Below are 115343 nucleotides of genomic sequence, written 5' to 3'. Positions count from 1 at the left end.
AGGTGGAAATATTCACCTCCCCCGTTTTTGCATTCGATTGCAGTTTAACTTCAGAAAAATAGACGGCGGGGGTGTATACCAGGTTGAGATAACGGTAGATGCCGCCATATACGTTGAAATCCGAGAGGCTGGAAGGGATCATTTCCAGGTCGCGGCTATTGTCTGTGCGGATAGACAAGGGAACCGTGCCTTTGAACTGCGGGCTTTGACGGAAAGCGGCCACGGCATCGGTGATGTCGGCCGTCCATTCGTCGTACCCGCCAGTGTGCGAAGCTACTTTGGTGGTGTAGATGTATACCTCCGTTTTCTGGCCCGCGCCTTCAAAATGCAGCAGCGTTCTTCCGTTCGCATAGGGATTGTCTATTTTGAGTTGGGTGCGGTACCAGGCGGGCCCCTGGTAATAGTTCACATCGGGATCTACCGCATCTGAAGCGTTCACGCAATGCGGGAGCGTTACTTTTTCCCAGATGGGCGATGCTTCGGGATTCCCCTTTCCTACCGGGCGAACGGCTTCCCAGATGCCGCCGAGGTCTGACCGCAGAAACTCCCACCCCGTGTTAAGCCTGGCCTGCTGCTGCGCCTGCGCGCAGAAAGCTCCCATCATGGCCGCCGCCAGCATGCCGATTTTCTTTAATTGCATATTCCTTTTTGTATCAGTTGAGCGGATAAGTTACGGCAATTGCCGGAATTATGCAAACGTTTCCATAAGCGAAGATCCGCGCCTATCCCTTTTCTTCAAGATAACGTTTCAGCCATTTTCCGGCCTGCAGCCGGTCCTCGTCCGAAGCGCTACCCGAAAACAGCGTAAGCCCCCAGGGCCGCCCCGCGTAATGGAACAAAGGGCTTTTTTCATCCACCCGCCAGGCCGCCACCTGCCCCGATTTGAACAGGATGCGGCAGTCCCAGGTGAAATAATACGGCTGGTCCCTGACCGGCTTCACGGCAACATCATATTTGCGGTAGTACGAAAAAGAATAATCTTTCACCAGTTTCCTTCCCGCTTCCCATTCGGGCATCGCGTGCCGCTGTTTTAATTGCCGCGGCTGGAACAGGTGCTCCCGGAACAGGCCGAACCAAAGCCGCTGCACTTCGTGGATGTACCGCACGGCCCCCGCATTGGGTATGCCGTCGAACTGCACCAGCCAGCGCCCCTGCGCGGCGGGCCGCAGATACAGGCGCACGCCTTGCCAGTCCTTATAACTCACGCCTGTATTCACATACCGGCTGAAACCCAGCTTCCAGAGCCGCTGCGGGTCTATCGGGATCGGCTCCAGCCGGGGAAGCAGCGGCAACAGGTCGCCGAAATGCTCCTCCCGTATCTGCATCACTTTTGTATCGCGGTAAAACAGCCCGCCCAGCGATATTTCTTCCAGGGGTACCATCTCAATATCTTTTACGCATTTCACGCCTGTCTATCACCACTTGCGCCACTACGCCCCATACATGAAAACTGTCGCCCTCGCGGATGGGTATCGGGTCGTACATCGCGTTCTCGGGGTACAGCATCCAGCCCGCGCTGGCCTTCACCAGGGTTTTGACGGTGAACTCGCCGTTGAGCACGGCCACTACAATATCGTTGGGCATGGGTTTGAGGGAACGGTCCACCACGAGGTAACTTTTATCCGGCACATGCGCGTCGGTCATGGAATGGCCGTCTACCCGCACTACGAATACAGAGGGTTTATCCATCCCCAGCAGGTACACCAGGTCGATATCCTCTTCCGTATAATCCTGCGCGGGCGAAGGAAAACCGGCTTTTACGGGGGTTGGGACGAATGGCAGGGATCTTTGCCCGGTTTCGCGGAAGGCAAAAAAAGTGAGGCCCTTCCGGTGGTTAACAGCTTCCATTTTACTAAGTTTTTTAGCAAATCTAGCCAGTACCATTAGTATAAACGTTGGGCATTAACCCAGCGCTCTCCGAAAGTTTAAATTAATGTTAAGACACGGCCGTTTCTCACACAAAAGTGTTACCTTTTGTTTCTCTTCACATTAAAAAACCGAAGATCATGGCATCCAGACTAGTGTATTTCACGCCGAAAGGACCTTTATGTTTCATCGACTATCTGACCGTCAGCGACGGGCGGGCCGTGCTGGAACAGATCAAAAAAGCGTTCACGGGCCCACGCCTGCCGAAGCTTTACGAGTTCCGCCTGTTCGAGAAATTGAAGAATGGGCTGGTGCGGGTGGACGACTTCGTGCTGCCGAAATTCGACCTGAAAACCATCACTATTTTCCTGGACAGTCTCGACTGCCGCACGCATCAATTCGCTTAACCTACGTTGCCGCTTGCAGAACCCGTTCTGTTTGAATATTTTTATGCCGGCATGAAAAATTCGATTAAGCCCATCCTTGTTATAAAATTCGGAACGGCATCCATTACGCTTGAGAACGGCGAGCTGAACGAAAACGTGATAGCGGAGATCGCGCAGCAGGTATCCACCGTGCACGGGCAATACAACATCGTACTGGTTTCTTCAGGCGCGGTAGCGGCCGGCAAACGTTACCTGGAAAATTACGGCGGCACCATCAGCGAACGCAAGGCCGCGGCCGCCATCGGCAACCCGATACTCCTGAACCGTTATTCCCATTACTTTTCGGCATACAACATCCCGATCGCGCAAAGCCTTTGCGAGCGGCGGCATTTTTCCAGCCGCAACCAGTTCCTGCAATTGAAAAAAACGTACGAAGAGCTTTGGAGCAACGGCATTATCCCGATCGCCAACGAAAACGACGTGGTGAGCGACCTGGAGCTGAAGTTTTCCGACAACGACGAACTGGCTACCCTCATTGCCGTGGGTTTCGGCGCATCGCAGCTGCTGTTCAGCACTTCGGTGGGCGGCGTGTTGGATAAGGAAGGAAAGATCGTTCCTGAAATACCGGTGATCGACGAAGCGGCGCTGGGCCTGGCAGACACGAAAAAATCGTCGCTCGGCCTGGGCGGCATGGTGTCTAAACTGACGTTCACGCGGCTGGCCACGCGTATGGGCATCGAAGTGGTGATTTTCGGCATCAGCACGCCAAACGGCATTGCGCTGGCCACTTCCGGCAAAACCGGTACGCGTTGCCTGCCGCAGCCCTGCAGCATGCCGGCGCGCAAAAAATGGCTGGCCAGCGGCAGTTTGGTGACAGGCAGGCTGCTGGTAGACGAAGGCGCGCATAAAGCCCTGGAAAAGCGGCACAGCCTGCTGGCCGTAGGCGTAAAACAGGTGCTGGAGAAATTCGAGCGCGGCGAAGTGATCGAAATTGTGAACGAAAAGGAGCAGGCGATTGCCGTGGCAAGGGCCAAGGTATCGTCTGACGAGCTTTCCGGCCGCACGCAGAACCTGGAAGTAGCGCATGCGGACGATATCGTTTTACTCTAAAAAAGACCGATTATATGCAATCCATCATACCCCTGCTCGAAAAAGCACAACTCGCCAGCCGCTCCGTAAAAGCGCTGGAAAACACACGCAAACAGGCGCTGCTGCGCACGCTCGCGCAACGGCTGCTGGATAATTCCGGAGCGATCATCGCGGAAAATAAAAAAGACCTCGACCGCATGGCGGACGGCGATCCGAAAAAAGACCGCCTGCTGCTGAACGGCGAACGCATCCAGGCACTGGCCGACAGCCTGGAAGATATCGCACAGCTGCCCGACCCCGCCAACCAGGTATTGTCGGAAAAAAAGCTGGACAACGGCCTGCTGGTGCGCAAACAGTCCGTACCGCTGGGCGTGGTGGGCGTGATCTACGAATCGCGGCCCAACGTAACGGTAGACGTGGCGGCGCTTTGCATCCGCTCGGGCAACGCCTGCGCCCTGCGCGGCGGCACGGATGCGTTTCACACCAATACCATTCTCGTATCGCTCATCCGTGAAACCTTGCGGGAATACGGCGTTGCGGAAGATGCGGTGGTGCTGCTCCCGGCAGACCGCGCGCTGATCACCGAAATGCTCACCGCCGTAAAATATATCGACATCATCATCCCCCGTGGCTCGCAGCAACTCATCGACCATGTACGCGAACATTCGCGCGTGCCCGTGATCGAAACAGGCGCGGGCGTATGCCATACCTACGTGGAAAGCACCGCAGACTTGGACAAGGCCGTGCGCATCGTGACCAACGCGAAAGTTTCCCGCCCCAGCGTTTGCAATGCGCTCGATACGGTGATCGTAGACAAAGCGGTGGCGGATAAATTCCTCACGCAGCTCTCCCCCTCCCTGTCCGCATACAACGTGGAGGTGTTTGCGGACCAACAGGCGTACCCCATCCTGCAAGCGGCAGGTTACCCGCAGCTGCGGCATGCGCAGCCGGAAGATTTCGGGCGCGAGTTCCTTGACTTTAAATGTTCGGTGAAAGTGGTGAACGATGCGGAAGAAGCGCTGGAACATATACGGCAGTTCTCTTCCAAACATTCAGAAGCCATCATAAGCCGGAACGAGGCTATCAGCGGGCGTTTCCTGCAGGAAGTAGACGCTGCGGCGGTGTACGTGAACGCTTCCACCCGGTTTACGGACGGCGGCGTGTTCGGTCTTGGCGCGGAAATAGGCATTTCCACCCAAAAACTGCATGCCCGCGGACCGTTTGCGCTGGAAAAACTGGTAACGGAGAAATGGGTGGTGTACGGGGACGGACAGGTAAGATAAAAGCGGCCCATGTATCAGCCTTGTATCCGCATCTTACTGGCCTTGCACAGGAATCGCCCGTAAAGCGCCACGAAAAAGGGCGTACCCTGTGAGGATACACCCTTTGACGCTTCTGGCGTCTATAACAGTTTTCTTGTATGGAGCAGCCCGGTTAGGCGATACCAACCGAAGGCTTCCATGAATATCCTGTAGATTGCATGAATACCTCCTTTTTATTTGATGAGGTATAAATTTACTCCCAAACACCCGAAAGGAAATGTTAAAATTCCCTTCTCATTACAATTAAATACATTTGCCGGATGGATATTTATTTCGACGAAGAACAGCTGGCCGTTAAATACGACGAAGACATCGACAATACCCTTCAATGGGAAGATGTGACGCAGATCTCCGCCTATAAGGTATATACTTATCCCGGCGAAGTGACCTTTCTCGTATTCAGCGCCCGGAACGGCGAAACCATCGAAGCTTCCGACGAAATGAGCGGCTGGCTGGAACTGCTGGGCGGTCTTGGCAATATCTTCAAACTGCCCGCCGAATGGCAGGAGCTGGTGGCCGACGCCGAAGCGGGTGGCGAGGACGTGGTGCTGTATACGCGCTAAACCTCCGCGGGAATTGGGCGTTCCGTTTATTTCCGTTATCTTGAAGAAGAGAAAATTTACCCGGACGAAACCTATGATCATGCGGAAATTATTGCCCTTCGTCGTATTGACGGCGGTCTTCGCGCTTCCGGCAACCGCCCAGAAGCCCCCTTCCAGGATCGAAATCGCCCCGTTCCTCCGGTTCGACCGGTACCCTGCATTTACTTACGCCATCAATTCCATCAACACCAATACGGTACGTTTACGCGGCGCCAGCTGGGGCATTAGCGCGGCCTATAAATTCCCGGTGGCGGAAAACACCTGGCTGAAAGCGGGCGCAGGTTATTACAAATATGCTTTCAACAAAATAAAACGCACTAATAATTTCGGTGAAGGTTATGTGAGAACGATCAACTATCCCAGCATGCTCGACCTCATCTTCAGCACCGACAAATACGCCTACCACACCTGGCTGCTGACCGCCGGGGCCGAAAGAGAATTTCCGCTGGACAGGCGGACGCAGCTGCTGGCGGGCATTTCGCTGAATAACTATTTTACTTTTTCCCGGCAATATCATATCACCTATTACAACGCCAATAACCCGATCGAAAACAATTATAAAAGACCCGATAACCGTTATTTCGGTTTTTCCGCGGCGCTGCAGGGCGGCATTCAGCGATCGTTCGGCAGGTTCAGCCTGAGCCCGCAGGTGATCGTGCCGGTGTTCGACAGCTGGAAGCAGGATGAAACATTTCCCGGCGAAAGTAACGCGGACGGCAGAACGAAATGGTTCGGCGGGATCGGCGCGTCTTTTGTTTTTGGTTACGCGCTGTAAAAATCATTCATTCCGGCACCGTGCCGAAAAAGCGATGCATTACCTCTACCCCGAACTGCTTCCGCCGGCGTACGCCGGCCCTTCATCCCCCGTTTGAGTAGCATTTACGGCTGTGCCCGCCCCATAAGTACTAGTTTAAGTATCCCCCGGCCGACGAGTTCCTGCTAATTTGCAGGGTAACTTATGCGACTTTTCAAAACCATATGCTTTATTGGCCTTTCCACGCCCGTATTTGCCCAGCAAAGCCCTGAGCCTTTCGCCGGGCCGTCGCGCTTCGCCGATTCTTTACAGGTGCAGGCGGGCGTTACAGGCACCATCGCCTCCAGGGAATATCTGCCGCTCTGGCTTACGGCCAAACGTTTCGGCACCATCAGCGACCGCAAGTCCGACCTTTCCTCGCACATCCTGCTGCGCAACAGCCATCCGCTGAATGCTGCAGGCGATTTTACGATCGGTTACGGACTTGATCTCTATAACAACGATCATTTTTCCAAAACCTTTTTCAAGGAAGGATACGTAAAAACCACTTACCGCAACTGGGAATTGCGGGCGGGGCGTTACGAAGAGATCAGCGGGGAAGCGGACCATGAGCTGTCTTCAGGCTCGTGGGGCATTAGCGGCAACGCCTTGCCCATACCGAAAGTGAGCATTGCGCTGAAAGATTATGTGAACGTGCCGTTCACGAACGGATGGGTGCAGGTGAAGGGGCAGTTCAGCCATGGCTGGATGGGCGATCAGCAATACATCAAAGGCGCCTTCCTGCATGAAAAAATGCTGTACCTGCGCATCGGCAAGGAGCGCCTGCGCGTGTACGGCGGCATCCAGCATTACGCGGTGTGGGGCGGCAACCGCTACGATCTGCCGGCGATCAAAAATACATTTTCCAACTACTGGGACGTGTTGATCGGAAAAGTGTCTGACGACGGCACGGTGATCAACACCGAAATACAGCCCAACCGCCCCGGCGACCATCGCGGGGTGCTCGAAGGCGGCATCCAGTGGGAAACCGACAACATCAAGCTGCTGCTATACAACCAGAGCATGTTCGAAACGGGGCAGAACATCGATTTTAAGAATACCGACCGTTTGCTGGGCCTCAGTTTTGTGAATAAAAAGGAAGAACCGGTGCTGGAGAAGGCTACCATCGAATTCATCAACACCAAAAAGATGAACGACTGGCTGCCGCTGCGCGTGCGTGAAAGTTATTACAACAACGGCGTGTACCTCACCGGCTGGGAATATCGCGGCAACATCATCGGCACGCCGCTGTTCATCAACCGCAACCGCGGCAGCAAATATTTCAACAACGTGGAGCCGTTCGACTGGAATGCACCGAAAGATTCCATCATCAAAAAAGGCTGGAATATTATCAACAACCGCGTAACAGGCCTTCACCTGGGCGCGAAATACAATATCGCGCAGGTACTGAAAGCAAGAACACTGCTCACGTTCACGCGTAATTTCGGGAACTACCATGAAGAGCCGATCACTTCGGCGATGACGCAATGGTACACGCTGCAGGAGATCATCTGGCCTACGCCGGTGAAAGGAATAACGGTAAACGCCGGGCTGGCCTTCGATTGGGGCGACTTTGGCGGCAATACCGGGGGTATGCTGGGAATACAATGGGACCTCGGGCGATGATCCCGGCCGCCTCGACCTGCAGTTGACAATGAACGGCAGGGTCGTGAAGCCGGCCGCGTCTTTCAATGCATGAAAAGCGGTGCGGGGCTTGCGCATCAGCAGAATGCGCGGGGGGCTACAGGATCAGTTTCAGGATCGTAGCGTGCAGGTTCCGGAAAAGGAACGGTTTGGTAACATACCCCGCCGCGCCTTTTTTCATCGCGAGATTGATCTCTTCGATACCGGTTTTGGCCGTGAGCATCAACACGGGAATGTTCCGCAGCTCGTTGTCTGTTTTAAAGATCTCGAGCAGCTCGTACCCATTGATCACCGGCATAAAAATGTCGCTGATCACCAGGTGCGGATGATGCCGGCGGGCGTTCGCCACGCCTTCTTCCCCGTTGCTGGCGGTGAGTACGTTGAATTCATGTAGTTCCAGCAGGCATTTCAACGTGTCTGTCAAAGCCGGTTTGTCTTCAATCAATAAAATCGTCCTGTTCATGCATACCTGAATGTAAGTGAGAATTTGGTGCCTTTGCCCTTTTCGCTGGTGACTTTGATCTCTCCTCCGTTCATCTCCGTAAAAGTTTTCACGATAGCCAGTCCAAGACCCGTGCCATCTATTCCGTCTACGTTGCTGCCACGGTAAAAAGAATTGAACAGGTGCGGAATGTCTTTTTCGGGGATGCCGATGCCATGGTCAACAACGGCGATCACCAGTTTGCGGGCGTGATAATGCAGTTTCAACTGCGGGTTTTCATGAGTGGAATACTTAAAGGCATTACTGATCAGGTTAGTCAGTATTTTCGAAAGCTGGTCCTTGTCTACCGATATTTTGCGCGGTTCGCCCACCACCTTTACTTCCAGTTTGCGTTCGTCTTTCCTTTCGGAAAAGTACTGGAACTTCAGGTAATCGACCACCTGCGACACGTTCACCGGTGTTTTTTTTACTTCATAATTGTTGGAAACGATCTTGCTGAGTGTGAGTATCTCGTCGAGCATAGTATTGAGGTTAAATATCTCGTCGGAGATCTTCGCGATGTTCTGTTTGTAAAAGGGGTTCATCATCCGGTCCATGCGGATGCGGGTCTCGAGCAGGTCTACCGCTGCTGCGATGGCGGTGAGCGGCGTGCGGAACTCGTGGGAGGTCATGGAGATGAAGCTGGTCTTCATTTCCTGGAGCGCCCGTTCCTGTTCGAGATTGCGCAATTGCATGCGGAGATGTTGTTCGCTGGCGGTAGTTTTGCCGATGGCGAGCACGTATTCTTTTTGGGCGATACTAATGCTGCTGGGTATAAAATCGATGCAGGTCTCTTCGGCACCGTTGTTTGTCGGAAGCATAAATTCCTCCCTGAACGGAACGTCCAATGTTTTGCCTGTTACGGAAAGGCCAAGTTTGTCTATCGCCGCTTTATTTGCTTTTTCAACAATCCCTTCTGTCGGTTCAATGATCAATACCGGGTCTTTTATCCCGTTGAGCAAATGGGTTACTTTGATATAATGCTGTGGCTTCATTTTGTTTTCAAATAGGTTTTCAACGGCGTCCGGTAGCTGCCTCCGGAGGCACAGATATGGTTTGGCACACAGGTGTATGGATAAGCAAGATACGGCACTTTAACACGATTATGTTGCTTTTATTGCAAAGTGTGGAAAAATCCCGTTACATAAATCTACAACTAATATGATTTTTATTTATTACTTACTTAAGTAAGTAATGCATATTACGGTTGTTATTAGATACTTGTTAATAATTTAATGTTGTTTTTAAATCCTTTGCAAAAAAATTGGAATTATATTTGATATAGAGACCCTTAATAGAGCATATCGCATAATGTGACCCGTAATATGATATCGATCGGAATTATTGAAGACAATCATTTTCAGCTTAACAACTACAAGGAGTTCCTGGAGGACTTCCAGGAATGCAAAGTCGTTTTTGCATGCCGTTCCATGGAGGAGTTCAAAGCTTTACCGTATAAAGACCCGGATGTAAAAGCCATATTACTCGACATCTCATTGCCCGGCGAATCAGGAATTTCAGGCATGGAAGAACTGAAGCGCATTTACCCGGAAGCCAAGATCATCGTGCTTTCCGGGCACGACGGCAAACAATATGTTATCGAATCCATCATGAAAGGCGCGGCGGGTTATATCATCAAGACCAGCCGGCTGATGGAGATCTACCATTCCATTCTCGACGCGATCAACCAGGGCGGCACGCTTTCTCCCAAAGCCGCGCATTTGCTAATCGATCATGTAAGCAAAGATCCTTTGGAGTACGTGAAAGACAAACTCACCAAACGCGAGTACGAATTATTGCACTTGCTCAAAGAAGGTTATACTTACAAAGAGATGGCCGAAAAGCTTTATGTAACTGTGTTTACCGTCAATCAGCATTTAAAGAAAATCTACCAGAAACTCAACGTGGCATCCAAAAGCGAGTTGATCTCCAAGATATGGAGCAACAGCCTGTATTGAATGACTACTTTAATGAGTAACGCGATCCCGGCGAGTTGGCTGATTAATACTATAGTGAGTAGTTCTGAAAAAGTCCGTCTGAATTAGTTTTGTAATGTGAACCTATCACATCTTTAAACGAAACCTGATCAGATGACAGAGAGACCGAAACCATACTTTAGAACGACCTTGACACTGGCCCTGGTGGGCTGTTTGTTTGCCTCCTGCGTAAATACGAAAAAAGCCGCTTACTTCAATAATCTGAACGACACTACGCTGACCGCCATCAAGGCGGACCTTGAGCCGGTGATCCAGAAAAACGACATCCTGCAGATCAACGTCAGCGCCATGAACCCACAGGAAGCGATGATGTATAACCTGCCCAACACCTATTCCCCGGGCGCCGCCGCGTCGCAGCTTCCGGGCAATATAGCCGTTCAGCCGGGCACAGGCAATCCCGTGGCGGGTTACCTCGTGAACCAGCAGGGCTCGATCGACTTCCCCGTGCTGGGCACCATCAACGTGGAAGGCCTAACCAAAGCCGCGCTGACAGACACCATCCGCCGGCAGCTGGTGGACCGCAAGCTGCTGGTAGACCCGGTAGTAAGCATCCGTTTTCTCAACTATCGCGTTACCGTACTTGGCGAAGTAGCCAGGCCCACGGTCGTAAATGTATCCAGCGAAAAAATATCCATCCTCGAAGCGCTGGGCATGGCGGGCGACATCACCATTTACGGCAAAAAAGAAAATGTATTGCTGATCCGCGAACAGGACGGCACAAGAACCACGCGCAGGCTCAATCTCAACGACGCGGCCACGCTGAGCTCTCCCTATTTTTACCTGAAGCCTAATGACATCGTATATGTGGAACCATCCAAATCCAAAGTAGCCACCACCGGCAAGGCAAATACCATCATACCGATCGTGCTCAGCGCGCTGGGCCTCGTTGTGATACTGGTGGACAGGCTTGTTGTGAACAATTAACGCGAGAGACATGAACAACAACAATGTGCACATCACCAGGCCCAACGGCCATTCATCGGGCATGCAGAAACGAATGCAGCCGCAGGAACAGGTAGACCTGCTGGCCCTCATCAGGTACCGTTACCTGTCTCACTGGCCGCTGTTCGTGATCGCGATCATTGTTGCCGTGGCCGCCGCTTTCGCGTACCTGCGTTATGCTACGCCCGTTTATAAAATATCCTCCACCCTGCTCGTTAAGGAAGAATCCAAACAGCTGGGCGGCGAGCAGGACCTGATGAGCACGCTCGACCTTTTCGGTTCCGATAAGAACATTGAGAACGAAATGCAGATCCTCAGCTCCCGCACGCTGGCCAGCCAGGTGGCCCGCAACCTGCAGCTGTACGGGGAAATGTACGAAGAAGGGCAGCTGCGCGATGTGCTCAGTTATCAATACGCCCCGCTCGAGTTCGTATTCCTGGAGCCGCAGAAGATACCCGAAGGGCCGGCCGAAAAAGTAGCCGTGCATTACGATTCGGCCCGCCGCACCGTGCTGCTCGACCATACCGCCTACCCTGTATTCGACACCGTAACTACCCGCTGGGGCCGTATGGTGATCAAACCCAGGCCCGGCACGCATATGCCGAAACACCGCACCTACCTGCAGATCTCCGGCGAAAAAAAGACCGCGCAGAACCTGCTGGCCAATTTACAGGTAACACCTGTTTCCAAAATGGCTACCGTGATCAAACTCGACTACAGCGACGTAAGCCCTGTGCGCGGCGAAGCGATCGTTAACGAACTGATCCGCGTGTACAACCACGCCGCTATCGAAGATAAAAACCGCGTGGCCGCCAGCACCATGAGTTTCGTGGAAGAGCGCCTGCGCATCGTGACCCGCGAGCTGAACCAGGTGGAAAAAGAAGTGGAGCAGTTCAAAACCACCGCGGGAATTGTAGACATCGGCGAACAAAGCAAACTTTTCCTTGCCAGCGTGCAGGAAAACGACGCTAAAATGAACGAAGCGAACCTGCAGCTTTCCGTGCTGGAAAGCATCGAAAAATATGTGAGCGGCCAGGGCGAAGGAGAAACCGTGGTGCCGGCCACCCTCGGGCTTACGGACCCTGTGCTGCTGGAGCTGATCGCCCGGTTGAACGAAGCCCAGATGGAACGGGAGAAACTGAAAAAAACCACCGCGGAGAACAGCCCGGTGCTCACCGCGCTCGACCGCCAGATCGCCAAGCTGAAACCCGCCGTGCTGGAAAATATTCACAGCCTGCGCTCCAATCTTGAAGCCGGGAAAGAAAAACTCGAAACTGCCAACGGCCGCTTCATGGGCATGCTGCACAGCGTGCCGGGCAAAGAAAGGGCGCTGCTGGAAGTAAGCCGCCAGCAGATCATCAAAAACAATATCTACACCTTCCTGCTGCAGAAGCGGGAAGAAACAGCGCTGGCGTACGCCGCCGCAATATCAGACAGCCGGATCGTAGACGCCGCACAATCCGCCGCCCTGCCCTTCAGCCCGAAACGCATGACCGTGCTGGCCCTTGCCATCGGCCTGGGCGTAGCTTTCGTGGCGGCAGTGATCACCATCAGGGACCTGATGAACCGCGAGATCGAACAGCGCGCCGATATCGAAAAAGCGACCGATGCGCCGATCGTGGCGGAGATCATGCACGACGACAACAAGGAATCTGTAGTAATAGCAGACGGCAAACGCAGCCTGGTGGCCGAGCAGTTCCGTTCACTCAGAACTTCCCTCTCCTACCTCGGCCTGAACGGCGACAACAAAACACTGCTGATCACTTCGTCCATTTCCGGGGAAGGTAAAAGTTTCATTTCGATCAACCTGGCGATCAGTTTGTCGCTCATCCGCAAAAAAGTAGTGCTGCTGGAATTTGACCTGCGCAAGCCGATGATCAGCAAAATGCTGGGCATCCCGCGCGAGCCGGGCATCACGAACTTTTTGGTGGGCAAAACGGCGCTGCCCGAAATGCTGCGGCCCGTGCCCGGCAACGATCACCTGTTCATTCTCCCCGCCGGCGTAATACCGCCGAACCCGACGGAGCTGATCCTGAGCGGCCGTTTGCAGGAAATGCTGACCACTTTGAAAACCATGTTCGATTATGTGATCATCGATACCGCCCCGGTAGGCATCGTAACAGACGCGCGCCTGCTGGCACCGTTCACCGACGCCACGTTGTACGTGGTAAGGCAGCAGGTAACGCCGAGGCTGCACCTGAAAATGATCGACGAGCTGTACCGCAGCCGCGAGGCCGGCAAGCTGAACATCGTGTTCAACGGCGTGAAACCGCGTGGCGTGACCACTCAAAGCTACGGCTATGGTTACGTGGAAGACCTGAACAAACAGCAGAAGAAAAAACGTTTCATCAAGAACATATTTAAGGTGTAACATATGAATCTGCCGCCGGGAGATGTTCGTCATTTCCCGGCCTTTAAAAACAGGCTTAGGAATAAAAAAGCAAAGGCGAGCCATCCATTAACCTGGCAAACCCGCGCCCGAACATATTAAACGTGTGAAAAAATTATTGAAAAACCGAATACATACTGGCAGTCTTTTATGTGACTGAGATGGCGAAGCCATGCCGAACTAACCCGCCGCCTTTAACGTTCCACGTGATGAAAAAAAACGATTGATCCGTTAACCAGTAAAAAATGAACCGTATGCAACACGAAACAACTTCCTGGTACGCCGTTTATACCAAACCGCGATGGGAAAAGAAAGTAGCCGCCAACCTTGAAAAAAAGCAGATCGAAAATTACTGTCCGCTTAACCAGGTAGCCCGCCAGTGGAGCGACCGGCGGAAAGTGGTGGAAGAGCCCCTTTTTTCCTCTTATGTTTTTGTGCGCGTGCCTGACAGCAAAAAGCCGCTGGTGCGTGAAACGGAAGGGATCATCAACTTCGTGTACTGGCTGGGCAAACCGGCGCTTATCCCCGACCATGAGATCGAGCTGATCCAACGTTTTCTTCGTGATTACAAAGACGTATCGCTCGAAAAATTCCCGCTGCGCCACAACGACCTGGTGGAAGTGACCGCGGGACCGCTGATGCACCGGCGCGGGCGCATCATCGAGCTGGGCAAGAACCGCGTGAAAGCCGTGCTGAGCAGCCTAGGCTACAACATGGTAGCCAACGTTGCGGCCGACGAAGTAATGATGGTACCCGCAATCTGACATTAACCCGAACCAATTCAGAAAAGAATGCATCATATCCTGTTATGCGGTGGCGCAGGCACACGCCTGTGGCCTCTTTCGAACCGCCGTACGCCCAAACAGCTGCTGCCGCTCTTCGACGGGCTGAGCCTGTTGCAGATCACCCGGCTCCGCAACGCATTTGCCTGCGCGGAAGTTACGGCCATCGTGAATGAAGAACAGGCCGCCGACATCATAACACAACTAGCCGCAACGGGCGCCACCGCGCCCGCCATACTCGCGGAACCTGTCGGCCGTAACACCGCCGCGGCCATCGCCCTCGCGGCGTTTGTGGCCGACCCGGAAGAAATACTGCTCATCACACCGGCCGATCATCTCATTGGAACGCCCGAACGTTACGAAGAAACCATCCGGGCGGCGTATACGCTCGCCATGCAAAACAACCTCGTAACTATTGGCCTGCAGCCCGCCTACCCCGAGACCGGCTACGGCTACATCCAGTACAAAGGCAACGACGTGGTGCGTTTCGTGGAAAAACCCGATGCCGCCAATGCCGAAAAAATGCTGCAAAGCGGCGATTACCTCTGGAACAGCGGCATCTTCTGCGCCCGCGCGGCCGTGATGCTCGAGGAACTGGAACGGTACGCGCCCGACATTTACGCCACCGCCGCCGTTGCCGCCAAGGAATGGCTGGATACCGGGAAACTTTCCTTCGGTCTCATGCAGGCCATTCCCTCCAACAGCATCGACTATGCCGTGATGGAAAAAAGCGACCGCGTAAAAGTAGTGCCCAGCAATATGGACTGGAGCGACGTAGGCAGCTACGAAGCCCTCACCCAGGCGCTGGCGCAGCATTACAGCTACCGCAACGAACAGGCCGTGTACATCAACAGCAACCCCGACACCAGCATGGTGATCGGCAAAGAAAAGCTGGTGGCGCTGGTGGGCGTGGAAAATATGGTAGTGGTAGACACGCCGGGCGCCATACTCGTAATGCAGAAAGGCAAAGGCCAGGACGTAAAACAGCTGCACCAGTGGGTGAAAGAAAACCGCCCCGAATTATTGTAAAAACAACAACACAAAAAGATAAATAATAACGGATGAAACCGAGCAGCTTCTGCGAGATTCCATCCGGCCTTTAAAAAGATAAATAATAACGGATGAAACCGAGCAGCTTCTGCGAGATTCCATCCGGCCTTTAAAAAGATAAATAGAAACGGATGAAACCGAGCAGCTTCTGCGAGATTCCATCCGGCCTTTAAAAAGATAAATAGAAACGGATGAAACTTACCGATAAGATCTATATCGCCGGCCACCGCGGAATGGTGGGCGGCGCCATCAAAAGGAAACTCATCTCCCTCGGTTACCAGAACTTGCTGCTGCGCACTTCCGGCGAGCTGGACCTCCGCAACCAGCAGGCGGTGAATGAATTTTTCCGGGCGGAAAAACCCGATTACGTATTTCTCGCCGCCGCCAAGGTAGGCGGCATTCACGCCAACAATACGTACCGCGCGGAATTCCTGTACGATAACCTGATGATCGCCGCCAACATCATTCACGCGGCGCATGAGAACAAGGTGAACAAACTGCTCTTCCTCGGAAGCTCCTGCATTTACCCCCGCATGGCGCCACAGCCGATCACGGAAGACAGCCTGCTGACCGGCCCCCTCGAAGCCACCAACGAACCGTACGCCATCGCGAAGATCACCGGCATCAAACTGTGCGAAGCTTACCGCGATCAGTACGGCAGCAATTTTATCAGCGCCATGCCCACCAACCTGTACGGCGTCGGCGACAATTACCATCCTGAAAATTCGCACGTATTGCCCGCGCTCATCCGCCGCTTCCACGAAGCGCGCACCACCGGCAAACCTTCCGTAACCGTCTGGGGCACCGGTACGCCGCGCCGCGAATTTTTGTATGCAGACGACCTGGCGGACGCCTGTGTGTACCTCATGCATCACTACGACGGCAAGGAAACCGTCAATATCGGTACCGGCGAAGACCTGACCATCCGCGAGCTGGCTGAAACGGTAAAAGCCGTGACCCATTACGAAGGCGAAATTCTGTTCGACAGCTCGAAGCCGGACGGCACGCCCCGCAAACTGCTGGACGTAAGCCGCCTGCACGACCTTGGCTGGAAACACAACATAGACCTGCAAACCGGCATCCACCTCGCTTACAGCGATTTCGTCAAAAAACAATTCTCACTCATCAACGCGATATAAATAACTAAAACAGCAAAAAATGAAAACAGCTTTAATAACAGGTGTAAACGGGCAGGACGGCGCTTACCTCGCCGAGCTGCTGCTTGAAAAAGGATATATGGTGCACGGCATCAAACGCCGCGCATCCCTCATCAACACAGAAAGGATCGACCACCTGTACCAGGACCCGCACAGTGAGGACGTACGTTTCCGCCTTCATTACGGCGACATGACCGACAGTACCAACCTCATCCGCATCATCCAGGAAACGCAGCCGGACGAGATCTACAATCTCGCCGCCATGAGCCATGTGCGCGTGAGCTTCGATACGCCGGAATACACCGCCAATGCGGACGGCATCGGCACCCTGCGCATCCTGGAAGCATTGCGCATCCTGAAAATGGAACAGAAATGCCGCGTGTACCAGGCCAGCACTTCAGAGCTGTATGGTCTTGTACAGGAAGTGCCCCAGCGCGAAACCACCCCGTTCTACCCCCGCAGCCCGTACGCCGTAGCCAAACTCTACGCCTACTGGATCACGGTGAACTACCGCGAGGCTTACGGCATGTACGCCTGCAACGGCATTTTGTTCAACCACGAAAGCCCGCTGCGCGGAGAAACTTTCGTAACCCGTAAAATCACCCGCGCGGCCGCCGCCATCGTGCTCGGCCTGCAGGACAAATTATACCTCGGTAACCTCGACGCGCAGCGCGACTGGGGCCACGCCAAAGATTACGTGGAAGCCATGTGGCGCATCCTGCAGCAAGACCAGCCGGACGATTACGTGATCGCCACCGGCGTAACCACTCGCGTGCGCGACTTCGTGCGCATGACCTTCGACGAGCTGGGCATCGAACTGGAATTTATCGGCGAAGGCGCCAGCGAAACCGCCGTGGTAACCGCCTGTCGCAACAAAGACTACATCCTGCCCATTGGCAAAGAAGTAGTGGCGGTAGACCCGAAATATTTCCGCCCCACCGAAGTGGACCTGCTCATTGGCGACCCGACCAAATCCAAAACTAAACTGGGCTGGGAACCGAAATACGACCTGCAGGAACTGGTGCGTGAAATGGTAGCATGCGATGTGGAGCTGTTCCGTAAAAAAGATGTCGCACAATTTGAACACCTGATGGGTTAACGTATGCAGGCAGCAAACAGAGTAGTTTTAAATACGGGGTTCCTGTATGGAAAGATGCTGATCACGATGCTGATCGCATTGTATGCAACGCGCCTTGTATTAAACGGCCTGGGAGCCGTGGATTACGGGATATTCAACCTGGTGGCGGGCATTGTGGCCATGCTCAGTTTCCTGAACAGTTCCATGACGCTCAGCACACAACGGTATATGTCGTTTTTCCTCGGCTCGGGCGACCTGCTGCAACTCAAAAAAGCATTTAACTCCGGCATCTGGCTGCACCTCTTCATAAGCGTAACGGTAGTCGGATTGCTGGAGTTATCAGGTATCTATCTGTTCGGCCATGTGCTGAACATCCCGGCAGACCGTGTAACAGCGGCGCACACCATCTTTCATTTTATGACGGCCAGCGCGTTTTTCACGATCGTGTCCGTTCCTTACGACGCGATGATCAACACCCACGAGAACATGCTGCTGCTGGCGGTACTGGGCATCGTGGAATCGCTCGTGAAACTGGGGCTGGCGGTAAGCCTGGCGTACCTGGGCGGGGACAAGCTGATATTTTATTCCGCCGGTCTTGCCCTGCTGCTGGTGTTGCTTTTGCTATTCAAATGGAGCTACTGCACCGCGCGGTACAAAGAAAGCCGCATCAGCGTGAAATATTTCGACCGAAAGCTGCTCAGGGAAATGTTCTCCTACTCCGGATGGGCCATGGTAGGCGCTTCCGGCGTGATCGCCAAAACGCAGGGCATCGCCATGGTGCTCAACGTCTTTTTCGGCACCGTCATCAACGCCGCTTTCGCGATCGCCAACCAGGTGAACGCGCAGCTGAGTTATTTCGCCGTAACCATGCTGCAGGCGCTGAACCCGCAGCTGGTAAAAAGCGAAGGCAGCGGCAACCGCGAGCGTATGATGATGCTGAGCCTCATGGCCTGTAAATTCGCGTTTTACCTGCTGAGCTTTTTTGCGATACCGGCCATTATCGAAATGCCTTACATCCTTCATATCTGGTTAAAAAATTACCCGGACCATACGGTCGCATTTTGCCGGCTGATCATCGCGGGCTCGCTCGTGTACCAGCTTTCCGGCGGGCTGCAGATGGCCGTGCAGGCCGTGGGGCGGATCAAAACCTTCCAGCTGGTGCTGTTCGGCCTGCTGCTGCTCAACATTCCCGGCGCGTACCTGCTGCTGCAGGCGGGCTTCCCTCCCGCCGCGGTACTTACGCTGAGCCTCTTCATCGAATGCGCTATTGCGGCGTACCGCATGCTGGCGGCCAAACGGCTCACCGGCATACCGGTGCGCAGTTTTCTCGTGAACGTGGTATGGCATTCGCTGCTGCCCGTGGGCGTCGCCGCCTGTATAGCGCTGGCGCCTTCTTACCTGATGGACGAGGGGTTCGCCCGCCTGGCCGTTACCGGGTTTCTCGCCGTGTTCTCTCTCGGCCTGATGATCCGTTTCTTCGGCCTTTCTCCATATGAATTACAAAAACTGACGGACATGACGGGCAAGGCACTGGCGAAAATTACCCGGAAAAGCCCGGTATTAAACGCAAACTGACCATGAACATTTTATTCTTCACCACCATATCACCCTTTCCGCAAAACGGCGGGGAAAAGATCAGGAGCTGTTACCTGCTGAAAGCACTGGCCGCCCTCGGGCACAACGTCCATGCCATTATCGGCAACAAGGAGAACGTAAACCTGGAGGAATACGCCATCTCCGGGGTAACTATATATACGGACAACCCCGCGCCGCTGACGGTGGCGGACCGGCTTACGGGCAAATTTTACTTCCGGCAGCAGCCTTCCGTGATCCGGCGGTTCGTGGAGATCTGCAGCAGCGTTCATATCGACGTGGCGATACTCGATTACGGCTTCGTGGGCCAGTACATTCCCTGGTTCAGCGCCGGCCGCATTCCGGTGATACTCGGCACGCACAACGCACAGGCCGAGCATACGCAGCAGAAACCGGCGAACGGCCTCGTGCAGAAACTGCGGCGCAGCCAGCTGGTGAACCTCGAAAGAACGCACGAGCAAAGGTTTTTCCCGCAGGCGGCGGCCGTCATGACCGTGAGCGAACCTGACAAACAATATCACGCCCGTTTTATCGACCCGAAAAAAATATTCGTCGTGCCCAACTTCCTCGACGAAAACGATTACGACGTACAGGAAGAAAGGAACCCGCGCGTGCTGGCCATGACCGCGAACTTTTCCATGTACATGAATTACGAGGGCCTGAAGTGGCTGGTGGAACAGGTGTGGGACGAAGAGCTGGCCTCGAAGTTCGAGCTGCAGCTGGTAGGCAGGCATTCTAAAGAAGCATTGCAGCAGCTGAAAGGCGCCACCGAATGGAAAAACATCAAAGCCATCGGCAAAGTGCCCGACATCAAACCTTACATCGCGCAGGCGGCGGGCGTGCTGATCCCTTTGCTGCACGGCAGCGGTACGCGGCTGAAATGCCTGGAGGCCATGGCGCTCGGCACGCCGGTGATCGGCACGGCTAAAGGCGTGGAAGGCGTGGTAAGCGACAATTTTATCGTGGCCAATACGCCCGCATCGTTCCGGAAAGCCATTTCCTCCTTTTCGGGGAAAGGCCAGCTGGGCGGGCTGCTGCGGGAAGATTTCCTGAAAGAGTACAGCGCCGGCGTAAACAGCCGCCGCCTTCAGCATATCCTTCATTTCGCCGCGCAGAAAGCGCCGGTGGTCACCCATCAACTGGCAGCAGAATGAATATCAAAAAAGCAGGCGTGTTCCTGTACACCATGCTCAGCACAATCAAGGTGAACCTCGTGGGGCAGCTGTGGCTCAGCGAACTGCTGGTAGTGCTGGCCGCGCCGTTCACCTTCCGGCCGGACGACCTGAAAACCTACCCGTATCTCAAAAAAATACTCGTGGCCCTGCTGGTATTGCTTTTTTTCCAGGTGGTGACGGACCTGCTGGTGGTGCACAACACGCCGCAGAATTACCTGCGCGGGTGGGCCGCCACGGTGATCGCCCTGCTGACTTTCGTGGTGCTGTTCAAAACCCTCAACGACACTTCCACCATCCTGTTCTTCCTGTTCATGACCATGATCAAGAACATCATTTACACGGACGATATCGTGGATTCGGATATGAGTTATTTCAAATTCAAGATAGCGCCCATTCTCACCATGGCCATGTACCTGGTGGTATACCAGCTCTACAAACGCGGCGAGCTGAAAATGGCGCTCGCCGTGCTGATCGGCTGCAGTTTGCTCTGTTTTGCGTTCGACAGCCGCTCAACCGGCGTGATATTTTTTATCGGCGCGCTGATCACATATTTCATGAACAACAACGTGCGCATCTCGCGTTCGAAGATCGTGCTGTTCGGCATCCTGTTCGCCGTGCTGTTCCAGGGCGCGTACATGTTTTACGTGCGTTCCGTGCTGGACGGGGAGATCGGCGGGGAACACTCGCGCACGCAGATCGGGCGGCTGGCCAACCCGTACAACCCGCTGGAGTTGCTGGCTACCGGCCGCGCGGAAACATTTGCGGCGGGCGCGGCCATTGCAGACAAACCCTTCTTCGGGCACGGCAGCTGGGCGGAAGACAAATCGCTCAAATATTACATGATATTGCTGATGTACCACAACGAAGACCTGGACACCGACCGTGCCCGGCAGGACACGCACCTGGTGCCCAGCCACTCCGTGCTGATGGGCGCCTGGGTGAACTGGGGCATCGGCGGTTTTCTCGCCGTGCTGTACCTGTTCTGGATGATCGTGAAGATGGGCCTTTACATCATCCGAAACGGTCAGGACCTGGCGCTGTACCCCGTGCTGGTATTGATCTTCATTGGGCTGATCTGGACCTTCCTGTTCTCGCCCTTCCAGCATTTGCGGCTGTACATCCCGGGCCTGGCGGCCATTATCATGAACAATTATTACGGACTGGTTCTGGAAGCCGAAGAGGAAGACCCACCTTATGGCATTCCCGCTCATGCATAAATTGTAGCAAAACATGACAACAGAACAATTATTCCAGGAAAAGGTAGACGCCAAAACGGGAAAAGTAAAAATGTACCGCGATAACCCGCTGTATTTTCTCCGGCGTTCCAAAACTCCCCTGTACAAAAGTTTTTTGCTGTACCTCTATTACAGCATCGCCAGCTGGCTGCCGGACCCGCCGCGGCCGCTGGGCGTGCTGGCCCTGCCCTTCCGCACCTGGCTGGCGTCGAAAATATTCCTCAGCGCGGGTAAAAACATCAAAGTAAGCCGCAACGTGCGTTTCGGCAGCGGTGCCAACGTCGTGATCGGCAACTACACCGGCCTGAACGTAGACTGCTGGATTGGCAACGACACCATCATCGGCGACGATGTGATGTTCGGCCCGGAAGTAACGATCCTTTCCGGCGGGCACAACTTTGAACGTACGGACATTCCCATGCGCGAGCAGGGCAACACCCCCCGCAGGCCCGTGGTGATCGGCAACGACGTATGGATCGGCACCCGCGTGACCATCCTCCCCGGCATCCGCATCGGCTCGCATTCCATTATCGCCGCGGGCGCGGTAGTAACGAAAGACGTGCCGGAATACGCCATCGTGGCGGGCAACCCGGCCGTGATCAAAAAATTCAGGACAATTACCCATTAACCCGGAAATAAAATATATGTCAGCACTGGTTTCAATAGTCATACCGGTATACAACGGACAGGAATACATCAAAGAAACGCTGGACAGCATCTTTAACCAGCATTACCGCAACTTCGAGATCATCGTGGTAGACGGCGCAAGCACAGACAGCACCATGGAGATCGTGAACCGGCATAAAGGGCTGATAGACGTAGTGATCTCGGAAAAAGACGAAGGCATGTACGACGCCCTGCGCAAGGGTTTCGACAAAGCGACCGGCGAATATCTCTGCTACATCAATGCAGACGACCGCCTGTTGCCATATACACTGGAAGAAGTTGTAAAAACCTTCGAGAAAAAACAGTGCGACCTGGTGTTCGGCGACGTGAACTACATCAACGAACAGGGCGCGGTGATCTTTTCCTACAAAGCCGTGCCGCTGGGCTGGCAGGCCATCCGGCAATTGCGGCGCGTGCCGTTCGCGCAGCAAAGCTCCTTCTGGACGCGGCGCATTTACGACAAACACTGCGGCTTCGATAAAAGCCTGAAATATTCGGCGGATTCCAAATTCCTGCTGTCCGTTTGCCTGGACCCCACCGTGCGGAAAGGCTACGTACCGCGCCCCCTGGGCGAATACCGGCTGCACGGCGGATCGTTTTCCGTATCCGTAACGGGCAATATGCAGGCGGAACATCACCGCATGCTGCAGGACCTGGACCTGCCCGCCGCGAATTTCAGGAAATACATTTACGAACTGTACGCCAAAGCCCGCAACGTAAAAGGCATCTATCAAAAGTTAACCTATAAAGGAAATAAATTCTGACATGAAAATTCTGTTTATCGTCCCTTCTTACAAACCCGCCTATATCTACGGCGGCCCTATCATCAGCGTATCGAGGCTGGCGGAAGGGCTGGCGAACCTGGGCCATCGCGTGATGGTATACACCACCACCGCCAATGGCGAACAGGAGCTGAACGTGCCAATTAAAGAAACACAGGTGGTGAACGGCGTGGAAGTAAAATATTTCCCGCGCATCACCAAAGACCATACGCATGTATCGCCCAGCTTGTGGGGCAGCACCTGGGCCACCGCCAAAGATTACGACGTAGTGCACATCCACAGCTGGTGGAACTTTTTGGTAATGGGCGCTTCGCTCATCTGCTCCATGAAAGGCATCCGCCCCGTGCTGAGCCCGCGCGGCGTATTGTGCGATTTCGTGTTCAACCACAAAAACAAACTGTCAAAAAAAATACTGCACAACATACTCGGCAAACACCTGTTGCGCCGCACGTACCTGCACACCACTTCAGATATGGAGCGGGACGATTGCCTGCGCATCCACAACGGGTGGGACAACGAGATCATCTACAATCTCGTGAGCCTCCCCGAAGGCAGTTACGCCCGGAAACCAAACGAGGTGTTCACCATCAGCTTTTTTTCCCGCATCCATCCCAAAAAAGGGCTGGACATCCTGCTGCTGGCACTTTCCAAAGTGGATTTCCCTTTCCGCCTGCAGATCGCCGGAGACGGCGACGCGGCTTATCTCGAAGAACTGCGCCGTTTGATCGCGCAACTGGGGCTGGAAGAAAAAGTGGAATGGGCGGGGTGGAAAGACAAGGAAGAAAAATTCTCATTCCTCGCGGGATCGGACCTTTTCGCGCTGACCTCTCACAATGAAAATTTCGCGATGGTAGTGCTGGAAAGCCTTGCCGTGGGCACGCCGGTGCTGGTAAGCGAACATGTGGGCCTGGCACCATACGTACGGCGGAACAACCTGGGCTGGGTAACCGGCATCGATCATGTGGACGAAGTGGTGAACAAACTAACCGCCGCCTACAACGACCATGCGGCGCGCGCCCGCATCAACGAAGCAGCCATCGTGCAGGTGCAGGAAGATTTCAACGAAAAACGGCTGGCCAGCGACTACGTTTCCATGTACCGCCAATCCGTCAAAAAACAAGCATCATGAAGATCACGGTGATCATTTTAACATACAACGAACAAAAACATATCGGCCGCTGCCTGGAAAGCATGCGGCAGGTAAGCGACGACATCTGCATCATCGACGCCGGGTCTACCGACGACACCGTGGCCATCGCGGAATCGTACGGCGCGCGCATCTTCCGCAACAAATGGGTGAACTACGCCGTGCAGTTCCAGTGGGCGCTGGACAATTGCAGCATTCAAAATCCCTGGGTAATGCGCATGGACGCGGACGAATACCTGGAACCCGCACTGGTAAAGGAGATCAACGAAGCGAAGATCGCCGATAACATCACCGGTATTTACATCCGCCGGAAAGTATTGTTCAAAGGCAAATGGATCCGCTATGGCGGCTTTTACCCGCACACCCTGCTGCGCATCTGGCGCAACGGCGCGGGCAGCATCGAGCAACGCTGGATGGACGAGCATATCGTACTGTCCGGCGACGGCACCACGATGCTGCGCGAGCATATCGTAGACCATAACCTGAACTCGATCCACTGGTGGGTGAACAAACATAACAATTACGCCATCCGCGAAATGGTGGACCTGCTGAACATCAAATACGGCTTCCTGGACAGCGACGGCAGGCTGCTGCAAAACGAAAGCTCGCAGGCCAAACGCAAACGTTACCTGAAAGAAAAGGTCTACGCTTCGCTGTCGCCCGGCGCGCGCGCCAGCCTATATTTTTTCTTCCGTTATTTCCTGCGTTTCGGTTTCCTGGACGGTTACAAAGGGTTCATCTTCCATTTTATGCAGGGGTACTGGTACCGGCTGCTGGTAGACGTGAACATGAGAGAATTCGAGGAAAAACTGAAGGGAGACACCCGGAGGGAAAAACTGATCGAACTGTTACGAACCGATTATAATATCGCCATCTGATGGAAACGACGACCGATCTGTCCGCATTCAGCACCGGCGGTTACAAAGCCGGCCCGAAATGGAAAGTGCTTAGCTGGTACTTTGTGAATTATTATGTGCTGAACAGCGCCATTCCCTGGCCGATGGGCCTGAAAGCCGGCCTGCTGCGCCTTTTCGGCGCAAAAGTGGGCAAAGGGCTGGTGATCAAAACGAAAGTGCGCATTAAAAATCCCTGGCGGCTCCGCATCGGCGACCATTGCTGGATCGGGGAATCCGTATGGATAGACAACCTGGAAGACGTGCACATCGGCAGCCACGTATGCATCTCGCAGGGCGCGCTGCTGCTCACCGGCAACCACGATTACACGCAGGCGGACTTTCCGTACCGCCTGGGCAGGATCAGGCTGGAAGACGGCGTGTGGATCGGCGCGGAATCCATTGTGTGCCCGGGCGTTTCCTGCGGCTCGCATTCCATCTTAACCGTAAAATCCGTCGCAACGAAAGACCTGGCGCCCTGGCAGATATACGCCGGCAATCCCGCCGCTTTTGTGCGAAAAAGAACGATGAAAACAAATGTCTAAAAGAGTATTGCTGATCGGCGGGAACTTCTCCCCTGAGCCCACCGGCATCGGAAAATATAACGGGGAAATGATCAACTGGCTGGTGGAGAACGGATATCAATGCACCGTGATCACCTCCTACCCTTACTACCCGCAATGGGAAGTGCAAAAACCTTACGACCGCAGCAAACGCTGGTATAAAAAAGAAGTGAGCCACAACGGGAAACTGAAGGTCCACCGCTGCCCGCAATACGTGCCGGCGCAGCCCACCGGCAAAAAAAGAATATTGCTGGACCTGTCGTTCTCCGTATCCGCCTTCTTCAAATTATTGCAGCTGCTGCCATCGAAAAAACACGATATCGTGATCACCGTGGCGCCTTCGTTCCAACTGGGGCTGCTGGCCGTGCTGTACAAAAAACTGCGCGGCGCGCAATTCCTTTACCATATACAGGACCTGCAGATAGAAGCCGCGCGCGACCTGGAGATGATCCGTTCTCCGCGGCTGATCAACATGCTGTTCGGACTGGAAAAATTTATCCTGAAACGGGCGGACGTGGTAAGCAGCATCTCCGACGGCATGATGCAGCGCATCGGTCAGAAGATACCGAAGCCCGTGCAGTTTTTCCCGAACTGGGTGGACACTTCGCTGTTTTTCCCGGTAGATGAAAAAGAAAACTTAAAACAGGAATACGGCTTTTCGGCGGCGGACAAAGTGATCCTTTACTCCGGCGCCATCGGCGAAAAACAGGGGCTGGAATCGATCCTGCACACGGCGAAAGCCATGCGCAACCGGCCGGACCTGCGGTTCGTGATATGCGGCTCCGGGCCTTACAAATCGAAACTGGAAGCGCTGGCGGCGGAAATGGAACTGGAAAACGTGGTGTTTTATCCCATCCAGCCGTTCGAGCGGTTCAACCGTTTTCTCAACATGGCCGACGTGCATCTCGTGATCCAGAAAGCCGGGGCCTCCGACCTCGTGATGCCTTCCAAACTCAGCACCATACTGGCCGTGGGCGGACTGGCGCTGGTAACCGCCAACCCGGGATCGGGGCTGCATGCGCTGGTAGATAAATACCAGATGGGCATCCTGGTGAAGGCCGAAGACCAGCAGGCGCTCAACGAAGGCGTGGCGCTGGCCGTGGGCGGCGGTAACGCGGGCATTACCAGCAACGCGCGCGCTTATGCCGCCGAACATCTTGCCATTTCCGGCGTAATGGGCCGGTTCGAAGAAATTGTCGTTCATCGTAATCTGAATCTGAAAACATGTTAAGCCGTTATCTCAAGATCAGTCTCATACAAATCATCGTGCTGGATTTTATCTGGCTCAACGCTATATTTTTTGTAGCGGGCTTCGGGCTACGCCAGTACGACCTGCAGGTACACAACGGCGCGGACGCTTTCCTGCTCGTGTCTAACGTAGCCTGGGCCATCAGCCTGTACACCACGGGCATTTACGGGCTCACGCAGCAGCTGAGCTACGAAAGAATGGCGCGAAAAACCGTGCAGGCCATGGTGTTTTACCTGCTCGCGCTGCTGCTGTTCCTTTTCCTGTACGGCGAACTGTACTCCCGATTTTTCGTGATCATGTACTGCATTCTTTTCTCGGTACTGGTAGCGCTGAACAGGCTCCTCTTTTTCTGGGTCACCAATTCCATCCTCAAAAGTAAAGACGTGGAAAGGAAAATGGTGATACTCGGGTACAACGAAATGTCGAAAAAACTGGCGGACAACCTGGTGACGGAAAAAAGCAACCTCAAGTTCGAAGGGTATTTCGAGGAATACAACAAAGTGAACGAGCTGTCGTATTACCCCGTGATCGGCAGCCTCAAGGAATGCGTGCCTTACGCGAAAGACAACAACATCCGCGAGATCTACTCCACCCTTTCGCCGGAAGAAAACCCGTATCTCTATACGCTGGCGTACGAAGCCGAGCAGCATTTCATCCATTTCCGTTTTGTGCCCGATTTTAAAATGTTCGTGAACCGGCAGATCTACGTGGACTATTTCAACAACATCCCCGTTATTTCGCTCCGCTCCGAACCGCTGGACGACCTGGCGAACCAGATCAGGAAACGTTTGTTCGACCTGGTTTTCAGCGGGCTGGTCGCCATTTTCCTGCTCAGCTGGCTCATTCCGCTGCTGGCGCTGCTGATCAAACTGGAATCGAAAGGGCCGGTATTTTTCGTACAGCACCGCACGGGGCGCAACAACAAAACGTTCCGCTGCCTGAAGCTGCGCAGCATGTACGTGAACAAAGACGCCAACGCCAAACAGGCCACGCGCAACGACAAACGGTTTACGCGCGTCGGGCGCATCCTCCGCAAAACGAACCTCGACGAGATCCCGCAATTCCTCAACGTGCTGGCCGGCGATATGTCCATCATCGGGCCGAGGCCGCACATGCTGAAACATACCGAAGAATACTCCCGCATCATCCAGCAATACATGATCCGCCATTACCTGAAACCGGGCATCAGCGGATGGGCGCAGGTAAACGGCTTCCGCGGGGAGATCACGGAAGAGAACCAGCTGCGCAAACGCGTGGAGCACGACATCTGGTACATGGAGCACTGGTCTGTTTACCTGGACCTCCGCATCATATTCTTAACGGTGGCCAACACCATAAAAGGAGAAAAAAATGCATTCTGATACAAACCGGCAGGACATGCATTCGCACCTGCTTCCCGGGCTGGACGACGGCGCGAAGGACATGAACGATTCGCTTTCGCTCATCCGGCAATTGCGGGAACTGGGTTATACGCGGCTGATTACCACGCCGCACATCATGTCCGGCGTGTGGTACAACGATGCGGACACCATCCTTCCCGCGCTGGATGCGGTGCGCGCCGAAACCGAACGGGCCGGCATCGACGTGGAGCTGGATGCGGCGGCCGAATACCTGGTAGACGATTATTTTGAATCATTGCTGGAAGACAAAACGCCGCTGCTCACCATCAACAGCAAATACGTGCTGGTGGAATTTCCTTTTCTTGCATTGCCCGTTACTTACCGTTCCGTTTTCTTCAACATGAAAATGGCGGGTTACGAGCCGATACTCGCGCATCCCGAGCGGTACACGTACCTGCACGGGCAATTGGATTTTTATCATGAGCTGCAGGAAGCGGGCGTAATGTTACAGGTGAATTTATTGTCGCTGCACGGGTATTACGGCACACGCGTGCAAAAAATGGCGACGCAGCTGGTGAATGCGGGACTGGTGCAGTTCACGGGAACGGACGCGCATCACCAGCGCCATCTTGATGCGCTTTCCCGCTCATTGCCCGATGCGTCCGTTCTTACCAAACTCGGCGATGCGGTGATAAAAAATGAAGGGTTATAATCAAAATATTGTAATTTTAAAAAACACGTTAACCGCCGTACGATAGCGGCTTATTTAAAAACTGAATACATAAAAACAAGGGTTGCATAATGATTTCTTCTACGGGAGCTAGTAAATTTCCTGAAAATAAGGGTCTTATCGAAGATGTATTCCATGAAATCAGGTCTATACTTTCAGGAATTTTATCCAGCGTTGAACTGATCGAACTGTATGGCTCAGGGCAGTTCAGCCTCGAAAAAAGCGGCGAAAAGATCAACAGGCAGGCGGCTGCGATCAAACTGCAGGTAATCGAGCTCGAGTTTCTCTTACAGAACGTGCGTATTATCCAGCATATCCTCAATAAATCGCTGACTGCCAAACGCAGCCCCACGCAGATCGTGCGGCTGCTGAAAAACGTGGTGGAAGACGACCGGTATGCGCCGCTGTTCTCCAAATGGGTGCATTTCCAGGCGGACAGCAACCGTGAAGTGGCTTATGTGGACGAATTCCTGGTAAAACAGTTGCTGCTCAACATGCTTTTCCGCATGCAGCGCAATGCGGACGCAAAAGAAACGCCCCGGCTCGACGTTATTTTCGGCAAGGATGCAGTGGAGCTCAAAGGCGTGTACCTCGCCAATGCCAACGACCGTTCCCTTTCCTCTTCCATCCCCGGCATCGGCCAGGAGAGCCTCCAGGCCTTCCTCGACCAGCGCATCTGCAGCCTGATTGGCTACGTGGCGGAGCTGCACGAAGGCCGGTTCGAGCTTACCTCTCTCCCGGAAGGCCGGATAGAAATGCTGGTTTCCATCCCCTACGATGTGAATTAAAATCTGTTTCTTTGCAGATCGTATGTCGTTGTTCATCACATCTTTAAATTCAGGCAGTAACGGGAACTGTTATTACGTCGGGAACGCCGGAGAGGCCGTTCTGATCGACGTGGGTATTTCCTGCCGCGAAGTAGAGCGCCGGATGCGCTGCCTCGGCCTGACGATGAGCACAGTAAAAGCCATTTTTATTTCCCACGAACATACCGATCATATCAGCGGCGTGCCGGTACTGGCGAAAAAGTACGGGCTGCCCGTGTACATTACCGAGCAAACCCTCCACCACAGCCGGATGCAACTGAAAGGCATTCCTTTCGGCCCGCAGCAGCCGGTAACGGTCGGGCAATTGCAGGTGACCGCGTTCGTAAAACACCACGACGCCAGCGATCCGCACAGTTTTTTGGTAAGCGGCAACGGCGTGTCCATCGGTGTGTTCACCGACATCGGGCAGTGCTGCGATCAGCTGGTGCATCATTTCCGCCAATGCCATGCGGCTTTTCTCGAAGCGAATTACGATACGGACATGCTGGAGAAAGGGCGGTATCCCGTGTTCCTGAAGAACCGCATCCGTGGCGGCCAGGGGCATCTTTCCAACCAGCAGGCGCTGGACCTGTTCAGGCAACACCGGCCGGACGGCATGCAGGTGCTGCTGCTCTCCCATCTTTCCCGCGACAACAACGATCCGGCGCTGGTGCAGGAGATCTTCTCCCGGCACGCAGGCACCGTACACGTGGCCGTAGCTTCCCGTTATGAAGCTTCGAAAGTATACGAAGTATTTCCCGGAGAACTGGTTGCCTCCCCTTTGCCCCTGCCTGTTTTGCAGGCGGCGAAGAAAAAGCGGTCGGCCATACCCACCGCGGTGCAGAGCAGTTTGTTTTAAGAACTTTTTTTGTTTCCGCCAGTTTTATTCTTCTACCCAATTTTCATTTTCCTTGCTTTCCAGTTGAAAACCAATGAAGAAATTTTCCTTTGTTTATTTTTTTATCTACTCTTCATTTTCCCTGCCCTTTCCCGGTTGAAGCCCTGAACCCGCAGGAAATTTCTCTTTCTTTTTCATTCTTCCACCCAACCTTCATTTTCCCCTGCCTTTACCAGTTGAAAACCGTTGAAAGTGCCCAGCACGGTGATGTTCCCGCCTTCGGGGACCAATGTTTTCACGCCCGCTACAGTGGACGGCATGTCCAGCAGGCGCAGCGTGTCTTTCGCCTTTCGGTTGCGGTAAGATTTGCCCGTTACCGCCGAACTTTCGATAAAGCCTTCCCGCTGATCGGGCAATTCTACCCGGTACCAGCCACGGTAAACGGCCCTCACCCGCAACACATGATTGGCGGGCAGTTTCACCGCCACGGCGCCGTTCTTTTCAGGCGTTTCACGAAGCGATGCGGCCGTGGCCGTGCGCGCCATATCGTTCAGCAAGTCGAGCGAAGCGGTTACGGCGGGCGCTTCCGATTTGAATGAACGGATAAAAGGCAGCGGGTCTACCGCGCCGCCGCTGGTGTAAATACCGAAATGCAAATGGGTAGGTGTATTGCGGGCATTACCGGTATTGCCCATCAGGCCGAGCGTATCGCCGGTGGACACACGCTGGCCGGCAGACACCAATTGCTCGTCGAGGTGCGCGTAATACAGCGTGTAATCTTTCTGTTCCGGCTGCATGAACACCACTTTTCCACCCAGGTTGTTTTCCCCGGCCCGCGTAACAAAACCGTCTGCCGCGGCCACTACCGGCGTGCGGAATTTCCCGAAGATGTCTACTCCTTCATGACTGCGCGCGCCATGGTCGCGGCTGTCGCCCCAGAAACTGCCGATCTTCGATGCGGTGCCCCCGCTTACGGGAAAAGCCAGGCTGGCGGCAGTGGTGACAGACACGGTGTATTCCGCGCCTTTCAGCAACTCGGGTTGCAGGCGGAGCACCAGCCTGCCGTCGCGGGTCACCTCGTGCTCGAGCACACGGGTAAGCGTATCGGCCGATGCAATAAAAGATGAAGTATTGTTTTCCGCCGGCTGCCAAAGTTCCGTAAACAGCAAAATATTCCCGGGCGGCTGTACGCTCACCCGCACCACGATCTTTTCACCACGGCGAACGGCGAACGCATACCCGGCCGCGGCGGGTTTTTCGGCAGGGAAATAACCGGTTTCGCGGTAAGGCAGCGTGATGGAAAGCGGGCGCGCCAGGGCTTTGTCTGCCGCGGCAAACCAGGCGCTGCCCAAAGCCGTTTCTTTCAGTCCGCCCGAAGTAAGGCTGCTCGCATATTGCTCGTGTGGAGTTCTTTTCACAAAAAGCCCTCTTTTTGCGGTGGAACAGGCGGCGCAAAACAGCAACGCTGCCAGGGAAAACGGCGCCAGGTATCGCAGGTTAATCATTTTCACTGTTTTTAACGGTGCGTAATGTGATGGAGTACCGCAACTGTTGTACCGGCGCAATGCTGTGCTGCCACAAAGCGCGCGCTTCGCCCGCCATGATATACAACGAGCGCCGCTCTACGGGAAAAGAAAACAGCGGGCGTTTTTCTTCGTGCGGCCGTAAACGGAAGCTGCAATCTGAAAGCAATGAAATACCGGCCACCATGTTGAACGGCGGAGCGTCGCGGTGCCAGTTGATCACCGCGCCCGGCGGGTATTCCGTGACCAGCAGCTCCAGCACTTCCTCCGGCGACACCTGCGCCGCCCGCGCCACTTTTTCGATCAGCCAGCTGAACGTTTCGGGAATGGGCCTGCCCTTTTTGAGATGTTTGTCTTTAAAGCTGTAATCGAAACCGAAACTGGCAGTTTTCCTTTTCGCGGCATACCCCTGGAACATAAACGTATGCAGCTCCAGCGCTGCAATGGTCTCCACCAGCGAGGTTTCTTCCTTTTCGGAGATGAAGCCGGGGAAATACAGGAACCCGGGCGGGTAATCGAGCGGTATGTCGAACAGCGTGAGCATACCCAACCCGTGCCAAAGCTGTGCCATAATGGGAATAATATGTTTAGTTTTGCGCGCGATGAAAGCATACCTGAACCTGTTCGACCTCTCGCAGAAAGTCAATTATAAAAACGAAATACTGGCCGGGCTCACCGTAGCCATGACGATGATGCCCGAATCGCTGTCTTTCGCCATACTGGCGGGTTTCCCGCCGTTAACGGGCTTGTACGCGGCTTTTATCATGGGCATTGTGACGGCCATTTTCGGCGGCAGGCCGGGCATGGTGTCTGGCGGGGCGGGCGCTACGGTGATTGTCCTAATGGCGCTGATGCGCTCGCACGGGTTGGAATATGTGTTTGCGGCGGTGGCGCTGGCGGGGCTGCTGCAGATCGCGGTGGGCGTGTTCAGGCTCGGGAAATTCATCCGCCTGGTGCCGCAGCCCGTGATGTACGGTTTTGTGAACGGGCTCGCAGTGATCATTTTCAGTTCGCAGTTCCGGCAGTTCAGGCTGGCGGACGGCTCCTGGCTGTCTGGACCTGCCTTGTGGACCATGGCGGGACTGGTGGCGCTTACCATCGGCGTCATTTTGCTGTTCCCGCGCATCACCAAAGCCGTGCCCGCTTCGCTCGCCGCGATCGTGGTGATATTCGCCGTGGTGCAGGGCTTCGGCATCGATACCAAAACCGTGAAAGATATTGCGTCCGTCAGCGGCGGCTTTCCGCCCTTCCATTTGCCCAACATACCGCTGAGCTTCGACACGCTGCAGACCATATTTCCCTACGCGTTGATCATGGCCGGCGTGGGCCTTACCGAAAGCCTGCTCACGCTGAACCTGGTAGACGACATCACCGGCAACCGCGGCCGCGGCAACAGGGAATGCGTGGCCCAGGGCGGCGCCAACATCCTCAACGGTTTCTTTTCCGGCATGGGCGGCTGCGCGATGATCGCGCAAACGTTCGTGAACCTTTCCGCCGGCGCGAGGGCGAGACTGAGCGGCATTATTGCCGCGCTCACGATACTGGCGGTGGTGCTGGTGGGCGCGCCGGTGATAGAACGGTTGCCCATGGCGGCGCTGGTAGGCGTGATGATGATGGTGGCCATCGGCACTTTTGAATGGGGCAGTTTCAGGATCATCAACAAAATGCCGAAGCAGGACGTGATCACCGGCATACTGGTGGCGGTGATCACTATTTGGCTGCACAATCTCGCGCTGGCCGTGCTGATCGGCGTAGTGATCAGCGCGCTGGTATTTGCATGGGAAAGCGCCAAACGCATCCGCGCGCGGAAATATACAGACGATGCGGGCGTTAAACATTACGAGATCTACGGCCCGCTGTTCTTCGGCTCCGTCACCGCGTTCACCGAAAAGTTCGATGTGGCGGGCGACCCGGCGGAAGTGATCATCGATTTCAGGGAAAGCCGCGTGGCGGATATGTCTGGCATCGAAGCGCTGAACAAACTGACGGAAAAATACCGCGCCGCGGGAAAAACATTGCATTTGCGCCATCTCAGCGAAGATTGCAGGCGTTTGCTGCACAACGCCTCTTCCGTTATCGAGGTGAACGTGATGGAAGACCCTTCGTACAAAGTAGCCGCTGAATAAATTTATTTCCCCGCTCGTTTCATCAAAAAATAACTGACCGCCACCTGGAAAATGATCCCGGGCAGGGCGCGGAACGTACGGCTGAGCTGGCCGCGGTGCGCGTTCATGTACGAAACGTAAAAGATGGTGATCGGGCGGACAATAGCTCCGCCGACGGCCGCGGCTTTCATCACCGCACTGTCAAAATACACGGCCGGATTGGCAAATGCCCGCGCGCGGCCATAGCTTGGGTCGTAAATATCCCGTATGAAACGATTCGTATACTCTTTGTTGTTCCTTTCCCTTTCCTTTTGTACCGCCGCGCGGGCGCAGAAAAGCAACGCCGCGCCATCGCAGCACCTGCGGTATAATTTCGCGTCTGACGCGCAGCTGAAGATGCAGAAAGTGAAGATCACCGCTTCCGCCTACACCACTTATTTTTCCGTGTTCAACTGGGCCGGCGGCTACGCGGGGCTGCAGCAAACGCCAGACAGCTCTTCCGGCGCATCGAAGATCCTGATCGCATCGCAGTGGGACCCGAACACGGCGGGCGGCGTATTCGCCAAACTGGCCTATGCCGGCGATAAAACGAAATACAGCCGCTTCGGCGGCGAGGGCGATGGCGCCAAGACCATCAATCCTTACAACTGGGAGCTTAATACCTGGTACAACTTCGTGATCAAATGCTGGAAGCAGGGCAATGAACAATACATCGCCACGTTCGTGCAGAACCTGCGCACGGGCGTATGGTTCCATACTTCCACGCTGCAGATACCCGCAAGGGAGATCTTTCTCGGCCCGCGCTCCGGCGCTTTCCTGGAAAACTGGGTGGGCGAGGATCCCCGATGGGACGGGCGTTTCGTGCGTAAAGCCTGGTTTAAGGACTGCTGGAACCTGAACGTAAAAGGCGAATGGGAAAAATCCGCCGCCCGCTGGTTCAGCGCCAACGACAACGACGCGCGCCGCAACGGCCGGTACGACCGCAGTTTCAATGCCGGTTACAGTGCTAAAGAAGATGCTTATTTCATGGAACACGGCGGCGATGTGCGCCCCGGCCCCAATTTCGGAGAAGGCCGCAGGGTAGATCTGCCCGAACAGGCCGGCCAGGGCGACCGGCCGCAGCTCACCATCGGCGCGGTGGCTTCCGTAACAGCTGTGTACAGCAAGGATTCAGTAACGGTGAACTGGCTCATCAACCCCGCGAAAAGCCCGCAATTCGCCTCGAAAGTGGAGATCCTGGCAAAAGACGGAACGGTGTTGCAAACAGCGGAAGGAACGCTTCCGCAGCAACGCAGCGCGCGGGTAAAAACCGAACTGGCGAAGGGAGAATACGCGGCACGCGTAAGCATCACGGATATTTTCGGCGGGCAATCGAAGCCGGTGACAGTGAAATTGATAGTGCCATAACAATATAAAAACAACACAGGCAGCGACGTATGCGCTGCCTGTGTTTGCGATTCCGCCGTCAGCCCTGGCTTTCCCGCGGCTGACCGCCTTCCCGTTCTATATTATCTGCTTCTTCTTCAGACAGGCTGTTTTCCTCAAGATCTTCCTCATCCAGCACCGGCGATCCGTCGTCCTCTACCGGCGCGTTTTCGTTGAAGGCACCTTCGTTCTCCTGTTCTCCTTCCTTACGGATGTTCAGATCATCCTCCTGTTGTGGCTGTTGAGATGTTTTTGTGCTTTTCATAAATCCTGCTAAAGCCACAGGAAGTGAGGAACGGGCGCATCACATTGATGCGGACGCTAATGCTGAAGGGGCGATTTGTCTACCATGCAAAAATCCGGATTGCCGGAAACCGGGGCTATTACAGGGACCCGGAGGGTTATTGGTGAATGGAATACTTGTTGAGACTGATTGTAGGCAAACGATTCCGATCACCATAAAAAACCTTTGTTATGTTCTACCATGTAAAAGAACTTCAGTTCAATGCAAGAGTATCGAAGCCAGATCCCCGGTTCGCCGCATTGCTGCTGGAACAATTCGGCGGCGCCAACGGCGAGCTCGCCGCCGCCATGCGTTATTTCACGCAGGCGTTTGGTGCAAGGCACCCGCATCCTGACAAATACGACCTGTTGATGGACATCGCCACGGAAGAGTTCAGTCATCTTGAGATCGTGGGCGCCACGATCCAGATGCTGCTGACGGGCATCAACGGGGAGCTGAAGAACGCGGCGGACAATTCCGAGATCATGCAATTGCTGGACGGCAAGGCGAACAAGGATAACTTTATTCACCAGGCCATGATGTCTCCGCAATTCCTGACATCCAGCGGCGGCGGGCCGGCCATCACTAACAGCCAGGGCGTGCCGTGGACGGCCGCTTACATCAACGGCGACTGCAATGGCGACCTTACGGTAGACCTCCGGTCGGACATTGCCGCCGAATCGCGCGCCAAAGTGACGTACGAATATCTTCTCCAGTTCACGGATGACCCGGCGGTGAGGGAAACGCTGATGTTCCTGATGACGCGTGAAGTGGCGCACTTCCAGATGTTCGAGGCCGCGCTGGACAGCATTCAGCCTAACTTCCCGCCCGCCGTGCTGCAGAGCGACCCGCGTTACAGCAACCTGTATTTCAACATGAGCAACGGCTCCGCCGTACGTGGCCCCTGGAACGAAGGAGAAAGCTCACAGCTCGGGGAAACCTGGCAATACATCAACGACCCGGTGAAACACATACTTGAAACCAACGGGCTGCTGAACTGCGAGCCGAAAGGCACTGCGAGGACGATAGACGACGTAATGGACAGGGACGTTGCGTTCAGCCAGGAAAAAAGCACGGAGATAAAAAGCGCCGTTCCCCCAGGGGAGCAACAATGGAGCCAGAGCGCGGTAGACGCCAACACGAAATAAAATATGGAACAAACGCAACTGCATATTACTTATTACACAGATCCGCTTTGCTGCTGGAGCTGGGCTATGGAGCCCGCGTGGCGGCAGCTGCTCGCGTCGCATGAAGGCCGCGTGAGCCGAAGGTATTGTATGGGCGGGCTTTTGCAGGACTGGCAGCATTATCACGATCCCGAGCAGCATGTATCGCGTCCCATTCAGATGGGACCGGTATGGCTCGACGCGAAATATGCTTCGGGCCAGCCAATCAACGAACGGATCTGGATAGCCGATCCGCCCGCATCCAGCTACCCCGCGTGCCTGGCCGTGAAATGCGCCGCATTGCAGTCGCCGGATGCGGAAGAAGTTTACCTGTATGCCCTGCGAAAGGCCGTGATGGCCGATTGCAGGAATATCGCCAAAAAAGAAATATTACTGGCCGTTGCCGGTGAAGTGGCGGCAGAAGGATTATTGGACGCAGGTGTGTTTATAAAAGACCTGGAGGCCGGGAACGGCCTCGAATCGTTCCGGGCCGATCTCCAGGAGACCGCTTACCGGGGCATTCACCGTTTCCCCTCCATGGTTTTGCAATCGGCAAACGGCGAAGGCCTGGTCATAAAGGGCTACCGGCCGCTGCCCTCATTACTGGAAGCGGCGGAAAAAGTGCTCAGCGCCCAAACGCGCGGCCACCGGGCCTGAGCAAGCGCGGAATTGATTATCTTCGGCGTATGCATTCGCCCATCCGCATCACCGCCCTTCGCCGCCAGCCGGACATTACCGCCGCATTGGCGGAGCTGATCATCGAAACCGTCGCGCACGGCGGTTCCGTCAGTTTTATGCATCCTTTGCCTGAAGAAAAAGCCGTTGCGTTCTGGGAAAATTCCCTGGCGGCAGCCGATCGCGGGGAACGAGTGGTATTGGGCGCATATCTCGGCGAAGAACTGGCGGGCACCGTCACTTTGCTGCTCAATTGCCCGGACAACCAGCCGCACCGCGCGGAGATCGCGAAAATGATGACGCGCGTAAGCCGCCGCGGGCAAGGCATTGCGCGCTCGCTGCTGGAAGCCGCGGAAAAGATCGCGGCGGCGCGCGGCAAAACCCTGCTCACGCTCGACACCGCCGAAGAGGAAGGCGCCGCGGGGTTGTATGAAAAAATGCAGTATGAAAAAGCGGGGCTCATCCCGGACTTCGCGTTAAAGCCGCATGGCGGGCTTACCGGCACTGTGCTGTATTACAAACGGATCGGCTGAGCTATTGTTCTACCGTTATGCCGAACGTTTCATTCAGCACGATCTTTCCTTCCACTTCGCTGTTTTCCAGCTTCAGCCCTTTGATCTTGCCGGTTTTGCCTTTTGTAAGCAGATCGGATAATTGTTTGTCGCTGAGTTTTTTACCGAATACCTCGAACGGTATTTTGAAACCGCACACCGTGAAATTGCCGCAACCATAGGCCGTGTTGCCTTTTTTGACGGGATGGGTTTTGCATTTGGGGCATAATATTCCTTCCAGCTCAACGGGTTTCTTCGGCGTTTTGGGTTTGGGTGTTTCGTCCTTTTCCGGCGGCGCTTCCGGCGTGATGGTAATGGCTTTGCCGGTGTTGTTCTTTACTTCGTGCGTGAGGTCTACCACCATCTGAATTAATTCCTGCTTGAAGGTTTCCATTGCATATTCGCCTTTTTCGATCAGGCGCAGCTTGCGTTCCCAGTTGCCCGTCAGTTCCGGGCTTTTGAGCAGTTCGTTCTGAATAGTGTCTATCAGGTCGATGCCGGTTTGCGTGGCAAAAATGTTCTTCTTTTTTTTCTCGATGTATTTCCTGCGGAACAGGGTTTCGATGATGTTGGCGCGGGTGGAGGGGCGGCCGATGCCATTGTCTTTTAGCAACTCGCGCATCTCTTCGTCTTCCACCTGTTTGCCCGCCGTTTCCATGGCGCGCAGCAAAGTGGCTTCCGTGTAGGGTTTGGGCGGCGAAGTTTTGCCTTTGTGAATACGCGGCTCGTGCGGGCCGCTTTCCCCCACTTCAAACACGGGCAGTATTTTTTCCGCTTCTTCCGGCTCCTCTCCTTCCTTTTGCGCGGGCGCATCGTTGGCGTACACTTCTTTCCAGCCGGGCTCGAGAATTTGTTTGCCCGTGGCTTTAAACTCCACCTGGCCTACTTTTCCCAGCACGGTAGTGTTGGAAATTTTACACTCCGGGTAAAACGCCGCGATAAAACGCCGGGCCACCAGATCGTAGATCCGTTTTTCGTCGAGGTGCAGGTTTTCGGGGTACATGCCGGTGGGAATGATGGCGTGGTGGTCCGTCACTTTTTTATCGTCGAATACGGATTTGAGCTTTGGGATGGGCTTCTGAAGAATGGGCGCGATGAGGTTGGCGTAAGGCGTCATGTCTTTGAGAATGCCTTCGATCTTCGGGTGAAGGTCTTCCGAAAGGTACGTGGTATCTACACGCGGGTAAGTGACCAGTTTTTTTTCGTAGAGGTTCTGGATGTGTTTGAGCGTTTCGTCCGCCGAGTAGCCGTATTTTTTATTGGCCTCCACCTGCAGGGCCGTGAGGTCGAACAGGCGGGGATTGCCTTCTTTGCCTTCCTTTTTTTCGAACGAAGTGATCTCGAAAGGATGTTCCTTCAGGTAGGCCAGTCCTTTCTCCGCGCGTTCCACCTGCACGATGCGGTCGATGGCGGCGGTGAACTCCGTTTTTTTGTAGATGGTTTTCAGTTCCCAGTATTCGGCGGACACAAAAGCGTTGATCTCTTTCTGCCGCGCCACGATCATGGCGAGCGTGGGCGTTTGCACCCTGCCGATGGAAAGCACGGCTTTTCCCTGCGCAAATTTTTTCGTGAAGAGCCGCGTGGCGTTCATGCCCAGCAACCAGTCCCCGATGGCGCGGGCGCTGCCGGCGGCGTACAGGTTATCGTATTGAGCGCTTTCGCGCAGCTGGCTGAAACCGTTGCGGATGGCCTCTTCCGTGAGGGAGGAGATCCAGAGGCGTTTCACCGGCGCGGCGCATTTGGCTTTCAGCAGTACCCATCGCTGGATCAACTCTCCTTCCTGCCCGGCGTCGCCGCAGTTGATCACTTCTTCAGACCGGTTCACCAGTTCCTCGATCACTTTGAACTGTTTTTCCACGCCCTTGTTTTCGATGAGTTTGATGCCGAAATGAGACGGGATCATAGGCAGGTCTTCCAGCCGCCAGTATTTCCAGTATTCGTAATAGTCATGCGGTTCCTTTAGCGTGCAGAAGTGCCCGAACGTCCAGGTAACCTGGAAGCCGTTGCCTTCATAATAGCCGTCTTTTCTTGTTTTAGCGCCCAATACTTCCGCAATGTCTCTTGCCACGCTGGGCTTTTCCGCGATACAAACTTTCATAACCTGCGCCAAAGTTCGGGCATTGGGGGGAAATTATAAAACGGGGGAACGGGTCATTTTCCCAGAATCCGCATACGGTAAGCATTCATCGCGGTAACGCCCAGCCTGTCTACCAGCCGGTAATTCACCACCAGGCCCACCGCCGCGCCCACCACGGGCAGCAGCTGACCCATTTTTGCCAGGTCGATATGGTCGCGGTACTCGATCTGGAACGTTTGCCAGTCGAAAGCGTTGATGTCTTCGGGCAGTTCCTTGCTTTTGCGGTCCCAGTCCCTGATCTGCTCAAACACTTTACGCCGGTGCTGCTGGCTGCTGAAAGCCAGCTGGAAAATATTGAGGATGTATACCCTTTCTTTGTAATCGTTCACATCAAAACCGTAAAACGCCGCGATATCGAAAAGCAGCTTGAGTTTCATGCCGAGCAGGATGGGGAAATCGGCCAAGCCCAGCAGCAGGCCGCCCGCGCCGGTAACGCCGCCTTCGGCAGCGGCGGTCTTTTTATAAAAATCGATCCGCCGGCGCACCGCTTCCTCCAGCCCGAAGAACGAGGGGAACACCGGCGTGCGCGGCGCCGTATAGGCGGAACCGTAAAGCACGCCCCTCACCATCTGTTTGATGGTAACGGTGATGGCGTTGTGCACTTTCTGCGGGATCAGCCGGTTGATGCGGGCCTGCACGTTTTTGCTGAGCCGGTCGGTAAACGAAGGCGCTTTTTGCATTTTCAGCTGCCAGGTTTCCATTTCCGCCCTTGCCTGTGCTTCGTACAACATGCTTTTTGATTTATGGAAAGAAAAGTATTTTGCGTTTTGTAATCCATGCGCACGCTTTGTTATTTTATCCCTGCATTGCTCCTGCTCGCCGCCTGTGAAGAAAAAAAAACCGGTGCGCGACAGGCCGCCCGTTCCCGCCGTTTGCCATGGCCAGGGGCCGGATAACCGGGTGGAAACCGTGGCGTTCTCCAACCAGCCGGGCAGCCGTTGCTCCTCGTCCGGAAAATACCGCATCGGCGGCAAATACAGCGGCCGTTTCGGCACCGCGTACAAACTGCACGGGCTAGACGCGACCAATTCCAACGCCTTCGAACGGTTCGTGGTGCTGCACGGGCACGCCTGCGTTCATTCCCCGTCGTCGTGCACCACCAGCCTGCAGGGCAGCTGGCTGCTGCGATACACGCGTTCCGTGTTCTCCCCGTCTTCCCCTATCCTTTCAAACAGGATGCGCGCGGCCTCTTCGCCCATTTCGAACGAGCTTTCTTCGATGGAAGCCAGCGGTTTATGGTCCAGGTGATGCAGGATGGGCAGGTTGCCGAAACCGGTGAACTGCACTTTGTCTACCAGCTCCGGGTAATATTTTTTAAGATAATCGATCGCGTCGAGCGTAACGTAGTTTTTGAAGGTGACGATGGCCGTGGGCGGCTCAGGCAGCCGCATGAGCCGCTGCATGGCCGCGAAAGTGCCGGCGCGCGTGAGGTCTACGCATTCCGTCAGTTCGTTCCTGAACGGGATGCCGTGATTGGCCAGCGCCTGTTTATACCCTTCGAACCGCGCCTGGCTGGTGCGCATGCCCGCGGGGCCCATCAGGTGGGCGATGCGGCGGTGGCCTTTGCCGATCAGGAACTCCGTGGCCATTACCGCGCCGTCGTGATTGTTGGACGATACGTAGTCGAACTGGCCGGATTTCGGCTCGCGGCCGATACACACCACGGGAATGCCGATGGACAGCAGTTTTTCGAACGGCTGCATATCCGTGCGGTTTTTGGTGATAGACACGATCACCCCGTCTACCCGGTTGCGGATCATCACGTCCACGATCCTGTCTTCCTTTTGTTCGTCTTCGTGCGACTGCGTGAGGATCACGTTATAGCCGTTCTTTTCCGCGGTTTCTTCCACGCCATTGGCGGCCACGGCGTAATACTGGTCGAGAATGTCCGGAATAATGAGGCCGAGCGTGAACGACTTCGCCAGTTTAAAATGCCGGGCGGCTTCGTTCGGGATGTAATTCAGTTGTTTGGCGAGCGCTTTCACGCGTTCGCTGGTGAGCGCACTGATGGAAACGTCGTTATTCAACGCTTTCGACACGGTGGACACCGACATATTCAGTTTTTTGGCGATATCTTTAATAGTGACCCCTCTTTTCATGGCAGCCTGAATTGTACCCGGCATGATACAAAATCTATTTCAAACGTTGTAACTCTATTTTTTTCATGATCGCCAGGATTAAATCGATTGCAATTGTTAAATTGGTTGCAGGATTAACAGTAGAACAGTGATCATACCATCTTTATCGAGACTAACATCGAAAATCCTCTTGTAACACAGCTGACACAAATTATTTCACGTTAAAACCTTTTTGGGATTCCGCGTTCATCAGATTCTCAGATTCCACAGACTAACATATCGTTTCCATTTTCTAAATCCACAAACTGATCCACAATGACAATTAGTATCAGGAGGAGGCTTCTATTGCTATCCTCGGGCTGTTGTATGCTTAACTTTATGCTGTTGACGGCCGGCGGTTCCGCCTTTGCAAGGCCACACGAAGCCAGCCTCTTTTCCCACGCGCGATTTGCCAAAACAGTGAAGGGCACTATCAAAGACCAGACGGGCAGCCCGCTTCCGGGCGTTACCGTGGTCGTGGAGGGCACCAACAAAGGCACCGCTTCCGACGCAAACGGGAATTTCGAGCTAAAAGACGTGCCGGACAACGGCGTGCTCGTATTTTCCTACATCGGTTACCAGACCCTCAAAATGCCCGTTGCCACCACTACATCCTGGAACATCATTTTAAAGGACAATGCCACCGAGCTGGACCAGCTGGTGGTGGTAGGTTATGGCACGCGTAAAAAATCCGACGTAACGGGCGCCGTGGCGCAGGTGAAAGTAACGCAGCTGGAAAATGAAAACCCGGCCACCATGCAGGACGCGCTGCGCGGCAACATCCCGGGCCTCACCGTTACTTCGTCCAACTCCGCCAAAGGCGGCGGCGACCTAGTGGTGCGCGGCCGTTCTTCCGTAAGCGCCGGTTATTCCCCGCTTATCGTGCTCGACGGGGTGATCTATCCCGGCGCGCTCAGCGACATCAATCCCAACGACATACAGACCATCGACGTACTGAAAGATGCGAGCGCGGCGGCCGTTTACGGCGCCAAATCGGCTAAAGGCGTGGTGCTGATCACCACCAAACGCGGCGCCAAACCCAAACCTACGGTTACGTTAAATTCCAATATCGGTTTGTCTGCCATTGCCATGAACCAGCCCCTGTACGACGGGCACGGTTTCGTGAAATGGAGGACCGACGTATTAAAAAGCGTGAACGCCACCGCGCAGCCTTACCGCTTCGACGACCCGCGCACCCTTCCTTCAGACATCACCATCGACGAATGGAAGGCGTACGACAACTCGCAGGGCGACCCGCTGGACATCTGGCTGAACCGCCTCAAGATATTGCCCGTGGAAGTGCGCAATTACAAAGCAGGCAAACAGACCGACTGGTACAACATGATGTTCCAGGACGGCCTGCGCAACGATCACACCATCAGCGTGGGCGGCCGCGGCGAAAGGGTTAATTATTATATCTCCGCCGGCTATACGAACAACGAAGGGTTTATTGTAGGCGACAAATTCTCCACTTTCCGCACCCGCATCAACCTCGAAGCGAAAGCCGCAGACTGGGCCACTGTTGGCGTGAACATGCAGTTCGCCGACCGCGACGAAAGCCAGGTGCCGGTAGACTGGGGGCAGATGGTGAACGCATCGCCCTGGGGCGAGGTGTATAAAGACGACGGCGTAACCCTGCGCGACAGCCCTAACGACGACGTAGGCAACAACACCAACCCTTTTCTCAACAACGTTTACCAGGACCGCCTGCAGAAATTCAACACGCTGTTCGGCTCGCTTTACCTGAAGGGCGACCTGGGCTATGGGTTTTCGTACCAGGTGAACTTCACGCCCAACTTCGAATTTGGCCGTTACTTCAACGCCAACCTCGCGAAAGACTTCCGTTACGCGGCCCGCAAGGGGTATGCCATCAGGAGGGAGCACACCATTTACAACTGGCAGCTGGATAATATCCTGAGCTGGGTGAAATCGTACGGCGACCACGACTTCGACGTAACGCTGCTGTTCAACGCCGAAAAGTACCAGAACTGGCGTAACCAGATGGAAAACGAAGGGTTTGACCCGAACGACAACCTTACCTGGCACAACATCGGCGCAGGCATCAAACCGGTGATCTCGAGCTTCGATTCGGTGTCTACCGGCGATGCGATGATGGCCCGCCTCAACTACGGTTTCAAACAAAAATACCTGCTCACCGCATCTATCCGCCGCGACGGTTATTCCGCCTTCGGCGCCTCCAACCCGCGCGCGAATTTCCCGGCGATCGGCTTCGGATGGGTATTCTCGAAAGAAAATTTTGTGAACCTTCCCTGGATGGACTTTGGTAAGCTCCGCGTGTCCTGGGGCGTGAACGGCAACCGCGAGATCGGCCGTTACGAAGCGCTGGGCGACCTTGCCACCGGCAAATACCAGTACATCACGCCCAGCGGCCAGCTCGTGCTCGTATCGCAGCTGTACGGCAGCCGCATGCCCAATCCCAACCTCAAATGGGAAAAATCCACTTCTTATAACCTCGGCCTCGACTTTGGGATCTTCAAAAACCGCCTGAGCGGTTCGGTAGACGTGTACGACAAACGCACGAAAGACCTGCTCGTGCTCAAAACCATCTCCGACGTAACGGGTTATTTCAATGTAATGGACAACCTCGGGGAAGTGCAGAACAAAGGTTTCGAGCTTAGTCTTAACAGCGTGAACATCGACCGGAACGGTTTCCGCTGGAGAAGCAATCTCAACTTCTCGCTCAACCGCAACAAGATCATCAGCCTGTACGGCCCGGTAGACATCAAAGACGCGAGCGGCAAAGTGATAGACCGCCGCGAGCTGGACGACCGCGCCAACCGCTGGTTCATCGGTCATGAGCTGGACGAGATCTGGGACATGCGCATCCTTGGCGTATGGAAAACCACCGAAGCCGCCGAAGCCGCCAAATACGGCGTGAAACCCGGCGATTTCAAACTGGAAGACAAAGACGGCGACGGCAAATTCACCGACGACGACCGCCAGTTCCTGGGTTACCGCACGCCGCGTTTCCAGTGGACGTTAAGGAACGAGTTTTCCTATAAAAACTTCGACTTCTCCTTTATGTTCTACTCCAATTGGGGCCAGCAGGCGAATTACAACATCGCCAAAAACAACTCCGGTTTCATCGACCGTCAGAACTCATACGTAATGCCTTACTGGACGCCCGAAAACCAGATCGACGACGCGGCGCGCCTGTTTTCCAACAACGGCAGCCTGAGCTTCGACGTGTACCGCAAAGCCTCGTTCATCCGCCTGAGCACCGTAGCGCTGGCATACACCATTCCCCCGAAGCTGATCAACAAATACGGCATCGAAAGTTTCAAGCTGTTCGCCAACGTGAGCAACGCCGGCATTTACCAGCCGAACTGGAACTTCTGGGACGCGGAATACGTGTACGGGAACAACAACCCGCCCGCGCGCAACTGGTCATTCGGCCTGAACGTAACGCTTTAATTGATTTACACAAAACACCGAGTTATGCTATTCCGATCAAAACATATCACTTTTCTTTCGATACTCACCGCGGCCGTGCTGGTAACCAGCAGTTGCGGGAAAGACTGGCTGAAGCCTGAACCCCTCTCGTTTTACGAGCCGGACCTGACGTATGTAGACGCCGCGGCCATGCGCTCGGCCCTCGTAGCCTGCGCGCGCAATGCCAGGATAGAATATTACGGGGACAATCCGCCCATTCTCACCGAAATGCTTTTTTCCGAAATAACGGTAGAAGGCACCACCGATAAATCGGGCCCGGCGCAGGACCTCAACCTGCTGATCACGCCGGACCTGGCGAACCTGAACAATGCGGACCGCGCGCGGATCTTCCATTACTGGAGCGAAGGATATAAAGGCATCAAATACGCCAATACCGTGATCTCCAGGATAGACAACGCCAAATATGCCAGCGATGCGGAAAGGAACGCCATTCTCGGCTCCGCTTACTTCCACCGCGCCATGCGTTATTACCGCCTTTGCATGCAGTTTGGCGACGTGCCGGCGGTGATGAAAGAATTTGCCGAGGCCAAGACCGACTTTTTCTCCACCAAACGTGACGTGATACTGGCGTACATCAAAAAAGACCTGGATTCCGCCAAGGACTGGGTGGGCGATAATGTGAACCGCGGCGAAGTGACCAAAGGCGCCATCCTGCACCTGCTTACCAAGGTGAACCTGGCGCTGGGCGAATTCGACGATGCGATCGAATCGGCCACCGCGGTGATCAACGGCGGCGCTTATTCGCTGATGCGCCAGCCATTCGGCTCCACCAAAAAGAACGTGATCTGGGACCTTCACCGGCCCGAGAACAAATCGCTGGGTGAGAACAAAGAAGGCCTGTTCATGATCATCGACCGGTTCGGCGACGGCGGCTACGACGGCGGCATGCGCATCATGCGCCAGGCCGTGCCGTACTGGGGCACCAACGTCAGCACGCCTTCAGGCAAAAAAGGCACGAACGACAACACCAACCCGGAATTCGTTCAAAGCAACCTCTACGGCAGGGGCATCGGCCGGTGCAGGCCCACGCCTTACAGCCAGTACGAGATCTGGTCTGATACCAACGACCTCCGGCATGCGAAAGGCAACTGGATGAACATGGAAGACCTCGTGTACAACGATATGGGCCTCAAAAATTCCAACGATCCGTATTACATGAAGAACCTCCAGCTGCGCAACAGCAGCGGCGGCCTGCTGTGTACGGACACCATCCGTTCCTGGTTCGGCTGGCCGCATTACAAGGTGTTTATTCCCGACACCGAAAACTCTCCCATGCAGGGCGGTCATAGCGACTGGTACATCTTCCGCCTCGCGGAAACCTACCTGCTCAGGGCCGAGGCGTATTATTGGAAAGACCAGCTGGGGCTGGCGGCAGACGACATCAACCAGGTACGCACGCGCGCACATGCCGCGCCCATCGACGCCGCGCAGGTAAACATCGGCACCATTCTCGACGAACGCGCACGGGAACTATTCTACGAAGAACCGAGGAAAACCGAGCTTACCCGCATTGCGCTGATCTTCGCCAGGACCGGCAAAGCCGCTTACAACGGCAAAACCTATCAAATGGATAATTTCTCGGACAATAATTTCTGGTACGACAGGACCATCGAAAAAAATGTGTTTTACCGCGACGGTATCGTCACCAATCACGGCGACAAATACACCGTCAGTCCGTTCCACGTGTTTTGGCCCGTGCCCGCGCGTTCGCTGCAGGCCAATCCCAACGGCGTGATCAACCAGAACAAAGGATATGTGGGATACGAGAAAAACATTCCTCCATCAGACGAGATTGTAGATTAGCATACACTTTAGCACAAATGGAAAACAGGGCCGCCCTCTTGCAGGGCGGTCTTTTTTTTGTATTTTTAGCTGAACTGAAAACCTAGAACCCATTCCACGGCTATGACACAATTCTCCATCAACCGCCGCCATTTTCTGAAAGGCGCTACTGCGTCGCTGGTATTGTCTGCGCTCGGTGCGGACGCGCTGGACATTCTCCATCCGCCGCGGCCCATGCGCGTAGCGCTGATCGGTACCGGCTGGTACGGCAAAAGCGATCTTTTCCGCCTGATACAGGTGGCCCCGGTAAACGTGGTGGCCCTTTGCGATCCGGACCGCCAGCTGCTCAACGAAGCGGGCGCCATGGTGGCACAACGGCAGAAAAGCGGTGCCGTGCCGAAGTTGTACGGCGATTACCGGAAACTGCTCGCCGAAAATGAACTGGACATCGTGCTGATCGGCACGCCGGACCACTGGCATGCGCTGCAGACCATCGACGCGCTGAAAGCCGGGGCCAATGTGTACGTACAAAAACCCATCAGCGTAGACGTGCTGGAAGGCGAAGCCATGGTGGCGGCCGCGCGCAAATACGGCAAGGTGGTGCAGGTGGGCACGCAACGCAAAAGCACGCCGCACCTGATAGACGCCAAAAAAAATATCGTAGATGCGGGACTGTTAGGAAAGGTGTCGCATGTTGAAATGTGCTGTTATTATCACATGCGCGCCAACGGTAACCCGGCGCTGCAGGCCGTTCCGGATTATTTCGATTATGAAATGTGGACCGGCCCCGCTCCCCTCCGCCCCTTCGACGGCATGCCGCATACCCGCTGGTGGCGCACGTTTATGGAATACGGCAACGGCATCATGGGCGACATGTGCATTCATATGTTCGACACCGTGCGCTGGATGCTGCAGCTCGGCTGGCCGAAACGCGTCAGCTCCACCGGCGGCATTTACGTACAGAAAGAAGGCAAATCCAACATCGCCGATACACAAACCGCCATTTTTGAATACGACGGCCTCAACTGCGTATGGCAGCACCGCACCTGGGGCACGCCCGCAGACCCGAAGTATCCCTGGGCGCTTACGTTGTACGGCGAAAAAGGAACGCTGAAAGCCAGCACCATGAGCTATGATTTTATCCCGCAGGGCAAAGGCGAGCCGATTCATAAAGATGTGGTGTACGAGAAAGAAAAGTACCCGGAGGATGTAAACGAAAAAGCCATCGAGCTGAACGCCGCGCCCGCCACGCGCCTGCATATGATCAACTTCCTGGAGGCGATCGCTACGAAAGGAAGGCCCGTGGCCGATATTGCGGAAGGACATATTTCCACGGCCAGCTGCATACTGGCGAATATTTCCATGCAAACCGGCCGACCGCTGATATACGATCCCGCGCAACGGATCGTGGTGAACGACCGCGAAGCCACCGGGCTGCTGCAACGGCCATACCGCGCGCCGTGGGAACATCCGGCAGCGGGGCTTGTCTAAACCGATCCTGCAGAACTTTTATAACAGGCGTGGGGCAACCCGCGCCTTTTTATTTTTCATACAGTTCCAGCGGCAACCCGTCTGGGTCGGTAAAGAAGGTGAATTTTTTCCCGGTGAATTCATCGGTGCGCACGGGCTCGGTGGTAACGCCCTTTTGCCGCAACGCGGCGGCGGCTTCCTCCACATCGTTCACCTCGAAAGCCAGGTGCCGCAACCCGCGGGCTTCGGGGGAAGAAACGCGCGGCGGCGGGGAAGGAAAAGAAAACAGCTCGATGATATAATGGCCGTTCAGCGAAAGGTCCAGCTTCCAGGAATTGCGGGCCTCGCGGTATGTTTCCGCCGATACCGAAAACCCCAGCGTTTCGGTATAAAATTGCTTCGAACGTTCGTAATCGGAACAAATGATGGCGATATGGTGTACTTTGGTCAGCTTCAGCATGCCGCAAAAATAAAAAGACTGCGCTAATAAAAGTTATGCCGGGAAGGAGAATTAAAGGTAGCGGCAATCAAAAAAAGAGGAGCAACGAAAAGACAAAATTCTATACAGAAAAGTTTTCTATCGGATGAGGGTAACGGTGCCGCGGCGGTTGAACATGCGGCCCTGGTAGTCGATGCCCTGCACCATCCACACGTAAGTGCCGGCGGGCGCGGGGTTGCCGTTGAGCTTACCGTCCCAGGTGGCGGACAGCGAATGCGTTTCGAATATGGGGCGGCCCCAGCGGTCCCAGACCCTTAAGAAGTCCAGCTTCGGCACGCCGGGCGCTATTACTTTAAAATAATCGTTCACACCGTCGTTGTTGGGGGTGAAACCGGTGGGAACGTAGAATTCCGGACCGGCGTACACTTTCACGAACAGCTGCCCTTCTTCGCGGCAGCCTTCGGGCGAGGTGACCGTTACGTTGTACCGCTGGTCTTTCTGCAATACCGCCACGGGGTCGCTGATGTAGGGATGGCTGAGACCGGTGGAAGGCGTCCATTGAAAGTGCAGGTCTTCCCCGTCCGCCACCGCGTTCAGCTGCAGGGGCTGACCTTTGGCGATCAGCGTGTCGCGGCCGGGGCGGAGGTTGAGGTCCGTCACCCCCACGTGCAGCCCTGCGGGTTTGGCCACGCATCCGTCTACCGAAACAGCATGCACTTTTGCGTCGTATTTACCGCCTGCCGGGAATTTGTAAGCCACATTCTGCTGCCGCAGCGTGTCTTCCCCGATAGTCCAGTACCAGCTGGCAATGCCGATGGCCGGCGTGCGGTTGATGCCTTTAAAGAGATTTTCTTCCCCGATGCAGGCGTTGCGGCCGATGCCGCCGATCTCCGGCGAAGGGAATACTTTCACGGTTTGCATGGCGTTGCCGGCGCAGCCTTCGGCGCTGGTCACTTCCAGCCGAACGGGATAACTGCCCGGCGTAGTAAAGGGCGCAAGCGGGTTTTGCGCGGAAGATGTTTGCCCGTCCCCAAAATCCCAGGACCATTTGGCGGCGGTGCCTACGGTTACTTCCGTTTCGTCTTTCATTTGCAGCGGGTCGCCGAGGCATAAGGGCTGCTGCCCGAATTTCACTTCGGGGTAAGAACCGATGGTGACGGTCTTTTTGAGCGTATCGGAAATACAGCCGCTGTTATCTTCGATCACGAGCTTTACATCGTATTTGCCGGCCTGTGCGTAACGGTGCGCGGGCGGCGAGGGAACGGTGAATTTTGTGCCGTCGCCCAGGTCCCAGTGCCAGCGGGTGACGTTGCCGAAGGAACTGGAATTGTCTTTGAACTTCACGGGCGTTCCGTCGCAGAAAACCTGGCCGCCATCGAAATAAAACGAAGAGCGCAGCGCGGCGCAGAATTGCTGAACGTTGGACGAGCCGCCGGTGGAACCGGCAAAACCCCAGTACACTTTCGGGTTGCCGCCAAAGATCTCCCCCACCAGGTCTTTATTGATAATGATCCGTTGTTTATTGTCGATGCTTACGCGGAGGGTATGCGTGGACGCGTTCCATTCAATGCGGAACAGGTGCCATTTGCAATCTTCAATGTTCTCATTGCCGTCTGCCACCATCACGGGCGCCGCAAGGTCTCCGCCGGGCAGCAGGTGATCGCTCACACCGTTCATCTGGATGGCGAGATGGTCCCAGGGCGGGTCGTTCTCTTCGTTATTCTGATAAGTATCTATCAATACGCCCAACGAAGGGCTGATGCCTTTAAAACCCAGCCCCTGGCCGGTCGTGCCGAGATTGGTGCCCTTGGTCTGGAGAATAAAACCGATACCGTCCGCCCCCGGCCCGTCTTTGCAGCCGAGATTGACATCGAACACATAATCGAAGGACTGCGAGAGGTCTATCATGTTTTTGTTCCAGGCGGTACCGCTTTTGTCGGGACCGTCTTCCGTAAGCACATAGCAGTTACAGTTCCGCTGTGTGGCGGAGCCGTTCAGGATGTACGGCTGCTGCATCTGAGCATAAGCCCCTGTAAACGCGTGAAGTAAGATGATATTGAAAATCAGTGATCTCGTCATCTGGTCATCTGGGGAGTTGGCACGGCGGCGGCAAGATATAACAAATCCCGTACTTGCGTCGAAAAAGTCTAAATTAGCAACGAAATGAGAAGCACATGGACCTGAAGAACGGAACTACTTACAAAGCCGCCATCAACGTGGCGGGAACGATAGAAGCGCATTTCCGGAAACACTTTACAGCCGCCAAAGCGAATAGTGAGGACGAACTTGCGGCGGTACCCTGCGGGCCTGTGATCGAGAAGATGATCGATGTTGCGTTCTGGGCCAGCCTCCGCCGGGAGGAAGGCATTCCCACCCGCATTTCCCTTGCTTATTTACATCCTTCGCAGGCGATTAAACCTTTGTTGTTCGAACAGCGTCTTCCCCTTACTCCCAAAGTGCTGGCCAAGCTCGCGCCCGGGGTGGAGCGCGCCGGCGTGCATGTGGGCGTGTGGCAGGAAGGCGAAGAATTATACATCTGGGGCACCACCATCAACCTGCCCAACTATTGTTTTGTGCTCGACGTAAGCGAGCCGGGCCTGCTGGTGGTGAAACACCGCCGCGTGGCGGGACTGGGCAAATTCATCAATGTGGCGGTACTGCAGGGCGACAGCGTGAAGGTGGTAGACGAGCATTGCGGCGTGAGCGACGATTGCCCGGGCATGCTCACCACGCTGCTGGGGCTGAACTCCTCCCCTTTGTGGAACGACCCCACCAACGTGCTGATACAGATCGCCGTGAGCATGCGGGCGCATAAACGCGGCGGCATATTGCTGGTAACACCCGCGGACAACGACCGGTGGAGGGAATCGGTGATACACCCGCTGCAATACCCGGTAAACCCCGCGTTTTCGGGCGTGGCGGACCTTATCCGGCTGGACAGCGACGTAACCAGCGAGATCTATTGGCAAAACGCCCTGAAACGCGAGGTGGACAACATTACCGGGCTGACGGCGGTAGACGGCGCCACGGTGATCAACAACCACCAGGAGTTATTGGCGTTCGGCGCAAAGATCACGCGGGCGTTCAGTTCCACTTCCGTGGAAGAAGTATTGATGACCGAGCCGGTTGTAGGCGGCACGCCGCTGCTGATGCACCCTTCGAGGATCGGGGGAACGAGGCATTTATCCGCCGCGCAGTTCGTGCACGACCAGCGGGACGCGCAGGCGCTGGTAGCTTCGCAGGACGGGTATTTTACCGTGTTTTCCTGGTCGGACGCATCGCAGATCGTAATGGCACACAGGATAGACGTACTGTTGATCTAACCTGCTGGTTCACAAATGTTTAACATCCCTTTTTTTGTATAACCGTTCAATTGATAATTTATTTGATATCTTAGTTTAGCCATGACACAAAGTACTATAGACAGCCTCCGGGAAGCGTTGAAATTTTCGCCGGAAAACGTTCCCCTCAGGCTGCATCTCGCGGAAACACTCTTCAACCTGAACCGGCTCGAAGAAGCTGAGAAAGAATACCTGGAAGCACTGGGCATCGAGCAGAACGACAAGGCGCTGATCGGCCTTGCCAAGGTTTATTACCGGAAAGAAGCCTACGCCACCTGCAATGTGATACTCGAAGACCTGATGAAATCGCAGCCGGACAACCTGGACGTGCTGGTGCTGTATACCCGTTCTTCCCTCAAGGAAAACGCCTGGGACAATGCACGGGAAACCTATCAGCGGCTGCTGGAGCATTACCCGAATTTCTCAGACGAAGAGCTGGACGCGCAGCTGCGCGTGCGGGGGCAGCAGGCGCCGTTTTCGGAAGACGAAGCGGGCGACGACGAAATATCGCTCTTTATGCAAAAGCCCGACATCAATTTCTCGGATGTCAGCGGCATGGAACAGGTCAAAAAGGAGATCGAGATCAAGATCATCCAGCCGCTGCGGCACCCCGAGCTGTACAAGGCTTACGGCAAAAAGATCGGCGGCAGCATATTGCTGTACGGCCCTCCGGGCTGCGGCAAAACCATGATCGCCAAAGCCACGGCCGGCCAGGTGAACGCCAAGTTCATCAACGTGGGGCTCAACGATATTCTCGACATGTGGCTGGGCAATAGCGAAAAGAACCTGCACAAGATCTTTGAATACGCGCGCAAAAACACGCCCTGCGTGCTGTTCTTCGACGAGATCGACGCATTGGGCGCCAGCCGGGCCGATATGAAACAGTCCGCCGGCCGCAACCTCATCAACCAGTTCCTGCAGGAGCTGGATGGTGTGGAGAACGACAATACGGGCATCCTCATCCTCGGCGCTACCAACATACCCTGGCACCTCGACCCCGCGTTCAGGCGTCCCGGCCGCTTTGACCGGATGATATTCGTGCCGCCGCCCGACCAGGAAGCACGTACGGCGATGCTCCGAATTAAATTAAAAGATAAACCAATCGAAAATATTGATTACGAAGGTATTAGTAAAATAACTCCCGAGTTCTCCGGGGCGGATATCGCAGCGGTGATAGACATGGCGATCGAAGAAAAACTGGAAGCCTCTTTCCTCGAAGGCGCGCCTTTGCCACTGAAGACGAAAGACCTTCAGAACGCCGCAAAAAAGCACAAGGCCAGCACGCGCGAATGGTTTTCCATCGCCAAAAATTTCGCGTTGTATGCCAACGACGCGGGGTTGTACGACGATATCCTTCATTACATGAAAATCAAAAAATAGCATGCACGATCAATTGTTCCAACGCGCCATCCTGCTGATGCAGCAAAAAAAATACAGGGAGGCGCAGACCATTTTAAGCAGCATGCTGGAACAGGACCCGCAGAACCCTGACATCCTGAGCCTGTTTTGTGAAGTAAAGATCCAGCTGGACGATTTCGATTCGGCCATGCAGCTGGTGAACCATGCCATCGGCATAGCGCCGGCGGACGCCCGCCTGTTTTACCAGCGCGCGCGCATTTATCTTCAGCGCGAAGAATACACGCCGGCGGAAACCGACCTCGGCCACGCCATTACGCTCGACCCCTACGACGCCGATTATTTCGCGCTGTACGCCATGATGCAGAACAGCCGCAAACGTTTCGAACATGCGCTGCAATTGTCCGAACAAGCGCTGGAAATAGACCCGGAGAACATTTACGCCCTCAACGCGCGCAGCACCGCGCTGCTGAAGCTCAACCGCAAGGAAGAATCTTTCGCGGGCATCGAAGGCGCGTTCCGTCAGGACCCGCATAACGCCTACACGCACGCCAATTACGGATGGGGATTGCTCGAAAAAGGTTCGCCCAAAGAAGCGCTCAATCACTTCCGCGAAGCGCTCCGCATCGATCCTTCGCTGCAGCTGGCGCAGGCCGGCATGATGGAAGCGCTGAAAGCAAGGTACCTCGTATACCGCCTGTTTCTCAAATACGCCTTTTTTATGGGCAACCTCACCGCGAAATACCAGTGGGGCGTGATCATCGGGCTGTACCTGGTGCTCAGGCTGCTGAATACGCTCGGCAACAACAATCCCGCGCTGCAACCTTACGTAATGCCGATCGTGATATTGTTGTCGCTTTTCGCGTTTTCCACCTGGATCATCACCCCGCTCAGCAACCTCTTCCTGCGCTTCAATCCTTTCGGAAAACACCTGCTTGATAAAGATGAAATAACATCATCTAACCATGTGGCTATCAGTTTTTTAGTCGGGATAGCCGGCGTGGTTGGTTTTCTCGTTACCTGGGAAGAGCCCTGGATCTGGCTGGCCATTTTCGGCATCACCATGATGATCCCTTTGAGCGTGCGCCTGATGCCTTCGCGCAATCCGCTGGTGATGACCCTTTACACGCTCGGGCTGGGCATCGCCGGTTTACTGGCGATCGTTTTCGCGTTCGCGGGGCATCCGGGTAATCTATTCGGCATCATTTACGTGGGCGGGATGCTCGTTTTCCAGTGGGTCGTGAATTATATGTCCATCAAACGCAGCAACAGATGACAACACCACAATCTTTCCAGCAATTGCCCGACCGCGAGGTAGTACCGGGATTTACCGGCCGTTTCCTCCATGGCGAAAAACACACGCTCGGTTATTGGGAAGCCAAAGCCGGTTCCACCCTGCCGGTGCACCGGCACGAGCACGAACAGATCTCCTACGTGCTTTCCGGCACGCTGGAGATGGAGCTGGACGGCGTAAAACATACCCTGCGGACGCACGACGTGCTGCTGATCCCTTCCAACGTGCCGCATGGCGGGTACGCCGTAACCGATTGCCAGCTGATCGATTCGTTCAGCCCGGTGCGGGAGGACTACAAGTAATACCGCAGCATGAATCAAGACCTATACCGCCGCGCCGCCATTCTCGTGGAACGCGGGAAATACAAAGAAGCTGCATTTATTCTCAGCGACCTGCTGGCACATGAGCCGCAGAATCCCGAAATACTGGATCTGTTTTCCGAAGTGAAACTGCAAACCGGCGAGCCGGAAACCGCACTTGAAATGATCACTTCCGCCATCGGGCTGAACCCCGAAAAAGACCACTTGTTCCATCAGCGCGCACGTATTCATCTTGAAAAGTATGATTTCAGGTCTGCGGGAGACGACCTCGAGGAAGCCGTGCGGCTGAACCCGCTGTTTGCCGGCCACTTCGCGTTGTACGCCTTGGTATCGGTTAATATGCAGCTGTATAGGAAAGCGCTCGAATTGGCAGACAAAGCGCTTGAGCAAGACCCGCAAAATACCCTCGCTATGAATGCGCGGCACATCGCGTACCGGCAACTTAGATACCGGGAAGAGGCGGAGACGGCGATCATGGATGCATTCAGTCATGACCCTGAAAACGAGCTCACCCATGCCAATAAAGGCTGGAGCCTGCTGGAACAAAAAAAGCCCCGGGAAGCGCTGGCGCATTTCCGGGAAGCGCTGCGCATCAACCCTTCCTACGGTTATGCGCTGGCAGGCATGAAACTGGCTACCAATACCCAATACTGGCCTTACCGCGCCCTGCGGGCTTTTACAGGCTGGTTGCAAAGCTCTTCGGAGCTTAATAAAAATCTCGTGCCGCTTTCCTTTTTGCTGCCGCTCACAGCGGTGTTTCTCCTGAGCCTGAAATATAAGGGCATGCAGCCTTACTGGATGATGCTGGTATTCACTATTCTCGCTATTTTTTCAACACACCTCCTGTACGTGCCGGTATGGAATTTTTTCATGCTGATGCATGCCGGCGGCAAACAACTGCTCACAAAAAAAGAAACCGCCGCCGCCCGGTTGGCCGGCTCCTGCCTGCTCACCGGGCTGCTGGGCCTCGCGGGTTACCTTGTTGCGCTGAATCCATTGATGCTGGCTATTTATATGGTGTTCATCTCACTCCTGTTACCGCTTCACATAAACATCTCCGTGCAGCGGGGCAAAATGCGAAAGTACGCCGAAGCGGTGGTGTCCATTGCGCTGGGCATTTCCGTAATGGCCGCCGCCGTGGTTATGCGGGATACCGTGAACCTGTTCACCCTCGCATTCTTCGCCTGGACCTTTTACCTGCGGCTCAGCCTCATGAAACGGGCGAAATAGACAATCATCCCCTCCTCAACCGTTACCCCCTTCCCCGTTTTATTTCCCGCTCCTAACCGGTATCTTGTAGGCATGAAAAAGCTGACCGCCCTCCTCGTTGCCATTTTTGCCATCGTGAACTGCCATGCGCAGGACACCCTTTTCCGTTTCGCGCTGATAACGGACACGCATATCGGCGTTCAGACGGCGCAGGAAGACCTGGAAAGGACCATCGCCGACATCAACGGCCAGCCGCAGATCGAATTCGCCGTTTTTTCCGGGGACGTTACAGAATTCGGGTCAGACGAAGAGCTACAGCTTGCAAAATCCATCATCAATAAACTCAACAAACCCTGGTATATCATTCCCGGCAACCACGACACCAAGTGGTCCGAAAGCGGCTGCAACTCTTTCCGCACCGTGTTCGGCAACGAAACCTTCAGTTTCGAGCACAAAGGTTACCGCTTCATCGGCACCAATTGCGGCCCCAACATGCGCATGGGCCCGGGGCAGGTGCCGAGGGAAAATATTGTTTGGCTGGATGAACGATTGAAACAACAAAACTCCCGCCAGCCGCTGATCTACATCAACCATTACCCGCAAGACGAAGGGCTGAACAATTGGTACGACATACTGGACCGCCTTCGCGGGCAGAACCTGAAAGTGATGATCTGCGGGCACGGGCACACTAACAATGCGTACACCTGGGAAGGCATTCCCGGCGTAATGTGCCGCTCCAATCTCCGCGCGAAAGCCGCCATCGGCGGGTACAACATCATAAGCGTCACCCAAAAGTCCATCGTATTCAACGAACGCACGCCCGGCGCCGCCACGCTGCCGGCCTGGCATACCGTGGCTTTGGAAGGCCATTCCTGGATAACCAACCCGCCGCGGCCCTCCTACGCGGTGAACGATTCCTTCCCGTCTGTAAAAGTAAAATGGCAGATACAGGAAGCCGGCGATATGGGCAGCGCCGTGGCGATCACCGGCGGAATGGTGATCTACACCAACACCAACGGCGATGTAAAAGCCGCGAGCCTCAGCACCGGCAAAAACCGCTGGAAATTCTCCGCGGGCGGAAAGATCTATTCTACGCCGCTTGTGTACGGTAATAAATACGTAGTGGTGCCTTGTACAGACGGCTACGTGTATTGCCTGAACCTGGAAAACGGCAGGCTGGCCTGGAAACACCACCGCGGCAAAGCTATCGTTTCCTCGCCGGCGCTGTACCGCGACCTGGCCATCATAGCCGGTTCAGATGGCAGCTGCGAAGCGCTGCACATCCCGACGGGCGAACGCCGCTGGACTTATAATCACATCAAAGGATTCGTGGAGACCAAACCTTTCGTATACCAGGGCAAAGTATTCTTCGGCTCCTGGGGCAACCAGTTCTACGCGCTGGACGCCGCCACCGGCGCCGAAGCCTGGGTGTGGAGCAACGGCGCCACCAACCGCATGTTCTCCCCCGCCGCCGTGTGGCCCGTAGCGTACGACGGCAAAACATGGATCGTCTCGCCGGATAAATACATGACCGTGCTGAATACCGAAACCGGCAAAGAAATATGGCGCTTCCGCGATTCGCTCAACTTCGTGCGCGAATCGATGGGCATTTCGGCAGACAGTCAGCGTATTTACGCCAAAACCATGCAGGGCAACATCATTGCACTGAGTTCACGCAGCGCGCAACGGGAACTGGTCTGGAAATCGCCGGTGGAAATGGGCTACGAGATCTGTCCCAGCCCCGTGACGGAGCGTTTCGGCGTGATATACGCGGCGGGACAATCCGGCGTAGTGTATGCGCTGAGCCCGACAGACGGCAGGCTATTGTGGAAACATAAATTCTCCAATTGTCTTGTAAACACGGTGCAACCCGTTGCCGAAAACCTGGTAATTGTTTCATCGATGGACGGCAAACTGGTTTGTATCGAGACGGCGAAATAAAATATATCGTATCTTTTTACGGTAAATCATTCCATGCATGATGAAAAACGCCTGCTGCGCTTTGTTCGTGAGCGCGATCCTGTATGCCTGCAACGTTCCCGACTGTAAAGAATACCAGCTGCTTGGCGAAGAAGCCAAAGCCGCCATACGCGGGTACGACAGCACGTTGCCCTACACGGTGGTAAGCGTGCCCGATTCGCTGCTGGAAGCCGGCAGCCGCGATGTGGAGCCGCTGCTCGATTCGATGATGCGCATGAAACTGCTCACCTGGTCGCTGGCGGACAGTATTATGCCTGCCGCGGCGGATACTGCCGGGCGTTACCGTTACGCGATCAAATGGACGGATTCGCTCGACCGTTACCGCGTTACTTCACCGGTGGCGCATGGCGACGTGTATGTTTTTATGAACCGCCGTTACCCGAAAGGGTTCAGGTATGGCGCGCGGTATTATCTCGCGGGCAACGTCGCGATTCTTGACAACGATTCGCTGTATGTGAGAAGAAGCTGCGTATGGGCGCAATACAAATGTTTTTACAAGCTCGATTCGCTTAATGCGCTGGGCGAACTGACAGGTTTAAAACGATACGGCAAATTCGCCCGCGCCGCGTCTTTCCCCCTTCCTTCCAAATAATTCACACCGCGCCGAATGCGTCGGGATACACCACTACTCCCGCTCTCCCTTCCAATGCGCCGGGTTCCAGTTCTATCGCCATAAACACTTCGTCCGGCACTTCGTAGGCCGTGCGGATGCCCCAGCGCGAAGCGGGCGCAAAACCGAATTTCGGATAATATTGCGGATGGCCCAATACGATCACCGAGCCATAACCCAGTTCCGTGGCGCGTTTCAGCCCTTCGCGCACCAGCTGCGAGCCGATGCCGGACTGCTGCAGAGATGGCAATACCGCCATGGGCGCGAGCGCCAGCGCAGGGTATTTTACGCCTTCCGTGCCTGCGATGATCAGCCTGGTAAAAAGAATATGCCCTACGGGGCCATTGTCTGCCCTGGCCACCAGGCTCAATTCAGGGATAAAATGTTCACTGTCGCGGAGCAGGTCGATCAGCCGGCTTTCGTTTTCCTGGCCGAAAGCGGCGGCATTGATGGAATAAATGGCAGATCTGTCTTCCGGCGTTTCCGGTTGGATAATTATTTTCATAGCAGCTCAAATATGAAGGTTTATTCTTACATTCGGCGAATATTCCTAAACTTATGTACAGAATAACCCAGGCCACAACGGCCGGGAGAATGCAGAGAATAATTGAAAGAAGACAACAAGCAGCCACACGCAAACCCGAACACACCTACTACACCGCCTGGGCTTTCTTTGTGATCATCCTCAATTTTACGGCATTGCACTTTTTGCAATCCACCATTGTCCCGAGCTCGTTCGTATGGATATCGACAGCGATTTGTACCGCGTTAATGGCGGTGCTGCTGTATTTCGTTACAAAACTCTCATTGTGGCGCGTGGCGCTGCTTTCCGTACTGACCGGCTTCGGCCTCGCTTCCGGCGCCATCCTTTCCGTTAATTATGCGTTTAAAAGCGCAGACCGCAAGAAGTTCGACCTGCCGGTAAAGGAATACAAGTTCAAACAGGCTGCCAGGCGCACCCGTCGCAAACCCGCCGCGTTAATCGACATAAACGGCGTGCAGCACGAGCTGTATTTTCCCGCGGAGCTGAAAGATAATTACGCCGCCTGCCAGTCGGTAACGGTATGGGCGCACGAAGGGTATTTCGGGCTGTATGTGGTAGACGACTACCAGTTTCACCTGGATGAAAAAAATAGCCGGATGAGCGACATCCGGCCATGATCGGTTATAGATTCGCTATCAGCTTGTCTTTCGGGTATTTCACCGAATAACTCAGCCGTACTTTTTTTGTTTCCCCGGGCGCCAGGTCCAGCTTCCAGGTGAGCACGCCGGTTTCGGCGTTCACGGCGGCGCCGTCGCTTTCGAGCAGCTCCACTTCCATGCTTTTATCGGTCGTAACCGGGTACTGGTCTTTGAGCAGCATGTTCACCGCTTCTTTTTTCGCATTGCGCACACGGATCTCGTACGTGAAGGTCTGGCGTTTCTGGTTGCCAAGGAATTTCACGCCGGACATATCCGTAATTTTTTCACGTTTCACGATCACTTTTTTATCGCGGCCCACGCTGAGGTTGAGCGTATCGGTAGTAGCCCCGGGATCGATAAATGATTTGCCGACGTACATGCCTTCAAAAATGATATTGGCTTCGCCGGGCAGCAGGCTGAGTTTTTCGTAATCCATGATCTCGGCCATCAGGAATGCGTCCGGATCGGCTTTGGGCACGGCGTAATATTTATAGGTCGCCGGCAGGGAAAATTCTTTCAGCGTTACGCTGTGGTATTTGCCGTTGCTGGCCACGTCGTAGGGAATGTCGATGTCGAAGGTGGCGCTGAGCTGGTTTTCGTTCTGATGAGTGTACAGGTCTACCCCGGAAGCCATGGAATCCATCGCCACTGGCGGCGGCGCAGGAGCCATTGATTTCATTTCCATGGACTGCAGCCGGTTCTGGTAGGCTGCTGAGCCTGCAATCATACCGGGTCTTATTATCTCCATATATGAAAGGAACCACGCGCTCAATACCGGCGCAGTGCCGTTCTGGCTGGGATTTCCGGTGCTGAGCGTAAGCTTCACCTTTTTCCAGTCAACACCCGTATTCTGCACCACGTTCGCTTTGTAAAACAATTGCAGCGGGCTGCTGGTGTTGGTGGCTTTGAGGTCGTAATACACGCCCCAGCGCGCCGCCGGCGTAATGTAGCTGACCTCAAGATCCGCCGGCCCGCCGTTTTCCGACATCACCTGCAATACCAGCTGGCCGCCGCTGGCGTTCGGGTCGTTGCTCAGTTCCTTTAATTGTTTCTCCAGTTTCTGAATGCCTTCCTGCTGCTTCGTTTCCTTTTCCTGCAGCACGGCGATGCTGTTGCGCAATTCCACCTGCTGCATTTTGTAATATTCGGCCAGTTTCATCAGCTCCGTTACACTGGCGCCGCCATTGGGGCCGCTGCCGAGCGCCTGGTTCTTGTCCAGCAGCACCAGCGTGTTCTCTTCCGCCACGCGGTTGTTGCGCGTGCGCGTCAGTTCGCGGCGGGCGGCCTGCAGGCTGTCTTCCAGCTTCAGGTAAGCCGGGCTTTTCAGGTCTTCTTCCTTGAGGAAGTTGCGCGCAAAACCGGCGGACATCACCGTTACTTTATTGCTGGCGCTCACCTGGATGCTGTTTTCGTCGATCGCGTTGGCCACCTGCTGCACCACTACCTGGCTGCTGCCTTTCGGCAGCGTGATCTTCGTTTTGTGATTCATTTCCGCGCCTACGCGGTAAACGGTCACCGATTCAAGCGCGGCGCGGGTGTATACCGGCTGCTGGGCGGTTGCCGCAAGGGAGAGCAACATTGCCGCGGACATACTGATAACTTTCATAGAAACGTCGTTTTGCATCTGGATGCATTTTTTTCAGGATTTGCATAATCGCAGAACACGAATTAAAAGGCGAAAGCGCTAATAAAATGTTAAAACAACTTTTACACTTAATATTATAAATTCCCTGTTATGATAAATGTTACAACGCACAACCTGCCCATACCATTGAAAATCAACATCAACAACTTCCCCAATCACAATAAAAATATTTCTAATAATTATTAAAGTGTGAAATTGACACGAAAAATTCAGGTAATGCGGACGGTTTTTCATATAAGGTTATTTCACAAAACCGGAGGATGATAATTATCATAGATCACGATGTTGCGGCGCATTAATTTTGTGTTATCAAGAAGGAACAATGACGATTTTTATAGTGCCATTGATCTGGAGGAGAACCAGGCAAACAAACAATAGTATACAGAGCAAAAAGGAACTTTAGCAAGGAAAGTAAGTGTTGACAGATTGAAATGAGAAGTGGCAGAATGGTTGTGTGAAGTGTTATCAGGAAAGCGCCCGCAAGGGCAGTGAAGTAATGGTCAGGCCGGCCAATTAACAAGGGAGGTGCGGAACGCACAGTGCAGAGACGCTCCCCGTTAATTGTCCGGCCTCTTTGTTTCCCCAAAGTATTACAACCAGCCCCGATTTTTTGTACTTTACCCGCCTAACCCGGAAATTACCTGATAGTGCGATCAATTTCATGTCTGCTGCTCTGCCTGATTACCCTTTCCGTAACGGCACAGAAAAAGAACGAATCTTACCAGTTACATATGCGCAAAGCCTCGTCTGCCATCAAAATAGACGGCATAGCCGACGAACAGGCCTGGCACGACGCGGATTCCGTTTCCGACTTTTACATGATCCTCCCCATGGACACCAGTTTCGCCAAAGTGCGCACGGATGTGAAAATGACCTACGACCAGCAGAACATTTACCTGCTCGTGATCAATTACAACGGCGCCCCCGGTCCGTATATGGTGGAATCGCTGCGCCGCGACTTTTCCTTTCTCAAAAACGACAACTTCCTGCTTTTCATGGACCCGTTCGACGATCAGACCAACGGCTTCTCTTTCGGCGCCAACGCCGCCGGGGCGCAATGGGACGGGCTGATGTACGACGGCGGAAAGGTAGACCTCAGCTGGGACAACAAATGGCGCTCCATGGTGAAAAACTATCCCGATAAATGGATATTCGAAGCGGTGATCCCGTTCAAGACCATCCGGTATAAAAAAGGCATCACGCGCTGGGGCATCAACTTCGGCCGCAACGATCTCAAAACCACCGAAAAAAGCAGCTGGGCGCCCGTTCCCCGGCAATTCCCCTCCGCTTCGCTGGCGTATACCGGCGTGCTGGTGTGGGACGCGCCCCCGCCGGACCCCGGCACCAATATTTCGCTGATCCCGTACGTGCTGGGCGGCATCAATAAAGACTATACCAACGGCAAACCCGAAAAATGGCGCGGAGACGCCGGGCTCGACGCAAAGATCGCCGTCACTTCCTCCCTCAACCTCGACCTTACCGTTAACCCGGATTTCTCGCAGGTAGACGTGGACAAACAAGTGACCAATCTCGACCGTTTCGAATTGTTTTTCCCGGAAAGAAGGCAGTTTTTCCTGGAGAACGGCGACCAGTTCACGAACTTCGGTTACAGCACCATCCGGCCGTTCTTTTCACGGCGCATTGGTTTGGGCGTGCCCATTCATTTCGGGGCGCGGCTCAGCGGCAAGCTGGACAAGAACTGGCGATTGGGATTGATGAACATGCAGACCGGCGGACAGACCGAAACCGCGCTGCCCGCGCAGAACTTCACCGTAGCTGCCTTGCAGCGGAAAGTGTTCGCGCGTTCCAACTTCGGTTTTATCTTCATCAACAAAGAATCCATCCATTATAACCCGAACGACGTGGAAGCCGGCAAGCCCGTGTATTCCCGCTTCAACCGCAATTTCGGCCTCGAATACAACCTGGCCTCGGCCAACAACTTCTGGACGGGGAAAGCGATGCTGCTGAAGAGTTTCAGTCCCGGCACGCGCGGCAAGGACTGGGTGCACGCGGCCAACCTGCAATACACCAGCCGCAACTGGAACATCGGCTGGCAGCACGAATACGTGGGCAGCAATTATAAAGCGGAAGTGGGTTATGTGCCGCGTACGGGTTACATCAAACTCGCCCCGCAGGTCACGCGGTTATTTTTCCCGAAAAGCGGCGCATTATTAAGCCACGGCCCGCAGCTGACCTCCACGAACTTTTTCACCGAAAAGATGGACAGAACCGATAACGAGCTGATGCTGAATTACGGCCTCGTGTTCCGCGCGCGCAATACGCTCAACGTTTGGGCCAGCACCACGTATATCAAGCTGCTGCAGCCTTTCGACCCGCTCAACTACAACAACCAGCACCTGCTGGCTACCGGCACCGAGCACAGCTGGCAAACCCTGGGCGCGGATTATGTGTCCAAACCGCAAAGCCTGTTCACCTACTCGCTGTCTGCCCGCTACGGCGGCTATTATGCGGATGGCGAGCGCCTGACGCTGGGCGGCGAATTCGGTTACCGTTTCCAGCCGTACGTGAGCATCGCTTTAAGCTCTACTTACAATAACCTGCGCCTGCCGCAGCCCTGGGGCCGCGAAGATTTCTGGCTGGTAGGGCCCCGTCTCGACGTTACCATGACCAACACGCTGTTTTTCACCGGCTTTATGCAATACAACGAGCAGCTGAAGAACATCAACCTCAATACCCGCTTCCAGTGGCGCTACCGCCCCGCTTCCGATCTTTTTATCGTGTACACGGACAATTACCTGCCCGAGCCCTTTTACGTAAAAAACCGCGCCCTGGTGGTGAAACTGGTGTACTGGCTGAACCTTTGATAGATCCCCTCCGGCCGTCGCCGCCAACAAAAATGCCGGCTGCAGAGGCAGCCGGCCTGTCAGGATTCAAAACCATGGTAAAACGATGAAAGTAAACGGGACCGGGACTTGCAGCCAACCCGTATCCCGTTCTTTTATCAATCAAAGGAAAATGCATAGATAAACCGGGAGCAGATGCTACCCGGCTTTCGTTACCATTTATTGAACCTACTAAACACGCATGTTACACCCAGTATCACCATACAAAGGTACCCACCGCGCCCGCGGCAAGCTGCGGGGTAACGGATTTGCCATTGTATTTGATATTGAAAGATTGCGCCGTGGTACCGGCATTCAGTACGATCAGCACTTTTTTGCCGTCGGGGGTTTTAAACGCTACGTTCTGCAGCGGTTCCTGGATGTTGGAATCGATGCGCACTGAACCGGGGCGTACAAATTTCGATGCATGCGCGATGATGTAGTATGCCACGTTTCGCGTATAGTCGTCCCCGATAGTGATGGCTCCCAGGCAGGAAGTGCAGCCGCCCACGGTATGAGGCTTGTAATCAGCTGTGGCGGCCAGGTTCCACTCCAATACATTGCGGCACCAGTTGCGCGTTGCGCCGATGATTAACTGGCTGACGTGCCACGACAGATCTGCCGGGAAATTCCCCGGGCCGCCTACCCATTGCTCCGTAAAATACAGGTGCTTGTCAGGATAAGCGTTATGAATGGGCGTCAACGCGTTGATGCTGCCTCCGTACAGGTGGAACGCCGTGCCGTCCACGTATTTGCTGGCTTCTGGATCGTTGAGGATGGTAACGGGATAATCGGGACGGTCTGCATTATGATCGTAGATGATGATCTTCGTTGTGATGTTCGCGGTTTTAAACGCGGGCCCGAGGTGGTTTTTAATGAAATCCGCCTGTTCCGCCGCCTGCATTTCCAGGCTGGGATTGTTGCCGGGGTGCAAAGGCTCGTTTTGGATGGTGATGGCGTCTATCGTAATGCCTTCGGCTTTCATGGCCTGGATGTATTTCACGAAATATTGTGCATATACGCTGTAATATTCCGGCTTGAGTTTGCCGCCTTTGGAATTGTTATTCGTTTTCATCCAGGTTGGCGGGCTCCAGGGCGAGCCCAGTATTTTGATGGACGGGTTGATGGCGACTATTTTCTTCAGCACGGGGATCAGGTCTTTTTTCTCCATGTCGATGCTGAAGTGCTGCAGCGTGAGGTCCGTTTGCCCGGCTGGAAGATCGTTGTAGCTGAAGGGCGCTTCGCTGAGGTCGGATGCGCCGATGCTGATGCGCAGGTAGCTGACGCCGATAAAAGTACTGTCCCAGCGGAACAGCTCATTCAGCAGCGCTTCTTTTTTCGCCGCGGCCAAACCGTTGATGAGCGTGGCGCTGCCGCCGGTGAGCGTATAGCCGAAACCGTCTATCCCCTGGTAGGTTTTGGTATCGTCTACGGTGATGGTCGGGTATTGGTTCAGCGCGTCGCTGAATACGAGCGGCGTTTGCTGTTGTTTGAAAAGTACAGACCTGTCGCCGTTGGTGAGCCAGAAAGCCACGTCGGACTTTACGTCCGGTTTCGGCGGTTCAGGGCGCGGTTCTTCTCCCCCGCTGCCTTTGCAGCTGAAAATTCCCAGTACAAAGGCGAGCGCGGTCAGTTTTATGTTTTGCATCATTTTTCGATCATTTTGTAAACCCGCACGTAATCGATCTCGAATCTGGCCGGGAAAATAGAATCGTCTACTCCCTGCGCGCCGCCCCAGTTGCCGCCTACCGCGAGATTGAGCAGGAAATGGAATTTTTTGTCGAAAGGCCAGGTGGCGGAACCTTTCTCTTCGTTCTGGAAGGTGAACAGCAGCTGGTCGTCGATATAACCGCGGATGGCGAAGGGCGTCCAGTCTACCCGGTACACATGAAATTCTTCCATTGCTTTTTCCACCGTACGTTTGCTGGTTTTCTGCGTGCCGATGGAGTGGTTGTATGCTTCGGTATGCACGCTGATGTGCACCATATTGGGGTCGTAACCCACATGTTCCATGATGTCTATTTCGCCTGATTTGGGCCAGTCGCCGTACGCCCAGTCTGTGGGCAGCATCCAGATGGCGGGCCAGGTGCCTTTGCCTTTGGGCAGTTTGGCTTTTACTTCAAAGCGGCCGTAGAGGAAATCGCCTTTGCCTTTGGAAATGAGGCGGGTGCTGGTGTAGTTCCTGTTCTGGTAAGCTTCTTTTTTCGCGGTGATGGTGAGCAGCCCGTTTCCGACCGAGGCGTTCTCTTCGCGGCTGGTGTAGTATTGCAGCTCGTTGTTGCCCCAACCGCCGCCCCCCGTGTCGTAGCCCCACTTGGTATTGTCGGGCAGGCCGGTGTAGTTGAACTCATCGGCCCATATGGGCGTGGTCTCGAACGTCCAGCCTTTATCCACCGGCGTGGGCGGGATATATGGCGGGGGCGCCTGATCGTCTTTTTTTCCGCCGCAGGCGAGTACGTTAATGCCCAGCAGCAGCACCGGGATGTAGTGTATTGTTTTCATATCGGAAGGGGAAGTATGCGGAGCCGGAAGCCCGGCCCCGCATGGTTAACTATTGTATAGCTTCGACAAATTTGACGTCGTCGATGGTAATGCCGTTCGGGCCGAAAGTGCCCGCGCCGCCGCAGCCGCCTTTGATCAGCAGGTATATTTTACCCGCCGTGGCGAAGGTGATCTTCCCGTCTTTATGCAGGCCGTCGCAGCCCACCGCGGCAAGCTCCCCTTCAAAATTCGCGATGCCGCAACCGGACCAGGTGTTGATAGAATTCATTTTGGTGCCGGAATAATCCGATCCCTGCGTGGGAGCCGTGGTGCCGACGATCACTTCAAACCAGGTTTCGTTTGCCCCGCCGCCTTTCAGCACGCCGGAAAGGGTATATTCAACGTCCTTTTTCACGGTCAGTTCCTGGTAGATGCCGCCATTGCTGCCGCCGGGCTGGTTCACGAATTTGAGCTTTCCTCCCGTAAAGGTAATGGAAGTTTGCGGACCGCCGGTGTTCAGAATGGTCCAGTGCGCTTCCGAACCGGCTTCCATATTGCCGCCTTTGAGAATATCCACCCCCGGCATGTCCTGCGCGATGGTCACTTTCTGCGAAGCGGAAGAAGAGCCGCCGGCGCCGTAGGCTACCAGCGAAACGGTGTATTCCCCTTTTTTGCTGAAGGTGAGCGTATCTGTATGTTTCCAGGAAACGGGCGTAGCCCCGCCGTTGTACCAGGTATAGGAGAATGCGCCGGTGGTAGTGTTCTTCAGCGCCACTTTGTTGGGATTGGAAGCAAGTACGGTTGCGGTGAAGCTCGTGCCGGGTTTAGCGCCCAGCGTCAGGTCTTCCGAATCGGGCGTGCACGCCGCGAACATCAGCGCGGCGGCAACGATATATGCGAATGATTTCATTGGTACAATATTTTTGATGAATTATTTGGTGCCTCCCCATTCTTTGTTCTGTTCCATTTTAGTGCTCTGCAAGTCGCGGAACGGGATGGGGAACACATAGTGTTTGTTCGGGTCGAACCCGCGGCCCGCGAGCGCTGCCGTTGCCCTGCCCGTGCGGATCAGGTCGAAGAAGCGGATGCCTTCCCCGGCGAACTCGAGCCTTCTTTCTTCAAAAATATTGTCGATGGTCGCATCTCTCGGGCCAAGCCCCACCCTGTCGCGCACGGCGTTCATCAGCGCGTAGGCGCGCGAGCCCGCGCCGCCGCTTTGGCCGCCCATTACGAGCGCTTCCGCTTCCATCAGGTAGGTATCCGCCAGGCGGATGTCGTATTTGTTCTGCGGGAAGTTCAGCTCTCTCGTTCCGCCGGTGGTGGTGGCGTTGGAAATACGGCCGGCATATTTTTCCAGGAAATAACCGGTATTGTCATGACCTTTTTCGTATTTGGCGAGGTTATTTTTCTCCAGGCTGTCCAGGTCGGCAACGGTGGCTTTAAAACGGGGGTCGAAATGGATGAAGTTGTAAAATTCTTTGGTGAACACCAGGAAGCTCCAGCCGGAAACATAATCCGGCGCACCCGCGCTGGGCGCATAACCGCGGGGGCCAACCATGATGTTGAGCACATTGCCTTCCGTGCAGGATACGCATCCCCAGCCGCCCTGCGACGTTGAGTTGTAACCGATCTCGAAAATGGATTCGCTGTTGTATTTATACTGTACCTGCGATTTAAAAAGATCGGCGAAATTGGCCACAAGCTGGTAACCGTAGGTCGGGCTCGGCTGCCCGGGCGTAGGCCCGTTCACCAGCGCAAATTCCGCGGCGGCGGCTGCCCATTTTTTCTGGTACAGGTATACTTTGCCGAGCATGGCATGCGCGGTGCCTTTGGTTACGCGGCCTTTGTCCGGCACATCGGTAATGCGGTCCGGCAGCGTAGGCTCTGCAATAGCGGCTTTAATATCGTCTTCGATCTGTTTCCACACTTCTGCGGGATCGGCCTGGGGCACTTCACGCATTTCGCTGGTAGTGAGCGGCCTGAGGATCAGCGGGATGTTTTCGAACATGCGCACCAGGTCGAAATAAAAATACCCGCGCAGGAATTTTGCTTCCGCGGCGAAACGCGCTTTGTTGGTTTCGCTCATGGGCACGTCGGGCAGTTTTTCCAGCAGTTTGTTCGCACGGAAGATCCCTGAGTACCCTTTACGCCAAAGCTCGTTGTGCGGGCCTATCTCCGGGGTAAGCGTCCATTTGGTCACCACCTGTAGATCGTTGATGTCGCTGGGGCCGCCGCCGCCTGCCAGCTGGTCGTCGCTGGCGGCATTCGCCATGCCTTCACGCGTCACATACCCGTTGCCCTGCCAGCCAACCACGTCGTAAATAGCCACCAGTCCCTGTTTAGCCTGGGCTTCGTCTTTATAGAAATTCGTTTCAAGGTCGGTTCCTTTCAGATCTGCTTCGAGGTAACTGTCCTTACAAGCGCCAAACAAGGTAATGCCACCAGCCAGCGCGAATATGATCGGAAAATATTTTTGTGTCATTTTCATCAGCTTTAATCATTAATAGGTGAAGTTCAGGCCCACCATAAAGGTGCGCGCCTGCGGGTAAATACCGCGGTCGATGCTGAGTACGCCGCCGCCGATCTCGGGATCGTAGCCGGTATATTTGGTGAAGGTGACCAGGTTTTCGCTCATCACGTGCACGCGCACACGTTCAAACCCTGCTTTGTTCACGAGGCGTGAAGGAAGCGTATAACCGATCTGCAGCACTTTCAGGCGCCAGTAATCGCCGTCTTCCAGGTAGAAGTCTGAAGGGTTGGTGAAATTTTTATTCGGGTCTTTGGTGGAAAGGCGCGGGTAATCGTTGGTGGAACCTTCGCCGGTCCAGCGGCCGAGCGTTTTGCGCTGCCAGTTGGCGTTCATGATGTCCAGCCTTCGCAGGCCCTGGAAGATCTGGTTGCCGGCCGCGCCCTGTGCGAACACAACGAGGTCGAACCCTTTGTAAGCAGCGTTCAGCGTCATGCCGTACGTCCAGTTAGGCGTGGGGTTGCCGATGTAATCGCGGTCGGCTTCGGTGATGGCGCCGTCGCCGTCACGGTCCTGCCAGCGGAAATCGCCCGGTTTGGCGTTCGGCTGGATCTTCTGACCGCCTTTGCCTACATATGCGTCAATTTCAGCCTGGTTCTGGAAAACGCCCATGGTTTTGTACATGTAGAACGCGTTAAAAGGCTGGCCTACTTCGGTGCGGGTAATGGCGCTCATGGTCTGGAACGAAGCCTGGCCAACGGTGATGAACTTCACGTTGTCGCCGATATAGGTTACTTCGTTTTTGGTATAGCTTACGTTGCCGCCGACGTTCAGTTCAAATTCGCCGAAGTTTTTGCGGTATCCCAACGCCAGCTCAACGCCCCTGTTCTCCATGCTGCCTACGTTGTCCGCCGGGTTGCCCGCTGCGCCCATGTACCAGGGAATGTCCGGGTACATCAGGATGTCTTTCGACATTTTTTTGTACCAGTCAAATTCCACGGTAAAGTCTTTGAACAGCAGGGCTTCAAAACCAACGTTCGCCTGGCGGGTTTCTTCCCATTTAAGATCGGGATTGGCCGGTGCGTTGGGGCTTGCGCCCACCTGCGATTCGTCGTTGTTTCCCACGGTATAGTTGCGCCCCGCGCCGATCGTAGCCAGGTAAGCGCCATCGCCGATATTATCGTTGCCCACAACGCCGTAACCGCCGCGGATCTTCAGCATGTCTATCACATTGTTCTGCGGCCAGAAAGATTCCCTTGTGGGCACCCATCCCAGCGAGAACGAGGGAAAAACGCCGTATTTGTTGTTCGCGCCGAAACGGCTTGAACCGTCGCGGCGGAGAATGCCTTCCACGAGATATTTTTCGTCGTAAGCATAATTGATACGCGTGAACAGTGAGGAGATCGTATGCTCCACGCCTTCGCTGCCGTCGGACTGACGGTTGGGGTTGGTCACTTTATAGTTCATGGACGCTTCCGCGAATGTTTGCGCGGCCACGTTCAGGAACGTAACGGAGCTGCTGCGCGAACGGTTGTCCATATAAGCGCCCTGCCCTACCAGCACGGTAAAGCTGTGCTCGTTGATATCTTTTGAATAAGACACCGTGTTCTCGAAGTTATAGTTGAACATTGAGTTGCTGGAACGTGCGAAGGAGTTGTTGGTCGGGCTGTTGGAACTGTTCAGGTGAAAGGCCGGCGTAAATGATTCGCTGCCCCAGAAGGCTACTTTGGCGCCGAGGGTGGAACGGAGGCGCAGTCCTTTGACCGGCTCCGCTTCGAGGTATACGTTGCCTACCGCGTTGTGCGACCAGCCGTAGTTGCCCAGCCGGGTAGAGATATACGCGAGCGGGTTCGTCATTTCCTGCCCTACCGGCGTGGAAATGCCGTACACACGGCCCTGCGCGTCTCTTCTCAAACGCGAGCCGCCTGCCACATAAGGAGGCGCCGCCAGTTTGGTAGGATCTGTTTCCACGACGGGCGTAAGCGGGTCCAGGTTGATGGCGGAACTGAGCGGGCCGCCGAATTCGCTGTTCGTATTGCCCAGGCCGATGGATTTATCGTAGGCGTAACCTACGTTTTCGCCGAATGTGAGCCAGGGCGTGATCTTATAGGTGGAATTGAGCCGGAGGTTGAAACGTTTGTAACGGGAAATCTCTGTCGCTACAATGCCCTCCTGGTCCAGGTAACCGAAAGAAGTATAAAAAGTGGATTTTTCACTGCCGCCGCTGATGCTCAGCTCGTGGTTCATTCTCTTTGCGCTGTTGTTGAAGATGGTGGACTGCCAGTCGGTGCCCTGCCCGTACGAAGCGGGATCTGCATAAGGGGGCGCTTCCCCGCCGTTCACGGACTGTTCGTTGCGCAGCGTGGCATATTCGGTGGCATTGAGCATATCCAGCTTACGGGCGGGTGCGGAGGTGCCGTAGTAGCCGTTGTAGCTGATGGTGAGTTTGCCGGCCTTTCCTTTTTTGGTGGTCACCAGTATTACGCCGGAAGCCGCGCGGGCGCCGTAGATGGCTTGTGAAGCGGCGTCTTTCAGCACCTGGATGGATTCGATGTCGTTCTGGTTCAGGTAACCGATGCCGCCATTGTCTACCACAACACCGTCTACCACCCACAGCGGGTTGTTGTTGTTGAAAGTGGTGATGCCGCGCACACGAACGGTAGCGGCGGAACCGGGCTGGCCGGAGTTGGAAGCGATGGTTACGCCGGAAGTGCGGCCCTGCAGCGCCTGCTCGATGCGGTTGATGGGCATGCCTTCGAGGTCTTTGGCGCGAACGCTGGAAATAGCGCCTGTTACCACCGCTTTTTTCTGTGTGCCGTAACCCACTACCACCGTTTCGGTAAGCGCGGTTTCGGAAAGCGTGAGCTGCGCGTTAAGGGAAGAACCGCTGAACGCCAGCGTTTTGGTGGTATAACCGAGAATGCTGAACACCAGCGTGGAATTTTTACCGGGCACCTTCAGCGAATAACGGCCGTCCGCATCCGTAGAAGTGCCTGTGTTGGTGCCGCTTACGCGTACGGTAGCCCCGGGAAGCGGTTCGCCGGAATCGGTGGTTACCCGGCCGGAAACGGTGATGGCCGTGTCCGCGGCAAGGGGCTTCACATCGGCGGGCATAGGCTGTATCAGTATTTTCTGGCCTTCAATGACGAAAGAAACGGGCTGGTTGAGCAGCAGCATGTTCATGGCCTGCTTCACCGGCATGTCTTTTATATCAATGTTCACCTTGCTGGTTTTAGCCAGCAGGCTTTCGTCGTATACGATGGAGATCCCGGCCTGGCGGGCTATTTCTTTCAGCACCTTTTTCAGGGGAGCATTCCTTTCCTTAAGCGTGATCTGCTGCGAGAAGCCCTTTGCGCTGATTTGCAGGCAGGCAACGAGCAGCAAAAAGGTGGTGAGTTTCATAACCAAGTAGAATTTACTGAATGCGTCCCGCTTCTTACCGATCCCTAAAAAACCGATGAAAGCGTGGTAAAACGGGGCCGGGTTCCGGGCAAAGGAATCTCCGCCACTAAAGTTAAATTTCATACTTTTGTAGTGTTTGGGAATTACGAGATATAAGTTCTGAAGACTGATGTCGGTATAACCCATTCTTATTGCCGGGAGTGTTGCAAGCGCTTCCGGTTTTTTTACGGGTTAAATGCCCGGTTAGCTGGTAGTGGATTTTTTCATAACGAGTGTGTTTAGTTTAGTTTAGTTTATGGTACGTGGATAATTTAAAAATGCACAGTCTGTTTGCCGTCCTATTCTACGGTCAGTTTACGTCCCTGAAGATTAAACCTGGCGCCGCTGGCCTCCAGCATATTTAAAAGCTCTGATAACGGAAGATTGCGGCTGATACGCCCGCCGTAGGCTTTTCCCGTTCCCTTTTCGTTCATCACCACATCGATGTCGTACCAGCGCGCCGCCTGCCGCATGATGTCTGCCAGCCGGGCGTTGTCGAACTCGAAGAAACCGGTTTTCCATGCGATCACCTGCTGGATGTCAGCAGGCTCTACATAAATGCAGCCGGTGGAATATTCCATCCTCGCCTGCTGCCCCGGTTTCAGCATCACGTCTTTCACCCTCACCGCTCCTTCCACCAATGTTGTGTTGATGGAGTGCTCGTCCGCATATGCCATCACATCGAAACCGGTGCCCAGCACTTCCACGTCCAGGCTTTTTGTTTTTACGATGAAGGGATGCTCCGCATCTTTTTTCACGTCGAAATACCCCTGCCCTTCCAGCTCCACCAGCCTGCGCTCGCCGCCAAACGCGGTGGGGTAACGGAGTTTCGACGCGGAGTTAAGCCATACGCGGCTTCCATCGGGCAGTACAATGGTAAACTGGCCGCCGCGCGGCACCGATAAAGTGTTGTAACCTACAGCCGGGCCGATATCGTCTGCTTCGTATTCCAGCCTGCCGTTGTTGAGCTGCACTAACGTCTGACCCTGGTGGATCACCTGGTTGCCCGCGCTGTCCAGCGTTACGGTGCTGCCGTCTGCCAGCGTAAGCACGGCTTTGGAGCTGCCCGGCGCAATGTCTTTGGGCGCTATGATCTTAGTTTGTGAAGCAAGTGGCGGTTGCCGGGAAATTTCGCGGGTGAGCAGGTACAACACGCCCGCGGTTATCAGCACGGCCACGGAAGCCGCAACCAGCCAGATGCGGCGGCGGGGCATGCGCACCACTTTCGGCGCGCCGATATGCTGCAGCAGGCGGGCCTCCATGCGGTCGCTTATTTCCGGGTCTATTGAGGGCTTGCTGGCAAACGCCTGTGAGAACTCTTCCTGCATTTGCTGCAGAAGGGCCTTGTGGCGGCCGTTGGACTGAAGCCAGGACATCAGCTCCCGGGCTTCCGCCGGGGTGCATTTACCGTCCAGGTAACGTTGCAGCAATTGCTCTTGTGGGTCCGTGGAATGTGGCATATAACCGGTACGGTTTCGTGTGTACCTGGATATAATATCCCGGAAAATAAAAACAGGGTACCTCCGTCAGAAAATATTTTTTTGGAACAGGGTGAGGAAGAGGGTTACGCCGCCGTAACGGAACACATAATCGTGGATAAAACGCATGCTGAGCACCATGTGTTTTTTCACGGCGTTGCGGGAAATACCGAGGATCTCGGCCGCTTCGTCGTAAGTGCGGCCTTCCTGGCGGCAGAGGCGGAATACGTTGAGCCGCTGGGGCGGCATCTGGTTGAGGGCTTCGTGGAAAAGGCGGTCGTATTCCTTGGTGTCTACCAGCTGTTCGGCCGGAACGGCATCGCCGGTATCGAGCCTGGCAAGGATCTGATCGCGCAGAACACGGTCTGTAGCCGCTTTCTGCAAGGTCTTAAATACGTGGTTGCGGGTGATTTTGTAAAGATAAGCGGAGAAAGGGCGTTCGGGATCGATCCGTTCCCGGATCTCCCAGATCTTCAAAAAGACATCATGCACAAGATCTTCCGCCAGGGACGGAATCTTGCAATAACGTAGAATAAATACATAAAGCGAAGGGTGATACTGACGGTAAACCGAGGTGAAAGCATCTTCGTCTCCCCGTTTCATCCGTTCCAGCAGTTCCTTGCCGGATAGATTACTACCCATAACGATCCCTTTGATTTTGGTTTGGCCTGTCTGAAATCCAGGTAAGTTGTAACTGTAAATCTAATTATTTTCAGGAAATCAGCAAATCAAGTGGCATTTATACGTTTATTCCAGCCTTTCGTATCTTTATAATGGAGAAAGATAAAACGATGAGTAAGATTAAATTAAGCGTGCTGGACCAATCCGTTGTCAGAAACGGCAGCACTACAAGAGAAACCCTGCTGGAAACCAAATCCCTCGCCCGCCTGGCAGACAGCCTGGGATACGAACGCTTCTGGGTATCTGAGCACCACAACATCGCCAACATCGCCGGCACCACGCCGGAAGTGCTGATGGCCTTCCTCGGGGCGGAAACGCAGCACATCCGCCTCGGCGCCGCCGGCATCATGTTGCCCAATCACAGTTCGCTTAAGGTAGCGGAGAATTTCAGGATGCTGGAAGCATTGTTTCCCGGCCGCATCGACCTCGGCATCGGCCGCGCGCCCGGGGGCGACCGCCTTACCGCCCGCCTGCTGAACCCGCAGAACACTTTCAGCGAACAGGATTTTGTGCAGCAGCTGGTTGACCTGCAGCACTTCCTTACAGACGCGGCGCCGCCGGGCAGCATCTATGAAAAAGTAAAAGCCTTCCCGCAGGCCGCTACCGCCCCGCCCATGTGGCTGCTCACTTCCAGCGGCGGCAGCGCCGTCATTGCGGCGCATTTCGGCGCGGCGCTTTCTTTCGCGCAATTCATCAATCCCAACGGCGGCCCCGAAACCGTTGCAAGTTACCGCGAACGTTTCAGGCCTTCGCCCACCCTCGCCGAACCGCTCGCCAACGTCGGCATATTCGGCTTCTGCTCCGAAAGCGAAGAGCTGGTGGACAGGTGGCTCACCATCATGGATTACCGCATTCTCAACATCGAGCGCGGCCGCGATACGCCGCTTCCTTCCTACGAAGAGATCGCCGCTATCGAATACATGCCGGACGAACAGCTGCGGATCAATTACAACCGCGGCAGGATGATCGCCGGCACGCCAAAACAGATGAAAGAAAAGATCGGGAAGATGTGCGAAACTTACGGCGTGAACGAGGTCGTGATCAGCACCATGACAGAGAACGCGGAAGAAAGAATGGAATCGTTCCGGCTGCTGGCGAAAACGTTCGATCTTTCGCCGCGCGCCACACTTTAACATTTTCATAAGGTTACTTTCAGAACGGAGGCGTATAAACAGGAAATCCATACTTATGCGCAGTTCCTCCCTCCTGTGGGTATTCATCCCCATACTGACCTTTCATGCCTGCTCCAACGCGGGAAATTCCAATTATGAACCTTCCACGGCAAACAAGGAAGAAAATTATGCAGACAGTACCGGCGCTTCGCGGCAACTCAGCGACGGCCGCAAACGCATCAAAACGGCAGACATACGGTGCCGGGTAAACGATGTGGTGAGCGCCACTTCGGGCCTGGAAAAACTTGTTGTTTCACTGAACGGCGTAGTGGTGGAAAGCAATCTCAGGAACGAAGAGACGCGTCACCACGAATACCCCTGGTCCGCCGATTCGCTCAAACGCGTGACCACCTATTCGCCCCTGGCGAGCCTTACGCTGAAAGTGCCTTCGCAGCGGCTGGACACAGTGGTGCATGCGCTTACCAACACTGCGGCGCGTATCAGTCACCGCGTGCTGAAAGACACAGACGTTACGCTGAGTTATCTCCGCAACCAATTGCACAACAAAGCCGGCGAAAAACACCGCCGCGACACCGCGCACAGCCAACGGGAAAAAGAGCTCGACCTCTCCCGTTACGACGACGCCAAACAGGCCGATGTGATCAACCGCACGATCCACAACATGGGCATCGACGATGAAGTGGCGTTTTCTACCATCACGGTGGAATTGTTCCAACCGGAAATGACCGACGTGCAGGTGGTGCTCAACCCGGAACGTTTATCGCGGCCGCCGATGGGCGTTGCGGCCGTTACCGCGCTGCAGGGCGGGCTTGAATTTTTCCGCGCGATGCTGCTCTTTCTCCTGCGCCTGTGGCCCGTATTCGTGATCGGCGCGCTGACATGGTTCGCTTACAAAAAACTTGCCTTGAAGCGGTAAACAAAATGGCCGGGATGCGACAACATCCCGGCCTTTGATATTTTTTGAATGAATGTCAATCCGCCGCATACAACTCAAACACATCATTTTCCTTGGTAGAAATGTGCAGCACTTTACCGGAAAACATTACCGGCGCCGTATTTTTCCTGACCAGTTTTACCTTACGGCCAGGCCAGGGATTTTCCAGTTCACAGTCCCTTCCTTTTTCACTCAATATTTTGACATACTGTACGCCGCCGTTTTTCACCGCGCTGCTTACCAGGAAAGCCCCGTAAGCGCGCAGGCTATCGAAATGCGCATCGCGCTGACGGTTCCAGTTGGGAAATACGCGCACCCGGCCTTCGTAACTTTGCAGCAACATTTCGTTGATGGTGAGCGGCACGGCCGCAAGCGTTTCGATGCCGCCGCCCGCCTGCGTGATCCAGCCGTTGGGGAAGGTTTGCAATTGAATGCGGTCTTTCAGCTGCCGGATGATCTCATCGCCATCGTACCCGACACGCACTGCGCCGGGAAAGCTCGTTTCCAGCCCGTTCCCCAGCGTATTGCCCCATTCGCCCGGCGATTGCATCCTGTCTTTCCAGTGCGCCACATCGCTGAGCAAAATAGCATTGAACGCTGAATCGGTAACAGGGCCGCATACTTCGCCAGGCAAGATCAAACCATGGATAGACACGCGCGCCAGGCCGCGGGGCTGCATCTGCCCGGCCACCGGGCTTTTTTCCACGTTCTTCAGCGCCACTCTTCCGTCCTGCGTTTGCCCGGTCGGGAACGCGCTGAGATGCGTGAGAATATGCTGCCATTTTTCGCGGCGCGCACTGTCCTGCCCCGTATACCGCGACACTTCCAGCATGCCTTTGAACAACATTTTCACCAGGCCCAGCGACAAACTGGAATTGTAATCGCCCAGCATTTGTTTCCACTGGCCTTTGTTGCGAAGGTTCGGCATCACTTCGTTAAAATGGTCCATTTCGATCACATAGCGGCCGTTTTCCCACTTTAAATAATCTTCCCAAAAATCGGCGTTTGCTAACAGGAACGGGTATACTTTTTTAGCATAGTCCGCGTCGTATGTGCTGTAGAACCGCATGAACATATTGGCCGCGCCGAATACGGCGTTGATCTTCTGCCCGAGGAATTTGTAGCCGCTGTCTATTTTGTTGTCCGTTGTGCCGTAACGCGCGAGCATTTCTTCCGGCGTCAGCGGCCAGCGCGTGGTGCAAAGCCCTTTCGGGCCGAGGCCTACCGGGTAATACACGCCGCGTTTGTTCAGCAGATATTTCGCGTGTACGCGCCCGCGGTCCAGGTAATCGAGCAGCGGCTGGTCGTAGTTGTCGGCAAGCTCGGTATGATTGCTGGAAAACGAGGCCCAGTAAGGCGCCTGGTAGTTGTAATTGAGGTGATAGTCGCCGCCCCAGGCCGTGGAATCTTTCGTAATAAAAGGCCCCCAGATGCCGGGTGCGAATTTCCCCGGGCGGGACGATGCAGCGAAAAGGTACAGCGAGTTGTAATAATACCGCTCCAGCACGCTGTCGCCGATCTCCACATGCGAGCGCTCCCAAAAACGTTTCCACCATGCGAGATGATCTTTCGATATTTTCGCCAGCTTTTTATCGCTCATGCCTGCGGCATCCCGTATCGCGGCCGTTTTCCAATCGGGGCGGTCGTGATTCGTGAAAAGTGTAACCGTTACCGTAGTTTTTTTACCGGGCTGCAACGTCACCTTTCCGTCCGCCGAAATGCCCGCCCCTTGTACCGCCAATGCGATCGCAACGTGACTGGGCCATTCCAGCAGCGGGGTATTTTCGAACGAGCGCGTTACCCATTTCACCTTTCCTTCGCTGCCGGCGGCCGTTACGCCGGTATTGCCTTCGGGCGTCCAGAGCTTCAGCTGCAGCGTCACCGGTTTGTTCACCCGGTATTCTATCACGACGCAATTGTTGACCGCCGCCACCCAGGTATTCATTTCCACTTTACGGCCGTTCTTTTCAAACCTGCTGAAAATACCCGCGTGCTGCGGCCGTTGTTCGGCGTAATAATCGGCGTCGCCCATTTCCGGGGAAAGAATGTCCAGCCCGCCGGGCAAAGCGATGCCGCCGCCGGGATATACGGGATAAGCGCGCCAGAAATCATTTTTGCCGAGATACAAACGCAGGTGGCCGGGCGTGCCGCCGAAAGTAAGACCGATATCCCCGTTGCCGCTCAGCGGCGCATCGGGCACTTTGGAAGTGGGCGTTCTTTTTGGCGGAGCGGTAAAAACCGACGTATAACGGGCCGCGTAGTCGTGCTGCGCAGCAGCCGCGCCCGCTAACAGCAGGCAGGCAAACAGAAGCTTGATTTTCATACCGTGGGAATTTGACGGAAAATTAGGCAATAAATACGGCGCGGATTGATAGGAAGATGATGATCCATAATGACATTTTACCGCTGTTGGGGAAGCAAAAAATTGAGGCAAAGCGCGTGGAATTGCTTAAATTCCTGTAACAAACAGGCGTTATGTCAATATTTTTTGTTGATCCGGATATTTCACTGGCGAATACACTGCACACCGATTTTTACAACGACCCTGCCGTGTTCGGATTTGCGCGGCAAAATATCTTCGGGCCTTCCTGGCAATACATCGGGGATGTAAACCTGTTGCGAGATCCGGGGCATTGTTACCCGTTTGTTTTTATGGAACAATTTATTGAAGAGCCGCTGGTGCTGGTAAAAGATCAGCAATCCAATATCCGCTGCCTGAGCAACGTATGCACGCATCGCGCTGCAGTTTTGGTGAACGAGCCCTGTAAACTTTCACAGCTGCGTTGCCGTTATCATGGCCGCACTTTCGCCCTCGACGGGAAATTCCAGCGCATGCCGGAGTTCGAAGGAGTGAAAAATTTTCCTTCCCCGCAGGATGACCTTGCGGAGCTGCCTTTGTTCCGCTGGGGAAACATGTTGTTTTCTTCCCTGCAAACCGGCAGCGGCCATCTCCCCTTTTTCGGTGATATGATGAAGCGTATCGGCTGGCTGCCGCTGGATGAATTTGTGTACCGCCCCGAGCTGAGCAAATATTATTTTATCAAAGCCAACTGGGCGCTGTATTGCGAAAATTACCTGGAAGGTTTTCATATTCCTTTCGTACATGCCGGCCTGAACACGGTGATCGATTACGGCAGCTACACCACCGAGCTGTTCCCCTGGAGCAGCCTGCAGCTGGCCACCGCCAAAGAAGGCGAAACCTGTTTCGACCTGCCTCCCTCCTGTCCCGATCATGGCAAAAATATCGCGGCGTATTATTTTTTTGTGTATCCGAACATAATGTTCAATTTTTATCCCTGGGGACTGAGCGTTAATCTTGTGAAACCGCTCACCGTTCATACCTGCAAGGTCACGTTTCTTACGTATGTGTGGAAAGATGCGCTGTACAACACCGGCGCCGGCGCCAACCTGCATACGGTGGAAATGGAAGACGAAGCCGTGGTGGAATCCGTCCAGAAAGGCGTACGGTCGCGGTTCTACCGGCACGGAAGATATTCCCCGGCGCGCGAGCAGGGCACGCATCACTTCCACCGGATGCTGAGCGGCGTGCTCGGGCAATTCATGTAGCTTTTATTGCGCCTTCACCAGCCAGATCGGGTCGCATTTGAAATATCTCCTGAAACAGATCCGGAAGCTGCGCGCATTTTTGAATCCAGTCATTTCCGCGATCATCCCCATCGGGGCTTTTGTTTCCACCAGCGAACGGTACGCCAGGCGCATCCGCTGCGAATACTGGAACTGGCCGATCGTGCAGCCGTATATCGCTTCGAAACCGTCGTGCAGCACGCGGGCGTTGAGGCCGAAAATGGCGGCGAGCTGTTTCACCGTATGCTGCCCTGCATAATATTGACGCAGGAAAACAAAACATTCCCGCACTTTCTGTTCGTTGTTTTCCGAAAGACCATGAGGCACCGGCATATCCATCAGTTTTTCATAAATAGTGAGCATGTTCACCGCGATGCGTTGCAGGAAAAAATGCGCATGATCGCCGAGGTAACGGCAGGTCAGTATATCGCGGATCATCATCCAGCATACGTCGTTAATGGGCAGCGGGTCTTTGTCGCGCCGCAGCGGCCCGTCCGCCTGCATGATCTTCGGGGCTTTCAGCACGGCCAGCTCGGGGAATAATTTTACGATCTCCTTAACCCTTCCCGGCTGGATGTTGATATGCAGGCTGTCGAAATCCTGGTCTTTCTGCAAAGGTGCTTCGTTAGGGTAACTGGCGAGGTTGAACATGTCCATGAAACCGCCACCGAGCAATACGGTTTCCCCGTTCTTAATTTCCGCGATCACGTCGCTTCCCATCATAAAATGGAGAATAATGTTGCGAAAGGGCGTCTGCGGCCGCAGGTTCATTTGCTGTTTGGGATGGACTTTCTGATGCCAGATGGAAAGCGGCCCCATCCGCACATACTGGCTGATGATGGTGCAACATTCGTCCTCGATACGGTCAACGCAGGCGCAGGACAATAACCCGTTCAGCTGGTCTTTGTGCATAACCGCCACCGGCAAAGATTCCGTGATTTCCGCCTGGTCGATCCACATGTCCCTGACGGGTAATGGTTGGTTTTCCATTTTTTAAACAGTTTAAACGTGAACATCCTATTCATGTTGCCTGCAGCCAAATGGAGAAAAAATCAAAACGGGTTAACGGATTTACTTTTGCAAACGTGTTATATATCTAAGAGAGTGTTTTCGCAAAAGAAGGTGAAATTTTACACGACTATTTTTTGTCCTGTTTTTTACGCTGCGGCTGAAACGCAGTAATGGCGCGGGATACGTGGGAATAAAAAAGTCCCGGCCGCAAATGCGGCCGGGACAACCAGGAATGTTTTCAACAATTATTTCAACGAATTGATCCATCCCGCGATCTTCAGCGCGTCGGCTTTCGGCACCTGCGGCATGGGCGGCATTTCCGTGGCATAACCGGGCCAGTTTTCAGGGTTCGGGTTATAGATCAGTTTCACCATCATTTCGTTCGTGTATCTTTTTTTCGCGATATCTTTAAACGCCGGGCCTACCTGCTTTTTGTCGGGATTATGACAGGCGGCGCAGGTATATTTGGCCAGCAGTGGTTTTACGTCTTCGTAAGTAGCCGTTTTCACCACGTGCTTCACGGCAGCGTCCGCCGGTTTCGCGGCGGTTTTGCCGGCCGTGGTTTTCGCTTTTGCAGCGGCGGCCTTTGCAGCGGCTTCTTCCGCGGCTTTCGTTTCAGCGGCGGAATTGCGTGTGCTTACTTCGCTCATTGCCAGCTTTGCGCCTTCCGGGATATTGTTCAGCGTGTAATAACCGGTGGGGTGCACCAGCGAATAAAAATTATCGCGGGAACGCACGCCGTCGAGCGTAATGTTGTGGATGTAATACTGGCGCATGTTATCCACGATGATGCGGGCTTTCAGGCCATCGTCCGACACTTTCACGCCTTTTACCGCGCATTTTTCCATGTTTACGGTCGGGCTGCCGTATACCGGGTGGTATTTGTAAATGAAACTTTCCACGGAATAAGATGCAAGGTCTTCCGCCGATTTTTTATCTACCGGCAAAGTGAACTCGATCTCGAAACCGTCGGGCATCGCTTTTACGGACTGCATTTCGAAAGGCACGCGGTTGTTCCACACGAGGCGTTGCAAACCTTCATTGGCGTCGCCGGCGGAGCCCCATCCGCGGTTGGTTTCCCCTACGAACAGGGAACCGTCGTTGCCCCAGGCCATGCGCAGCACGCCGCTCTGGAAGCCGCCGCGGAAGTCGAACGCCACGCCCTGGTATTCACCGTTCACTTTTTCCATCACCACGCGCATGATCTTGCTTTGGCCCTGGTCGCCCACCAGCACCTGGCCGGCGAAGGGACCAAAAACGCCTTCGGGGATCGACAGGATCTCGGAGTTGGAAATACCCAGCACGCCGTGCGGCAGCCATACCGCGGGCGTTTTCAGCTGCGGGATCGCTTTTTTCACTTCGAACATGGTCTTGAATTTTTCATCCACCACGTTTTCCGGCTTCACAGCGCGGCCTTCCGCGTTGCGTGTTCTGCGCTGGTCCACCTGCGCGTAGATATCTTCTTCGGTGAGTTTCAGCGGGGAATTGGGCAGGCTCGTCCAGCGGAGGCCGGCCGGGTGCCCTACGAAATCGCCTTTTTTCACCTGCCATACGCCGCCGGAGCCCATCCAGTCGCCCTGGTTCTCCGCGTAAAACAGTTCGCCGTTGATCATGCCGAGGCCGCAGGGAGAGCGCATGCCGGTAGCCCAGGGCTCCATCGTGCTGCCGTCCGCCGCAATGTGCATCATCCATCCGCGCCAGGGCACGCGGCTTTCACCGCGCCACCATTCCTCGTTGCCGAAAGCGACGTTGCCGGATACAAAAAATGAACCGTCCGGCGCCAGCTTGGGGCCGAAGCTGTATTCGTGGTAATGACCGGAAATAGGCCATGCGTAAACGGTTTCGTATACGTCGGCTTTACCGTCCATATTCGTGTCTTCGAGGCGGGTAAGCTCGCCGCGCTGCGCGCAGTAAAGCGAACCGTTCTTGTATGCGAGGCCGAGTATCTCATGCAGGCCGCTGGCGAACTTGCGGAAAAAAGGCCTGCGGCTGGTGGGATTTTCCACGATGAACACGTCGCCGCGGCGGGTAGATACGCCGAGGTCGCCGTTGGGCAGCACGGCAAGACCGCCTACTTCCAGCAGCGTGCCTTCCGGCGCGCTCATCTTCATGATCCTGAAATAATCCTCTTCCTTGGGCGTTTCCTGCGCCTGTGCCGGAAGTTGCGTAAGAAGCGGCAAAAGGTACATCGCCGCTTTTCTGATAATATTTTTCATGCTGTTGGTGCTGTCTGGTTTGGTTAGAAAAGGATGGAATAGGTCAGCTTGCCCTTCACGGGAACGATCAGCTCTTTTTTACCTGCCGCGTCGCGGAGGATAGGTTTTGCCGATCCTTCCTGCAATTGCAGGTACCACGCTTTTCCATCCACCAGGTACAGGTCTTTGCCGAGCGATTCGATCTGTTCGCCTTCGGCGAGTTTGGCGTAAAGGTCCGCCGCCGGGCCGGTCACGTTCAGTTCGCGGTAAATGCCGTGCCCGTCTTCCGTTACACGGATCGCATCGGTAACGGTGCTGCCGTGGATCTGGTATTTGAAAGTGGGGCGGTCTTTATCGTCGAGCACATAACCTTTGGGGCGGTAGCCGCTGCCGGTAGTGTCTGCGCTCCATGCGTCCTGCTCCGAGGCAAGCCTGCCGAGGGTGAAGAACGGCGTGCCGAAACGCTGAACGGCGCCCTGCGGGCGGGCGGTGCCGTTGCCGCGTTCGTGCCACATGGGCGTGGTTTCGAGGAAATTCCCGCGCCAAACCTGCACCAGCATGCCGCGGTCCATATCATACGTATAATGTACGTTCGCCGGGCTGCCTACAGACACGGCGTGCACTACTTTCTGCTGCTGGCCGGGCACATCGATGAAGCTGCGCAGAATGGTGTTCTGGTCTGCATTCACCAGGATAGGATCGGTATCGTCCGGCGTAATGGCATCGCCGATATATACATCGCGGAGGCCGGGGCCGGAAATTGACAGGCCGAGCGAAGGGCTGCCCCAGTCGCCGGTGCGGGCGTATACGATCTCGATGGGCGTTTCGCCGGCGGGCAATGTTATTTTCTGGCGGTTGCGGCCGGAGCCGGTGATGTCTTTTCCGTGGATGCGGATCATTCCGCCGCCGCCTTGCGTGGCGAGGGCAAGGGAATAATCCCCGGCTTCCTGTACGTGCAGTTTGCCGGTGTAATGCAATATATATTCCCTGGAAAGCGGGCCGGCGTTGGCGGTGAGCGTTTTGGAAACACCCGTAGCCACCGGTTTGGCGGTATCCAGGCGTTGTTTGTTAAATTGCCCGTTGAATACTTTGTATTGCAGGCCGCTAAGTTCCGGTTTAGGCGTTTTGAACTCGCGCACGGAAATGTTGCGGAATGCTACGGCACCATGGTCTCCCTGGATGCGGAGCGGGCCTGCAGCCTTTTCGTCTCCCCCGCCGATAGAACCGCGGGTGGGGCCTTGCAGCTCCACATTTTCGTGGATCAGCACGCCGTTGAGCTCGGCGCGGATGATGCGCGCATTTTCGGTCTTGTTGCCGGAAGCGTCGAACCGGGGCGCCTGGAAAGAAACTTTCAGGTGCTGCCACAGGCCGGGGGCCTTGCTGGCGTTCTGGCGCGGGGCGTAGCCCTGGTAACCTTTCTGGCCTTCGGGTTTGTTATCGTCCCAACGTTCGTAGATGCCGCCGTTGTCTCCGGGGCGGGGGCTGGTAATGCCCCAGCTGTCCAGCAGCTGCAATTCGTAACGGCCCTGGAAATAAATACCGGAATTGGAGCCTTCGGCCATCATATAATCCAGTTCGAGGTCGATGTCGCCGAATTCCTGGGTGGAGAACAGGTCTTGCCCGTGCTGTTTTTTGCCGGGAAGGTTGACGAGAATGCCTGCTCCTTTGGTGATTTCAAGGGCATTGGGCTTTCCGAGGCGTGCGTGTACGTCTGACGCGAGCTGCCAGCTGCTGCCGGGCTGCCTGAAGGCGGACAGGTCCTGCAGGGGCCATTGTGCAGACTGGGCTGCAACGGGCTGGCTGAGAGCCAGGCCGGCGCCGCAGGCGTACAAAAAGCCGATCCAGGACCGGCCGGGTTTACTGTTTTTCGATCTGTGTACCATAGTGCGGTAAAATAAAAAATGTTTTGGTTGCTAAAACGATTTTGTTACGGATGGTAAAAATAAACGGCCATGCAAACCTTTGCACAGCGTCCGTTACGCGCGTTTGTGCGTTCCGGCATTATACAGACGGGACGGGCGGGCGGGATTTACCAACCTCCGGGCGGGAAATTTATAAACGGAAAAATCCGCCGGATTGGCGGCGGGGTAAGCGAAGGGGCGAACCGGGCGGCAGTGCTTTATCGATATAGCAAATTTTATTTTTGAGCAGAAGCAAAGCGGGCCCATGCGTCTGAAAATATCATTGTGTTGTTTGCGTGTGTGTGTGTATAATCCCGCGATGCACGGCGGCAGGGAAAATGCCTGCTAAATAAGCCGGGGCAGGAAAACATCGTTTATGAAAGACCAATTATTTAACATTGATTACATTGCGGCATGCACCGGTATTTTCTGCTTCATAAACCATACAACATGCTCAGCCAGTTCAAAGGAAACGAACAGGGAGGCCGGCTGATCGGCGCACTGGGCTTCGATTTCCCGGAAGGCACGCATGCCGTGGGCCGGCTCGATTATACTTCCGAAGGATTGTTGCTGCTCACCACCAACAAACAGGTCACGCGCCTGCTTTTTGAAAGCACGGGGCCGCATAGCCGCACCTATCATGTAATGGTGAAAAACGAAGTGAACGCCGAAAATCTGCAGCGGCTGCGCACCGGCGTGCGCATCCGTATTTCTGGAGAAGAATTTTACACCACCCCGCCCTGCGATGCGCGCATCATTCCCGCGCCCGCCAATCTGCCTTTGCGGGAAGGGGACACGCCGCGCAAAGTGCCGCATACCTGGCTGAGCATCACCATCAGCGAAGGAAAATTCCGGCAGGTCAGAAAGATGGTGGCGGCGATCAGTCATCCCTGCATGCGGCTGATCCGTGTAGCCATTGAAGATGTATTGCTGGGAGACCTTTCACCGGGTAATGTGAAGGAAATAAAAGAAGAAGAATTTTTCAGGCTGCTGAAACTTCCCGCTGCTGCGCCCGGAATATCAGCAAAGTGATCACTACGCCAAAACCCGCCATCGTGCCAAATGCCCAGCGAAGGCTCAACGCTTCCGCCAGGAAACCGACCACCGGCGGCACCAGTAAAAAACCCAAATAACCCACCGTGCTCACCGCCGCAATGGCCGGGCCGTTCGCCATTGTTTTCGATTTGCCGGCCATGCTGAACACCAGCGGCACCACGCAGCTCACGCCCACGCCGATCATCATAAAACCAATGCCCGCCGCCACCGGCGCGGGCCACAAAGCCGCCAGCAGCAACCCGGAAAATATCAGCATGCCGCTGTATTTGATCATGTTCAGCGCGCCAAAACGATGCACCACCCTGTCTCCACTGAAACGCCCCGCCGCCATGGCCACCATGTACACCACAAAACCCGCCGTCACTATTTCCGGCGAAGCCTGCACCGCTTTCTGGAAATAAATGCCGCTCCAGTCGTACATCGTGCCTTCGCAGCTCATCACCGCGAAACAGATCAGGCCGTATTTGAGCAGGTGTTTGTCTGGCAGCGCAAACCTCCTGCCCGTGGGCGCGGGCGGCTGTTCCAGCACGCCGGGGTATGCAAAAAATCCGAGTATCACGAGCAGCAATCCCACTGCCAGGAAATGCCACGAAGGCCCGACATTAAAATACACCATCACCCCGCCCAGCGCCGCGCCGCTGAAACCGGCCACGCTCCAGATGCCATGAAAGGTCGTGATGATGGAACGTTCGTACAACGCCTGCACGCCCACCGATTGCGCGTTCATTGAAATATTCAGCAGGTTGCGCGAAGCCCCGAAACAAAAAAGGCCCACGGCCAGCTGCCAAACAGAGGTCACAAAACCCAGGCAGCTCAGCATGCCGTTAAAGGCCAGCGCACCGGCGAACATGATCCTGTTGCTGCTGTACCGTTGCAAAAGAACGCCGGTAACAGGCATGGTCACCATCAGCCCCAGCGGCAAAGCGAACAACACGCTGCCCAGCTCCGCCTCGTTGAGGCCAAGCCTGCTTTGGATCTGCGGGATGCGCGAGGCCCAGGTGGAAAACCCGAAACCTGAAATGAAGAAAAATAATGCGATCGCGATACGTGCTCTCCTGGCCTGGTTCATAATTTTTTATTCGTCTGTTTTTACTCGTCCGGCCAGCAAGGTAGTGCCTAATCCCAATACGGCGATCACCGCGAAAGAAACGCGCAGCCCGAAGGCCTCGGCGATAAACCCGATCAGCGGCGGCCCCAGCAGGAAACCGAAAAAGCCGATGGACGATACCATTGCCAGGGCTACGCCCGGCTGAATGGTCTTTGATTTTCCGGCAATGCTGAAAGACAAAGGCACTACCGCCGCTACGCCCAGCCCGGTGATGAGAAACCCCGTGGTAGCGGTAAGCAAAGCGGGAAGCAGCACAGCCGTCATCAAACCGGTCACGATGATCAGGCCGCTGGCCCGCAGCATGCGTTTCACGCCAAACCGGGTGACGAAATAATCCGCCGCGAAACGCCCGCCCGCCATAGTGGTCATAAACGCGATGAAGCCCAGGCGGCTGTATTCCACCGGCGCATGCACCACCTGGTTGAAATAAACGCCCGTCCATTCAAACATCGTTCCCTCGCAGATCATACATGCGAAAGTGATGAGCCCCAGCAGTACGATGTTCCTGTCCGGCTTCACGAAAATGTTGGTTTTGCCCGTTTTGCGCGCCGCGTCGCGTGGGAGCAGGAAAGAGCCGGTGACCACCGCAAGAACGATAGACAAACTGAAAATGAAACAAAAATGCGTAAAAGGTCCCTGTCCCCGCGTTACCATCCAGCCGCCGATCACCCCGCCGATAAAACCCGCCAGGCTCCACAGCCCGTGAAAGCTAGCCATGATGCTGCGCCGGTAAAGCGTTTCCACGCCCACGGCCTGCGTGTTGGCGGAAATGTTGATCAGGTTGCCGCACAGCCCGAAGATCACCAGCGACGCCGACAGCATTACCGTAGTAGGCGCCAGACCCAGCAGCAGCAAAGAAGACGGGTACAGCAAAGCCGCCACCATCAATACGCCCCGGCTGCCGAAACGGCTCACCAGGTAACCCGAAAGCGCCATGCCGGCCAGCTGCCCTGCGGGCAGTGAAAACAGCAGCCCGCCCAGCTCGGCGTCGCTCAGTTGCAGTTTGGCCTTGATATCCGGTATACGGCTGGCCCAACTGGCAAATACAATGCCCTGGATGAAAAAAAACGTGCTCAGCGCGATGCGGTAAACCCTTTGCGGTCTTAACGGAAGAGAATAAGCTATGTGCATGATGCGCAAAATTATTATATCCCTATACGCCCTGTTTGGTCTATAATGACCAGTATTTGTCCTGTATTGATCCGAAAAGCTGTATTTTTGTACCGTCATGAACGATCTGCAACTGGAGGAGATCCACCCGGATTCGGGAAGGTCCTTCAAATTCAACACCTCCTGCTTCAAAAAGAATTTCTACTGGCACTTCCACCCGGAATACGAGATCGTATACGTGGAAGGCGGTTCCGGCACCCGGCATGTCGGCCAGCATATCTCGAATTATATCGACAGCGACCTGATCTTCATCGGTCCTGATGTGCCGCACCTGAATTTCGACTATGGGCTCGGTTACGAGATCAACCAGATCGTGGTGCAGCTGAAGGAGGATTTTTTGGGAGACGCGTTTCTCAACGCCCCGGAAATGTCCGCCATCCGCGAACTGTTCAACCGCGCCAAATACGGATTGTCGTTCAGCGGGCAAACCAAAACCCACATCGCCGCCAAACTCAAACAGATGCAGGAGATGGACCATTTCGCACAGCTGATCAGCCTGCTTGAAGTATTCCAGCTGATGGCCACCAGCAAGGACGTGGTGCAGCTCAACCAGCGGGCGGACCAGCAACATAAAGACGCGCGCATGGCCGTTATCTACGGTTACATCGACGCAAATTTCCATCTCCGGCCCGACGTAAACACGATCGCACGGCAGGTGCACATGACCACCGCCGCTTTTTGCCGTTACTTCAAAAAACAGACGGGCATGACCTTCACCGACTTCGTGAACCACTGCCGCATCAACCAGGCGAAGAACCTGTTGCTGCAAGACCGATCGGTAAGCGAGGCCTGTTTTGCCACGGGGTTCGAACAATTGTCTTATTTCACAAAGCTGTTCACGAAAATGAACGGCGAAAACCCGCGCGAGTTCAAAAAAAGGCATCTTGCTAACGCATAAAACACGCAGCCTACATCTTTTCCTTTACCGTCACTTTCGAATCGAGGAATTCCCATTCTTTGATATGCGCGGGCCGGTGCTCTTTTTTGACGATCGCGTCCAATTGCTGCAGCAGTTCAGGATGCTGCGCCGCCAGGTTGTTGGTTTCTGAAGGATCGGCGGAGAGATCGTACAGCTCCCAGGGTTTGTGAAGATCCTGCTTCAGCCCCGTTTTCACGCCCTTCCATTTGCCCATGCGGATGGCCAGCTGGCCGCCTTTTTCGGGGTATTCGAAATAAATGTAAGGCCGTTGCGCCTGTTTGTTGCGCCGGCCGGTCATTTCAGGCAGCAGCGACACGCCGTCGTTCTCCGGCGCCGCAATTCCCGCGATGGCCGCAAAGGTTGCCATCATATCGTATTGCACGCCCACGTAATCGGTTTGTATGCCGGCTGGTATTTTCCCGGGCCAGCGCGCAAGGAACGGCTCGCGGATGCCGCCTTCGTACACGTCCATTTTCAGGCCGCGCAGGCCGCTTACACTGTTGAAGAACTGTGCGTTCACACCGCCGTTGAACGTGGCGCCGTTGTCGGACGAGAACATGATCACGGTGTTGCCGTCCAGCCCCAGTTTTTTGACCTGTTCCATGATGATGCCTACCTGTGCGTCGAGATACGTGATCATGGCGGCGTAGGTGGAAAGCGGGTATTTGGCGGAAGCGTACGATTGCTGCCCGTAATACGGTTGCTCGGGGAACCGGCCGACATATTGCTGAACTGCCGCATCCGGCGCCTGCAGCGATACGTGCGGGATGGTATAAGGCAGGTAGAGGAAGAAGGGTTTGGATTTGTTTTCGTTGATGAAACGTATTGCTTTGCCCGTCATGGCATCTACCGCGTATTCTTTTCCTTTGAAGTAATTAAAATCTTCGTCTGTTGCCGTTGCGGGATCAAGGCGTTTATGCACGTTCATGGGCGGGTTGTTCAGCGTGTCCCACCGGGTATTTTCCCAGAGATGCGAGGGGTAAAAGTTATGCGCCTGTTTCTGGTCGAGGTAACCGTAAAAATAATCGAAGCCCTGTTTGTTAGGGCTGCCGGTGGAATAATGCATGCCCAGCCCCCACTTTCCGATGGCCCCGGTAGCATATCCCGCCTGTTGCAGCATTTTCGCGACGGTTACCGTGCCTTCCGGCAGCGGCATCTGCCCGCCTTCCAGCGAATCGGAAAACCCGCCCAGCTCGTAGTTCCCTCGGATATACGAATGCCCGCCATGCCGGCCGGTCATCAGCATGCAACGCGCCGGCGCGCATACCGGCGTGCTGGTGTAAAACTGGTTGAATTGCACCCCTTCCCGCGCGAGACGGTCGAGATGCGGCGTTTTGATCTTCTGCTGGCCATAAGCGCCAATCTCCCCCACTCCCAGGTCGTCCGCATAAATAAAAATGATATTCGGTTTGCGCGGCTTTTTTTGCTGCGCCTGCGCGATGCCGGCAGTAGCGGCCAGCATGGCGAACAGGATCGGAATGTGCTTCATACGCTACAAATAAACATTCCGGAAAAGGATTATTCCCCTGCTCATGGAATAACTGACGGAAAGATGACAGCCAACCGCCGGTCAATCATTTGCCGCTGAAAAATGATTATGTTATTTTCGGGTATGCTCACATTTCAGTTTTCCCCCTTTCCCGAACTGGTTACCGACCGGCTGGCATTGCGCCAGCTGCGTATATCCGACGCCGTTGAGATGCTTTACCTGCGCTCGCACCCCGGGCTGATGCGGTACATTCCCCGCCCGCTCTCCCGCACGGTCGAAGAAGCCGTTGAGCTGATCGAAAGGTACCAGGGATACTTAGACCGCAGCGAAGGGATCAATTGGGCCATCACCGAAAAAGGAAAAGACGTGCTGATCGGCGCCGTCGGTTTTGTGCACTTCGAACCCGAAAATCACCGCGGCGAAGTAGGCTACCTGCTGCACGACGCGTTTCATGGCAAAGGCATCATGACCGAAGCGTTGCAGGCCGTGCTGGATTATGGTTTTCACACGCTGAAGCTGCATTCCGTGGGAGCGGTCATCGACCCGGAAAATACCGCATCGGAAAAAGTACTGCAAAAACTGGATTTCGTGAAGGAAGCGCATTTCCGTGAATCCGGGCTGTATGAAGGCCGCTGGCTCGATTCTTACGTGTATTCGTTGCTTACGCCCTTAAAATAGGCCTTAAATGATTAATTTCACGCCGTCATGGCAAGAACTTACGTGATCGGCGATATACACGGCGCATTGCTCGCGCTGCAACAGATAATTACGAAAATAAACCCGCAGCCGGAAGACCGGCTGATATTCCTGGGAGATTATGTAGACGGCTGGAGCCAGTCTTCCGGCGTGATCGGCTACCTGATGGAGCTGGAGCAGATATGCCACTGCGTTTTCCTGAAAGGCAACCACGACGCATGGTGCGAATCCTGGCTGGCCGGCGAAAAGGCCGATAACGTCTGGCTGTTTCACGGCGGCATTTCCACCGTGGAAAGTTACGAGCCGCTCGGCGCGGAAGAAAAACAAACGCACCTCGCTTTTTACGGGCGCATGCTCAAATATTATATCGACGAAGAGAACCGGCTGTTCATCCACGCGGGTTTCGCCTCGCTGCACGGGCCGGAATTCGAGCGGTACGACAAAAGCCATATGTGGGACCGCACGCTGTGGGAAATGGCTGTGAGCCTCAATCCCCGAATGCGGCAGCACGACCTGCGTTATCCCAAACGGCTGCGCCTTTACGCCGAGATCTACATCGGGCATACGCCCACCATCAACTACGGCGTTTCAGAGCCCATGAAAGCCGCCAACGTGTGGAACGTGGATACCGGGGCCGCTTTCACCGGCCGGCTGTCCGCCCTCAACATCGACACCAAAAAATACCTGCAGAGCGACGTGGTGCGCACGCTGTACCCGCAGGAAAAAGGCCGGAACCAATACTGACCTGTTTTCCGTACCTTTGCATCCGCAAATGGTAAAAATCAATCAGATATCGTTGCCGGATTTCCCGCTGCTGCTGGCGCCCATGGAGGATGTAAGCGATCCCCCCTTCAGGGTCGTATGCAAGGCCAACGGGGCAGACCTCGTGTACACGGAATTCATTTCCAGCGAAGGCCTCATCCGCGACGCCATCAAATGCCGTAAAAAGCTCGATATTTTCGATGAAGAAAGGCCCACCGGCATCCAGATCTTTGGCGGAGACGAAGAACGCATGGCCATGGCCGCCAAAATCGTCGACGTTACCCAACCCGAACTGCTGGACATTAACTTCGGCTGCCCCGTGAAAGGCATTGTAGCGAAAGGCGCCGGCTCGGGCGTGCTGAAAGACATACAGCTGATGACGCGCCTCACCGAAGCCTGCGTGAAAAGCACTTCCCTGCCCGTTACGGTTAAAACCCGCCTCGGTTGGGACGATGCCACCAAAAACATCGAAGAAGTGGCCGAGCGCCTGCAGGACATTGGCGTAAAAGCCCTCACCATCCACGGCCGCACCCGCTGCCAGATGTACAAAGGCGAGGCGGACTGGAGCCTTATCGCCAAAGTGAAGAACAATCCCCGCATACACATCCCCATTTTCGGCAACGGCGATATAGACAGCCCGCAGAAAGCATTGGAATACAAAGAGCGTTACGGTGTAGACGGCATCATGATCGGCCGCGCCGCCATCGGCTACCCCTGGATATTCCGGGAAGTGCACCATTACATCAACACCGGCGAAATGCTGCCCGCGCCTACCGTAGCCGAACGTGTGGAAGTGTGCAAACAGCACCTGCAGAAATCGCTGCAATGGAAAGGCCCGCACGGCGGCATTTATTCCATGCGCAGGCATTACCTGAACTATCTGAAAGGATTACCGGGCATCAAAGAGTTCCGCACAAGGTTGGTAACACTGAACGATCCCGAAGAAATTAACGGCGTGCTCGATGAAGTACTGCGCGCCTATGAAGGCTACGAAATGGAACGCACGCCCATCCATCTCGTGAATTATCATGAAAACTGCCCGCTGTAAAGGGTTTCACTTCTACTTACAATCTACTTTATTGTACGGCTGCGGCTCGAATTTCAGCTGGCTGTTGTCTGCATTAAAAACCGGAACGCCGTTGGCATCGAAATTATCGGCCAGCGCTTCGTACACCTGCTGCCCCATCACCTTGAACACCACGGGGCGGTCGCTGGTCTGGCCTTCGCTCTGGAAATGGTACGTGGCGCGGAGGATGTTGTCGCTGAGCGTACCGTCTATCACCCCTGAATTTTTATCCTTCTCAAAGAAATTATAATCCAGCACGCCGTTGGCTTTGTCTTCGTTAACGATCAGCTGCAGATGGAACGTGTCTTTCCCCACCACTTTCTGGTAACAGGCCGCGCCCGCTTCCCCCGCTTTCACCGCTTCGGCCGTACTGACGCTGTCTCCGGGCTGTTTGCTGCCGGAGGAATTGCAGGCTGATACAACGGCTGCGCAGGTTATGATCGCTAAGACGGTAGTTCGCATTTTCAGTATTTTTTTAAATCTACGGAATATTTTCTGAAGCTGCTGACATAAGGCTGTCAAACACCCCTCCCATCTTTGTGTCAACAAAACCAAAAACCTCATACAATGGCAACTATCACTGAATTACTCAAGGAAATGGCGTCCGAAGCCGAAACCACCCGCAAAATGCTGGCACAGATCCCCGACGATCAGCTCGATTACCGCCCGCATCCCAAAAGCATGAACATCCGGGAACTGGCCACGCATATCGCCGAGATCCCCGGATGGTTATCCATTATCATCGAAAAGGACGAGCTGGACTTTGCGGGCGAACCTTACGTAGCACCGCCGGTAAGCAGCGCGAAAGACCTGCTGGGGCTGTTCGAAAAATCTTATGAAGAAGGGCATGCCGCGTTGAAGAACGCAGACGAAGGCCAGTTTTCCAAACCCTGGACCATGCGCGCCGGCGAACAGGTCCTGAGCGTGGCGCCCAAATCGGAAAACATCCGCATGACCTTCTGCCAAACGGTGCATCACCGCGCGCAGCTGGGCGTGTTCCTCCGCCTGCTGAACGTACCGATCCCCGGCAGCTACGGCCCCAGTGCCGATGAAATGGAGCAGTACAACCAGCAGGTTGAAGCTTAGAACACCGGTCTAGTTAAGCATTTCAGACAACAATACAGGATTGAGCGGCGTGCTGATATCAAAAAATCGCACGCCGCCTTGTACGTATGCGATCAGTACATCGTTGTAAGGGATTACGTCCAGGAAAAAGCTGCCGTCTTTCACGGTGTTGACCCTGGCCGGCCAAAGCGGCTGCGTAACGTCATATACCACCAGCCCTTCCGTGCCGTCGCACACATAGAGCGCATTGCCGTGAACGCCCAGGCCGTAAGGGCCTGTGAGGCTCATTTGTTTTTTCAGCACGGGTTGCGTGGGGTTCGTTACATCATATACCATCAACGCATTCTGCGGGCTGCCGCAGGTACCGTTGCCGCGCAGCGTGAGATAAGCGGTATTGCCCTGCGTAACCACGGGGTCGCAGGCGCGGAAGTGCGCTACGGCGCCCAGCCGCGTGGGTTTTTCAGGGTCTTTCAGCTCGAAAATAAAAAGCCCGGTAGTAGAGCCGATGAAAAGTTTATCGTCGTAAGGAAATATCGTTTCGATCTGCCAGCCTACCGGCACCGTGTTTTTTTTCACCGTCTCGCCGGGAATGCTGATGTCGTATACCAGCAGGTTGGTGTTGTTCACCACGTAAAGATAATTGCCCGCTATCGCGAAACGGGCCATGGACCCGCCTTTGCCGCCACCGGAACTGTCGCTTGCGTACGATTCGGAAGCGCCCTGTTTTGCGCATTGCGCGAACAATAGAACGGCCAGGGAAAGTATAAGAAGTAAACGTGTTTTCATCAGTTCATGCATTGAGGGTTAAGAACGGTTTCCTGTTTCCAGCGCACCACGCGGCCTTTCGACACGTCAGGGCAAACGTAATACGAGCCGCGGGTTGGCGGGCGTGGATATTTCATTTCCGGGAAAATGTCCGGCAACCGGCTTTTTACTTTTACGTCGGGGAAAGCAGAAAGGTCGAGCACGAGCATGTCTTCAAAAGAATTGGTATACACGGCATTGCCTTTGAGCGCCACTTCCTGGCAGCCGGGCACGTTCAGGAAACCTACCTTTACCGGTTTGGTTTTGTCGGAATAATCGATGATGTGCAGGCCGATACCGGTTTCCACCTGGAAAAGCTTATTGCCCAGCACGAAGATCTTGCCGCCTTCTTCGGTGGCGCGTTTTTCGAGCACGGAAACGCCGGAAGCCAGCGCGTCGCGGTCTTCGTACACGGGCACCCAGGCCTGTACTTCGCCGGGCTCGCGGTAACCGACGCGGTCCGCGTTGCGGTCGTTTAAATCAAGGGTGAAAAGGCCGTCGCAGGCGGAAAAAACAACGACGACGAACAACATCGAGGTGAACAGTCGCAGCATAAGGATATCGTTTTAGGGTAATAAGGGTTAAACGGCGCTGCGCTGCCGGAAGTTACAAGGGGTTAAAAAAATAAGATATATTATTTACGGGCAATCCATTTATCGTTGATGTAAAAAGTACCGAAAGGCACCAGGGACGCGCCCAGCGCGATGGCAGTCTTGCGGAAGGACCAGTCCAGCACGATCTTCACTTCGATCACGAGAATCACGTACAATACGAACAGCAGGCCGTGCGCCATGCCCACCTGTTTGGTCATTCCCGGCATGTCCCAGAAATATTTGAGCGGCATGGCGATGAACAGCAGTACCAGGAAGGAAATGCCTTCCAGCAGGGCGATGATCTTCAGTCTTTTGATGGCGGGCGCCGGATTTTTTTCCATGCTGCAAGTTTACGGCGGAAATCTTTCCCGGGAAATGATTCTTGTCAGGTGAGGGCGGTTCGCGGGAAGAGGGCAAAAAAAGCCGCTCCCGGCGGGAACGGCTTATCAAATCGAAAGATCATGTTATCAGGGATTGGTAGACCATAACCCGGCGGACTTGATCACCACCCTCCTGTTCAGCTTCAGCTGCGCCACCACAAATTCGGCAAGGTCTTCAGACTGCATCACCTTTTCAGGGTTGCCGTCCGTCAGTTTCAGTTCTATCGCCATATCGGTGGCCACGGTGCTGGGCGTCAGCGCGCTCACGCGGATGTTGTGTTTGCGCACTTCCAGCATCAGCGATTCCGTAAGGCCGAGCAAACCGAACTTGGATGCGCTATAAGCGCTGGTCAATGGCGCGCCGCGCTGGCCCGCGGTAGACGAAATATTGATGATGTCGCCCGTTTTTCTTTCGATCATGCCGGGCAATACCGCGCGGGTCACGTAATACACGCCCAAGAGGTTCACCTGTATCATGTTCTCCCAAACGGAAGGCTCCAGTTCCAGGAAACCGCCGAACGACGCGGTGCCCGCGTTGTTGATCAATATATCTATCTGCCCGAAAGCAGCCAGTATTTCTTCCACGGCCGCGTTCACTTCGTGTATGTTGCCCACGTCCGCCACGGCAAAAGCGGTTTTTACGCCCAGCTGCGCGATCTCTTTCGTGGCCGTTTCCAGCGACGCCGCGGTGCGGCCCATCAGTGCAACGTCCGCCCCTTCTTTGGCGAGCGCCAGTGCCAGCGCACGGCCAATGCCTTTACCGCCGCCGGTGATCAGCACTTTTTTTCCTTTGATCGTTTCCATCTTATTCCTTTTTATGGTTCTTGTTCAAGTTGATCGTTCAATCCGCAAATTAACCGGTTCTTCCGCACATAACCATTCCTTTAACTTAACGGTAACCTTTTGCCTGCAGGTGGAACAGCTCGGCGTAGCGGCCGTTTTTCGCCAGCAGTTCGTCATGACTGCCGATCTCCAGCAACTCTCCTTTTTCCAGCACCAGGATGCGGTCCGCCATTCTCACCGTGGAAAAACGGTGCGAGATGAGCACGGCGGATTTGCCGCGCGTAAGGTCCGCAAAACGGAGGAATACTTCATATTCCGCGCGAGCGTCCAATGCGGCGGTGGGCTCGTCGAGGATCAGCAGCTGCGCGTTTTTCATATATGCGCGCGCCAGCGCTATCTTCTGCCATTCGCCGCCGGAAAGCTCCACACCGTTGTTGAAACGCCGGCCCAGCATCTGCTCGTACCGGCCGGGCAAACGTTCCGCCAGCTCGTCGGCCATGCTTTTCTGCGCAGCGTTTTGTATTAAGTCTGTATTCGCGATCTCGCCGATGTTGCCCGCGGCGATATTTTGACTGAACGTCATCTGGTACCGCTGGAAGTCCTGGAAAATAACGCCCACCTGCATGCGCAATTCCGCGAGGTCGTACTCCCGCAGGTCGTGCCCATCCAGCAGGATGCGGCCTTCCTCCGGATCGTACAACCGCGCCAGAAGCTTTACCAGCGTGGTTTTCCCGGCGCCATTCTCTCCCACCAGCGCCAGTTTTTCGCCGGCGTGCAGCGTAAAGTTCAAATGCCGGTTGGCCCATCTTTCCGCATGTAAATATTTAAACCCGACGTTCTCGAACGTAAAGCCTTCTTTGATCGGGTTCGGGAAAGGCCGGGCCTTTGCGGGCTGCGTGATGCGCGGCACGATCTCGAAAAACTCGAACAGGTCGCGCAGGTAAATGGCGCCCTGCGTTACGCTGGTGAAACGCATGAGCACGCCTTCCAGCAGGCCGCGCAGCTGGCGGAACGAGCCGCCGAGGAAGGCCAGGTCGCCGATGGACAATTGCCCCTGTACCGTGCGGAGAATGATGATGACGTACGCGGCGTAATACCCCGCGCTGCCGATGATCGCGAACAGCACCGCCCAGATGTTGTAACGGATGGAGAGATCGCGTTTGTCTTTATAAAATTTATCGGAAAGCCTTCTGAACCTTTCCACGAGATAGCTGCTGAGGTTGAAGATCTTTACTTCCTTCACCGATTCGTCGCTGGCGCCGAGAAAACGGATGTAGTCCAGTTCCCGCCTGTCCGACGTTTGGCCCCATGCCAGCGCGTAAAACTGGTCGTTGAAATGTGTTTCGGATAAAAACGCGGGGATCACCGCCACCAGCAGCAGCAAAATGAGCCACGGGCTGAATGTGAGCAGGCCCGCGGCGAGGAAAACCATCGTCACGATGTCCTGCACCTGCGTCATTACCTGGCTGAGCAAAATGGTGCGGCCGGCGGTTTGCTGGCGGGCCCTTTCGAGTTTATCGTAAAAGGTGGAATCTTCGAACTGGTCGAGGTCGAGCGTGGCGGCATGCTGCATGATGCGCACGGAGGTGTGGTTGGCCACCTGTTCGCCCAGCATGCTGTCCATCAGCGAAATAGCGCGGCCCAGTGCGCCGGAAACGATCACCAGCGCGAACTCCAGGCCTACCAGTTCCCATAGGTACTGGTAGCTCAGGTCGCCTTTCTGCTGCGTCATGATCACGACTTCGTCGATGATCAGTTTGCTGACGTACAAGAGGGCCAAAGGCGTGGCGGACTGCGCGGCACGCAGCAGGATGTTCCAGACGGCCAGCCAGGGGCTGGTTTGCCATACCAGTTTAAAAAAAGCGGGCAGGTTGCGGAGGGCGGCCATACGTTCCCTGAAACTAACGTCCGGCTCACCGGGTTTCCTGTTGGGTCTTCTCATACTCATACGGAAATGAAGATACTGAATGTTGGGAAACCGGAAGCGGCGGGAACACAATGCCTGCTATTCCGCGATGATCACTTTCACGCCTCTTTCAGTGAGCATTTTTACCGTTTCGGAAGCCACCTGGCCGTCTGTGATAATATAATCCACCTGTTCGAGGCTGCAGATGCGGCCGATGCCGCGGCGGTCGAATTTGGAGCTGTCTGCCATCACCACCACGGTTTGCGCGAGACTGATCATTTTCATGTTAAGGCTGGCTTCTGCAAGGTTGGTGATGGAAAGGCCGAACTCGGGGTCGATGCCGTCTACCCCTACGAAAAGCACCCCGCAGGAAATATCGTCCAGCAGGCGCTCGGCGAAAGAGCCGGCGGCGGCGAAAGAGCTCTGGTGAATGAGCCCGCCGATCTGCAGCACGTCGATATGCGGGCGATTGCATAGTTCCAGCGCCACTTTCAGCGCCGGCGTGATCACTGTAAGATGTTTATTGGGATGCAATACTCTTGTAAGCTCGAATACGGTGGTGCCGGAACCGATGATAATGGAATCGTTGTGCCCGATAAGCTCTACGGCCGCTTTCGCGATCCGTTTCTTTTCTTCCATTTTAATGAACTCCTTTTCGTTGATAGGCCGTTCGATCGTATAGGGGTTCTGGGTGCTGCCGCCTCCTTTTGTGCGGTAAAGCAGCTTTTTTTCTTCCAGCAGCTTCAGGTCTTTGCGGATCGTAACACCCGAAACCTGCAGCGAATCGCTCAGCTCCTGGATATCCACCTTTCCGTTCTCCTGCAGCTTCTGCAAGATCAATTGATGCCTCTCGGTAATATTCATGTGGAATCTAGCTTAACTAATGTTTAAATACCTTTATACTTTTCACCAAAATTAGCGTTTTAAATCGGATGCCAAAGACTTGCACGAAAGTAAAAATGTCCTTTAAAGGCTTGAAACGTAGTTTTAACACTAAATTAATATTGACTTAACTTTAATTAAATTTTGTTTAATAAAGTTTAATTTCTACTTTTATTCAGCTTCATTTCATTCCACGAATTAACACTTTTACCATGACCATCTTCGAAAAAGCGGGAATCCCGCGCCAGTTATTATGGGGATATATCGGCGTCATGATCTTCATGATGGGCGACGGTATTGAACAAGGCTGGCTCAGCCCTTACCTGGTAGATCACGGCATGACCGTGCAACAATCCGCAACCCTGTTCACCGTGTACGGCATCACCATCGCCATTTCCGCCTGGTTTTCCGGTGTGCTGGCGGAAGGGCTCGGCGTAAAACGCACCATGGCCCTCGGTCTTTTATTGTATTGTCTTGGCACCGTTGGTTTCGTAGGTTTCGGCATGCCGGAGCTCAACGTTCCCGTGATGCTGCTGACTTATGCATTGCGCGGCTTCGGTTACCCGCTTTTCGCTTACACTTTCCTGGTATGGATCGCTTACGCTTCGCCGCAGCAGCAGCTCGGCCGCGCCGTGGGCTGGTTCTGGTTCGTGTTCACCGGCGGCCTCAACGTGCTCGGCGCATATTATTCCAGCTGGGCGATCACAGAGTTCGGTCATTTAAATACATTATGGACCTCGTTGTTCTGGGCCCTGCTCGGCGCCGTTTTCGCGCTGCTGCTCAACCGCGGCCGCAGCAAGGCTGAAAGCCAGGCTACGGGCGGTTCCAAAATGCAGGAGCTGGTAAAAGGGCTCACCATCGTAAAAGAAGAACCGAAGGTATTGCTGGGCGGCATCGTGCGCATCATCAACACCACGGCGCAATTCGCCTTCCCCGTGTTCCTCCCCATGTACATGGCCCGCCACGGGTTCGACACCACGCAATGGCTCACCATCTGGGGCACCATCTTCACCTCCAACATCATCTTCAACCTCATATTCGGTTTCGTGGGCGACCGCTTTGGCTGGCGCAACACCATCATGTGGTTCGGCGGCGTGGGCTGCGCGGTAAGCACCCTCCTTTTTTATTATTCCCCGCAGATCTGGGAAAACAATTACTGGATGGTGATGAGCGCCGGCATCCTTTGGGGCGCGCTGCTGGCGGGTTACGTGCCGCTCACCGCGCTCGTGCCTTCGCTGGTGAAAAAAGATAAAGGCGCCGCTATGGCCATACTAAACCTGGGAGCGGGTTTGCCCGTGTTCGTCGGTCCCGCCATCGTAGGCCTTTTTATCGGCGCCGCCGGTGAAGAAGGCGTGATCTGGATACTGGCCGTACTGTATGTGATCAGCGCCATCATTACGCGTTTTATCACCCTGCCCGACAATGCGAAAACTTTACATCATCACACGCAATCAGCAGAAAAATTACAAACCATTTAGCATGAGAATACTGATCACTGCTCCTTACAACGAGAAGGGGGTCCGGGAAATTGAACAATTGTTCGGAGAAGTCGTATACAGGCCATGGAAGCCGCATGGCAGGGCTTATTATGAAGACGAGCTGATCGCGTTGCTGGAAGAATCAGCCGCGGAGGCGCTCATTACCGAGCACGATCACGTGACCGCGAAAGTAATTACATCTTTCCCGCAACTGCAATTCATCGGCGTATGCCGCGGCACCCCGTCCAACGTGGCTGTATCGAAAGCCACCGAACTGGGCATCCCCGTGTTTTTCACGCCGGCGCGCAATGCGCAGGCCGTCGCCGAAATGTTCATTTCCACCGTTATCATGCTGCTGCGCAATACCATTCCCGGCATCAACTGGCTGAAAGGCCGCAACTGGCAGGAAGGCGCGCATGATTCGTACCTGTATTTCAAAGGCGGCGAACTGGCCGGCAAAACCATCGGCATGGTGGGCTTTGGCGCGATCGGCCAGCTGATCGCGGGCATGGTGCGCAACTATCCCTGCGAGATCCGTTTTTATGATCCGTATGTGCGGGAGCACGACCCGGCGTATCAACAATGCAGCGTGGAGGAGATATTTTCGGAATGCGACATCGTGTCCGTACACCTTCCCGTAACGCCCGAAACCACCGGGATGATCAACAGCCGGTTGTTGAAAAAGATGAAAAAAGACGCCATCTTCGTAAACACCGCGCGCGCGGCGGTGGTGAAACGGGAAGACCTCCTGGAAGTATTGGAAACAAACGCCATCCGCGGCGCGATACTCGACGTGTTCGACCACGAGCCGCCCGATGAAGTGGATTACCGCATCATCGACCAGCCGCATGTGATCGCCACGCCGCACATTGCCGGGGCCACTTTCGAAGTGGAAGACCATCATGTCGAAATCATGAACCGGGCGCTGAAACAATGGTTCGGCCAGGGAGACAAAAAGGTCAGGGAACTGGCCAATCGGGAAATACTTACAATGCAGGTAAATGACTGATCAACACGCTTATATTATTGCAGACATCGGCACGGGGAACGTGCGCGTGGCCGCCGCTTCCCCGCAGGGGCAGGTGCTCGGCGTAGCCCGCGAGGATATCGTTTATCACAAAGACCCGCTGTATCCCGACGCCTTGTATTTCGAGCCGGAGCAGCTCTGGCAGCAGGTGCTGCGCCTTGCGCGCGAAGTGCTGCAAAAGGTGCCCGCCGCTTCCGTAAAAGCCATTACGGCCACCAGCCAGCGCGAAGGCATCGTGTTATTGGGCAAAAACGGCCAGTCGCTGACCGGTCTTCCCAACATCGACCATCGCGGAAGGGAATGGGAGCACATCATGCACGACAAAAGCCGCATCTACCAGCTCTCCGGCCGCTACCCCACCTCGCTGTTCTCCGCCATGAAACTGGTGGGCATCCGCGAGCGCAGGCCCGACGTGTGGTCGCAAACAACCTCCTTTCTCAGCATCAGCAACTGGATCGAATACCAGTTCAGCGGCGTGGCGCGTTACGAGCACTCGCAGGCTTCGGAAACATTGCTGTACGATGTGGGCCGTATGGCGTGGTCTGAAGAACTGTGCAGTGCCTTTAACCTGCCCGCCTCCCTGCTGCCGCCCATCGCCGCTTCCGGCGAAGTGCTCGGCAATGTGACAACAGCCGTATCCCAAACCCTCGGCATCCCCGCCACCGCGAAAGTGATCGTGGGCGGCGGCGATACGCAGCTCGCCATCAAAAGCACGCGCCCGGCGGTAGACGATATGGTGATCGTATCCGGCACCACCACACCCATCGTAAAACTAACGGGAACGTATACACTGGATAACGAAGAACGCACCTGGACCAGCCGGGACATAGAGCCGGGGCGGTTCGTGTTCGAAGCGAACGCCGGCGTAACGGGGCTGAACTACCAGCGGCTGAAAGAAATATTTTATCCCAACGAAGGGTACGACGTGATCGAAAAAGAGCTGGCGGAAAACAAACACACTTTCTGCATGGCCTCGCTCGGCTCGCTGCTGGCGGACGAAGAGGTGTCGCTCACGCGCGGCGGCTTTATTTTCCCCGCGCCCGTTTCGCACCTCCTCACCCGCGGTTCTTTCGTATGGGCCACTATTCTCGACATCGCCTGCTCCATCGCCAAAAACTACCGCATACTGGCGGAAGTGGCCGGTCATGAGCCAGACTACATCTGGGGCTGCGGCGGCGGCCTGCAAAGCAGGGTGCTGCGCCAGCTCATCGCCAACCTCACCGGTAAAAAAGTAAAACTCCGGCACGAGTTCCAGCAATCTTCCGCCGTCGGCGGCGCGCTCATCTGCAACCAGGCTTTGCAGCTCGACGTACAGATGAACGAAACCACCGAAACCGTTCACCCGCAGGACGAAGCGCATTTTACGGCGCTGTACGCGGAATGGGAGAAAACGCGGAACTATTTCCGGAACATGAACTGATCACAACATGCATACATTCATAGGCCTGGACGTTGGCACACAAGGCGCCCGCGCCGTGCTGGCCGACGTTTCAGGCAACGTACTCGCTTCTTCGGAGGAAAATTTCCCGCTCAGCGACAGCTCCCGCGAAGAACAATCGCCGGAGACCTGGTGGCGGGCCTGTGCCCGCGTGCTGGAAGAAGTGCTGCAGCACAGCGCCGCGGCTGGTTTGCAAGCCATTTCCGTAACCTCCACTTCCGGCACCATCATTCCCATCGGTAAAAATAACGAGCCGCTGCACCCCGCCATCATGTACAGCGACGGCAGGCAGGCGGAAGAAGGGGCGCTCTGCAAACTAACGGCAATACAATATAACCCCGACGGGTATACGGCGTTCAACACCACCAGCGGATTGCCCAAAATGCTCTGGTTCCTGCGCCGCTTCCCGGAAAAAATGAATGACATTCACCTGTTTATCCATGCGGCGGATTTTATCATCGGCAAATTGAGCGGCCGTTACGATGTTACCGACTTTACCAATGTGTTAAAATCCGGCTACGATGTACGCATCGAACGCTGGCCTGAATATATTTGGGAAAAATTGCCGCTCCGCAGGGAATGGCTGCAGACCGTAGTGCCTTCAGGCACGCCCGTGGGGCCTGTAACGGCCGATATCAAAGGGTTGCGGAAAAATGTGACCGTAGTGGCCGGCATGACGGACGGCTGCGCTTCGCAGATCGCTTCCGGCGCCGTGAGCCCCGGCACCTGGAACACCACGATCGGCACCACGCTCGTTGTAAAAGGCGTAACGCTCAATGCCGTTAAAGACCCGCAGGGGCGGCTGTACAACCATCGCCATCCGGAAGGGTTCTGGATGCCCGGCGGGGCCAGCAATACGGGCGCGGATTGGGTTACCCGGCTGTTTGGCAACGATCTCGCCGCGCTCAACGAAGCCGCGGCGAAACTGCTGCCCACGGAACACCTGTTCTACCCTTTAATGCAGGAAGGCGAACGTTTTCCGTTCATCGCGCCGCAGGCAAGGCAGTTCGAAACGCCGGGCATGGACGATGCGGAACGTTTTACCGCCGGCATGGAAGGCGTGGCGTACGTGGAGCGGCTTGCATATGAATTGATCGAACAGCTTTCGGGGGAGAAAGTAAACGCCGTATACACCGCGGGCGGGGCCAGCAACAGCAACGCCTGGCTCGCCATCCGCGCCAATGTGCTGAACAGGCCCGTGCACAAAATGAAAGAAGTGACCGGCGCCACCGGCGCGGCCATACTCGCGGCATCCGGCACGCACTTTTCCTCGCTCCGCGAAGCGGCCGCGGCCATGACGCAGATCGAAAAGACCATCACCCCACAGCCTTCACTGGTTGCGGCATATGAAAACAATTACCATCGTTTCGTCCACGCATTGAAAGAAAAAGGATATGCTTAACGTTTATTTACTCCGCCACGGACAAACCGCCTGGAACGCAGACAACAACCGCTATTGCGGCCGGTCAGACATTTCGCTCACCGCCAAAGGCATCCGGCAGGCGGAGCTGGTAAAAGAACAGCTGAAAGGCATCACTTTCGACGGGGTGTACTCCTCCCCGCTCGAGCGCGCGTTCATGACCGCCAATATCGCGTCCGGCGCGCATGTGATCAAAGACCAGCGGCTGATAGAAGCCGATTTCGGCGCATGGGAAAAAAAGACGAAAGAAGAGTTCATCGCGGAAAACGCGCAATTGTGGGAAAACTGGATGAGCGACCCTTCGAAATACAAAGCCGGCGGCACCGGCGAATCCGGCAAAGAGATCGTGACCCGCGTAGACGCGTTTTTTTCCGACGTGGCGCGCAAACACCGCCAGGGCAACATACTCGTGGCCGCGCACAACGGCGTGAACCGGCTGTATCTCGCCTACAAGCTGGGCATGCCGCTGAAAAACTACCGCATGCTGGTGCAGGACAATGCGGCCATTACCATGTTCACCATCGACGAACAGGGGCAATTCACCCTTCAACATCTTAATTCAAAATTCTGATCCACGATGAAAAAAATACTTCTCGGCAGCGCCCTTCTCTGCACAGCATTGATCGCCAATGCACAGCAGACCATCAACGTGCTCAACATCCGCAACGCCAAAGAACTGCGCGGTTTCTTCGCCTATACCGGTAAAGACGTGCCTTTTATCAGCGGCCACCGCGGCGGGGTCAACAAGGGTTTCCCGGAAAACAGCCTCGAAGCTTTCGAGAATACGCTGCGCCACACGCCGGCCACTTTCGAAATTGACCCTCGCCTCACCAAAGACAGCATGATCGTGCTGATGCACGACGCCACGCTGGAACGCACCACCACCGGCAAAGGTAAAGTGGGCGACTACACGCTGGCCGAACTGAAACAATTGTATCTCAAAGACGTGGAAGGAAATGTGACCGCTTTCCGCATTCCCACCCTCGAAGAAGCGATAGACTGGGCGAAAGGCAAAACCGTGCTCATTCTCGATAAAAAAGACGTACCGTTCGAAATGACGGCCGCTATTATCAAAAAACATAAAGCCGAAGGGCATGTAATGGTAACCGTTCATACCGCCAAAGAAGCGAAATGGTACCACGACCGCAACCCGGAGATCGTGTTCGAGGCGTTTGTAAAAACGCAAAAGGCGCTGGAAGAATACGAAGCCGCCGGCATTCCCTGGACGCATATTATGGCCTATGTAGGGCCTGATAACAAGCCCGAACTGGCGCCCCTGTACGCCAATTTGAACAAACGCGGCGTTATGTGCATGATTTCCACCGCTCCCACGTACGACAAACTGCCCGGGGCGGAGGAAAGAGCGGCCGCCTACCGGTCCATTATCGAAAAAGGCGCCAGCCTGATCGAGGCGGACAGGTCCATCGAGGCGGCGGACGCCATTGCGTCCCTGGTGCCGGCCGAAAGCCCGAAAAAGAGGTATTTCGGCAAAAAGAAGATCAGGTAACCTATACCTTTAATTGTATATCTGGTATCATTCACGAGACAAAACCACCCTTTCACGGAAAACCGGCAGGAAGTATGCCCTCCCTGCATATCTTTGACCCGGTTTTTCATAGGATATGGTTAAAATTCTTTGAGGGCGGTATTCTTACCGCCCTGTTTTTTTATAAGACCTTGCTGTTCAGTGCAGAAAATCCCCCTATTCTGCCCGCAGGTTTTTTACGGGGTTAGACAGGGCCGCCCTGATCGCTTTATAACCCACTGAGGCCCATGCTATCGCAACGGAAAATACCACTGCCAGCGCAAATACGCCCCAGCCGATGGTAACGTGCGCATGAAATCCTTCCAACCATTTGTTCATAAAAAAGTACCCCAGCGGCGCGGCGATCAGGAAAGCGATGCCGATCAGGAAAGTGAATTCGCGGGAGAACAGCAGCACGATGCTTTCCACGGAAGCGCCCAGCACTTTACGGATACCCACTTCTTTTTGTTTCTGCACGGCCATAAAAGACACGAGGCCGTACAAACCCAGGCAGGAAATAAAAATGGCGAGCAGGGCGAAGATCCTGAACAGGAGCGCCGTTTCGGCTTCGGCTTTGTAATACCTGGCGATCCGCTGGTCGAGGAAACGCGTATCGTAGAGATAAGTAGGATAAACGGACGTAAACACCCGTTCGATCTGCGGCAGTGTTTGCTGTATGGCCGTGGTGTTGAGGCGAAGCGCCATGAAGTTGATGGTCTTGTTGTCCAGCGTGATCACTACCGGCAATACGGCATCCCGCAGGCTTTGATTGGCATAGTCTTTCACCACGCCCACGATCTCGAGGTTTTTCTGCTGATGAAACGAAAGGCGTTTGCCCAGCACAGCTTCATTATTGGGCAGCTGCATCTTTTTAACGAAGGTCTCGTTCACCAGCACTTCCCTCACCGTATCGCCGGCAAAAGGCCTGCGGCCTGCCATGATCCGTATGCCGAAGGTGGAAATAAACCCGGTGTCGCCGAATTGCCGGGCTACCATAAACGGCTCCATTTCCGCTTTCCCGTTAAAAAAGAAATCCGCCCCCCAGTACCACGATGCGCTTGGCGCTTCCATGCAAAAAGCGGTCGCTTCCACGCCGGGTATGGCTTGCATGCGCTCACGCAGGTGAGGGTATTTTACGGTCATGCTGCTGTCGCTGGGCAGGTCTACCATCAGCAATGCTTCCGTATCGAAGCCCATCGGTTTTTCGCGGAAAAGTTTCATTTGCTGAAACGCCACCAGCGTGCCGATCACCAGCAGCTGCGCCACCACGAACTGGAACACCACCAGGCCCCTGCGCATCGAAACGCCCCCGGCGGCCGCGCGGCTGAGACGGTTTTTCAGCGCGGCCAGCGGGTTAAAGCCAGACACGATCATCGCCGGGTAAAATCCCGCCAGGAAAGTGACTGCCACCAGCAGCAACGCGAGAAAACCCAGCATGCTCCATACCGGGATAAGCAGCGTTTTACCAAGAAGTTTTTCCAGCTCCGGCATGGCTGCAAACGCCAAAACCACGCCCAACAGTACGGAACACGCAGTAATCAGCGCTGTTTCGTGCAGGAACTGCCGCATCAGCTGCCAGCGGTTGCTGCCCAGCACCTTGCGCACGCCGATCTCCCTGGCGCGGTTGACAGACAATGCGGTGGCCAGGTTGATAAAATTGATACAGGCCACGATCAGCAGGAATACGCCGATCATACTCAGGGTTACCAATTCGCGCGAAGTGAACTTATTTCCCTCGAAAGGCCCGAGGTCTTTACTGGTATGAATTTCAGACAGCGGCTGCAGCATGAGGGAAGTTACATTCGGCGTATTGCGCGCGTCTTCGTTGTAATATTTTTTAACGAATGCCGGTAATTGAGCGGTTACTGCCGCAGCATCAGCTCCTTTGCGCAACAGCACATAACAAACGGAATTTCCGCTGAGATTTTTCCATTCCTCCGAAGTGTAGGAAGTGGCAGAAATAAAAGTAGGATAGGAAAACGCGAGCCGGGTGCCCATGTCGGAATTGGCGGGCGGGTCCGCATACACGCCGGTTATTTCGAAGGGTATTCGAAACGAGAACAGCTGGATGGTTTGGCCCAGTGCCTTTTGCGCGCTGCCAAAATATTTTTCGGCAATGCTGGCCGCGACCACCGCGGTATTGGGCCGGGAAAGCCCGTCCGCGTTGCCGGCGAGCCATTTGTAGTCGAACATGCTGAAGATACCTGCTTCGCACCAGGCCATATGGTCCAGCTCGAGGAAACGTTTTTCCGGCGCGCCGTTTTTGCCGGGGATATAGATCTGCCCCTGCCCGAGATGCCACATGGCCGCCACTTTTTCGAACTGCGGGAAATCGTTGCGGAAAGTGGGCGGCAATATCAGCGGCACCCCGCCGTTTTTCGCCACGGTTTCGCCATTGCTGCGGCTTATCGACAACGACGCGACCCGGTAGATCCGGTCTTTGTTCGGCTGAAAATCTTCAAAGCTCAGCTCATGCCTGACCACGGCAAATATCAGCAATGCTGCGGCAATGCCCACAGCCAGCCCGGCAACGTTCAGCAGGGTAAACGAGAGTTTCCTTCTCAGCGAACGGAAAGCGATCTTCAGATGGTTGTACAACATACGGCGGGATTTATACAGTCTTGTTTCTTCCATCAAAAAACAGGTCAAAAACACAAATAATTGATAATGAACGGAAAGAAACAAAAAATACGAAGTGGTTTGTCCGTTTACGTTACAGGCCCTGTCCGATATTGAACAATTGCCGCCGGTTTCCATTATATTTCAGAAAGATTAAACCATCGTGATATGGCCGCTTTTATCCTTGCCCTGATCGGGCTGATCGCCCTGCTGCATTTTTATTTCCTGTATCTCGAAATGTTCGCCTGGACCACCCGGGCGCCGAAGATCTTCAAAACCATTCCCCCCGAGCTGTTCAAGCCCACCAAAACGCTGGCCGCCAACCAGGGCCTTTACAACGGTTTTCTCGCCGCAGGGCTTACCTGGAGCCTGATGATCGGCAACCCCGCCTGGCAGGAACATGTGGCTGTGTTTTTCCTCGTTTGCGTAGCCATTGCCGGCATTTACGGCGCGCTCACCGCCAGTAAAAAGATCTTCATCGTGCAGGCCCTTCCGGCGCTGATCGCGTTATTGCTCATTTGGCTGTTGTAGGTTGAAACGTTTGAATTTTTTCCTGAAGTACAACATGCTCAGCACTGTGCCCGCCAGCCCGGTAAAACCCGTTACCATCACCAGTTGCATGTAAAACCCCAGCCAGTTGGCCTTCACCTGGAACACCGATTTGGCCAGCATCACGCCTACGCTGCCGAGGTAGCCGAAAGAATCCGCGAGATAGATCAGGAAACCCACGTTGCCCGCGAAGCGGAACGCCGCGATGAACCGGTCGAACAGGATGCTGTTGAACGGGATGTACACCATGTACAGGCCGAGGCCGGTGAGCAGCATCCAGGTGAACATTTCCGTTTGCCCGCGCCCATGCATCAGCGTAACGGTCAGCGCCAGCCCAAAACCCGCCAGCATGATCCATTGCGTAAGCATGAACGCGGTAAAATTATGCCGCAGCCAGATCATGGCGGCGATCACGACGAGTATCACCAGCGATATGATCGTTTCCGTTTGTGCAAACACACCTGGTTCGAACACCGCGCCGGAATCGCGCCACATGTCTGCCATAAAACTATCGCGCACTTCGCGGAGGATGGTTACGAGAATGTAGATGAGCACGAGCAATGTAAGTCCCGGCCAAAAACGTTTCAGCAGCGAAAGCCGTTCCGCGCCCGTCATCGGCTGGCGGTCCATGCGCTGCAGTTTGTCGGCTTCCGTGGGCGGGGGAATTTTTTCCAGCATGAATACGAACACGAGCAACGCCGGCATAAACACGCAGCCCACCACGAAAGGCATCTGGTATTCGGTAACGCCCCAGGCGTTCATCACCCATTGTGCCGTGCTTTTCGCCAGCCCCGACGCAAAAATGAAGCTCACCGCCAGCGCCGCGCTGATCAGGTCCGTCGTTCTTCTTCCCTCTACATACGAAAACACCACGCCCCACAGCATGCCCAACGGAAAACCGTTGAGGAACAGGCACCAGAAATTGTACGGCGGGGGAATCCATGCGAACAGCAGCCACGCAAGCCACGAAACGCCCACCAATGCCAGTATCATCCAGTGCCGGTTCACGCGTTTCATGCCGGAGATAAATTTTATCCCGTAAAATTTGCTCAGCATATAACCGAATACCTGCGTGGCTACCAGCACCGTTTTATAATCCAGCCCGAAAAGCGTATGCCCGCCGAAAGCCCCTACGTTAAAGGCTTTGCGGAATGCGAAAATGGCGGTATAAGCGGAGAAGCTCGTAAAGGCGGCAAACAGGGCCACGCCTATTTCTCGACGGGTAAAGCGCATACTTTGGAAGATACGTTGTTAAATCCGTAATTAAAACAGGGCCGCCGCGGGTGCGGACGGCCCTGTGGATCAAAGTTGGCAATTGATCTGGTTTAGTGCCCCAGTTTCATCACTTTGAGTATCTGCCGTTTGTTGCCCTGTATGATTTCCAGGTAATAGATACCGGCGTTATAACCTCCGCCCAGCAGGATGGTGCTGTTCGGCGCGATGTTGTTGCGGGTTTCGACGAGCATGCCGCTGCTGTTGTACACTCTCAGCGCGATCGGCTGCGGGTCTTTGCTGGCCATCAGCACCACGAACTGGTGGAACGTGGGGTTCGGCAGCGCGGTAACGGCAAGACCCTCCCCCTGCGTCCAGGGTTTGTTGCCCGGCACCAATACCTGCGCCGTGGCCGTGCTAACGTTGCCCGACGCGTCCGCAGACGTAACGGTGATGGTGTAGACGCGGCCGTTGCCCAGCGGGTTACGTTTGGCTCTGAGTTTTACGGTGTGGCCGTCCACGATCTCCCAGTCCGGCAAACCGTACACCGGTTCGTTGCTGCTTACGCTGATGGTGTTGGTCACCGCGCTGCAATCCGTTACGGTGTAAGACAGGTCGATGGTATGCAGCCTGTGGTCCGGCACGGTGAGAATGGCCGGGCTCAGCGCGATGTCCGAGATCCGCGGCGATATCGTATCGCGCAGCTGTATGTTGAAAATGCAGGTATCCGATTTTCCGCCCGCATTGGTGGCGATAATGCGCACGTCGCTGTTGCCGCCTACCCTGCTGCCCGGCGCGGGATATTGCAGCACGTTTACGCCGGCGGGATTGCTGATGATCACAAGCGAACGGTAATCCGGGATGATGGCGGAGCAGTCCGCATTGCCGGTAAGCTGCTGATCGCCAGGGCAAAGTATTTCCGGCGGCAGGTTGGCGGAGAGGTTGGAAAGGATGCTTTCGTTGTGGAACCTGTCCAGCGCAGTCACCGTGTAATAATACGTGGTGGCAGGCAATGCGGAAGTATCGGTGAAAGAAAAGACCGCCGTGTCCGTCACCGCAAGGATATTCGCTGCTTCATCGGTGTTGATCACCGGGTTTTCGGAACGGTATACCACAAACTGTCTTGCGCGGTTCATCTGGTCTGCCGCATCGCCGGAATGCTGCCAGCTAAGCTGCACATTTTGGCCGTCCGGCGTTGCATTGACGGTTTCCGGCGCAGGGGGCGCAATACTGTCTCTCCAGCGCATCTGCGGCAGCAGCGCAGGTTTGGCGTACATACGCAGGCGGAGGGAATCGCGGAAATTTTTACGGTTGCTGCGCAGGCTGTTGGTGTTGTAAATGGATTGGCCGAAGATATTTGGATAAAGACTGTCCCGGTTCATGCGCAGCTGCCGCGGCACCTGCGTGGAATCCTGCCAGGCTGCGGCCTGCGCCGCATCGCCCACCTTATAACCGGCGATGCCGATGTAGATGTGCCGGCCAGCCGCCTGGCTGTTCCACCAGGGCACGATGGCGCCGTAATTCGCGCCGGGTTGCCCGATCCACCAGTACACCTGCGGCATGATGTAATCCACCCATCCTTCCTGCAGCCAGCGGCGCGTGTCGGCAAACAGCGTGGTGTAATGTTCCAGCCCGGAAGTGGGCGTGCCGATGGCGGGATTGGTGCTGTTGCGGTAAATGCCGGAGGGGCTCACGCCAAACTTCACCCAGGGTTTGATCGTGCGGATGCTGTCGTATACGCGTTGGATGAGCAGGTTCACATTGTCTCTCCGCCAGTCTGCCTTCACGGTAAAGCCGCGCGGATAGGCAGCGAACGTGGAATCGTCGTTGTAAGGCGTGGTACCGGCGGGCGCCGCGGGCGGATAAAAATAATCGTCGAAATGAATGCCGTCCACGTCATAGCGCGTTACGATGTCGGCGATCACATTCATGATATGATCGCGCACTTCGGGCAGGCCCGGGTCCAGCACGCGGAGAACGCCCTGGCTGAGCAGCCATTCGGGGTGCGTTTTGGTGACGTGATTCTCCGCGAAACCGGGAATGTTCGCGCTGTTGCTGGCCGCGCGGTAAGGGTTCAGCCAGGCGTGAAATTCCATGCCGCGTTTATGGCATTCCTCGATGGCGAAGGCCATGGGGTCCCAGGGCGTGGAAGGCGCGGTGCCCTGTTTGCCGGTAAGGTCAGCGCTCCAGGGCTCGATGTCGCTGGGGTACATAGCGTCGCACTGGCTGCGCATTTGTACGAAAAGCGCGTTCATGCCGGTGGCTTTGTGATAATTGGCGATGGTGATGAAGGCGGCCCTTTGCTGGGCGGGCGTTTGTGTTCTGTTAGGCCAGTCTATGCCGGTAAAAGTGGCCACCCAGGCTCCGCGGAGCTCCCGTTTGAGGTTTTTCTGCGCGGAAACCGCCGCCGGCAGAAGGCTGCAAAGCAGCAGGACAGGTAAAAATCGAGGCATCGGGGTAAGATTTGGGTTGAATGATAGGATTGTTCGAAATATAAGAGCGATTGGCGGGGAGTAGCCGTTATTCACCGGCAAAAAAAAGTGTTAACACGTATGGGGCGTTAAAAC

General features: G+C 55.0%; 98 protein-coding genes and 2 pseudogenes (1 of these 100 only partly in view). 60 read left to right on the top strand and 40 right to left on the bottom strand.

What is annotated here, in order from left to right; all coding sequences use genetic code 11:
- The 3 genes from J7I43_RS07585 to J7I43_RS07575 all read right to left on the bottom strand — a co-directional run.
- A protein-coding gene (locus J7I43_RS07585) for a glycoside hydrolase family 2 TIM barrel-domain containing protein (RefSeq protein WP_209144860.1) crosses the window boundary here: on the bottom strand, window positions 1-640 show its start. Its footprint begins 1772 nt before the window's first position; only the first 640 of its 2412 coding nucleotides appear in the window; the start codon lies at window positions 638-640; its stop codon lies off the left edge, out of view.
- Between the two features lie 82 nt (window positions 641-722).
- Window positions 723-1382 carry a hypothetical protein gene (locus J7I43_RS07580; RefSeq protein WP_209144858.1) on the bottom strand — a complete coding sequence of 220 codons (660 nt, stop codon included), beginning with the start codon at window positions 1380-1382 and terminating at the stop codon, window positions 723-725.
- 1 nt (window position 1383) lies between these two features.
- The gene (locus J7I43_RS07575) at window positions 1384-1848 is read right to left on the bottom strand and encodes a LexA family protein (RefSeq protein WP_209144856.1); all 465 of its coding nucleotides are present in this window, start codon (window positions 1846-1848) and stop codon (window positions 1384-1386) included.
- A 158-nt stretch (window positions 1849-2006) separates the two neighbouring features.
- On the opposite strand from J7I43_RS07575, the gene J7I43_RS07570 reads away from it, so the two are divergent.
- The 6 genes from J7I43_RS07570 (at window position 2007) to J7I43_RS07545 (ending at window position 7684) form a co-directional block, all read left to right on the top strand.
- A complete protein-coding gene (locus J7I43_RS07570) occupies window positions 2007-2273 on the top strand; it encodes a hypothetical protein (protein ID WP_209144854.1) in 267 nt (88 codons plus the stop codon).
- Between the two features lie 51 nt (window positions 2274-2324).
- The gene (proB, locus tag J7I43_RS07565) at window positions 2325-3362 is read left to right on the top strand and encodes a glutamate 5-kinase (protein ID WP_209144852.1); all 1038 of its coding nucleotides are present in this window, start codon (window positions 2325-2327) and stop codon (window positions 3360-3362) included.
- A gap of 14 nt (window positions 3363-3376) precedes the next feature.
- Window positions 3377-4624: a glutamate-5-semialdehyde dehydrogenase gene (locus J7I43_RS07560; RefSeq protein WP_209144850.1), complete on the top strand. Its 1248-nt coding sequence runs from the start codon at window positions 3377-3379 to the stop codon at window positions 4622-4624.
- 299 nt (window positions 4625-4923) lie between these two features.
- Window positions 4924-5226 (top strand): hypothetical protein, encoded by a 303-nt coding sequence (locus tag J7I43_RS07555; RefSeq protein WP_209144848.1) that lies wholly within the window; start codon window positions 4924-4926, stop codon window positions 5224-5226.
- Window positions 5227-5305: 79 nt separating this feature from the next.
- Window positions 5306-6040, top strand: a complete 735-nt coding sequence (locus tag J7I43_RS07550) for a hypothetical protein (RefSeq protein ID WP_209144846.1) — start codon at window positions 5306-5308, stop codon at window positions 6038-6040.
- 183 nt (window positions 6041-6223) lie between these two features.
- The gene (locus tag J7I43_RS07545; RefSeq protein WP_209144844.1) at window positions 6224-7684 is read left to right on the top strand and encodes a capsule assembly Wzi family protein; all 1461 of its coding nucleotides are present in this window, start codon (window positions 6224-6226) and stop codon (window positions 7682-7684) included.
- A gap of 115 nt (window positions 7685-7799) precedes the next feature.
- Here J7I43_RS07545 and J7I43_RS07540 read toward each other — a convergent pair whose 3' ends face one another.
- Together J7I43_RS07540 and J7I43_RS07535 are read right to left on the bottom strand one after the other, a co-directional pair.
- Window positions 7800-8165, bottom strand: coding sequence for a response regulator (locus J7I43_RS07540; protein WP_209144842.1), 366 nt, complete (start codon window positions 8163-8165; stop codon window positions 7800-7802).
- Window positions 8162-9178, bottom strand: a complete 1017-nt coding sequence (locus J7I43_RS07535; protein WP_209144840.1) for a sensor histidine kinase — start codon at window positions 9176-9178, stop codon at window positions 8162-8164. The genes J7I43_RS07540 and J7I43_RS07535 overlap by 4 nt, the downstream gene beginning before the upstream one ends.
- 330 nt (window positions 9179-9508) lie before the next feature.
- Here J7I43_RS07535 and J7I43_RS07530 point away from each other — a divergent pair, with 330 nt between their 5' ends.
- The 20 genes and pseudogenes from J7I43_RS07530 to J7I43_RS07435 all read left to right on the top strand — a co-directional run bounded on the left by J7I43_RS07530 (window position 9509) and on the right by J7I43_RS07435 (window position 30616).
- Window positions 9509-10141, top strand: a complete 633-nt coding sequence (locus J7I43_RS07530) for a response regulator (protein ID WP_209144838.1) — start codon at window positions 9509-9511, stop codon at window positions 10139-10141.
- Between the two features lie 132 nt (window positions 10142-10273).
- Window positions 10274-11104, top strand: coding sequence for a polysaccharide biosynthesis/export family protein (locus J7I43_RS07525; RefSeq protein WP_209144836.1), 831 nt, complete (start codon window positions 10274-10276; stop codon window positions 11102-11104).
- Window positions 11105-11114: 10 nt separating this feature from the next.
- On the top strand, window positions 11115-13493 hold the full coding sequence (locus tag J7I43_RS07520) for a GumC family protein (protein WP_209144835.1): 2379 nt from the start codon (window positions 11115-11117) through the stop codon (window positions 13491-13493).
- A 272-nt stretch (window positions 13494-13765) separates the two neighbouring features.
- Window positions 13766-14275 (top strand): UpxY family transcription antiterminator, encoded by a 510-nt coding sequence (locus J7I43_RS07515; protein WP_209144833.1) that lies wholly within the window; start codon window positions 13766-13768, stop codon window positions 14273-14275.
- Window positions 14276-14302: 27 nt separating this feature from the next.
- Window positions 14303-15322, top strand: coding sequence for a mannose-1-phosphate guanylyltransferase (locus J7I43_RS07510; RefSeq protein WP_209144831.1), 1020 nt, complete (start codon window positions 14303-14305; stop codon window positions 15320-15322).
- Between the two features lie 212 nt (window positions 15323-15534).
- The gene (fcl, locus tag J7I43_RS07505) at window positions 15535-16482 is read left to right on the top strand and encodes a GDP-L-fucose synthase (RefSeq protein ID WP_209144829.1); all 948 of its coding nucleotides are present in this window, start codon (window positions 15535-15537) and stop codon (window positions 16480-16482) included.
- 19 nt (window positions 16483-16501) lie between these two features.
- On the top strand, window positions 16502-17599 hold the full coding sequence (gmd, locus tag J7I43_RS07500) for a GDP-mannose 4,6-dehydratase (protein ID WP_209144826.1): 1098 nt from the start codon (window positions 16502-16504) through the stop codon (window positions 17597-17599).
- Window positions 17600-17602: 3 nt separating this feature from the next.
- Entirely contained in the window at window positions 17603-19153 is a 1551-nt protein-coding gene (locus J7I43_RS07495) for an oligosaccharide flippase family protein (protein WP_209144824.1), read from the top strand.
- A gap of 2 nt (window positions 19154-19155) precedes the next feature.
- Window positions 19156-20325 carry a glycosyltransferase gene (locus J7I43_RS07490; RefSeq protein ID WP_209144822.1) on the top strand — a complete coding sequence of 390 codons (1170 nt, stop codon included), beginning with the start codon at window positions 19156-19158 and terminating at the stop codon, window positions 20323-20325.
- Window positions 20322-21563 carry a hypothetical protein gene (locus J7I43_RS07485; RefSeq protein ID WP_209144820.1) on the top strand — a complete coding sequence of 414 codons (1242 nt, stop codon included), beginning with the start codon at window positions 20322-20324 and terminating at the stop codon, window positions 21561-21563. Before J7I43_RS07490 ends, J7I43_RS07485 begins: the two co-directional genes overlap by 4 nt.
- Before the next feature lie 472 nt (window positions 21564-22035).
- Window positions 22036-22173 (top strand): annotated as a pseudogene (locus tag J7I43_RS24990) (DapH/DapD/GlmU-related protein); the annotation flags it as partial.
- Between the two features lie 52 nt (window positions 22174-22225).
- Window positions 22226-23011: a glycosyltransferase family 2 protein gene (locus J7I43_RS07475; RefSeq protein ID WP_209144816.1), complete on the top strand. Its 786-nt coding sequence runs from the start codon at window positions 22226-22228 to the stop codon at window positions 23009-23011.
- A gap of 1 nt (window position 23012) precedes the next feature.
- Window positions 23013-24158 carry an XrtY-associated glycosyltransferase XYAG1 gene (locus tag J7I43_RS07470; protein ID WP_209144814.1) on the top strand — a complete coding sequence of 382 codons (1146 nt, stop codon included), beginning with the start codon at window positions 23013-23015 and terminating at the stop codon, window positions 24156-24158.
- Window positions 24155-25054, top strand: a complete 900-nt coding sequence (locus J7I43_RS07465) for a glycosyltransferase family 2 protein (RefSeq protein WP_209144813.1) — start codon at window positions 24155-24157, stop codon at window positions 25052-25054. The genes J7I43_RS07470 and J7I43_RS07465 overlap by 4 nt, the downstream gene beginning before the upstream one ends.
- Window positions 25054-25614, top strand: coding sequence for a WcaF family extracellular polysaccharide biosynthesis acetyltransferase (locus J7I43_RS07460; RefSeq protein WP_209144811.1), 561 nt, complete (start codon window positions 25054-25056; stop codon window positions 25612-25614). Before J7I43_RS07465 ends, J7I43_RS07460 begins: the two co-directional genes overlap by 1 nt.
- Window positions 25607-26863, top strand: coding sequence for a WcaI family glycosyltransferase (locus J7I43_RS07455; protein ID WP_209144808.1), 1257 nt, complete (start codon window positions 25607-25609; stop codon window positions 26861-26863). Before J7I43_RS07460 ends, J7I43_RS07455 begins: the two co-directional genes overlap by 8 nt.
- On the top strand, window positions 26857-28242 hold the full coding sequence (locus tag J7I43_RS07450; protein WP_209144806.1) for an undecaprenyl-phosphate glucose phosphotransferase: 1386 nt from the start codon (window positions 26857-26859) through the stop codon (window positions 28240-28242). The genes J7I43_RS07455 and J7I43_RS07450 overlap by 7 nt, the downstream gene beginning before the upstream one ends.
- Window positions 28232-28933 carry a tyrosine-protein phosphatase gene (locus J7I43_RS07445; RefSeq protein WP_209144804.1) on the top strand — a complete coding sequence of 234 codons (702 nt, stop codon included), beginning with the start codon at window positions 28232-28234 and terminating at the stop codon, window positions 28931-28933. The genes J7I43_RS07450 and J7I43_RS07445 overlap by 11 nt, the downstream gene beginning before the upstream one ends.
- A gap of 89 nt (window positions 28934-29022) precedes the next feature.
- A complete protein-coding gene (locus J7I43_RS07440; protein WP_209144802.1) occupies window positions 29023-29739 on the top strand; it encodes an ATP-binding protein in 717 nt (238 codons plus the stop codon).
- Between the two features lie 22 nt (window positions 29740-29761).
- On the top strand, window positions 29762-30616 hold the full coding sequence (locus J7I43_RS07435; protein WP_209144801.1) for an MBL fold metallo-hydrolase: 855 nt from the start codon (window positions 29762-29764) through the stop codon (window positions 30614-30616).
- A 173-nt stretch (window positions 30617-30789) separates the two neighbouring features.
- On the opposite strand, the gene J7I43_RS07430 is transcribed toward J7I43_RS07435, so the two are convergent.
- On the bottom strand, window positions 30790-32100 hold the full coding sequence (locus J7I43_RS07430; RefSeq protein WP_209144798.1) for a peptidoglycan DD-metalloendopeptidase family protein: 1311 nt from the start codon (window positions 32098-32100) through the stop codon (window positions 30790-30792).
- Complete coding sequence (locus tag J7I43_RS07425) at window positions 32093-32689, bottom strand: alpha-ketoglutarate-dependent dioxygenase AlkB (RefSeq protein ID WP_209144797.1); 597 nt, start codon at window positions 32687-32689, stop codon at window positions 32093-32095. Before J7I43_RS07425 ends, J7I43_RS07430 begins: the two co-directional genes overlap by 8 nt.
- Window positions 32690-32720: 31 nt before the next feature.
- Between J7I43_RS07425 and J7I43_RS07420 the strand changes: the two genes are divergently transcribed.
- Window positions 32721-34244 carry a SulP family inorganic anion transporter gene (locus tag J7I43_RS07420; protein ID WP_236023338.1) on the top strand — a complete coding sequence of 508 codons (1524 nt, stop codon included), beginning with the start codon at window positions 32721-32723 and terminating at the stop codon, window positions 34242-34244.
- A 2-nt stretch (window positions 34245-34246) separates the two neighbouring features.
- Here the strand turns inward: J7I43_RS07420 and J7I43_RS07415 are convergent, their stop codons facing one another.
- Window positions 34247-34435, bottom strand: coding sequence for a hypothetical protein (locus J7I43_RS07415; RefSeq protein ID WP_209144792.1), 189 nt, complete (start codon window positions 34433-34435; stop codon window positions 34247-34249).
- A gap of 55 nt (window positions 34436-34490) precedes the next feature.
- Between J7I43_RS07415 and J7I43_RS07410 the strand changes: the two genes are divergently transcribed.
- Window positions 34491-35630, top strand: a complete 1140-nt coding sequence (locus tag J7I43_RS07410; RefSeq protein WP_209144790.1) for a DUF3472 domain-containing protein — start codon at window positions 34491-34493, stop codon at window positions 35628-35630.
- Window positions 35631-35688: 58 nt separating this feature from the next.
- Here the strand turns inward: J7I43_RS07410 and J7I43_RS07405 are convergent, their stop codons facing one another.
- Window positions 35689-35913 carry a hypothetical protein gene (locus J7I43_RS07405; protein WP_209144788.1) on the bottom strand — a complete coding sequence of 75 codons (225 nt, stop codon included), beginning with the start codon at window positions 35911-35913 and terminating at the stop codon, window positions 35689-35691.
- Between the two features lie 209 nt (window positions 35914-36122).
- Between J7I43_RS07405 and J7I43_RS07400 the strand changes: the two genes are divergently transcribed.
- The 3 genes from J7I43_RS07400 to J7I43_RS07390 are packed head-to-tail and all read left to right on the top strand — an operon-like array spanning window position 36123 to window position 38305.
- Window positions 36123-37079, top strand: a complete 957-nt coding sequence (locus J7I43_RS07400; RefSeq protein WP_209144786.1) for a manganese catalase family protein — start codon at window positions 36123-36125, stop codon at window positions 37077-37079.
- A 3-nt stretch (window positions 37080-37082) separates the two neighbouring features.
- On the top strand, window positions 37083-37754 hold the full coding sequence (locus tag J7I43_RS07395) for a DsbA family protein (RefSeq protein WP_209144784.1): 672 nt from the start codon (window positions 37083-37085) through the stop codon (window positions 37752-37754).
- A 29-nt stretch (window positions 37755-37783) separates the two neighbouring features.
- Window positions 37784-38305 (top strand): GNAT family N-acetyltransferase, encoded by a 522-nt coding sequence (locus J7I43_RS07390; RefSeq protein WP_209144782.1) that lies wholly within the window; start codon window positions 37784-37786, stop codon window positions 38303-38305.
- Window position 38306: 1 nt separating this feature from the next.
- On the opposite strand, the gene J7I43_RS07385 is transcribed toward J7I43_RS07390, so the two are convergent.
- Window positions 38307-40421, bottom strand: coding sequence for a type IA DNA topoisomerase (locus tag J7I43_RS07385; protein WP_209144780.1), 2115 nt, complete (start codon window positions 40419-40421; stop codon window positions 38307-38309).
- Between the two features lie 53 nt (window positions 40422-40474).
- Window positions 40475-41425, bottom strand: a complete 951-nt coding sequence (locus J7I43_RS07380; RefSeq protein ID WP_317197063.1) for an EcsC family protein — start codon at window positions 41423-41425, stop codon at window positions 40475-40477.
- On the opposite strand from J7I43_RS07380, the pseudogene J7I43_RS24920 reads away from it, so the two are divergent.
- Window positions 41370-41486 (top strand): annotated as a pseudogene (locus J7I43_RS24920) (murein L,D-transpeptidase catalytic domain-containing protein); the annotation flags it as partial. The gene J7I43_RS07380 and the pseudogene J7I43_RS24920 overlap by 56 nt on opposite strands.
- A gap of 50 nt (window positions 41487-41536) precedes the next feature.
- Here J7I43_RS24920 and J7I43_RS07375 read toward each other — a convergent pair.
- A complete protein-coding gene (locus tag J7I43_RS07375) occupies window positions 41537-42559 on the bottom strand; it encodes a LacI family DNA-binding transcriptional regulator (RefSeq protein WP_209144776.1) in 1023 nt (340 codons plus the stop codon).
- A gap of 345 nt (window positions 42560-42904) precedes the next feature.
- Between J7I43_RS07375 and J7I43_RS07370 the strand changes: the two genes are divergently transcribed.
- From J7I43_RS07370 to J7I43_RS07360, 3 genes are all read left to right on the top strand, one after another.
- Complete coding sequence (locus tag J7I43_RS07370) at window positions 42905-46012, top strand: SusC/RagA family TonB-linked outer membrane protein (RefSeq protein ID WP_209144774.1); 3108 nt, start codon at window positions 42905-42907, stop codon at window positions 46010-46012.
- A 24-nt stretch (window positions 46013-46036) separates the two neighbouring features.
- Complete coding sequence (locus J7I43_RS07365; protein WP_209144771.1) at window positions 46037-47854, top strand: RagB/SusD family nutrient uptake outer membrane protein; 1818 nt, start codon at window positions 46037-46039, stop codon at window positions 47852-47854.
- A 102-nt stretch (window positions 47855-47956) separates the two neighbouring features.
- Window positions 47957-49324, top strand: coding sequence for a Gfo/Idh/MocA family protein (locus J7I43_RS07360; protein ID WP_209144769.1), 1368 nt, complete (start codon window positions 47957-47959; stop codon window positions 49322-49324).
- 49 nt (window positions 49325-49373) lie between these two features.
- Here the strand turns inward: J7I43_RS07360 and gloA2 are convergent, their stop codons facing one another.
- On the bottom strand, window positions 49374-49763 hold the full coding sequence (gene gloA2 / locus J7I43_RS07355) for an SMU1112c/YaeR family gloxylase I-like metalloprotein (RefSeq protein ID WP_209144767.1): 390 nt from the start codon (window positions 49761-49763) through the stop codon (window positions 49374-49376).
- A 117-nt stretch (window positions 49764-49880) separates the two neighbouring features.
- A complete protein-coding gene (locus tag J7I43_RS07350; protein WP_209144765.1) occupies window positions 49881-51821 on the bottom strand; it encodes a lectin-like domain-containing protein in 1941 nt (646 codons plus the stop codon).
- 95 nt (window positions 51822-51916) lie between these two features.
- Here J7I43_RS07350 and J7I43_RS07345 point away from each other — a divergent pair, with 95 nt between their 5' ends.
- The 7 genes from J7I43_RS07345 (at window position 51917) to J7I43_RS07315 (ending at window position 59834) form a co-directional block, all read left to right on the top strand.
- On the top strand, window positions 51917-53065 hold the full coding sequence (locus J7I43_RS07345) for a putative sensor domain DACNV-containing protein (protein WP_209144763.1): 1149 nt from the start codon (window positions 51917-51919) through the stop codon (window positions 53063-53065).
- 81 nt (window positions 53066-53146) lie between these two features.
- Window positions 53147-54463: an AAA family ATPase gene (locus J7I43_RS07340; protein WP_209144761.1), complete on the top strand. Its 1317-nt coding sequence runs from the start codon at window positions 53147-53149 to the stop codon at window positions 54461-54463.
- Between the two features lies 1 nt (window position 54464).
- Window positions 54465-55715: a tetratricopeptide repeat protein gene (locus tag J7I43_RS07335; RefSeq protein ID WP_209144759.1), complete on the top strand. Its 1251-nt coding sequence runs from the start codon at window positions 54465-54467 to the stop codon at window positions 55713-55715.
- Window positions 55712-56035 (top strand): cupin domain-containing protein, encoded by a 324-nt coding sequence (locus tag J7I43_RS07330; RefSeq protein WP_209144757.1) that lies wholly within the window; start codon window positions 55712-55714, stop codon window positions 56033-56035. Before J7I43_RS07335 ends, J7I43_RS07330 begins: the two co-directional genes overlap by 4 nt.
- A 9-nt stretch (window positions 56036-56044) precedes the next feature.
- Window positions 56045-57283: a tetratricopeptide repeat protein gene (locus tag J7I43_RS07325; RefSeq protein WP_209144755.1), complete on the top strand. Its 1239-nt coding sequence runs from the start codon at window positions 56045-56047 to the stop codon at window positions 57281-57283.
- Between the two features lie 72 nt (window positions 57284-57355).
- A complete protein-coding gene (locus J7I43_RS07320) occupies window positions 57356-59203 on the top strand; it encodes an outer membrane protein assembly factor BamB family protein (RefSeq protein WP_209144753.1) in 1848 nt (615 codons plus the stop codon).
- Window positions 59204-59240: 37 nt separating this feature from the next.
- Window positions 59241-59834 carry a hypothetical protein gene (locus J7I43_RS07315; protein ID WP_209144751.1) on the top strand — a complete coding sequence of 198 codons (594 nt, stop codon included), beginning with the start codon at window positions 59241-59243 and terminating at the stop codon, window positions 59832-59834.
- Between the two features lies 1 nt (window position 59835).
- Here J7I43_RS07315 and J7I43_RS07310 read toward each other — a convergent pair whose 3' ends face one another.
- On the bottom strand, window positions 59836-60357 hold the full coding sequence (locus J7I43_RS07310) for a GNAT family N-acetyltransferase (protein ID WP_209144749.1): 522 nt from the start codon (window positions 60355-60357) through the stop codon (window positions 59836-59838).
- 89 nt (window positions 60358-60446) lie between these two features.
- Here J7I43_RS07310 and J7I43_RS07305 point away from each other — a divergent pair, with 89 nt between their 5' ends.
- Window positions 60447-61013, top strand: a complete 567-nt coding sequence (locus J7I43_RS07305; RefSeq protein WP_209144747.1) for a hypothetical protein — start codon at window positions 60447-60449, stop codon at window positions 61011-61013.
- Window positions 61014-61017: 4 nt separating this feature from the next.
- Here J7I43_RS07305 and J7I43_RS07300 read toward each other — a convergent pair whose 3' ends face one another.
- Window positions 61018-62640 carry a DUF4139 domain-containing protein gene (locus tag J7I43_RS07300; RefSeq protein WP_209144745.1) on the bottom strand — a complete coding sequence of 541 codons (1623 nt, stop codon included), beginning with the start codon at window positions 62638-62640 and terminating at the stop codon, window positions 61018-61020.
- Window positions 62641-63326: 686 nt separating this feature from the next.
- Between J7I43_RS07300 and J7I43_RS07295 the strand changes: the two genes are divergently transcribed.
- Window positions 63327-65504, top strand: coding sequence for a carbohydrate binding family 9 domain-containing protein (locus J7I43_RS07295; protein WP_209144743.1), 2178 nt, complete (start codon window positions 63327-63329; stop codon window positions 65502-65504).
- Between the two features lie 235 nt (window positions 65505-65739).
- Here J7I43_RS07295 and J7I43_RS07290 read toward each other — a convergent pair whose 3' ends face one another.
- From J7I43_RS07290 to J7I43_RS07260, 7 genes are all read right to left on the bottom strand, one after another.
- Window positions 65740-67173: a glycoside hydrolase family 30 protein gene (locus J7I43_RS07290; RefSeq protein ID WP_209144742.1), complete on the bottom strand. Its 1434-nt coding sequence runs from the start codon at window positions 67171-67173 to the stop codon at window positions 65740-65742.
- Window positions 67170-68024, bottom strand: a complete 855-nt coding sequence (locus J7I43_RS07285) for a glycoside hydrolase family 16 protein (RefSeq protein ID WP_209144740.1) — start codon at window positions 68022-68024, stop codon at window positions 67170-67172. Before J7I43_RS07285 ends, J7I43_RS07290 begins: the two co-directional genes overlap by 4 nt.
- Before the next feature lie 49 nt (window positions 68025-68073).
- Window positions 68074-68913, bottom strand: coding sequence for a PKD domain-containing protein (locus J7I43_RS07280; RefSeq protein WP_209144738.1), 840 nt, complete (start codon window positions 68911-68913; stop codon window positions 68074-68076).
- A 21-nt stretch (window positions 68914-68934) separates the two neighbouring features.
- A complete protein-coding gene (locus J7I43_RS07275) occupies window positions 68935-70485 on the bottom strand; it encodes a RagB/SusD family nutrient uptake outer membrane protein (RefSeq protein WP_209144736.1) in 1551 nt (516 codons plus the stop codon).
- A gap of 18 nt (window positions 70486-70503) precedes the next feature.
- On the bottom strand, window positions 70504-73872 hold the full coding sequence (locus J7I43_RS07270) for a TonB-dependent receptor (protein WP_209144734.1): 3369 nt from the start codon (window positions 73870-73872) through the stop codon (window positions 70504-70506).
- 338 nt (window positions 73873-74210) lie between these two features.
- Complete coding sequence (locus tag J7I43_RS07265) at window positions 74211-75371, bottom strand: FecR domain-containing protein (RefSeq protein ID WP_209144732.1); 1161 nt, start codon at window positions 75369-75371, stop codon at window positions 74211-74213.
- 66 nt (window positions 75372-75437) lie between these two features.
- Entirely contained in the window at window positions 75438-76031 is a 594-nt protein-coding gene (locus tag J7I43_RS07260) for an RNA polymerase sigma factor (protein WP_209144730.1), read from the bottom strand.
- Window positions 76032-76180: 149 nt separating this feature from the next.
- On the opposite strand from J7I43_RS07260, the gene J7I43_RS07255 reads away from it, so the two are divergent.
- Window positions 76181-77203: an LLM class flavin-dependent oxidoreductase gene (locus tag J7I43_RS07255; protein WP_209144728.1), complete on the top strand. Its 1023-nt coding sequence runs from the start codon at window positions 76181-76183 to the stop codon at window positions 77201-77203.
- Window positions 77204-77258: 55 nt separating this feature from the next.
- On the top strand, window positions 77259-78119 hold the full coding sequence (locus tag J7I43_RS07250; RefSeq protein WP_209144727.1) for a DUF4349 domain-containing protein: 861 nt from the start codon (window positions 77259-77261) through the stop codon (window positions 78117-78119).
- 55 nt (window positions 78120-78174) lie between these two features.
- Here the strand turns inward: J7I43_RS07250 and J7I43_RS07245 are convergent, their stop codons facing one another.
- The gene (locus tag J7I43_RS07245) at window positions 78175-80460 is read right to left on the bottom strand and encodes a glycosyl hydrolase family 95 catalytic domain-containing protein (RefSeq protein ID WP_209144725.1); all 2286 of its coding nucleotides are present in this window, start codon (window positions 80458-80460) and stop codon (window positions 78175-78177) included.
- Between the two features lie 152 nt (window positions 80461-80612).
- Here J7I43_RS07245 and J7I43_RS07240 point away from each other — a divergent pair, with 152 nt between their 5' ends.
- Window positions 80613-81704: an aromatic ring-hydroxylating oxygenase subunit alpha gene (locus J7I43_RS07240; RefSeq protein ID WP_209144723.1), complete on the top strand. Its 1092-nt coding sequence runs from the start codon at window positions 80613-80615 to the stop codon at window positions 81702-81704.
- Between the two features lie 3 nt (window positions 81705-81707).
- Here J7I43_RS07240 and J7I43_RS07235 read toward each other — a convergent pair whose 3' ends face one another.
- The 3 genes from J7I43_RS07235 to J7I43_RS07225 all read right to left on the bottom strand — a co-directional run bounded on the left by J7I43_RS07235 (window position 81708) and on the right by J7I43_RS07225 (window position 86811).
- The gene (locus J7I43_RS07235) at window positions 81708-82712 is read right to left on the bottom strand and encodes a helix-turn-helix transcriptional regulator (protein WP_209144721.1); all 1005 of its coding nucleotides are present in this window, start codon (window positions 82710-82712) and stop codon (window positions 81708-81710) included.
- Between the two features lie 266 nt (window positions 82713-82978).
- Complete coding sequence (locus J7I43_RS07230; RefSeq protein WP_209144719.1) at window positions 82979-84949, bottom strand: hypothetical protein; 1971 nt, start codon at window positions 84947-84949, stop codon at window positions 82979-82981.
- A 23-nt stretch (window positions 84950-84972) separates the two neighbouring features.
- Window positions 84973-86811 carry a 3-keto-disaccharide hydrolase gene (locus J7I43_RS07225; RefSeq protein ID WP_209144717.1) on the bottom strand — a complete coding sequence of 613 codons (1839 nt, stop codon included), beginning with the start codon at window positions 86809-86811 and terminating at the stop codon, window positions 84973-84975.
- Between the two features lie 432 nt (window positions 86812-87243).
- On the opposite strand from J7I43_RS07225, the gene J7I43_RS07220 reads away from it, so the two are divergent.
- On the top strand, window positions 87244-87861 hold the full coding sequence (locus J7I43_RS07220; RefSeq protein WP_262898647.1) for a pseudouridine synthase: 618 nt from the start codon (window positions 87244-87246) through the stop codon (window positions 87859-87861).
- On the opposite strand, the gene J7I43_RS07215 is transcribed toward J7I43_RS07220, so the two are convergent.
- Both J7I43_RS07215 and J7I43_RS07210 read right to left on the bottom strand, forming a co-directional pair.
- A complete protein-coding gene (locus J7I43_RS07215; protein ID WP_209144713.1) occupies window positions 87812-88954 on the bottom strand; it encodes an MFS transporter in 1143 nt (380 codons plus the stop codon). The genes J7I43_RS07220 and J7I43_RS07215 overlap by 50 nt on opposite strands.
- A 6-nt stretch (window positions 88955-88960) precedes the next feature.
- Complete coding sequence (locus tag J7I43_RS07210) at window positions 88961-90124, bottom strand: MFS transporter (RefSeq protein WP_209144711.1); 1164 nt, start codon at window positions 90122-90124, stop codon at window positions 88961-88963.
- Between the two features lie 97 nt (window positions 90125-90221).
- On the opposite strand from J7I43_RS07210, the gene J7I43_RS07205 reads away from it, so the two are divergent.
- Entirely contained in the window at window positions 90222-91061 is an 840-nt protein-coding gene (locus J7I43_RS07205) for a helix-turn-helix domain-containing protein (protein ID WP_209144709.1), read from the top strand.
- 10 nt (window positions 91062-91071) lie between these two features.
- Here the strand turns inward: J7I43_RS07205 and J7I43_RS07200 are convergent, their stop codons facing one another.
- Window positions 91072-92571, bottom strand: a complete 1500-nt coding sequence (locus J7I43_RS07200; protein WP_209144707.1) for an arylsulfatase — start codon at window positions 92569-92571, stop codon at window positions 91072-91074.
- Window positions 92572-92694: 123 nt separating this feature from the next.
- Between J7I43_RS07200 and J7I43_RS07195 the strand changes: the two genes are divergently transcribed.
- From J7I43_RS07195 to dusB, 3 genes are read left to right on the top strand one after another with little or no spacing between them, the layout of a single operon-like run.
- Complete coding sequence (locus J7I43_RS07195) at window positions 92695-93249, top strand: GNAT family N-acetyltransferase (protein WP_209144705.1); 555 nt, start codon at window positions 92695-92697, stop codon at window positions 93247-93249.
- A 27-nt stretch (window positions 93250-93276) separates the two neighbouring features.
- Window positions 93277-94011: a metallophosphoesterase family protein gene (locus J7I43_RS07190; RefSeq protein ID WP_209144704.1), complete on the top strand. Its 735-nt coding sequence runs from the start codon at window positions 93277-93279 to the stop codon at window positions 94009-94011.
- A 28-nt stretch (window positions 94012-94039) separates the two neighbouring features.
- A complete protein-coding gene (dusB, locus tag J7I43_RS07185) occupies window positions 94040-95077 on the top strand; it encodes a tRNA dihydrouridine synthase DusB (RefSeq protein ID WP_209144702.1) in 1038 nt (345 codons plus the stop codon).
- 12 nt (window positions 95078-95089) lie between these two features.
- On the opposite strand, the gene J7I43_RS07180 is transcribed toward dusB, so the two are convergent.
- Entirely contained in the window at window positions 95090-95557 is a 468-nt protein-coding gene (locus J7I43_RS07180; RefSeq protein ID WP_209144700.1) for a hypothetical protein, read from the bottom strand.
- 105 nt (window positions 95558-95662) lie between these two features.
- Between J7I43_RS07180 and J7I43_RS07175 the strand changes: the two genes are divergently transcribed.
- Window positions 95663-96181 (top strand): DinB family protein, encoded by a 519-nt coding sequence (locus tag J7I43_RS07175; RefSeq protein WP_209144698.1) that lies wholly within the window; start codon window positions 95663-95665, stop codon window positions 96179-96181.
- Window positions 96182-96190: 9 nt separating this feature from the next.
- Here J7I43_RS07175 and J7I43_RS07170 read toward each other — a convergent pair whose 3' ends face one another.
- The 6 genes from J7I43_RS07170 to J7I43_RS07145 all read right to left on the bottom strand — a co-directional run bounded on the left by J7I43_RS07170 (window position 96191) and on the right by J7I43_RS07145 (window position 101490).
- Window positions 96191-96946: an LVIVD repeat-containing protein gene (locus tag J7I43_RS07170; protein ID WP_209144696.1), complete on the bottom strand. Its 756-nt coding sequence runs from the start codon at window positions 96944-96946 to the stop codon at window positions 96191-96193.
- Window positions 96946-97518 carry an LVIVD repeat-containing protein gene (locus J7I43_RS07165; RefSeq protein ID WP_209144694.1) on the bottom strand — a complete coding sequence of 191 codons (573 nt, stop codon included), beginning with the start codon at window positions 97516-97518 and terminating at the stop codon, window positions 96946-96948. The genes J7I43_RS07170 and J7I43_RS07165 overlap by 1 nt, the downstream gene beginning before the upstream one ends.
- A gap of 80 nt (window positions 97519-97598) precedes the next feature.
- Window positions 97599-97898, bottom strand: coding sequence for a DUF3817 domain-containing protein (locus J7I43_RS07160; protein WP_209144692.1), 300 nt, complete (start codon window positions 97896-97898; stop codon window positions 97599-97601).
- 126 nt (window positions 97899-98024) lie between these two features.
- The gene (locus tag J7I43_RS07155; RefSeq protein ID WP_209144690.1) at window positions 98025-98741 is read right to left on the bottom strand and encodes a 3-ketoacyl-ACP reductase; all 717 of its coding nucleotides are present in this window, start codon (window positions 98739-98741) and stop codon (window positions 98025-98027) included.
- Between the two features lie 85 nt (window positions 98742-98826).
- Entirely contained in the window at window positions 98827-100662 is a 1836-nt protein-coding gene (locus J7I43_RS07150; protein WP_209144688.1) for an ABC transporter ATP-binding protein, read from the bottom strand.
- 63 nt (window positions 100663-100725) lie between these two features.
- On the bottom strand, window positions 100726-101490 hold the full coding sequence (locus J7I43_RS07145; RefSeq protein ID WP_209144686.1) for a DeoR/GlpR family DNA-binding transcription regulator: 765 nt from the start codon (window positions 101488-101490) through the stop codon (window positions 100726-100728).
- Between the two features lie 230 nt (window positions 101491-101720).
- Here J7I43_RS07145 and J7I43_RS07140 point away from each other — a divergent pair, with 230 nt between their 5' ends.
- From J7I43_RS07140 to J7I43_RS07115, 6 genes are read left to right on the top strand one after another with little or no spacing between them, the layout of a single operon-like run.
- On the top strand, window positions 101721-102986 hold the full coding sequence (locus J7I43_RS07140) for an MFS transporter (RefSeq protein WP_236023300.1): 1266 nt from the start codon (window positions 101721-101723) through the stop codon (window positions 102984-102986).
- A gap of 1 nt (window position 102987) precedes the next feature.
- Window positions 102988-103995, top strand: a complete 1008-nt coding sequence (locus J7I43_RS07135) for a 2-hydroxyacid dehydrogenase (RefSeq protein WP_209144684.1) — start codon at window positions 102988-102990, stop codon at window positions 103993-103995.
- Window positions 103988-105433 carry an FGGY-family carbohydrate kinase gene (locus tag J7I43_RS07130; protein WP_209144682.1) on the top strand — a complete coding sequence of 482 codons (1446 nt, stop codon included), beginning with the start codon at window positions 103988-103990 and terminating at the stop codon, window positions 105431-105433. The genes J7I43_RS07135 and J7I43_RS07130 overlap by 8 nt, the downstream gene beginning before the upstream one ends.
- A gap of 7 nt (window positions 105434-105440) precedes the next feature.
- Complete coding sequence (locus tag J7I43_RS07125) at window positions 105441-106853, top strand: FGGY-family carbohydrate kinase (protein ID WP_209144680.1); 1413 nt, start codon at window positions 105441-105443, stop codon at window positions 106851-106853.
- Entirely contained in the window at window positions 106846-107442 is a 597-nt protein-coding gene (locus J7I43_RS07120; RefSeq protein ID WP_209144678.1) for a histidine phosphatase family protein, read from the top strand. The genes J7I43_RS07125 and J7I43_RS07120 overlap by 8 nt, the downstream gene beginning before the upstream one ends.
- 6 nt (window positions 107443-107448) lie before the next feature.
- On the top strand, window positions 107449-108378 hold the full coding sequence (locus J7I43_RS07115) for a glycerophosphodiester phosphodiesterase family protein (RefSeq protein WP_209144676.1): 930 nt from the start codon (window positions 107449-107451) through the stop codon (window positions 108376-108378).
- 195 nt (window positions 108379-108573) lie between these two features.
- Here the strand turns inward: J7I43_RS07115 and J7I43_RS07110 are convergent, their stop codons facing one another.
- Entirely contained in the window at window positions 108574-110997 is a 2424-nt protein-coding gene (locus tag J7I43_RS07110) for an ABC transporter permease (protein ID WP_209144674.1), read from the bottom strand.
- 186 nt (window positions 110998-111183) lie between these two features.
- Between J7I43_RS07110 and J7I43_RS07105 the strand changes: the two genes are divergently transcribed.
- Window positions 111184-111546, top strand: coding sequence for a DUF1304 domain-containing protein (locus J7I43_RS07105; RefSeq protein WP_209144672.1), 363 nt, complete (start codon window positions 111184-111186; stop codon window positions 111544-111546).
- Here J7I43_RS07105 and J7I43_RS07100 read toward each other — a convergent pair.
- Window positions 111523-112797, bottom strand: coding sequence for a DUF5690 family protein (locus J7I43_RS07100; protein ID WP_209144670.1), 1275 nt, complete (start codon window positions 112795-112797; stop codon window positions 111523-111525). The genes J7I43_RS07105 and J7I43_RS07100 overlap by 24 nt on opposite strands.
- Window positions 112798-112889: 92 nt before the next feature.
- On the bottom strand, window positions 112890-115229 hold the full coding sequence (locus tag J7I43_RS07095) for a family 10 glycosylhydrolase (protein ID WP_209144668.1): 2340 nt from the start codon (window positions 115227-115229) through the stop codon (window positions 112890-112892).
- Window positions 115230-115343 lie beyond the last annotated feature (114 nt).

Source organism: Chitinophaga chungangae (genome assembly GCF_017742215.1).
GTDB classification, from domain to species: Bacteria; Bacteroidota; Bacteroidia; order Chitinophagales; family Chitinophagaceae; genus Chitinophaga; species Chitinophaga chungangae.
Note: the sequence above shows the minus strand (reverse complement) of the source record. Positions and strands in the feature narration are given on the sequence as shown.

Bases quoted from the DNA above. Each gene is read 5' to 3' on its own strand.
- J7I43_RS07150 (WP_209144688.1), bottom strand. From the start codon at position 100,662: ATGAGAAGACCCAACAGGAAACCCGGTGAGCCGGACGTTAGTTTCAGG.
- fcl (WP_209144829.1), top strand. From the start codon at position 15,535: ATGAAACTTACCGATAAGATCTATATCGCCGGCCACCGCGGAATGGTG.
- J7I43_RS07455 (WP_209144808.1), top strand. From the start codon at position 25,607: ATGTCTAAAAGAGTATTGCTGATCGGCGGGAACTTCTCCCCTGAGCCC.
- J7I43_RS07365 (WP_209144771.1), top strand. From the start codon at position 46,037: ATGCTATTCCGATCAAAACATATCACTTTTCTTTCGATACTCACCGCG.
- J7I43_RS07255 (WP_209144728.1), top strand. From the start codon at position 76,181: ATGAGTAAGATTAAATTAAGCGTGCTGGACCAATCCGTTGTCAGAAAC.
- dusB (WP_209144702.1), top strand. From the start codon at position 94,040: ATGGTAAAAATCAATCAGATATCGTTGCCGGATTTCCCGCTGCTGCTG.
- J7I43_RS07190 (WP_209144704.1), top strand. From the start codon at position 93,277: ATGGCAAGAACTTACGTGATCGGCGATATACACGGCGCATTGCTCGCG.
- J7I43_RS07210 (WP_209144711.1), bottom strand. From the start codon at position 90,124: ATGCACATAGCTTATTCTCTTCCGTTAAGACCGCAAAGGGTTTACCGC.
- J7I43_RS07580 (WP_209144858.1), bottom strand. From the start codon at position 1,382: ATGGTACCCCTGGAAGAAATATCGCTGGGCGGGCTGTTTTACCGCGAT.
- gloA2 (WP_209144767.1), bottom strand. From the start codon at position 49,763: ATGCTGAAGCTGACCAAAGTACACCATATCGCCATCATTTGTTCCGAT.
- J7I43_RS07520 (WP_209144835.1), top strand. From the start codon at position 11,115: ATGAACAACAACAATGTGCACATCACCAGGCCCAACGGCCATTCATCG.
- J7I43_RS07575 (WP_209144856.1), bottom strand. From the start codon at position 1,848: ATGGAAGCTGTTAACCACCGGAAGGGCCTCACTTTTTTTGCCTTCCGC.
- J7I43_RS07340 (WP_209144761.1), top strand. From the start codon at position 53,147: ATGACACAAAGTACTATAGACAGCCTCCGGGAAGCGTTGAAATTTTCG.
- proB (WP_209144852.1), top strand. From the start codon at position 2,325: ATGAAAAATTCGATTAAGCCCATCCTTGTTATAAAATTCGGAACGGCA.
- J7I43_RS07380 (WP_317197063.1), bottom strand. From the start codon at position 41,425: ATGCGGTATTTTCCGGACGAGGAGCAACGGCTGCCCGGCTGGTTGGAG.
- J7I43_RS07485 (WP_209144820.1), top strand. From the start codon at position 20,322: ATGAATATCAAAAAAGCAGGCGTGTTCCTGTACACCATGCTCAGCACA.
- J7I43_RS07530 (WP_209144838.1), top strand. From the start codon at position 9,509: ATGATATCGATCGGAATTATTGAAGACAATCATTTTCAGCTTAACAAC.
- J7I43_RS07325 (WP_209144755.1), top strand. From the start codon at position 56,045: ATGAATCAAGACCTATACCGCCGCGCCGCCATTCTCGTGGAACGCGGG.
- J7I43_RS07165 (WP_209144694.1), bottom strand. From the start codon at position 97,518: ATGCTGCGACTGTTCACCTCGATGTTGTTCGTCGTCGTTGTTTTTTCC.
- J7I43_RS07105 (WP_209144672.1), top strand. From the start codon at position 111,184: ATGGCCGCTTTTATCCTTGCCCTGATCGGGCTGATCGCCCTGCTGCAT.
- J7I43_RS07420 (WP_236023338.1), top strand. From the start codon at position 32,721: ATGAAAGCATACCTGAACCTGTTCGACCTCTCGCAGAAAGTCAATTAT.
- J7I43_RS07260 (WP_209144730.1), bottom strand. From the start codon at position 76,031: ATGGGTAGTAATCTATCCGGCAAGGAACTGCTGGAACGGATGAAACGG.
- J7I43_RS07470 (WP_209144814.1), top strand. From the start codon at position 23,013: ATGAAAATTCTGTTTATCGTCCCTTCTTACAAACCCGCCTATATCTAC.
- J7I43_RS07225 (WP_209144717.1), bottom strand. From the start codon at position 86,811: ATGGTACACAGATCGAAAAACAGTAAACCCGGCCGGTCCTGGATCGGC.
- J7I43_RS07540 (WP_209144842.1), bottom strand. From the start codon at position 8,165: ATGAACAGGACGATTTTATTGATTGAAGACAAACCGGCTTTGACAGAC.
- J7I43_RS07390 (WP_209144782.1), top strand. From the start codon at position 37,784: ATGCATTCGCCCATCCGCATCACCGCCCTTCGCCGCCAGCCGGACATT.
- J7I43_RS07285 (WP_209144740.1), bottom strand. From the start codon at position 68,024: ATGAAAACAATACACTACATCCCGGTGCTGCTGCTGGGCATTAACGTA.
- J7I43_RS07430 (WP_209144798.1), bottom strand. From the start codon at position 32,100: ATGATTAACCTGCGATACCTGGCGCCGTTTTCCCTGGCAGCGTTGCTG.
- J7I43_RS07310 (WP_209144749.1), bottom strand. From the start codon at position 60,357: ATGAAAATAATTATCCAACCGGAAACGCCGGAAGACAGATCTGCCATT.
- J7I43_RS07135 (WP_209144684.1), top strand. From the start codon at position 102,988: ATGAGAATACTGATCACTGCTCCTTACAACGAGAAGGGGGTCCGGGAA.
- J7I43_RS07205 (WP_209144709.1), top strand. From the start codon at position 90,222: ATGAACGATCTGCAACTGGAGGAGATCCACCCGGATTCGGGAAGGTCC.
- J7I43_RS07475 (WP_209144816.1), top strand. From the start codon at position 22,226: ATGTCAGCACTGGTTTCAATAGTCATACCGGTATACAACGGACAGGAA.
- J7I43_RS07100 (WP_209144670.1), bottom strand. From the start codon at position 112,797: ATGCGCTTTACCCGTCGAGAAATAGGCGTGGCCCTGTTTGCCGCCTTT.
- J7I43_RS07145 (WP_209144686.1), bottom strand. From the start codon at position 101,490: ATGAATATTACCGAGAGGCATCAATTGATCTTGCAGAAGCTGCAGGAG.
- J7I43_RS07160 (WP_209144692.1), bottom strand. From the start codon at position 97,898: ATGGAAAAAAATCCGGCGCCCGCCATCAAAAGACTGAAGATCATCGCC.
- J7I43_RS07375 (WP_209144776.1), bottom strand. From the start codon at position 42,559: ATGAAAAGAGGGGTCACTATTAAAGATATCGCCAAAAAACTGAATATG.
- J7I43_RS07405 (WP_209144788.1), bottom strand. From the start codon at position 35,913: ATGAAAAGCACAAAAACATCTCAACAGCCACAACAGGAGGATGATCTG.
- J7I43_RS07450 (WP_209144806.1), top strand. From the start codon at position 26,857: ATGTTAAGCCGTTATCTCAAGATCAGTCTCATACAAATCATCGTGCTG.
- J7I43_RS07555 (WP_209144848.1), top strand. From the start codon at position 4,924: ATGGATATTTATTTCGACGAAGAACAGCTGGCCGTTAAATACGACGAA.
- J7I43_RS07435 (WP_209144801.1), top strand. From the start codon at position 29,762: ATGTCGTTGTTCATCACATCTTTAAATTCAGGCAGTAACGGGAACTGT.
- J7I43_RS07275 (WP_209144736.1), bottom strand. From the start codon at position 70,485: ATGACACAAAAATATTTTCCGATCATATTCGCGCTGGCTGGTGGCATT.
- J7I43_RS07545 (WP_209144844.1), top strand. From the start codon at position 6,224: ATGCGACTTTTCAAAACCATATGCTTTATTGGCCTTTCCACGCCCGTA.
- J7I43_RS07410 (WP_209144790.1), top strand. From the start codon at position 34,491: ATGAAACGATTCGTATACTCTTTGTTGTTCCTTTCCCTTTCCTTTTGT.
- J7I43_RS07350 (WP_209144765.1), bottom strand. From the start codon at position 51,821: ATGACGAGATCACTGATTTTCAATATCATCTTACTTCACGCGTTTACA.
- J7I43_RS07335 (WP_209144759.1), top strand. From the start codon at position 54,465: ATGCACGATCAATTGTTCCAACGCGCCATCCTGCTGATGCAGCAAAAA.
- J7I43_RS07385 (WP_209144780.1), bottom strand. From the start codon at position 40,421: ATGAAAGTTTGTATCGCGGAAAAGCCCAGCGTGGCAAGAGACATTGCG.
- J7I43_RS07215 (WP_209144713.1), bottom strand. From the start codon at position 88,954: ATGAACCAGGCCAGGAGAGCACGTATCGCGATCGCATTATTTTTCTTC.
- J7I43_RS07250 (WP_209144727.1), top strand. From the start codon at position 77,259: ATGCGCAGTTCCTCCCTCCTGTGGGTATTCATCCCCATACTGACCTTT.
- J7I43_RS07330 (WP_209144757.1), top strand. From the start codon at position 55,712: ATGACAACACCACAATCTTTCCAGCAATTGCCCGACCGCGAGGTAGTA.
- J7I43_RS07490 (WP_209144822.1), top strand. From the start codon at position 19,156: ATGAACATTTTATTCTTCACCACCATATCACCCTTTCCGCAAAACGGC.
- J7I43_RS07290 (WP_209144742.1), bottom strand. From the start codon at position 67,173: ATGATGCAAAACATAAAACTGACCGCGCTCGCCTTTGTACTGGGAATT.
- J7I43_RS07370 (WP_209144774.1), top strand. From the start codon at position 42,905: ATGCTTAACTTTATGCTGTTGACGGCCGGCGGTTCCGCCTTTGCAAGG.
- J7I43_RS07445 (WP_209144804.1), top strand. From the start codon at position 28,232: ATGCATTCTGATACAAACCGGCAGGACATGCATTCGCACCTGCTTCCC.
- J7I43_RS07345 (WP_209144763.1), top strand. From the start codon at position 51,917: ATGGACCTGAAGAACGGAACTACTTACAAAGCCGCCATCAACGTGGCG.
- gmd (WP_209144826.1), top strand. From the start codon at position 16,502: ATGAAAACAGCTTTAATAACAGGTGTAAACGGGCAGGACGGCGCTTAC.
- J7I43_RS07195 (WP_209144705.1), top strand. From the start codon at position 92,695: ATGCTCACATTTCAGTTTTCCCCCTTTCCCGAACTGGTTACCGACCGG.
- J7I43_RS07305 (WP_209144747.1), top strand. From the start codon at position 60,447: ATGCAGAGAATAATTGAAAGAAGACAACAAGCAGCCACACGCAAACCC.
- J7I43_RS07125 (WP_209144680.1), top strand. From the start codon at position 105,441: ATGCATACATTCATAGGCCTGGACGTTGGCACACAAGGCGCCCGCGCC.
- J7I43_RS07095 (WP_209144668.1), bottom strand. From the start codon at position 115,229: ATGCCTCGATTTTTACCTGTCCTGCTGCTTTGCAGCCTTCTGCCGGCG.
- J7I43_RS07510 (WP_209144831.1), top strand. From the start codon at position 14,303: ATGCATCATATCCTGTTATGCGGTGGCGCAGGCACACGCCTGTGGCCT.
- J7I43_RS07240 (WP_209144723.1), top strand. From the start codon at position 80,613: ATGTCAATATTTTTTGTTGATCCGGATATTTCACTGGCGAATACACTG.
- J7I43_RS07460 (WP_209144811.1), top strand. From the start codon at position 25,054: ATGGAAACGACGACCGATCTGTCCGCATTCAGCACCGGCGGTTACAAA.
- J7I43_RS07440 (WP_209144802.1), top strand. From the start codon at position 29,023: ATGATTTCTTCTACGGGAGCTAGTAAATTTCCTGAAAATAAGGGTCTT.
- J7I43_RS07220 (WP_262898647.1), top strand. From the start codon at position 87,244: ATGCACCGGTATTTTCTGCTTCATAAACCATACAACATGCTCAGCCAG.
- J7I43_RS07280 (WP_209144738.1), bottom strand. From the start codon at position 68,913: ATGAAATCATTCGCATATATCGTTGCCGCCGCGCTGATGTTCGCGGCG.
- J7I43_RS07315 (WP_209144751.1), top strand. From the start codon at position 59,241: ATGATGAAAAACGCCTGCTGCGCTTTGTTCGTGAGCGCGATCCTGTAT.
- J7I43_RS07560 (WP_209144850.1), top strand. From the start codon at position 3,377: ATGCAATCCATCATACCCCTGCTCGAAAAAGCACAACTCGCCAGCCGC.
- J7I43_RS07400 (WP_209144786.1), top strand. From the start codon at position 36,123: ATGTTCTACCATGTAAAAGAACTTCAGTTCAATGCAAGAGTATCGAAG.
- J7I43_RS07265 (WP_209144732.1), bottom strand. From the start codon at position 75,371: ATGCCACATTCCACGGACCCACAAGAGCAATTGCTGCAACGTTACCTG.
- J7I43_RS07515 (WP_209144833.1), top strand. From the start codon at position 13,766: ATGCAACACGAAACAACTTCCTGGTACGCCGTTTATACCAAACCGCGA.
- J7I43_RS07200 (WP_209144707.1), bottom strand. From the start codon at position 92,571: ATGAAGCACATTCCGATCCTGTTCGCCATGCTGGCCGCTACTGCCGGC.
- J7I43_RS07525 (WP_209144836.1), top strand. From the start codon at position 10,274: ATGACAGAGAGACCGAAACCATACTTTAGAACGACCTTGACACTGGCC.
- J7I43_RS07270 (WP_209144734.1), bottom strand. From the start codon at position 73,872: ATGAAACTCACCACCTTTTTGCTGCTCGTTGCCTGCCTGCAAATCAGC.
- J7I43_RS07535 (WP_209144840.1), bottom strand. From the start codon at position 9,178: ATGAAGCCACAGCATTATATCAAAGTAACCCATTTGCTCAACGGGATA.
- J7I43_RS07465 (WP_209144813.1), top strand. From the start codon at position 24,155: ATGAAGATCACGGTGATCATTTTAACATACAACGAACAAAAACATATC.
- J7I43_RS07140 (WP_236023300.1), top strand. From the start codon at position 101,721: ATGACCATCTTCGAAAAAGCGGGAATCCCGCGCCAGTTATTATGGGGA.
- J7I43_RS07120 (WP_209144678.1), top strand. From the start codon at position 106,846: ATGCTTAACGTTTATTTACTCCGCCACGGACAAACCGCCTGGAACGCA.
- J7I43_RS07550 (WP_209144846.1), top strand. From the start codon at position 5,306: ATGCGGAAATTATTGCCCTTCGTCGTATTGACGGCGGTCTTCGCGCTT.
- J7I43_RS07570 (WP_209144854.1), top strand. From the start codon at position 2,007: ATGGCATCCAGACTAGTGTATTTCACGCCGAAAGGACCTTTATGTTTC.
- J7I43_RS07230 (WP_209144719.1), bottom strand. From the start codon at position 84,949: ATGAAAAATATTATCAGAAAAGCGGCGATGTACCTTTTGCCGCTTCTT.
- J7I43_RS07320 (WP_209144753.1), top strand. From the start codon at position 57,356: ATGAAAAAGCTGACCGCCCTCCTCGTTGCCATTTTTGCCATCGTGAAC.
- J7I43_RS07235 (WP_209144721.1), bottom strand. From the start codon at position 82,712: ATGGAAAACCAACCATTACCCGTCAGGGACATGTGGATCGACCAGGCG.
- J7I43_RS07180 (WP_209144700.1), bottom strand. From the start codon at position 95,557: ATGCGAACTACCGTCTTAGCGATCATAACCTGCGCAGCCGTTGTATCA.
- J7I43_RS07300 (WP_209144745.1), bottom strand. From the start codon at position 62,640: ATGAAAGTTATCAGTATGTCCGCGGCAATGTTGCTCTCCCTTGCGGCA.
- J7I43_RS07170 (WP_209144696.1), bottom strand. From the start codon at position 96,946: ATGAAAACACGTTTACTTCTTATACTTTCCCTGGCCGTTCTATTGTTC.
- J7I43_RS07130 (WP_209144682.1), top strand. From the start codon at position 103,988: ATGACTGATCAACACGCTTATATTATTGCAGACATCGGCACGGGGAAC.
- J7I43_RS07425 (WP_209144797.1), bottom strand. From the start codon at position 32,689: ATGGCACAGCTTTGGCACGGGTTGGGTATGCTCACGCTGTTCGACATA.
- J7I43_RS07155 (WP_209144690.1), bottom strand. From the start codon at position 98,741: ATGGAAACGATCAAAGGAAAAAAAGTGCTGATCACCGGCGGCGGTAAA.
- J7I43_RS07395 (WP_209144784.1), top strand. From the start codon at position 37,083: ATGGAACAAACGCAACTGCATATTACTTATTACACAGATCCGCTTTGC.
- J7I43_RS07115 (WP_209144676.1), top strand. From the start codon at position 107,449: ATGAAAAAAATACTTCTCGGCAGCGCCCTTCTCTGCACAGCATTGATC.
- J7I43_RS07110 (WP_209144674.1), bottom strand. From the start codon at position 110,997: ATGTTGTACAACCATCTGAAGATCGCTTTCCGTTCGCTGAGAAGGAAA.
- J7I43_RS07495 (WP_209144824.1), top strand. From the start codon at position 17,603: ATGCAGGCAGCAAACAGAGTAGTTTTAAATACGGGGTTCCTGTATGGA.
- J7I43_RS07360 (WP_209144769.1), top strand. From the start codon at position 47,957: ATGACACAATTCTCCATCAACCGCCGCCATTTTCTGAAAGGCGCTACT.
- J7I43_RS07245 (WP_209144725.1), bottom strand. From the start codon at position 80,460: ATGAAAATCAAGCTTCTGTTTGCCTGCCTGCTGTTAGCGGGCGCGGCT.
- J7I43_RS07175 (WP_209144698.1), top strand. From the start codon at position 95,663: ATGGCAACTATCACTGAATTACTCAAGGAAATGGCGTCCGAAGCCGAA.